The 115343-nt window shown below is 72.5% G+C and carries 97 protein-coding genes and 1 pseudogene (1 of these 98 running past the window's edge); 38 read left to right on the forward strand and 60 right to left on the reverse strand.

Features of this window, described 5'->3' with window-relative positions:
- From ACH4ZX_RS05035 to ACH4ZX_RS05045, 3 genes are all read right to left on the reverse strand, one after another.
- The coding region (locus tag ACH4ZX_RS05035) for an ATP-dependent helicase (protein WP_398267665.1) at positions 1–1613 on the reverse strand (1613 nt) is incomplete at its 3' end.
- A 126-nt stretch (positions 1614–1739) separates the two neighbouring features.
- Entirely contained in the window at positions 1740–5159 is a 3420-nt protein-coding gene (locus ACH4ZX_RS05040; protein WP_398267668.1) for an ATP-dependent helicase, read from the reverse strand.
- Positions 5160–5425: 266 nt separating this feature from the next.
- The gene (locus ACH4ZX_RS05045) at positions 5426–5812 is read right to left on the reverse strand and encodes an MGMT family protein (protein WP_398267671.1); all 387 of its coding nucleotides are present in this window, start codon (positions 5810–5812) and stop codon (positions 5426–5428) included.
- A gap of 186 nt (positions 5813–5998) precedes the next feature.
- On the opposite strand from ACH4ZX_RS05045, the gene ACH4ZX_RS05050 reads away from it, so the two are divergent.
- From ACH4ZX_RS05050 to ACH4ZX_RS05060, 3 genes are all read left to right on the forward strand, one after another.
- Positions 5999–8725 (forward strand): lysylphosphatidylglycerol synthase domain-containing protein, encoded by a 2727-nt coding sequence (locus ACH4ZX_RS05050; RefSeq protein WP_398267674.1) that lies wholly within the window; start codon positions 5999–6001, stop codon positions 8723–8725.
- A 67-nt stretch (positions 8726–8792) separates the two neighbouring features.
- Positions 8793–10337, forward strand: coding sequence for an alpha/beta hydrolase (locus ACH4ZX_RS05055; RefSeq protein ID WP_398267677.1), 1545 nt, complete (start codon positions 8793–8795; stop codon positions 10335–10337).
- A 136-nt stretch (positions 10338–10473) separates the two neighbouring features.
- Positions 10474–12024: an alpha/beta hydrolase gene (locus ACH4ZX_RS05060; RefSeq protein ID WP_398267680.1), complete on the forward strand. Its 1551-nt coding sequence runs from the start codon at positions 10474–10476 to the stop codon at positions 12022–12024.
- A 59-nt stretch (positions 12025–12083) separates the two neighbouring features.
- Here the strand turns inward: ACH4ZX_RS05060 and moeZ are convergent, their stop codons facing one another.
- The 7 genes from moeZ to ACH4ZX_RS05095 form a co-directional block, all read right to left on the reverse strand.
- Positions 12084–13262, reverse strand: coding sequence for an adenylyltransferase/sulfurtransferase MoeZ (gene moeZ, locus ACH4ZX_RS05065; RefSeq protein ID WP_398267683.1), 1179 nt, complete (start codon positions 13260–13262; stop codon positions 12084–12086).
- Between the two features lie 63 nt (positions 13263–13325).
- Entirely contained in the window at positions 13326–14075 is a 750-nt protein-coding gene (locus tag ACH4ZX_RS05070) for a spherulation-specific family 4 protein (RefSeq protein ID WP_398267686.1), read from the reverse strand.
- Positions 14063–15022, reverse strand: coding sequence for an NAD-dependent epimerase/dehydratase family protein (locus ACH4ZX_RS05075; RefSeq protein WP_398267689.1), 960 nt, complete (start codon positions 15020–15022; stop codon positions 14063–14065). Before ACH4ZX_RS05075 ends, ACH4ZX_RS05070 begins: the two co-directional genes overlap by 13 nt.
- A gap of 270 nt (positions 15023–15292) precedes the next feature.
- Complete coding sequence (locus tag ACH4ZX_RS05080) at positions 15293–16543, reverse strand: hypothetical protein (protein WP_398267692.1); 1251 nt, start codon at positions 16541–16543, stop codon at positions 15293–15295.
- Positions 16540–18210, reverse strand: a complete 1671-nt coding sequence (locus ACH4ZX_RS05085; RefSeq protein ID WP_398267695.1) for a DUF3492 domain-containing protein — start codon at positions 18208–18210, stop codon at positions 16540–16542. The genes ACH4ZX_RS05080 and ACH4ZX_RS05085 overlap by 4 nt, the downstream gene beginning before the upstream one ends.
- Before the next feature lie 235 nt (positions 18211–18445).
- Positions 18446–20128 carry a DUF3152 domain-containing protein gene (locus tag ACH4ZX_RS05090; protein ID WP_398267698.1) on the reverse strand — a complete coding sequence of 561 codons (1683 nt, stop codon included), beginning with the start codon at positions 20126–20128 and terminating at the stop codon, positions 18446–18448.
- 8 nt (positions 20129–20136) lie between these two features.
- Positions 20137–21270 (reverse strand): alpha/beta fold hydrolase, encoded by a 1134-nt coding sequence (locus ACH4ZX_RS05095; RefSeq protein ID WP_398267701.1) that lies wholly within the window; start codon positions 21268–21270, stop codon positions 20137–20139.
- A gap of 214 nt (positions 21271–21484) precedes the next feature.
- On the opposite strand from ACH4ZX_RS05095, the gene ACH4ZX_RS05100 reads away from it, so the two are divergent.
- The 4 genes from ACH4ZX_RS05100 to ACH4ZX_RS05115 all read left to right on the forward strand — a co-directional run bounded on the left by ACH4ZX_RS05100 (position 21485) and on the right by ACH4ZX_RS05115 (position 23520).
- A complete protein-coding gene (locus ACH4ZX_RS05100) occupies positions 21485–21709 on the forward strand; it encodes a hypothetical protein (RefSeq protein WP_398267703.1) in 225 nt (74 codons plus the stop codon).
- A 329-nt stretch (positions 21710–22038) separates the two neighbouring features.
- Positions 22039–22683 carry a TetR/AcrR family transcriptional regulator gene (locus ACH4ZX_RS05105; protein WP_324787545.1) on the forward strand — a complete coding sequence of 215 codons (645 nt, stop codon included), beginning with the start codon at positions 22039–22041 and terminating at the stop codon, positions 22681–22683.
- Between the two features lie 136 nt (positions 22684–22819).
- Positions 22820–23047 (forward strand): DUF3107 domain-containing protein, encoded by a 228-nt coding sequence (locus ACH4ZX_RS05110; RefSeq protein ID WP_324787544.1) that lies wholly within the window; start codon positions 22820–22822, stop codon positions 23045–23047.
- Positions 23048–23250: 203 nt separating this feature from the next.
- On the forward strand, positions 23251–23520 hold the full coding sequence (locus ACH4ZX_RS05115) for a hypothetical protein (RefSeq protein WP_360741651.1): 270 nt from the start codon (positions 23251–23253) through the stop codon (positions 23518–23520).
- 239 nt (positions 23521–23759) lie between these two features.
- On the opposite strand, the gene ACH4ZX_RS05120 is transcribed toward ACH4ZX_RS05115, so the two are convergent.
- Positions 23760–24515, reverse strand: coding sequence for a ferritin-like fold-containing protein (locus ACH4ZX_RS05120; RefSeq protein ID WP_351888813.1), 756 nt, complete (start codon positions 24513–24515; stop codon positions 23760–23762).
- Positions 24516–25000: 485 nt separating this feature from the next.
- Here ACH4ZX_RS05120 and ACH4ZX_RS05125 point away from each other — a divergent pair, with 485 nt between their 5' ends.
- Both ACH4ZX_RS05125 and ACH4ZX_RS05130 read left to right on the forward strand, forming a co-directional pair.
- Positions 25001–27619: a DEAD/DEAH box helicase gene (locus tag ACH4ZX_RS05125; protein ID WP_398267707.1), complete on the forward strand. Its 2619-nt coding sequence runs from the start codon at positions 25001–25003 to the stop codon at positions 27617–27619.
- A gap of 184 nt (positions 27620–27803) precedes the next feature.
- On the forward strand, positions 27804–28724 hold the full coding sequence (locus ACH4ZX_RS05130) for an alpha/beta fold hydrolase (RefSeq protein WP_398267709.1): 921 nt from the start codon (positions 27804–27806) through the stop codon (positions 28722–28724).
- Between the two features lie 47 nt (positions 28725–28771).
- Here the strand turns inward: ACH4ZX_RS05130 and ACH4ZX_RS05135 are convergent, their stop codons facing one another.
- Positions 28772–29665 carry an NYN domain-containing protein gene (locus ACH4ZX_RS05135; protein WP_398267711.1) on the reverse strand — a complete coding sequence of 298 codons (894 nt, stop codon included), beginning with the start codon at positions 29663–29665 and terminating at the stop codon, positions 28772–28774.
- Positions 29666–29902: 237 nt separating this feature from the next.
- Here ACH4ZX_RS05135 and ACH4ZX_RS05140 point away from each other — a divergent pair, with 237 nt between their 5' ends.
- Positions 29903–30055 (forward strand): hypothetical protein, encoded by a 153-nt coding sequence (locus tag ACH4ZX_RS05140; protein WP_093906763.1) that lies wholly within the window; start codon positions 29903–29905, stop codon positions 30053–30055.
- A 144-nt stretch (positions 30056–30199) separates the two neighbouring features.
- On the opposite strand, the gene ACH4ZX_RS05145 is transcribed toward ACH4ZX_RS05140, so the two are convergent.
- From ACH4ZX_RS05145 to ACH4ZX_RS05155, 3 genes are all read right to left on the reverse strand, one after another.
- Positions 30200–30805 (reverse strand): MarC family protein, encoded by a 606-nt coding sequence (locus ACH4ZX_RS05145; protein WP_324787539.1) that lies wholly within the window; start codon positions 30803–30805, stop codon positions 30200–30202.
- 87 nt (positions 30806–30892) lie between these two features.
- Entirely contained in the window at positions 30893–31750 is an 858-nt protein-coding gene (locus ACH4ZX_RS05150) for a PHP domain-containing protein (protein ID WP_398268371.1), read from the reverse strand.
- Positions 31751–31935: 185 nt separating this feature from the next.
- On the reverse strand, positions 31936–32577 hold the full coding sequence (locus ACH4ZX_RS05155; protein ID WP_360741665.1) for a DUF6758 family protein: 642 nt from the start codon (positions 32575–32577) through the stop codon (positions 31936–31938).
- Positions 32578–32734: 157 nt separating this feature from the next.
- Here ACH4ZX_RS05155 and ACH4ZX_RS05160 point away from each other — a divergent pair, with 157 nt between their 5' ends.
- Positions 32735–33958, forward strand: coding sequence for an MFS transporter (locus ACH4ZX_RS05160; RefSeq protein WP_398267715.1), 1224 nt, complete (start codon positions 32735–32737; stop codon positions 33956–33958).
- 50 nt (positions 33959–34008) lie between these two features.
- On the opposite strand, the gene ACH4ZX_RS05165 is transcribed toward ACH4ZX_RS05160, so the two are convergent.
- Positions 34009–34593: a suppressor of fused domain protein gene (locus ACH4ZX_RS05165; protein WP_398267718.1), complete on the reverse strand. Its 585-nt coding sequence runs from the start codon at positions 34591–34593 to the stop codon at positions 34009–34011.
- A 490-nt stretch (positions 34594–35083) separates the two neighbouring features.
- On the opposite strand from ACH4ZX_RS05165, the gene ACH4ZX_RS05170 reads away from it, so the two are divergent.
- The gene (locus ACH4ZX_RS05170) at positions 35084–36217 is read left to right on the forward strand and encodes a magnesium and cobalt transport protein CorA (RefSeq protein WP_324787534.1); all 1134 of its coding nucleotides are present in this window, start codon (positions 35084–35086) and stop codon (positions 36215–36217) included.
- Between the two features lie 23 nt (positions 36218–36240).
- Positions 36241–36753 carry a hypothetical protein gene (locus tag ACH4ZX_RS05175; protein ID WP_398267721.1) on the forward strand — a complete coding sequence of 171 codons (513 nt, stop codon included), beginning with the start codon at positions 36241–36243 and terminating at the stop codon, positions 36751–36753.
- A 135-nt stretch (positions 36754–36888) separates the two neighbouring features.
- Here ACH4ZX_RS05175 and ACH4ZX_RS05180 read toward each other — a convergent pair whose 3' ends face one another.
- Positions 36889–37632 carry a hypothetical protein gene (locus ACH4ZX_RS05180; protein WP_398267724.1) on the reverse strand — a complete coding sequence of 248 codons (744 nt, stop codon included), beginning with the start codon at positions 37630–37632 and terminating at the stop codon, positions 36889–36891.
- A gap of 198 nt (positions 37633–37830) precedes the next feature.
- Here ACH4ZX_RS05180 and ACH4ZX_RS05185 point away from each other — a divergent pair, with 198 nt between their 5' ends.
- Genes ACH4ZX_RS05185 through ACH4ZX_RS05195 form a run of 3 tightly spaced genes read left to right on the forward strand, consistent with a single transcriptional unit; the run spans position 37831 to position 40886 of the window.
- Positions 37831–39126 carry a magnesium transporter MgtE N-terminal domain-containing protein gene (locus ACH4ZX_RS05185; protein ID WP_398267726.1) on the forward strand — a complete coding sequence of 432 codons (1296 nt, stop codon included), beginning with the start codon at positions 37831–37833 and terminating at the stop codon, positions 39124–39126.
- Complete coding sequence (locus tag ACH4ZX_RS05190) at positions 39116–39709, forward strand: DUF1003 domain-containing protein (protein ID WP_398267729.1); 594 nt, start codon at positions 39116–39118, stop codon at positions 39707–39709. The genes ACH4ZX_RS05185 and ACH4ZX_RS05190 overlap by 11 nt, the downstream gene beginning before the upstream one ends.
- Positions 39710–39752: 43 nt before the next feature.
- A complete protein-coding gene (locus ACH4ZX_RS05195) occupies positions 39753–40886 on the forward strand; it encodes an Mrp/NBP35 family ATP-binding protein (protein ID WP_398267732.1) in 1134 nt (377 codons plus the stop codon).
- A 196-nt stretch (positions 40887–41082) separates the two neighbouring features.
- On the opposite strand, the gene ACH4ZX_RS05200 is transcribed toward ACH4ZX_RS05195, so the two are convergent.
- The 5 genes from ACH4ZX_RS05200 to sigE all read right to left on the reverse strand — a co-directional run bounded on the left by ACH4ZX_RS05200 (position 41083) and on the right by sigE (position 46549).
- Positions 41083–41754, reverse strand: coding sequence for a hypothetical protein (locus ACH4ZX_RS05200; protein WP_398267735.1), 672 nt, complete (start codon positions 41752–41754; stop codon positions 41083–41085).
- Positions 41755–41989: 235 nt separating this feature from the next.
- Entirely contained in the window at positions 41990–42418 is a 429-nt protein-coding gene (locus ACH4ZX_RS05205; protein ID WP_398267738.1) for a sec-independent translocase, read from the reverse strand.
- A gap of 211 nt (positions 42419–42629) precedes the next feature.
- The gene (locus ACH4ZX_RS05210; protein ID WP_398267741.1) at positions 42630–44720 is read right to left on the reverse strand and encodes a trypsin-like peptidase domain-containing protein; all 2091 of its coding nucleotides are present in this window, start codon (positions 44718–44720) and stop codon (positions 42630–42632) included.
- 150 nt (positions 44721–44870) lie between these two features.
- Entirely contained in the window at positions 44871–45848 is a 978-nt protein-coding gene (locus ACH4ZX_RS05215) for a zf-HC2 domain-containing protein (protein ID WP_398267744.1), read from the reverse strand.
- Positions 45845–46549, reverse strand: coding sequence for an RNA polymerase sigma factor SigE (gene sigE / locus ACH4ZX_RS05220; protein WP_398268374.1), 705 nt, complete (start codon positions 46547–46549; stop codon positions 45845–45847). Before sigE ends, ACH4ZX_RS05215 begins: the two co-directional genes overlap by 4 nt.
- Positions 46550–46831: 282 nt before the next feature.
- Here sigE and ACH4ZX_RS05225 point away from each other — a divergent pair, with 282 nt between their 5' ends.
- Positions 46832–47482, forward strand: a complete 651-nt coding sequence (locus ACH4ZX_RS05225; RefSeq protein ID WP_398267747.1) for an O-methyltransferase — start codon at positions 46832–46834, stop codon at positions 47480–47482.
- A gap of 152 nt (positions 47483–47634) precedes the next feature.
- Here ACH4ZX_RS05225 and ACH4ZX_RS05230 read toward each other — a convergent pair whose 3' ends face one another.
- Complete coding sequence (locus ACH4ZX_RS05230; protein ID WP_003966491.1) at positions 47635–47802, reverse strand: DUF3117 domain-containing protein; 168 nt, start codon at positions 47800–47802, stop codon at positions 47635–47637.
- 373 nt (positions 47803–48175) lie between these two features.
- Between ACH4ZX_RS05230 and ACH4ZX_RS05235 the strand changes: the two genes are divergently transcribed.
- Positions 48176–48979, forward strand: a complete 804-nt coding sequence (locus tag ACH4ZX_RS05235; protein ID WP_398267750.1) for an enoyl-CoA hydratase/isomerase family protein — start codon at positions 48176–48178, stop codon at positions 48977–48979.
- Here ACH4ZX_RS05235 and ACH4ZX_RS05240 read toward each other — a convergent pair.
- Complete coding sequence (locus ACH4ZX_RS05240) at positions 48945–49580, reverse strand: DNA-3-methyladenine glycosylase I (protein WP_398267752.1); 636 nt, start codon at positions 49578–49580, stop codon at positions 48945–48947. The two genes, ACH4ZX_RS05235 and ACH4ZX_RS05240, sit on opposite strands and share 35 nt — an antisense overlap.
- Positions 49577–49948, reverse strand: a complete 372-nt coding sequence (locus tag ACH4ZX_RS05245) for a DivIVA domain-containing protein (RefSeq protein ID WP_398268377.1) — start codon at positions 49946–49948, stop codon at positions 49577–49579. The genes ACH4ZX_RS05240 and ACH4ZX_RS05245 overlap by 4 nt, the downstream gene beginning before the upstream one ends.
- Before the next feature lie 143 nt (positions 49949–50091).
- Here ACH4ZX_RS05245 and folP point away from each other — a divergent pair, with 143 nt between their 5' ends.
- Positions 50092–50952, forward strand: a complete 861-nt coding sequence (gene folP / locus ACH4ZX_RS05250; RefSeq protein WP_360741711.1) for a dihydropteroate synthase — start codon at positions 50092–50094, stop codon at positions 50950–50952.
- 959 nt (positions 50953–51911) lie between these two features.
- Here folP and ACH4ZX_RS05255 read toward each other — a convergent pair.
- Complete coding sequence (locus tag ACH4ZX_RS05255; protein WP_398267756.1) at positions 51912–52670, reverse strand: TIGR00730 family Rossman fold protein; 759 nt, start codon at positions 52668–52670, stop codon at positions 51912–51914.
- A 146-nt stretch (positions 52671–52816) separates the two neighbouring features.
- Positions 52817–53902 (reverse strand): succinyl-diaminopimelate desuccinylase, encoded by a 1086-nt coding sequence (gene dapE / locus ACH4ZX_RS05260; RefSeq protein WP_398267759.1) that lies wholly within the window; start codon positions 53900–53902, stop codon positions 52817–52819.
- 83 nt (positions 53903–53985) lie between these two features.
- On the opposite strand from dapE, the gene ACH4ZX_RS05265 reads away from it, so the two are divergent.
- Together ACH4ZX_RS05265 and ACH4ZX_RS05270 are read left to right on the forward strand one after the other, a co-directional pair.
- Positions 53986–54987, forward strand: coding sequence for a heavy metal transporter (locus ACH4ZX_RS05265; RefSeq protein ID WP_398267762.1), 1002 nt, complete (start codon positions 53986–53988; stop codon positions 54985–54987).
- A 275-nt stretch (positions 54988–55262) separates the two neighbouring features.
- Entirely contained in the window at positions 55263–55715 is a 453-nt protein-coding gene (locus tag ACH4ZX_RS05270; RefSeq protein WP_398267764.1) for an ATP-binding protein, read from the forward strand.
- A 492-nt stretch (positions 55716–56207) separates the two neighbouring features.
- Here ACH4ZX_RS05270 and ACH4ZX_RS05275 read toward each other — a convergent pair whose 3' ends face one another.
- Both ACH4ZX_RS05275 and fdxA read right to left on the reverse strand, forming a co-directional pair.
- Complete coding sequence (locus tag ACH4ZX_RS05275; protein ID WP_398267767.1) at positions 56208–57299, reverse strand: bifunctional succinyldiaminopimelate transaminase/glutamate-prephenate aminotransferase; 1092 nt, start codon at positions 57297–57299, stop codon at positions 56208–56210.
- 131 nt (positions 57300–57430) lie between these two features.
- Complete coding sequence (fdxA, locus tag ACH4ZX_RS05280; protein WP_324787515.1) at positions 57431–57751, reverse strand: ferredoxin; 321 nt, start codon at positions 57749–57751, stop codon at positions 57431–57433.
- A gap of 140 nt (positions 57752–57891) precedes the next feature.
- Here fdxA and ACH4ZX_RS05285 point away from each other — a divergent pair, with 140 nt between their 5' ends.
- Both ACH4ZX_RS05285 and ACH4ZX_RS05290 read left to right on the forward strand, forming a co-directional pair.
- Entirely contained in the window at positions 57892–58932 is a 1041-nt protein-coding gene (locus ACH4ZX_RS05285) for a GNAT family N-acetyltransferase (protein ID WP_398268380.1), read from the forward strand.
- Between the two features lie 62 nt (positions 58933–58994).
- A complete protein-coding gene (locus ACH4ZX_RS05290; protein ID WP_398267771.1) occupies positions 58995–59861 on the forward strand; it encodes a tetratricopeptide repeat protein in 867 nt (288 codons plus the stop codon).
- Positions 59862–59967: 106 nt separating this feature from the next.
- On the opposite strand, the gene ACH4ZX_RS05295 is transcribed toward ACH4ZX_RS05290, so the two are convergent.
- The 8 genes from ACH4ZX_RS05295 to ACH4ZX_RS05330 all read right to left on the reverse strand — a co-directional run bounded on the left by ACH4ZX_RS05295 (position 59968) and on the right by ACH4ZX_RS05330 (position 68377).
- Complete coding sequence (locus ACH4ZX_RS05295; RefSeq protein WP_398267774.1) at positions 59968–60582, reverse strand: response regulator transcription factor; 615 nt, start codon at positions 60580–60582, stop codon at positions 59968–59970.
- Positions 60579–61727 carry a sensor histidine kinase gene (locus ACH4ZX_RS05300; RefSeq protein ID WP_398268383.1) on the reverse strand — a complete coding sequence of 383 codons (1149 nt, stop codon included), beginning with the start codon at positions 61725–61727 and terminating at the stop codon, positions 60579–60581. The genes ACH4ZX_RS05295 and ACH4ZX_RS05300 overlap by 4 nt, the downstream gene beginning before the upstream one ends.
- Before the next feature lie 41 nt (positions 61728–61768).
- Positions 61769–62509 carry an ABC transporter permease gene (locus ACH4ZX_RS05305; protein ID WP_398267777.1) on the reverse strand — a complete coding sequence of 247 codons (741 nt, stop codon included), beginning with the start codon at positions 62507–62509 and terminating at the stop codon, positions 61769–61771.
- Positions 62506–63438 carry an ABC transporter ATP-binding protein gene (locus tag ACH4ZX_RS05310; RefSeq protein WP_398267780.1) on the reverse strand — a complete coding sequence of 311 codons (933 nt, stop codon included), beginning with the start codon at positions 63436–63438 and terminating at the stop codon, positions 62506–62508. The genes ACH4ZX_RS05305 and ACH4ZX_RS05310 overlap by 4 nt, the downstream gene beginning before the upstream one ends.
- Positions 63439–63628: 190 nt before the next feature.
- Entirely contained in the window at positions 63629–66034 is a 2406-nt protein-coding gene (locus tag ACH4ZX_RS05315) for a hypothetical protein (protein WP_398267783.1), read from the reverse strand.
- A 195-nt stretch (positions 66035–66229) separates the two neighbouring features.
- Positions 66230–66643 (reverse strand): DUF6113 family protein, encoded by a 414-nt coding sequence (locus ACH4ZX_RS05320; protein WP_398267786.1) that lies wholly within the window; start codon positions 66641–66643, stop codon positions 66230–66232.
- A gap of 1 nt (position 66644) precedes the next feature.
- Entirely contained in the window at positions 66645–67505 is an 861-nt protein-coding gene (gene mshB, locus ACH4ZX_RS05325) for an N-acetyl-1-D-myo-inositol-2-amino-2-deoxy-alpha-D-glucopyranoside deacetylase (RefSeq protein ID WP_398268386.1), read from the reverse strand.
- Between the two features lie 464 nt (positions 67506–67969).
- Positions 67970–68377 carry an ATP-binding protein gene (locus ACH4ZX_RS05330; RefSeq protein ID WP_398267789.1) on the reverse strand — a complete coding sequence of 136 codons (408 nt, stop codon included), beginning with the start codon at positions 68375–68377 and terminating at the stop codon, positions 67970–67972.
- Positions 68378–68591: 214 nt separating this feature from the next.
- Here ACH4ZX_RS05330 and ACH4ZX_RS05335 point away from each other — a divergent pair, with 214 nt between their 5' ends.
- From ACH4ZX_RS05335 to ACH4ZX_RS05345, 3 genes are read left to right on the forward strand one after another with little or no spacing between them, the layout of a single operon-like run.
- Complete coding sequence (locus ACH4ZX_RS05335) at positions 68592–69476, forward strand: helix-turn-helix domain-containing protein (protein WP_398267791.1); 885 nt, start codon at positions 68592–68594, stop codon at positions 69474–69476.
- Positions 69473–69682 (forward strand): DUF397 domain-containing protein, encoded by a 210-nt coding sequence (locus ACH4ZX_RS05340; protein ID WP_398267794.1) that lies wholly within the window; start codon positions 69473–69475, stop codon positions 69680–69682. Before ACH4ZX_RS05335 ends, ACH4ZX_RS05340 begins: the two co-directional genes overlap by 4 nt.
- Before the next feature lies 1 nt (position 69683).
- On the forward strand, positions 69684–69899 hold the full coding sequence (locus ACH4ZX_RS05345; protein WP_398267796.1) for a DUF397 domain-containing protein: 216 nt from the start codon (positions 69684–69686) through the stop codon (positions 69897–69899).
- A 52-nt stretch (positions 69900–69951) separates the two neighbouring features.
- Here ACH4ZX_RS05345 and ACH4ZX_RS05350 read toward each other — a convergent pair whose 3' ends face one another.
- The gene (locus ACH4ZX_RS05350) at positions 69952–70146 is read right to left on the reverse strand and encodes a hypothetical protein (protein ID WP_324787496.1); all 195 of its coding nucleotides are present in this window, start codon (positions 70144–70146) and stop codon (positions 69952–69954) included.
- 177 nt (positions 70147–70323) lie between these two features.
- On the opposite strand from ACH4ZX_RS05350, the gene ACH4ZX_RS05355 reads away from it, so the two are divergent.
- Positions 70324–72507, forward strand: a complete 2184-nt coding sequence (locus ACH4ZX_RS05355) for a prolyl oligopeptidase family serine peptidase (protein WP_398267799.1) — start codon at positions 70324–70326, stop codon at positions 72505–72507.
- Between the two features lie 100 nt (positions 72508–72607).
- Here ACH4ZX_RS05355 and ACH4ZX_RS05360 read toward each other — a convergent pair whose 3' ends face one another.
- From ACH4ZX_RS05360 to ACH4ZX_RS05415, 12 genes and pseudogenes are all read right to left on the reverse strand, one after another.
- Positions 72608–73744 (reverse strand): ABC transporter ATP-binding protein, encoded by a 1137-nt coding sequence (locus tag ACH4ZX_RS05360; protein ID WP_398267802.1) that lies wholly within the window; start codon positions 73742–73744, stop codon positions 72608–72610.
- Positions 73737–74714, reverse strand: a complete 978-nt coding sequence (locus tag ACH4ZX_RS05365) for an ABC transporter ATP-binding protein (RefSeq protein ID WP_398267805.1) — start codon at positions 74712–74714, stop codon at positions 73737–73739. The genes ACH4ZX_RS05360 and ACH4ZX_RS05365 overlap by 8 nt, the downstream gene beginning before the upstream one ends.
- A gap of 6 nt (positions 74715–74720) precedes the next feature.
- The gene (locus ACH4ZX_RS05370; RefSeq protein WP_398267808.1) at positions 74721–75728 is read right to left on the reverse strand and encodes an ABC transporter permease; all 1008 of its coding nucleotides are present in this window, start codon (positions 75726–75728) and stop codon (positions 74721–74723) included.
- A complete protein-coding gene (locus tag ACH4ZX_RS05375) occupies positions 75721–76644 on the reverse strand; it encodes an ABC transporter permease (RefSeq protein WP_398267811.1) in 924 nt (307 codons plus the stop codon). The genes ACH4ZX_RS05370 and ACH4ZX_RS05375 overlap by 8 nt, the downstream gene beginning before the upstream one ends.
- Before the next feature lie 6 nt (positions 76645–76650).
- Positions 76651–78272, reverse strand: a pseudogene (locus ACH4ZX_RS05380) (ABC transporter substrate-binding protein).
- Between the two features lie 432 nt (positions 78273–78704).
- A complete protein-coding gene (locus tag ACH4ZX_RS05385) occupies positions 78705–79838 on the reverse strand; it encodes an ABC transporter ATP-binding protein (RefSeq protein ID WP_398267814.1) in 1134 nt (377 codons plus the stop codon).
- Positions 79839–79850: 12 nt separating this feature from the next.
- Complete coding sequence (locus tag ACH4ZX_RS05390; RefSeq protein ID WP_398267817.1) at positions 79851–80912, reverse strand: ABC transporter ATP-binding protein; 1062 nt, start codon at positions 80910–80912, stop codon at positions 79851–79853.
- Between the two features lie 21 nt (positions 80913–80933).
- Entirely contained in the window at positions 80934–81914 is a 981-nt protein-coding gene (locus ACH4ZX_RS05395) for an ABC transporter permease (RefSeq protein WP_398267820.1), read from the reverse strand.
- A gap of 95 nt (positions 81915–82009) precedes the next feature.
- Positions 82010–83812 (reverse strand): ABC transporter substrate-binding protein, encoded by a 1803-nt coding sequence (locus ACH4ZX_RS05400; RefSeq protein ID WP_398267823.1) that lies wholly within the window; start codon positions 83810–83812, stop codon positions 82010–82012.
- An 84-nt stretch (positions 83813–83896) separates the two neighbouring features.
- Positions 83897–84931 (reverse strand): ABC transporter permease, encoded by a 1035-nt coding sequence (locus tag ACH4ZX_RS05405; RefSeq protein WP_398267826.1) that lies wholly within the window; start codon positions 84929–84931, stop codon positions 83897–83899.
- Positions 84932–85565: 634 nt separating this feature from the next.
- Positions 85566–87482, reverse strand: coding sequence for a translational GTPase TypA (gene typA / locus ACH4ZX_RS05410; RefSeq protein WP_398267829.1), 1917 nt, complete (start codon positions 87480–87482; stop codon positions 85566–85568).
- Positions 87483–87631: 149 nt separating this feature from the next.
- A complete protein-coding gene (locus tag ACH4ZX_RS05415; protein WP_398267832.1) occupies positions 87632–89872 on the reverse strand; it encodes an ABC transporter family substrate-binding protein in 2241 nt (746 codons plus the stop codon).
- Positions 89873–90318: 446 nt separating this feature from the next.
- On the opposite strand from ACH4ZX_RS05415, the gene ACH4ZX_RS05420 reads away from it, so the two are divergent.
- Genes ACH4ZX_RS05420 through ACH4ZX_RS05435 form a run of 4 tightly spaced genes read left to right on the forward strand, consistent with a single transcriptional unit; the run spans position 90319 to position 94260 of the window.
- Positions 90319–90615: a hypothetical protein gene (locus tag ACH4ZX_RS05420; protein ID WP_398267835.1), complete on the forward strand. Its 297-nt coding sequence runs from the start codon at positions 90319–90321 to the stop codon at positions 90613–90615.
- 29 nt (positions 90616–90644) lie between these two features.
- Positions 90645–91466: a hypothetical protein gene (locus ACH4ZX_RS05425; RefSeq protein WP_398267838.1), complete on the forward strand. Its 822-nt coding sequence runs from the start codon at positions 90645–90647 to the stop codon at positions 91464–91466.
- On the forward strand, positions 91466–93490 hold the full coding sequence (locus ACH4ZX_RS05430) for a fumarate reductase/succinate dehydrogenase flavoprotein subunit (protein WP_398267841.1): 2025 nt from the start codon (positions 91466–91468) through the stop codon (positions 93488–93490). The genes ACH4ZX_RS05425 and ACH4ZX_RS05430 overlap by 1 nt, the downstream gene beginning before the upstream one ends.
- Positions 93487–94260 carry a succinate dehydrogenase/fumarate reductase iron-sulfur subunit gene (locus ACH4ZX_RS05435; protein ID WP_398267844.1) on the forward strand — a complete coding sequence of 258 codons (774 nt, stop codon included), beginning with the start codon at positions 93487–93489 and terminating at the stop codon, positions 94258–94260. The genes ACH4ZX_RS05430 and ACH4ZX_RS05435 overlap by 4 nt, the downstream gene beginning before the upstream one ends.
- Before the next feature lie 78 nt (positions 94261–94338).
- Here the strand turns inward: ACH4ZX_RS05435 and ACH4ZX_RS05440 are convergent, their stop codons facing one another.
- Entirely contained in the window at positions 94339–95328 is a 990-nt protein-coding gene (locus ACH4ZX_RS05440) for a phosphotransferase family protein (RefSeq protein ID WP_398267847.1), read from the reverse strand.
- 179 nt (positions 95329–95507) lie between these two features.
- Between ACH4ZX_RS05440 and ACH4ZX_RS05445 the strand changes: the two genes are divergently transcribed.
- Positions 95508–97043, forward strand: coding sequence for a hypothetical protein (locus tag ACH4ZX_RS05445; protein WP_398267851.1), 1536 nt, complete (start codon positions 95508–95510; stop codon positions 97041–97043).
- Between the two features lie 727 nt (positions 97044–97770).
- Here ACH4ZX_RS05445 and ACH4ZX_RS05450 read toward each other — a convergent pair.
- The 4 genes from ACH4ZX_RS05450 to ACH4ZX_RS05465 all read right to left on the reverse strand — a co-directional run bounded on the left by ACH4ZX_RS05450 (position 97771) and on the right by ACH4ZX_RS05465 (position 102674).
- A complete protein-coding gene (locus ACH4ZX_RS05450) occupies positions 97771–100458 on the reverse strand; it encodes a SpoIIE family protein phosphatase (RefSeq protein ID WP_398267854.1) in 2688 nt (895 codons plus the stop codon).
- Between the two features lie 291 nt (positions 100459–100749).
- The gene (locus tag ACH4ZX_RS05455; RefSeq protein WP_398267857.1) at positions 100750–101157 is read right to left on the reverse strand and encodes an ATP-binding protein; all 408 of its coding nucleotides are present in this window, start codon (positions 101155–101157) and stop codon (positions 100750–100752) included.
- Between the two features lie 517 nt (positions 101158–101674).
- Positions 101675–102076, reverse strand: coding sequence for an NUDIX domain-containing protein (locus ACH4ZX_RS05460; RefSeq protein ID WP_398267859.1), 402 nt, complete (start codon positions 102074–102076; stop codon positions 101675–101677).
- Positions 102077–102149: 73 nt separating this feature from the next.
- Positions 102150–102674 (reverse strand): PadR family transcriptional regulator, encoded by a 525-nt coding sequence (locus tag ACH4ZX_RS05465; RefSeq protein WP_398267862.1) that lies wholly within the window; start codon positions 102672–102674, stop codon positions 102150–102152.
- A 112-nt stretch (positions 102675–102786) separates the two neighbouring features.
- Here ACH4ZX_RS05465 and ACH4ZX_RS05470 point away from each other — a divergent pair, with 112 nt between their 5' ends.
- Positions 102787–104175: an MATE family efflux transporter gene (locus ACH4ZX_RS05470; protein WP_398267865.1), complete on the forward strand. Its 1389-nt coding sequence runs from the start codon at positions 102787–102789 to the stop codon at positions 104173–104175.
- Between the two features lie 49 nt (positions 104176–104224).
- Here the strand turns inward: ACH4ZX_RS05470 and ACH4ZX_RS05475 are convergent, their stop codons facing one another.
- The 5 genes from ACH4ZX_RS05475 to ACH4ZX_RS05495 all read right to left on the reverse strand — a co-directional run bounded on the left by ACH4ZX_RS05475 (position 104225) and on the right by ACH4ZX_RS05495 (position 110895).
- Positions 104225–104416, reverse strand: a complete 192-nt coding sequence (locus ACH4ZX_RS05475) for an SPOR domain-containing protein (protein WP_398267868.1) — start codon at positions 104414–104416, stop codon at positions 104225–104227.
- 341 nt (positions 104417–104757) lie between these two features.
- A complete protein-coding gene (locus ACH4ZX_RS05480; protein ID WP_398267871.1) occupies positions 104758–105510 on the reverse strand; it encodes a GntR family transcriptional regulator in 753 nt (250 codons plus the stop codon).
- Positions 105511–105657: 147 nt separating this feature from the next.
- On the reverse strand, positions 105658–106968 hold the full coding sequence (locus ACH4ZX_RS05485; protein ID WP_398267874.1) for a DUF4190 domain-containing protein: 1311 nt from the start codon (positions 106966–106968) through the stop codon (positions 105658–105660).
- Between the two features lie 204 nt (positions 106969–107172).
- Positions 107173–110079: a SpoIIE family protein phosphatase gene (locus tag ACH4ZX_RS05490; protein WP_398267877.1), complete on the reverse strand. Its 2907-nt coding sequence runs from the start codon at positions 110077–110079 to the stop codon at positions 107173–107175.
- A gap of 201 nt (positions 110080–110280) precedes the next feature.
- Complete coding sequence (locus tag ACH4ZX_RS05495; RefSeq protein ID WP_398267880.1) at positions 110281–110895, reverse strand: response regulator transcription factor; 615 nt, start codon at positions 110893–110895, stop codon at positions 110281–110283.
- 747 nt (positions 110896–111642) lie between these two features.
- On the opposite strand from ACH4ZX_RS05495, the gene ACH4ZX_RS05500 reads away from it, so the two are divergent.
- The 5 genes from ACH4ZX_RS05500 to ACH4ZX_RS05520 all read left to right on the forward strand — a co-directional run.
- Entirely contained in the window at positions 111643–112257 is a 615-nt protein-coding gene (locus ACH4ZX_RS05500) for a response regulator transcription factor (RefSeq protein ID WP_398267883.1), read from the forward strand.
- 264 nt (positions 112258–112521) lie between these two features.
- Positions 112522–112761 carry a hypothetical protein gene (locus tag ACH4ZX_RS05505; RefSeq protein WP_398267886.1) on the forward strand — a complete coding sequence of 80 codons (240 nt, stop codon included), beginning with the start codon at positions 112522–112524 and terminating at the stop codon, positions 112759–112761.
- A gap of 45 nt (positions 112762–112806) precedes the next feature.
- Positions 112807–113130, forward strand: coding sequence for a WXG100 family type VII secretion target (locus ACH4ZX_RS05510; protein ID WP_351896270.1), 324 nt, complete (start codon positions 112807–112809; stop codon positions 113128–113130).
- A 101-nt stretch (positions 113131–113231) separates the two neighbouring features.
- Positions 113232–113702: a type VII secretion system-associated protein gene (locus ACH4ZX_RS05515; RefSeq protein ID WP_351896267.1), complete on the forward strand. Its 471-nt coding sequence runs from the start codon at positions 113232–113234 to the stop codon at positions 113700–113702.
- Positions 113703–113733: 31 nt separating this feature from the next.
- Positions 113734–115343, forward strand: the 5' portion of a protein-coding gene (locus ACH4ZX_RS05520) for an AAWKG family protein (protein ID WP_398267890.1). It continues 1423 nt past the right edge of the window; only the first 1610 of its 3033 coding nucleotides appear in the window; it begins with the start codon at positions 113734–113736; its stop codon lies off the right edge, out of view.

The raw sequence follows: 115343 nt of genomic DNA on the forward strand, positions 1-115343 counted from the left end.
GGCCGCGCAAACCCCGGCGGGGGGGGGGGGGGGCCCCCGCCCCCCCCCCCCCGGCCGGGGCCCCCCCCCCCCCCGGCGGGGGGCCGCGGGGGGCCGGGGGGGGGGCCGCCCCCCCCGGGGGGGGGGGCCACGAGCCGGCGGGCGCGGCGGCCCAGGAGGGCGAGGTCGCGCGGGCCGATGCGCCAGCGCGGGCCGGTCAGCAGGCGGACCAGGGAGGCGTTGGCACCGGGGTCCTGGAGGACTTCGCAGACGGCGACCAGGTCGGCGACCTCGGGCAGATGCAGCAGCCCGGACAGGCCGACCACCTCGACGGGGACGTCCCGGGCGACCAGGGCGCCCTGGATCTCGGCGAAGTCGGTCGCCGTGCGGCACAGGACGGCGATCTCGCCGGGGGGCTTGCCGGTGTCGACGAGATGCGCGATCGAGTCGGCGATCCACTCGATCTCCTCGGCGTGGGTGCGCAGCAGGGCGCAGCGCACGATGCCGTCGCGTTCGGCGCCGGGTGCCGGGCGGAGCGCCTCCACACCCGCGTGCATGGCGCGCAGGGGCTCGGCGAGGCCGTTGGCGAGGTCGAGGAGGCGGCCGCCGCTGCGGCGGTTCTCGCTGAGCGCCTGCCGGGTGGCGGGGCGGCCGTCGGGCCGGGCGAAGTGCTCGGGGAAGTCGTCCAGGTTGGCGACGGAGGCGCCGCGCCAGCCGTAGATCGCCTGGCAGGGGTCGCCGACGGCGGTCACCGGGTGGCCGGTGCCGCCGCCGAAGAGGCCGGCGAGGAGGACGCGCTGGGCGACCGAGGTGTCCTGGTACTCGTCGAGCAGCACCACGCGGAATTCCTCGCGCAGGATGCGGCCCACGTCGGCGTTCCGGGCGAGCTGGGCGGACAGGGCGATCTGGTCGCCGAAGTCGAGCAGGTCGCGTTCGCGCTTGGCGGCCCGGTAGCGGACCACCAGCTCGGCGAGTTCCCGGCGCGCCGCGGCCGCCTCGGGGACCTTGCGCAGGTCGGCGTTGGTGAGCCGGATGCCCTCCAGGGTGCGCAGCAGTGCGGTGTCGTACCCGCGCAGGTCTTCGGGACGGACCAGGTGTTCGGCGAGTTCGGAGTCGAGGGCGAGCAGGTCGCTGACCAGGTCCGCGAAGGAACGGGTCAGCGCCGGGTAGGGGCCCGGGGCCTCGCGCAGCACGCGCGCGGCGAGCTGGTAGCGGGTGGCGTCGGCGAGGAGGCGGGCGGTCGGTTCGAGGCCGATGCGCAGGCCGTGGTCGCTCAGCAGGCGGCCCGCGAAGGCGTGGTAGGTGGAGATCACCGGCTCGCCGGGCGGGTTGTCCGGGTCGATGACGTCCGGGTCGGTGACGCCCGCCTTGATCAGGGCCTTGCGGACGCGTTCGGCGAGTTCACCGGCGGCCTTGTTGGTGAACGTCAGACCGAGCACCTGCTCGGGGGCGACCTGGCCGGTGCCGACCAGCCACACCACGCGCGCCGCCATCACCGTCGTCTTGCCCGACCCGGCTCCGGCCACGATCACCTGCGGGGCGGGCGGCGCGGTGATGCAGGCCGTCTGCTCCGGCGTGAACGGGATGCCGAGGAGCTGCTTGAGCTGATCGGGGTCGGTGATACGGGGCGGCACGTCAGAGAGGCTAGCGGCGGGCACCGACAGTGGATGCGGGATCCGGCGTCCGTGGGCTGAGAAGCGCAGGTCAGCACGTGTGGTGCGATATGTCACGCGGGTCACCGGCCCGGGGCGCCGGCCGGGTCACTCCACGACGTGCCGTCCCTCGGACCTGGCACTGCAGGAAGCCTGGAAGGCGCAGTGCGTGCAGTGCTGGCCGGTGGTGGGCGTGAACCGCTCGTCGAGGACCTTGCCGGCGGCGGTGGCCAGCAGGTCGCCGACCCACTCCCCCTCCAGCGGCTGCTGGGCCTGCACCTTCGGCAGGGTCTCTCCGCCGTCGCGCCCGGCGGCGCCCTGGCGCAGCTGGACCAGTTCGGCCCCGCCCGGCTCCGGGCGCACTCCGCCGAAGACTTCGTCGACGGCGCCCTCGCGGACGGCGAGCTGATAGACGGCGAGCTGGGGGTGGCGCTCCACCTCGCGGGCGGTCGGCGCCTGTTTGCCGGTCTTGAAGTCGACGACGTACGCGCGGCCCTCTCCGTCGGCCTCCACGCGGTCCATCTGGCCACGGATGCGGACCTCGTACTCGCCCGCTTCGAGGGTGACGTCGAAGTCGTGTTCACTGGCCACCGGTGTGCGGCCGGCGCGGTCCATGACGTGCCACTTCAGGAACCGTTCGAGCGCCACGCGCGCGTTCTCCTTCTCCTGCGCCGACTTCCACGGCGCGTCGAAGGCGAGCGCGTTCCACACGGAGTCCAGGCGCTCCATGAGGACGGCGAGGTCGGCCGGGGTGTGGCCGGAGGCCACCTCGTCGGCGAGCACGTGCACCACGTTGCCGAAGCCCTGGGAGGTGGTGGCGGGGGCGTCGGCCTTCACCTCGCGGCCCAGGAACCACTGCAGGGCACAGGTGTTGGCGAGCTGGTCGAGGGCGCTGCCGGAGAGCACGACGGGCTCCTCGCGGCTGCACAGCGGGACCTTGCTCTCGGTCGGCTCGAACATGCCCCACCAGCGGTAGGGATGGGCGGACGGGACGAGCGGGCGGCCGTCCTCGTCGGCGAGCGCGGCGAGGCGGGCCAGCCGGTGGGCGGCGGCCTGTCTGAGGGTGTCCGACACGCGCGGGTCGACCGTGGTGGCGCGCAGTTCGGCGACGAGCGCGGAGACGGACAGCGGGCGGCGCGGGCGGCCCGTGACGTCCGCGGGTTCGACGCCGAGTTCGGTGAGGAAGCGGGAGGGCTGGTCGCCGTCGTCGGCGGGGGCCTTCACGGCGGTGACGACGAGGCGTTCACGGGCGCGCGTGGCTGCGACGTAGAACAGGCGGCGCTCCTCGGCCAGCAGCGCCCCTGGGGTCAGGGGTTCGGCGAGTCCGTCGCGTCCGATGCGGTCGGCCTCCAGGAGGGAGCCCCGGCGGCGCAGGTCGGGCCACAGGCCCTCCTGGACGCCGGCGACGACGACCAGCCGCCACTCCAGGCCCTTGGAGCGGTGCGCGGTCATCAGGCGCACGGCGTCGGGGCGCACGGCGCGGCGCGTGAGGGTGTCCGCGGCGATGTCCTCGGCCTCGATCTCCTCCAGGAAGTTCAGGGCGCCCCGGCCGCCCGTGCGCTCCTCCGCGCGCGCGGCCGTCGCGAACAGCGCGCACACGGCGTCGAGGTCGCGGTCGGCGTTGCGGCCGGCCGCGCCGCCGCGCCGGGCGGCCCGTTCCAGACGCGTCGGCCAGGGTGTGCCCTGCCACAGGTCCCACAGCGCCTCCTCCGCCGTGCCGCCGCCCGCGAGGCGTTGGCGGGCCGTGCGCAGCAGCGCGCCGAGGCGCTGGGCGCCGCGCGCGTACGCGGGGTCGTGCGCGACCAGGCGCTCGGGCTCGGCCAGTGCCCGTGCGAGCAGTTCGTCCGAGGGGGGCGGCAGCGGGTTGCCGGCGGCCCGTTCCTCGTCGCGCAGGGCGCGCCCGAGGCGGCGCAGGTCGGCGGCGTCCATGCCGGCGAGGGGGGAGGCGAGAAGGGTGAGGGCGGTTTCGGTGCCGAGCCAGCAGGCCTCCGGCCCGGGTCCGGGCTCCTGGGCTCCGGGTTCCCCGGGTCCGGGATCCCCAGGTCCGGGGTTCTCCGCACCGGCCCCCCCGGGACCGGGCCCCCCGGGACCGGGCCCCCCGGATACGGCCTCCCCGGGACCGGCCCGGTGTGCCACCTCCGCCTCCGCCACCGCCCGCAGTGCCGTGAGCAGCGGGGCGACCGCCGGTTCGTGCCGCAGCGGCAGGTCGTCGCCGTCGATGTCGAGGGGGACGCCGGCGGCGGTGAGGGCGCGGCGGACCGCCGGGATCGTACGGGCGCCGGCGCGCACCAGGACCGCCATCTCGCGCCAGGGGACGCCGTCCTCCAGGTGTGCCCGGCGCAGGATGTCGGCGACGTTGTCCAGCTCGGTGCCGGGCGTCGGGTACGTGTAGACCTCGACCCGGCCCCCGTCGCGGACCGGGACGAGCTCGCGGTGCGCGCGGATCCGGTCGGCCGGCAGGCGGGTCAGCGGCATGCGCTGGGTGAGCAGCCGGGTCGCGGCGAGCAGGTCGGCCGCGGAGCGGCGGGAGGTGCGCAGGACCTCGACGGGCGCCGGGCTGCCGTCCACGCGCCGGAAGGCCGCCGGGAACTGGAGGATGCCGCCCACGTCCGCGCCCCGGAACGCGTAGATCGACTGGTCGGGGTCACCGAAGGCGACCAGGGTGCGCCCAGCCCCGGCGAGGGCGTGCAGGAGCCGTACCTGGGCGGGGTCGGTGTCCTGGTACTCGTCCACGTAGACGGCGTCGTACTGCGTGGCCAGTCGCTCGGCGACACCGGGGCGGTGGGCGAGCAGCACCGCGCGGTGGACCAGTTCGGCGTAGTCGAGGACGCCCTGCATGTCGAGCACGTCCAGGTACTCGGCGAGGAACGCGGCCGCGGCGCTCCAGTCGGGGCGGCCGATGCGGCGGGCGAAGGAGTCCAGGGCACCGGGGCCCAGGCCCAGTTCGCGGCTGCGCGCGAGGACCGCGCGGACCTCGTCGGCGAAGCCGCGGGTGGTCAGGCAGGCGCGCAGTTCGTCCGGCCAGCGGACGTGCGCCAGGCCGAGGCGCTGCAGGTCGAGCTGGCCGGCGAGCAGTTCGCGTACGGTCACGTCCTGCTCCGGGCCGGACAGCAGGCGCAGCGGCTCCACGAACAGATCGGTGTCCTGGTGGGCGCGGACCAGGGCGTAGCAGAACGAGTGGAACGTGGTCGCCTGCGGGGCGCGTGCCGCACCTATGCGCAGCGCCATGCGATCACGCAGTTCGACGGCGGCCTTGCGGCTGAACGTCAGCACCAGGATGCGCCCCGGATCCCCGCCACGGGCGATCCGCGCCGCCACGGACTCCACCAGCGTGGTGGTCTTGCCGGTGCCCGGACCTGCGAGGACGAGCAACGGACCGGCCCGGTGGTCAACCACGGCACGCTGTGGCGCGTCCAGAAGAGGGGGATCCGGCGGGAGCGGCGGGGTACGAACCAGTCGGTAAGCGCCACGGCTCCCCTGCCGCGTCCGGGGATGCGGCAGGTGCCTGGTGGAGGAAGAGGAGCTCACGTGGTTCGCCGGTCCTGGTGGTCGTACTGGTTGTCGGGCCACCGCGGGTGCACTGCGGTGGTCGGGTGGTGAGCGGGACACGCGCAGCCGACGCTACGCCGACGGACGGCACGGAGGCAGGGCTTCCGCTTCTTCCCGCAAGGCACTCGTGGCGCTCATGGCACTCGTGCCCCTCATCTCACGAACGTACGTCATGTCACGGAGGTGCCCCGCTTCACCCGTACGGAGCAAAGGTCACACCGGAGCCCGCCGGATGCCGGAAGCTGTCAAGTGTGACCTTCCGTGCGTTCGCCGCCGTTCCAGCGCGCCCGTCTCATGTCGAGACGCGGCAGGTGGCCCTCCGCTGCCCGGCCAGCCTCCCGCAGCGGTGTGCCCTCGGCGCGGTATCGGTCCAGCGCCCTCAGCTCGTGCCCCGGGAGCAGGACGCCGTCCGCGCGGACGACGCGCCACCACGGGACGGCACCCCCGTACAGGGCCATCACCCGGCCCACCTGGCGGGGGCCTCCCTCCTCCAGCCACTCGGCCACGTCCCCGTAGGTCATGACGCGTCCGGGCGGGATGAGCTCGGCCACCTCGAGGACCCGTTCGGCATAGTCCGGCAGCGCCTCGGCGTGCTCCGCGCGGGCGTCCGGGGAAAGGCTCTCCTCGCTCATCCGGACCATCCTGCACCACCCCACCGACAGTGCGACGAGCTCGCGACCGTGCGTAGCCCTCGCCCTCGGGCGGCGCGTCCGGCAGACTGTGCGCCCCCGCGTTTGCACCCTGATGCCCCCGTGTGTCGGCGGGGCATGCCACCATCATGCGGGCGGTGACTGGTGATACGAGATCAAGAAGAGACGATGAAGCAGCAGGGTGCGCACCCGGAGGATGCGGAGAACACCTCTGACGATTCGTCGCGCCCGGGCACCGCGGACGGCGGGCGGGCGACCTCCCAGCCGGCTCCCGGGGGCGGCCCCGGCCTGGTCGAACAGACGCACATCGACGAGGTCGAGGGCGACGAACCGCTGCTTCCCGCGCGCGTGCACCGCCCCTCCGACCTGATGCGCCTGCTGGTGGGCGTGCTGGCGATCGCCGTGCTGCTCGCGATCTCCGCGTTCGCGCACGGCACGACCTCCGGGCTGGAGCAGGACATCAACAAGGGCACCGGTCAGGCGCCCGACCTGCTGATCAAGATCGCCGGCCTGGCCTCCAGCATCGCGATCCTGCTGGTGCCGGTCGCCTTCGCGATCGAACGGCTGATCAAACGCGACGGGCTCCGCATCGCCGACGGCGTGCTGGCGGCGGTCCTGGCGCACGGAGTGACTCTCGCCACCGACCTGTGGGTCGCCAAGGGCGCCCCCGGCTCCATCCAGGAGGCGCTCACCCAGCCCTCTCCCGGTGACATCCACGCCCTCACCGACCCCGTGCACGGCTACCTCGCGCCCGTCATCGCGTACATGACGGCCGTCGGCATGTCGCGGCGGCCGCGCTGGCGGGCGGTGCTGTGGATCGTGCTCCTCCTCGACGCCTTCTCGATGCTGGTCACCGGGTACACGACCCCGTTCTCGATCATCCTCACGGTGTTGATCGGCTGGACCGTCGCCTACGGGACGCTGTACGCGGTCGGCTCCCCCAACGTGCGGCCGACCGGACGGACGCTGATGGCGGGCCTGCGGCACGTGGGCTTCCACCCGGTCACCGCGGCCCGCGAGGAGGTCCACGACACCCTGGAGACCGGTGACCGCGGCCGGCGCTACTTCGTCACGCTCGAGGACGGCCCGCCCCTGGACGTGACGGTGGTGGACCGGGAACAGCAGGCCCAGGGGTTCTTCTACCGCGCGTGGCGCAACCTGACGCTGCGCGGGTTCGCCACCCGCAGCAGCCTGCAGTCGCTGCGCCAGGCGCTGGAGCAGGAGGCGCTGCTGGCGTACGCGGCCATCGCGGCCGGCGCCAACGCGCCCAAGCTGATCGCGACCTCCGAACTCGGCCCCGACGCGGTGATGCTCGTCTACGAGCACATCGGCGGGCGCACCCTGGACTCGCTGCCGGACGAGGAGATCACCGACGACCTGCTGCACGACACCTGGGGCCAGGTGCGGGCGCTGCAGTCCCGGCGCATCGCGCACCGCAGGCTCGTGGGCGACGCGGTCCTGGTGGATCCGTCCGGCGCGGTGATCCTCACCGATCTGCGGGTGGGCGAGATCGCCGCGGGCGACCTGCTGCTGCGCATGGACATCTCCCAGCTGCTGGTGACGCTCGGTCTTCGGGTGGGCGCCGAGCGCGCCGTGGCCTCGGCGGTGAGCGTGCTCGGCCCCGACGCCGTGGCCGACTGCCTGCCGATGCTGCAGCCCATCGCGCTCAGCCGCTCCACGCGCGCGACGCTGCGGAAACTGGCCCGGGAGCGGGCCCAGCGCGAGCGTGAGGCGGTCCTGGAAGCCTCGCAGCAGGCCAAGCAGGCCCGTCTGGAGGAAGGCTCGGTCGACGCGGAGCCCACGGGCAAACCGGACAAGAAGACCGTGCGTGCGGAGGCCAGGGCCGAGAAGCGGGCCCTCGACGACGCGCTGGAAGAGGCACGCGAGGAGGATCTGCTGACGCAGATCCGCTATGAGGTGCTGCGGATCAGGCCGCAGGCGCCGGTCGAGCCGGCCCGCCTGGAGCGGGTGCGGCCGCGCACGCTGATCAGCTTCATCGCGGGCGCCATCGGCGCGTACTTCCTGCTGACGCAGCTCACCCACATCGAGTTCGGGCCGCTGGTCGCGAACGCGCAGTGGGGCTGGGTCGTCGCGGCGGTGCTGTTCTCGGCGGGCAGCTACTTCGCGGCCGCGATGGCGCTGCTGGGGTTCGTGCCCGAGCGGGTGCCGTTCCTGCGGACGGTGGCGGCGCAGGTCGCCGGGTCGTTCGTGAAGATCGTGGCGCCGCCCGCGGTGGGCGGTGTCGCCCTCAACACGCGCTTCCTGCAGCGCTCGGGGGTGCGTCCCGGGCTCGCGGTGGCGAGCGTCGGCGCGTCGCAGCTGTTCGGGCTCGGCGCGCACATCCTGATGCTGCTGTCCTTCGGCTATCTGACCGGCACCGAGAAGACGCCGTCGCTGTCGCCGTCCCGGACGGTCATCGCGGGTCTGCTCACGGTCGCGGTGCTCGTCCTGGTCGTCACGTCGGTGCCGTTCCTGCGGAAATTCGTCGTCACGCGCGTGCGGTCGCTGTTCGCCGGTGTCGTGCCGCGCATGCTGGACGTGCTGCAGCGGCCGCAGAAGCTCGTCACCGGCATCGGCGGCATGCTGCTGCTGACCGCCTGCTTCGTGATGTGCCTGGACGCCTCGATCCGCGCGTTCGGCGACGGCTCGACCTCGCTGAGCATCGCCAGCGTCGCCGTCGTCTTCCTCGCCGGCAACGCGCTCGGCTCCGCGGCGCCGACTCCGGGCGGCGTGGGCGCGGTGGAGGCGACCCTGACGGTCGGCCTGATCGCCGTGGGCCTGCCCAAGGAGGTCGCGGCCCCGGCCGTGCTGCTGTACCGGCTGCTGACCCTGTGGCTGCCGGTCCTGCCGGGCTGGCTGGCCTTCAACCACCTCACCCGCAAGGGTTCCCTGTAGCGGCGGGCGGTACCTCGTACGGCCCGCGCCCCGAGCAGGCACGCGTGCCCGACCGCAGGATGGGTCCATGCCCAACCCGCTCCGTCGGCGCGCCGCTGCCGTGACCGCCACCGCCGTACTGCTGTCCTGCGTCCTGGCGGGCTGCGGCGACGGCTCCCGGGACGAGGACCTGACGGACCAGAAGCTCGACTGGAAGGACTGCCCGGCCCCGTCCGAGGCCGAGGGCGGCGGCGACGCCCCGTCGCCCCTGCCGAACGGCGAACGCTGGCAGTGCGCCACCTTGAAAGTCCCGTTGGACTGGGACGAGCCCAAGGGCGACAGGATCGGCATCGCGCTGATCCGGGCGAAGGCGAGCGGCGGGAAGAGCCGGCGCATCGGCTCTCTCGTGTTCAACTTCGGCGGCCCCGGAGGCTCGGGGGTCACCACGCTTCCCGCGTTCGCCAAGGACTACACGGCCCTGCGCACCCGCTACGACCTGGTCAGCTTCGACCCGCGCGGGGTCGGCCGCAGCGCCCCCGTCGAGTGCGAGAACGACCAGCAGCTCGACGCCTACTTCCAGCAGGACGCGATCCCCGACGACGCCCGCCAGCGCACCGAGCTGCTGCACAACACCAGACAGTTCAACGACGCCTGCGAGAAGAACTCCAAGAAGCTGCTGCCGCACGTGCGCACCACCGACGCGGCCCGCGACATGGACCTGATGCGCCAGGTCCTCGGCGACGACAAGATGCACTACTTCGGCATCTCCTACGGCACCGAACTCGGCGGCGTCTACGCCCACCTGTTCCCCAAGCGCGTCGGCCGCGCCGTCTTCGACGCGGTCGTCGACCCGACGCAGAACCCGGAACAGAGCTCCCTGGGGCAGGCCGCGGGCTTCCAGCTGGCGCTGGACAACTTCGCCGCGGACTGCACGTCGAAGCCCGAGCCCTGCCCGATCGGCGACAGCGCCCAGGACGTCGAGGCCCGCATCGCCGGCCTGCTGAAGGCCCTCGACCGCAAGCCGATCCCCGGCGTCTTCCCACGCGAGCTGACCCAGACCGCCGCGACCAACGGCATCGCGCAGGCCCTGTACTCGAAGGACTTCTGGGCCTACCTCACCGAGGGCCTGCAGCAGGCGTACGACGGTGACGGGGAGGTGCTGATGAGGCTGTCCGACGCGATGAACGGGCGCAACGAGAACGGCGAGTACAGCAACCTCACCGCCGCCAACATCTCCATCAACTGCGCGGACGCCAGACCCCGGTACACGCCCGCGCAGGTGGAGCAGCGGCTGCCCGAGTTCCGCGCCGCCTCGCCGGTGTTCGGGGACTTCCTGGCCTGGTCCATGATCAGCTGCACCGACTGGCCCGTCGCGGGCGCCGCCGACCACCCCGTTGTCAGCGCACCCGGGTCGGCGCCGATCCTCGTGGTGGGCAACACCGGCGACCCGGCCACACCGTACGAGGGCGCGAAGAAGATGGTGGACGCGTTGGGCCCGGGCGTCGGCGTCGAGCTGACGTACAAGGGCCAGGGGCACGGCGCCTACGACAGCAAGAACCAGTGCGTGCAGCGGGCGGTGAACTCCTATCTGCTGGACGGCAAGGTCCCGCCGAATGGGACGGTCTGCTCCTGACACCCCGCCCAGACGCTGAAGAAAGCGCAGGTCAGAGGGTTATCCACAGGGTCGGGCAGGCTCGGCTCGATCCGCCTACCATGGCCTGACCGCCGTCCGCTGCCCGGTGCGGACGGCTCGTGAGGGGGGTATGCACATGGCGCGTCTCGCACGGTGGACGGCCTTCGGGGCCGCCGCCGCGTTCCTGGTGGCGGGCTGTGGCGGTGGCTCGTCCGACGACGGCAAGAGCAGCGACCGCGCGAGCGCGGCGGCATCCGCGCCGGACAGCGCTGCCGACACGACCGCCGCGCTGCCTTCCTCGCTGACCGCGCAGAGGCTCGACTGGGGACGCTGCAAGGCGACCGCGGACTCCCCCGCCCCGGGCAGCGACTGGCGGTGCGCGACCCTTAAGGTGCCGCTGGACTGGGCGAAGCCGGACGGCGAGACGATCGGCCTCGCGCTGATCCGGGCGAGAGCCCGCGGGGAGCACCGCATCGGCTCGCTGCTGTTCAACTTCGGCGGCCCGGGCGGCTCGGGCGTGTCCATGATGCCGTGGTACGCATCCACGGTCTCGTCGCTGCGCGAGCGGTACGACCTGGTGAGCTGGGACCCTCGCGGGGTCGCCGCCAGCGAGGGCGTGCGCTGCCGCGGCGACAAGGAGATCCAGGCCGCGGAGGAGGTGGACGTCACTCCCGACACCCCGGCCGAGGAGACGGCGTACTTCCAGGACGCCGCCGACTTCGGCAAGGGCTGCCAGAAGGCCGCCGGGAAGCTGATGGCGCACGTCTCGACGACCGACACCGCCCGCGACATGGACCTGATGCACCGGGTCCTCGGCGACGACAAGATGCACTACTTCGGCATCTCCTACGGCACCGAGCTCGGCGGCGTCTACGCCCACCTGTTCCCCCGGAACGTGGGACGGCTGGTCCTCGACGCGGTCGTCGACCCGAGTGCCGACGCCGTGGGCCATGCGATGAACCAGACCCGCGGCTTCCAGCGCGCGCTGGACGACTACCTGAAATCCACCGGCCAGGATCCGCAGCAGGGCTCGCGGAAGATCGCCGGCCTGCTCAAGAGGATCGACGCGCACCCGCTGCCGACGTCGTCCGGGCGCGAGCTGACCCAGACGCTCGCGCTCACCGGCATCGTCCTGCCGCTCTACAGCAAGGAGGGCTGGCCGACGCTGACCAGCGCCCTCAAGTCGGCGCAGCAGGGCGACGGCTCGGAACTGCTGGAGCTCGCCGACAGCTACAACGAGCGTGACGCGTCGGGGCACTACGGCACGACGACCCACTCGCAACGGCTCATATCCTGCCTGGACGACAGGCAGCGGCCGACCGCGGCGGAGACGAGGAAGCTGCTGCCGGCGTTCGAGAAGATCTCTCCGGTGTTCGGGGACTTCCTCGGCTGGGACACGGCCGGCTGGTGCCACGACTGGCCGGTGCCCGGGCAGTACGACACCCCGGAGGTGAGCGCGCCCGGCGCCCCGCCGGTCCTGGTGGTCGGCAACACCGGCGACCCGGCGACGCCGTACGAGGGCGCGAAGAAGATGGCCGACGAGCTGGGCGAGGACGTCGGCGTGGAACTCACCTGGAAGGGGGAGGGACACGGGGCGTACGGCAGCGGGAGCGACTGCGTCGACTCCACGGTGAACGCCTACCTGCTCAAGGGCACGGTGCCGAAGGACGGCAAGGTCTGCTCATGACGACGGCGGGGGTTCCGCACACCCTGGGTGCGCGGAACCCCCGCCGGGAGCCGGTGGGCTCAGTAGACCGGCTTGTCCGGCTCGATCTGGTTGACCCAGCCGATCACGCCGCCGCCGACGTGCACGGCGTCGGAGAAGCCCGCGGCCTTCAGGACCGCGAGGACTTCCGCACTGCGGACACCCGTCTTGCAGTGCAGGACGATCTTCTTGTCCTGCGGCAGGCTCTCCAGGGCGGTGCCCATGAGGAACTCGTTCTTCGGGATCAGGCGGGCGCCCGGGATGGAGACGATCTCGTACTCGTTCGGCTCGCGGACGTCGATGATGTCGATGTTCTCGCCGTCGTCGATCCACTCCTTGAGCTGCTTGGGAGTGATCGTCGAGTCGGCGGCCGCCGCCTGGGCCTCCTCGGACACGACGCCGCAGAAGGCCTCGTAGTCGATGAGCTCGGTGACGGTGGGGTTCTCGCCGCACACCGCGCAGTTCGGGTCCTTGCGGACCTTGACCTGGCGGTACTGCATCTCGAGGGCGTCGTAGATCATCAGGCGGCCGACCAGCGGCTCGCCGATGCCCGCGAGGAGCTTGATGGCCTCGTTGACCTGGATGGAGCCGATGGACGCGCACAGCACGCCCAGCACGCCGCCCTCGGCGCAGGAGGGGACCATGCCGGGGGGCGGGGGCTCCGGGTAGAGGCAGCGGTAGCAGGGGCCGTGCTCGGACCAGAACACCGAGGCCTGGCCGTCGAAGCGGTAGATCGAGCCCCACACGTACGGCTTGTTCAGCAGGACGCAGGCGTCGTTGACCAGGTAGCGGGTCGCGAAGTTGTCCGTGCCGTCGACGATCAGGTCGTACTGGCTGAAGATGTCCATCACGTTGTCGGCCTCGAGCCGCTCCTCGTGAAGGATCACGTCCACGTACGGGTTGATGCCCCTGACGGTGTCACGGGCGGACTCGGCCTTGGAGCGGCCGATGTCGGACTGGCTGTGGATGATCTGGCGCTGCAGGTTCGACTCGTCGACCTCGTCGAATTCCACGATGCCGAGCGTGCCGACGCCCGCGGCGGCGAGGTACATCAGCGCCGGCGAGCCCAGGCCGCCGGCGCCCACACACAGCACCTTGGCGTTCTTCAGCCGCTTCTGCCCGTCCATCCCGACGTCAGGGATGATCAGGTGGCGGGAGTACCTGCGGACCTCGTCTACGGTGAGCTCAGAGGCTGGCTCGACCAGGGGTGGCAGCGACACGGGGACTCCGTTGATCGGTCAATCACTACGGTTGTTCTCCGTGTAACAGTGCCATGGCCATCTTCATTCCGAGACACCTGTTCCGACCCGCGAGACGATGTCGTCCCAGTAGCCGGGCACGCTCTCCCAGGGGTCGTGGCGGCCTCCGCGGTCCGTGCGGTCGGTGAACCAGACGGTCGCCGCGCCCTGCCAGCGCGCGATGCGCAACGCCTCCTCCAGGTGCCGGTGTGGCACGCCGTGGACGAAGTGGCAGAAGCGCTCGGGCGGATGGTCCGCCGTCCACTCCGCCGCCTGCGACCAGCGGTAGTCGCTCCACGGGCCCGCGAAGGTCACCAGTTGGTCGGCGTCCTCGGCGTAGCCGGGATGCGGGTGGGTGCCGTGGCCGAGGAGGATGTGTCCACCGTCACGGACCGCGCGCAGCGCCGAGACGGTGCGGCGGATCGCGGGGAGCGAGGCGCGCTCGGAGGGGCAGCGGGCCAGGAGGAAGCCGTCGACCCGGTACCAGTCGACGAAGCGGCCCGCGTCGACGATCGTCTCGGTGAGGGCGCGGGTCCCGTGCGCGGTGTCGAGGCGGCCGAGGACGCGGACGCCGGTGTTGCGCAGGCGTCCCACCGCCTCCAGGCATTGCGGGTCGGGGCGGGTTCCGGGGCCGTCGGCGACGTCGAGGACGACCCAGTGCAGGGGCGTGCCGGGGCGGGTGAGCAGGTCCCACTCGGTGGGCGCGACGAGGGGGTGGGCGTAGCCGGGGACGCCGAATCGGGTGCGGACGCCGGTGTTCGCGGTGCCCGTCGTGGCGCTGGTCAGATGCGGCATGCCGCCTCCATCCAGATGTCGGCGAGGGATTCTTCGAGATTGATCCGGGGCCGCCAGCCGAGCCGGTCGCGTGCGGTGCGCACGTCGGCCTGCTGCCAGCTGCCGCAGCCGTCCGGGTACGGGTACGTCACCGGGGGCGCGTGGTCGGAGTCGCCGCGCGGGTGGCCGACGGCCGACCTCAGGTGGCCGGGCGGGCCGTCGAGTTCGTGCAGGGCGCCGCCGTACCCGGCCACCCTGGCGAGCGTGCCGGCGGCGTCACGCAGGCGGACGGCGCGGCCGGAGCCGATGTTGATGACGCCCTGCGCGGCGGAGAGGGAGGCGGCGTGCACGGCTCGGGCGACGTCCCGTACGTCGACGAAGTCGCGCTGGACGCCGAGACCGCCGAGCTTGAGTTCGCCGTCGCCGGTCTGCATGGCGCGTCGCATGGCCTCGGCGAGCCGGCCGAGCGGCGAGCCGGCGGGCGTGCCGGGGCCGACGGGCGAGAAGACCCGGAGCACGACCGCGTCGAGGCCGGAGCCGAGGACGAGTTCGGTGGCGGCGAGCTTGCTCACGCCGTACGGGCCGCCGGGGCGCGGGACGGCGTCCTCGGCCGTGGAGGAGCCGGGCTGGCTCGGGCCGTACTCGGCGCCGCACCCGATCTGCACCAGCCGGGCGCCGCAGCCGCTGCGGCGCAGGGCCTCGCAGACGGTGGCGACGGCGACCGTGTTGTGGCGGGTCAGTTCGCGGGCACCGCCGCGGATGGCGCCGGCGCAGTTCACGACGACGCCGGGGTGCACCGCGTCGAGGAAGCGGGTCAGGGCGCCGGGGCTGCCCGAGGCGAGGTCGAAACGGACGTCGGCGTCGTCGCCGCGGCCGAGAGCGGTGAGCTGGACGGCCGGGTCGGCGAGCAGCCGGTCGGCGACGAAGCGGCCGAGGTAGCCGTTGGCTCCGATCAGCAGGACCCTCATCGTGCGGCTCCCGGGGCCGAGGATTCGGGTCGGGAGGTGATCATCTGGCGTTCTCCTTCTCAGTGGGTCGTACGAGTGGGTCATGCGAGCTCGGTGGGTCGTCCGAGCTCATGGGTCCCGCGAGCTCAGTGGTTCCTGCGAGCTGGGTGGGTCTTGCGAGCTCGGCGGGGCGGAGCTCGGTGGTTGCTGCGGATGCCCGCGGCGCAGCCGGCTCGGGGCGGCTGCGGCGGAGATCACCCGTGCGGCGTGGACGCCGGCGCGGCGCGGACGTCATCGCTGCTCTCCTCGGGAGGCGTGGGCCGAGGCCCGGGTGAGGGTGCGGGTCGCGTGGATGAGCAGGGTCAGCGCGCCCGCCGCGCAGATGAGGGCCGGGATGCTGCCGGGGCCCCACGCCTCGGCCAGGGTCCGCACCGGGGCGGCGAGGAATCCGGCCCCGGGCAGGCGCCCCGCGAGGACCGTGACCGGCGCGGCCGCCTCGGCGGCGGCCGCGGCGGTGAGGACGAGGGCGGGGGCGCGGGTGAAGCCGTGGACGGTGAGGAGGCGGGCGAGGAGCAGGAGCGCACCGAGACAGAGGGCCTGGGCGTAGGCCGCGGGCTCGTGGAGGACCGCGCCGCACACGGCGAGCAGGGCCGCCAGGGCGCACAGGTACAACGCGAACGTGCCGAGCAGCAAGGGTCGTACGGAGGCCGCGAACTCTTCCAGGCCACGGCTCGCTGCGAGCCTGCGGCGGGCCCGCACGGTGAAGAGGTGGGCGCACCAGGCCGCCGGGACGCAGGCCAGGGCGAGGGCCAGGACGGGAGCCGTGGCGACGGGCCATGGGCCGTCGGCGCTGCCGCCGGGCGGGCCGTCCGGGCCGCCGGCCACGGCCGCGCCGAGGAACCCGTCGCCGAGGAGGGCGTAGGCGATGAGCCAGCAGGTCCGGGTGCGGGCACCGGGCGAGTGAGCGGCCGGCCCCGCCCCCGTCCGGGCCGCCGCGCCGAGCGGTCCGCGGGCGAGCGCCGCCCGCAGGCCGAGGGACACGGCGAGGGCGCCGACGACGGCCACGGCCAGTCGGGGCTGTCCGTGGGTGAGCCGCAGGCCGGCCACGGTCGCGGCGCACAGCGCGCCCGGCAGAAGGGTCAGCAGCACCCAGTCGGTGCGCGCCCCGGGGACCGCGACCACCGGGGGCCGCGGGGGAGGCTCCTTCTCGTGGGAGGCGCGGACGTACATCTCCTCGGCCAGGGAGAAGACGTCCCGGTGGCGGAAGCGTGCGGCGGTCCGGTCGGTGATGCCGTGGGCCTCCAGGCCCGCCGCGATCTCCAGCGCGTCGACAGCCCTTTCGCACAGCTCGCGGTGTTGGTGCAGCAACGTCTTCACCGGGTCCACGGCGAGGCGCCGGGTGGACGGTTGCCGACGGGCGGCGGGCGACTCGGCGGCGCGGGACATGCTGGTCAGGGCGTCGGTGTCCGCTTGGGCGCGTTCGGCGCGCGCACGCGTGGACTCGGCCGTGCCGGGACGCCCGGGATCTCCGGGGCCGCTCATCGTACTCCCTCCGTGGTCGGCAGCGGAGTGGGCACCCGCACGGGTGCCGGTGCGGGCCGGCCCCCGAGGAGGTGCGCCTCGGCGGGGACCGCGAAGGGCAGGGGCTCTCCGGCGTCGTCGAGGACGGCCCGGCACACCGGGGCGTGCGAGACGACCTCCAGGTAGAGGCCGTGGAACGCGGTGACGTTCTGCTCGACGGTGAACAGTTCCAGCGCACGCGCGCGTGCGGCGGCACCGAGGCGCTCACGGCGCTCGGGGTCGCGCAGCAGAGCCACGCACGCCTCGGCGAGCGCCCGCGGGTTTCGCGGCGGTACGACGAGCCCGGTGCCGCCGATGACCTCCACGACCGCGCCGACATCCGTGGACACCGTCGCGCGAGCGCAGAACATGGCCTCGACGAGGCTGACGGGGAACCCTTCCACGACGCTGGAGAGCACGGTCACCGCGCCCGCCGCGTACGCGTCGGGCAGGGCCGGGATCTCCGGACCGCCGATCTCCTCGAAGGAGACGGGGTTGTCCCCGACGGCGTGCGGGCCGTCGGCCTCGTCCGGGAAGAGCTGCGCGGCGAGGGTCCGGCAGTGGCCCAGGTAGGCCTCACCGTCGGGTCCGGCCGGGGCGCCGATGATGCGCAGGCGGGTCTTCGGCTCCTCCCTGCGGATCTCCGCGAAGGCGTGCAGCAGGCACATCAGGTCCTTGGCGGGGTCGACACGGCCGACCCAGACCAGCGTGTCGGGGTCGGCACGGTCCGGGGAATCGCCGGCCTCGGCGAAGCGGGAGGCGTCCATCCCCGGGTAGACCGTGCGCACCTTGGCGCGGTCGGCGCCGCAGTGCTCCTGCCAGCGGCGCGCGTGCGTGTTGCCGGGCGTGAGGAGGGACGCCCGGCGGTAGATCTCGGCGGCGAGCCTGCCGTGGAAGGCCGCGAGCAGCGACCGCACGGCGGGCGGCGCGTCGGCGGTGGCCAGGTAGTGGGCGCGCAGCCGCACCCCGTACTCGGTCACCAGCAGGGGGACGCCGGCGAAGTGGTGGGCGAGCAGTGCGGGCAGGGCCGCCGAGCCGCCGGAGGCCGCGTGGCACAGGTCGACGGAACCGAGTCCGTCGCGCTCGTACCAGTCGAGGGAGAGGGGGCGCAGGGCGCGTTCCAGGTGCGCGGCGACGGCGAGCAGATCGGGTACCCGCGCCTCGCGCGCCGTGCGCGGGGCTCCGGGCGCACGACAGGCGCTCTCCAGCAGGCGCACGGCGGTCTCCGAACGGAGGGCGGCCACCAGTCCGCACTCGTCGCGGGCGAGGTCGGCGAGCCCGTACAGCGCACTGGCGAAACGGTCCGTCTCAGCGGCCGACGCCTCCTCGGGTGCGCCGGCCGGCTCACCGGCGGCGGCCGCCGCGCACAGCACGGCCGCCAGCTCGCCGTAGCACTCGGCGAAGCGGCGGCGGGCCCGGCGGCCGTACCCGGCGGAGTCGTAGTCGGCCGTCCACAGCGGCGCCGTCCGGACCCGGCCGATGTGCGGCGGCAGCGGCACCCAGCCCTCGTCCTCCTGGCGCTCGTCGGCACAGAGCGCGTAGACGTCGAACTCGTGCTGCCCGAGCCCGCGCACGAGCCGGTCGCACCAGAGCGTGCCGTCACCGCGCACATACGGATAGCCACCCTCCGTAAGCAGTCCGATGCGCACGAGCGCACCCCCGATCTCCCGTGTGGGGAGCCGTCGTTCGCTCGACGGCCCGCAGCGTGAAGAACGTATGCGGACAAGGTGGTGGTGCGACGGACGGTTGTCCGTCGCACCATCAAAAGGGGTGAACGGTCGTAACTTTCCCGTGCAATTCGCGTTCGATCGCGCTAGCAGATCATGCAGTCACGTTTCGCCAGGCAGCGGCCGGGTCCCGCCGCGCCACCTGCCGACAGGGCTGTCAACTGCCGGGGTAGGCCCAGGGGTTGGGCAGGCAATGGACGCCGTTGTGGTCGAGGAACTTGGTCTGCTGCTGCATGACCGGCGCGAGCTCGCCGTCCTTGTCGCAGGTCACGTGGCTGTAGCCGAGCCGGTGGCCGACCTCGTGGTTGATCAGCATCTGCCGGTAGGCGTGGATCTGATCGCCGTACGTCTTCGAGCCCTGCGCCCACCGGTAGGCGTTGATCATGATGCGTTCGGTGGCGGCCGAGTCGCAGGAGACGTTGTCCTCGGTGGTGTCCAGACCGGACTTGGCGCACCACGCGGCGGTGGTGCCGGGGCTGGCGAGGGTGATCACGAAGTCCGGCTCGCCGGAGTGGACGCGCTCGAAGGTGCGGGCGCCGCCGTGCGCCCAGCTGCGGTCGTCGTTGAGTGTCTTCTGCACCGCCTGGGCGAAGAGTTCGCCGTCGAGCCCGAGCCCCTGTTCGACGTCGACCCGGTAGGTGTACTTGCGCCCCTTGCCCGGCGCCTTGGCGAAGCCGGGGACCGCGTCGAACTTCCCCGAGCCCTTGAGCGTGGCGCTGAGGGGATACTTCTGCGCCATCGCCTGCTCGTACGTCAGCGTCACCGGTCCGGGTGCCGCCGAGGGCGTCGTCCGCCCTTCCCCGCGTGACGCCGGGCCCCGGAGGTCCCGGGCCGGACCGGCGGCCGACTGCTGCCGAACGGAGCCGTCGTCCTGTCCGTCGGCGACCTGACCGGCGACGACGACGGCCAGCACGGTGGTGACGGCGGCCGCCGCGATGCCGGTGAACGTGCGCCCCTTGGTGCCCTTGGTCCGCGCGGGCACGCCGGTCGGCGGCGCGTCGTCGTCGGCGTCGGTCTCGGAAGGGACGCCGACGCCGGTGTGCGGGTCCCAGTCGGTGGCGGAGGCGTACGGGCCGGCCGCGGAGGCGCGGGCGCGGGGCGCGAAGACGTCGTCGCCCTCGTCGAAGGCGTCGAGGTAGTCCTGGCGCGGACCGGCCTGCGCGGCCTGCCGCTGGCGGGGCAGGACGGCGCCGGGCGCCGCGGCCACGCCGTGGCCTCCGACGGTCGGCCCTCTCAACTCGCCCCAGCCGCCCCCGGCTTCACGCTGCTCGGGGTGACCGCCGCGGACCTGGGGAACGCCGTGGGCGGGAGTGCCGTCGGACACCCGGGGAACACCACGCGCGGGCGTCCCGTCGGGCACCCGGGGAACACCACGCGCGGGCGTCCCGTCCATCGGCACCCTCGGGAACCCATGAGCGGGCGTCCCGTCCATCGGCACCCTCGGCACCCTCGGGAATCCATGAGCGGGCGTCCCGTCCGGCATCCGCGGCACCCCGCCGGCGGGCGTCCCGCCCGTCGGCGGCAGCGGTGCGCCCTGCTGTCCGTACGGCTGCCCGTAAGACTGCCCGTGCGGTTGTGCGTACGGCTGCTGCCCGTGCGGTTGCCCGTACAGCGGTCCGGGCATCCGGTGACCGGCCGGGCCCTGTTGCTCCGGCCGACCGTCCTGCCGGACGCCGGGCACGGCACCGGCCCCCGGCCCGTCCTGCCGCTCAGCGCCCTGCCGCGCGGCATCCCGGCGCACGTCGGCCCGCGCCTGCGGAGCCGGGAACCGGTCGTCCTGTCCTGCAGTTGTGGCCGCGGCCCCGCCCTTGGCGGCACCGCGACGGCTGTGGCGTCCCACGTCGCCCCTCAGCCCCCCGCGCTCTCGGCGAGGACGTCACCGTTGCCCACGACGGAGCCCGTACCACGGGCGGCGTTCCCGCCCCCGGTACCGGCTCTCCCCCCGGTGTCCGTCCCGGCGCCGTTGTCGGCGCTGCCCCCAGTATCCACCCTCGCCCCACTGGCCCCACCACGCAGGGCGACGCCCGACTCCCCTTTTTCCGCGAGGAGTTCGGTGAACGCGCGGGCCACCGTCTCCGGGTACTCCATCATCGCCACGTGCCCCGCGTCCGGCAGGGCGAGCAGGCGGGAGTCGCGGAAGGCACGGGCCGCCCGGCGGGCCATCCGGAAGCCGACGAGCTGGTCCCGGCCGCCGTAGACGAGCAGGGTCGGGGCGAGGACCCGCTCGGCCTGGCGCCACAGTCCGTGCTGCCCGCCCAGTGTGTAGGCGTTGACGATCCCGCGCGTGGTGCGCGCCATCGCGTCCCAGAAGTACGGCAACTGCATCCGCCGTTCCATCTCCTCGACGGCGTGGCGGAACCCCTCCGGCGTCACCCGCCCGGGGTCGCCGTAGCACAGCCCCACGACGCCGCGGACCCGCTGCTCCGCCGTCCACTCGCGGGTCAGCCGCGTGAAGAGCGCGGCCACTCCGGGCACCGCCAGCATTCCCGTGGGCACGGCGGTGCGCTGGACGCGGATCTCCGGCAACGCCGGCGAGACGAGCGTGAGCGTCCGGACGAGGTCGGGCCGCAGCGCGGCGACCCGGGTGGTGACGGCGCCGCCGAGGGAGTTGCCGAAAACGTGCACGGGGCCGCGTCCGGAGGCGTCGAGGTAGCGGATCACCGCGCGCGCGTGCCCGGTGACCGAGTAGTCGCCGTCGTCCGGCGGGGGCGAGTCGCCGAAGCCGGGCAGGTCGACCGCCTCGCCGTCGACGACGCCGTCCAACTCCTGCATCAGCGCGGACCAGTTCTGGGAGGATCCGCCGAGTCCGTGGACGTACAGCGCGGGCGGCAGGCCCTCGCGGGCGGGCGGGCGCGAACGCACCGTGAGCGTGATCCCCGCCAGCCCGACCGACCTGAGCCGCTCGCCCTCGGCGACCCTGACGGGCGTCACCTTCGGGAGCACGTTGGTCGCCGGTACGGACGGCAGCTCGGTCGAAGACATGCGGCAATGTTACGAGACGATCACGTAGTGGCTCACGTGTTCGCCGTCACAGATCCCGGGGACTTCACGGGGTACGCGTCGAGTGACGTTCCGGACGCGGATCGCATAGCGTCCGGACCGGGTGTCTCCTAGGCTCATGCAGAGGGCACCCGCGAGTGACCCCTGCTTCTCGGAGCGAGGTTCGCAGGAGTGGGACGTAGGAAGGGAGCCCATCATGGCCGTTGACCCCACCGATCCCGAGACGTTCCAGGACGAGGAGACGGAGAAGGTGCCGGAGTTCGACGTCGAAGCCCCCGAGAACGACGCGGCGGAACAGCTGGCCGACCTCGCGCCGGACCGCGACGAACCCCTCGAGGACGTGGACCCGGCCCGGGCGAACGAGGCCGACCTGGTGGAGCAGCGTCGCGTCGTCTCCCTGGACGAGGACGACTACCGCTGACGGAACCCGCTACCGGGGACCCGGCCCGCACGGCGTCGAATGCCGAGAGGCCGAGAAGCCGAGCATGTGGAGAACGAGAAAGAATGCGGAGAACGAGAAACGGAGAAGGGGTGTACGCCGCCGGCGAGGCGCGCGGGGGCGCACAGGAGCGCCGCTGAGCTGGCAAGAGGCACGCGGCTGCCCGCTCTGCCCCGCCTTGAAACCTTCCGCGAGGCTTTCGCCGCTGTCCGGTCCGTGAAATTCTGCGCTCGCACCGCGCACACCGGGGTTACCGAAAAGTACGATGGCCACGCGGCGCACACCGCATGTGGACGATTTTGGGAGGCGGCGTGACAGCCATCGAGCAAACAGAGGCGGCACGCCCGCGAGGCACGCGCCTGCCGCGCCGTGCCCGCCGGAACCAGTTGCTGGGCGCCGCCCAGGAAGTTTTCGTGGCGCAGGGGTACCACGCGGCCGCGATGGACGACATCGCCGAGCGCGCCGGCGTCAGCAAGCCGGTGCTCTACCAGCACTTCCCGGGCAAGCTCGACCTCTACCTGGCACTGCTGGACCAGCACTGCGAGTCCCTGATCCAGTCCGTGCGCAGCGCGCTGGCGTCGACGACCGACAACAAGCAGCGCGTCCGGGCGACCATGGACGCCTATTTCGCGTACGTCGAGGACGACGGCGGCGCCTTCCGTCTGGTCTTCGAGTCGGACCTGACGAACGAGCCCGCGGTGCGCGAGCGTGTCGACAAGGTCACGAACGACTGCGCGGAGGCGATCTGCGACGTCATCGCCGAGGACACGGGCCTCTCGCGTGCCGAGTCGATGCTGCTGGCCTCCGGGCTCGGCGGCCTCGCCCAGGTCGTGGCCCGCTCCTGGCTGCACAGCGACCGCAGCGTCCCGCGCGACCAGGCGGTCCAGTTGCTGACGTCCCTGGCGTGGCGGGGCATCGCCGGCTTCCCGCTGCACGGAACCGACCAGCAGCACTGAGGCCGCCCTTTGTTCCCGCCCGCTGTTCGCTCCTGGCGTTCTCGGGCGGAGCGTGGGCGTCCCCTCGCCGGGCTAATGTGTGCTGGGTACGGCGCGGAAGGTCGCGCACTTCACTGACCGTCGGAGGGACATAGCCGTGGAGGTCAAGATCGGCGTGCAGCACGCGCCCCGCGAGATCGTTCTGGAGAGCGGTCAGAGTGCCGAGGAGGTCGAGCGGATCGTGGCCGAGGCACTGGCCGGGAAGTCACAGCTGCTGACCCTCGTGGACGAGCACGGCCGCAAGGTGCTGGTCCCCGCCGACCGCCTCGCCTACGTCGAGCTCGGCGAGCCGGCCCCGCGCAAGGTGGGCTTCGGCGCGCTGTAAGCGCACGCGGACCGAGGGGGCCCGGCGACCGATGGTCGCCGGGCCCCCTTTCGGCTTCCCGCCGTCCGCCGTCCGCCGTCCGCCTTCCGGCCCCCGCAGATGGAGCACAAGTCGGCCACAGGGGTGGATTGCATTCCGCAGGTCACGGGTATGACCGGCTACGACCGCGACGCGCAGGTCGGCCCCGTGGGAGGGACTCCGTGATGATCTTGGAAGCAGTCGGCTCCGCCGTGCTCGGTCTCGCGTTGGCGTGGGGGGCGATCCACCGGCTGTCCCACCGTCTGCCGGCCCGCGCGCTGGTCCTGGCGACGGGTGTCGCCGGGGCCCTGTTCGGCGCCTTCGTCACGCACAGCGCGCTGGACCCCGGCAGCCTCCCGCTGATCCTGATCGGCGCCGCGATCGTCTCCACGGCCTCGCTGTCGCTGCTGCTGCGCCCGGCGGGCAGACTCCGCCGGCGCTCGGCGCCGGCGTGACCTCGGGCGAAAAGTCGACCTCGGACGAAAAGACGACCACGGCCGGGAAGACCACCACGGCCGGAAAGACCACCGGGACCCGGACGAGGAAGGCCAAGCGGGTCAGGCGAATTCCACTGCGGTGAGGCAGCACCCTGAAGGGGCCCGGGGAACCGCGCGACCAGCCACGACGGCGCCGCGGCCCGCCCACGGCACAACACCCCGCAACGCGGCGCGAGGCGGCACGTCCGGCGGAGCGCTCAGGCGGCGAGCCCCAGAGCCGCCATCCGCTTCGTGTGCGCCTCGGTGATCCGGGAGAACATCTTGCCGACCTCGGCGAGGTCGAAGCCGTCCGCGACACCGCCGACGAGCATCGTCGACAGCGCGTCCCGGTCGGCCACCACCCTCTGCGACTGCGACAGCGCCTCGCCCATCAGACGCCGCGCCCACAGCGCGAGCCGGCCGCCCACGCGCGGGTCCGCGTCGATCGCGGCGCGCACCTTCTCGACGGCGAAGCTCGCGTGCCCGGTGTCGTCGAGGACGGCCAGCACCAGCCCCCGGGTGTCCGAGTCGAGCCGGGCCGCCACCTCGCGGTAGAAGTCGCTGGCGATCGAGTCGCCGACGTACGCCTTGACCAGGCCCTCCAGCCAGTCCGAGGGGGCCGTCTGGCGGTGGAAGCCGTCGAGCGCGGCGACGAACGGCTCCATCGCGCGGGTCGGCTCCTCGCCGATCTCGGTCAGCCGGTTGCGCAGCCGCTCGAAGTGCTGGAACTCGGCCGACGCCATCTTCGCCAGCTCCGCCTTGTCCTCCAGCGTCGGCGCCAGCTTGGCGTCCTCCGCGAGACGCTCGAACGCCGCGAGCTCGCCGTACGCGAGGGCACCGAGCAGGTCGACGACCGCGGCGCGGTACTGCGGGTCGGCGGAGGCCTTCGCCCAGTCCTGGGCGGCGACTCCGGTGGTTCCGGCCGAGGCTTCGGAGGCGTTGTCAGGCTTGTCAGAGGTCGTCATGAAGCGCACAATAGCCCGCTTGCGGCACGACGGAAGGTCATGGCCGACCCCTGTGACGACGACCGCGTGACCAAATCGGCCATCGCATGTGCGGGATTCCGGGGTATGGTGGTAATGCGCCTGCTGAGTACGCACCTCTAAGGAGTTTGCTTCGCTCGACGGGCCGCACGTTTGAGGATGCCCGGTCGGTGGCCCGATCGGCTCCGACCCGACAGCCCTCCCTGGCCGTACGACAAGTGCGTACGACGACCGGAGGGACACCCTCAGCGGTACGAGCGCTAGAGCGTCGGCAGTGGTCCCGTGCCCTACGGCCAAGCCCGTAAGGCAGCCGACGTCCCCGGCACGGTCCGTCAAAGACCCCCGCGCTCGCCTCGCACCGCCCACACAGAAGAGGCAGCACCCTGACTACGACGTTCAGAGATCTCGGAATCCTTCCCGAGACGGCCGAGGCCCTGGAGGCCGTCGGCATCAACACCCCCTTCCCCATCCAGGAGATGACCCTCCCCGTCGCCCTCTCCGGCACGGACGTCATCGGCCAGGCCAAGACCGGCACCGGCAAGACGCTGGGCTTCGGCCTCCCGCTCCTCGAGCGCGTCACCGTCCCCGCCGACGTGGAGGCCGGCCGTGCGCGGCCGGAGGCGCTGACCGACGCCCCGCAGGCCCTCGTCGTCGTCCCGACGCGCGAGCTGTGCACGCAGGTCACCAACGACCTGCTGACCGCGGGCAAGGTGCGCAACGTGCGCGTTCTCGCGATCTACGGCGGCCGGGCCTACGAGCCCCAGGTCGAGGCCCTCAAGAAGGGCGTCGACGTGGTCGTCGGCACCCCGGGCCGCCTGCTCGACCTCGCGGGCCAGAAGAAGCTCGACCTCAAGCACGTCCGGTGCCTGGTCCTGGACGAGGCCGACGAGATGCTCGACCTGGGCTTCCTGCCCGACGTCGAGAAGATCATCAACCTGCTGCCGGCCAAGCGCCAGACCATGCTGTTCTCGGCCACCATGCCGGGCGCGGTCATCGGTCTCGCCCGCCGCTACATGTCGCAGCCCACGCACATCCGGGCCACCGCGCCGGACGACGAGGGCGTGACGGTCGCGAACATCGCGCAGCACGTGTACCGCGCGCACAACATGGACAAGCCCGAGATGGTCGCCCGCATACTGCAGGCGGAGGGCCGGGGCCTGGTCATGGTCTTCTGCCGTACCAAGCGCACCGCGGCCGACCTCGCCGACCAGCTCAAGCAACGCGGTTTCGCCTCCGGCGCGGTCCACGGCGACCTCGGCCAGGGCGCCCGCGAGCAGGCGCTGCGCGCCTTCCGCAACGGCAAGGTGGACGTCCTCGTCTGCACCGACGTGGCCGCGCGCGGTATCGACGTCGAGGGCGTGACGCACGTCATCAACTACCAGTCGCCGGAGGACGAGAAGACGTACCTCCACCGCATCGGCCGCACCGGCCGCGCGGGCAACAAGGGCATCGCCGTCACCCTGGTCGACTGGGACGACATCCCGCGCTGGCAGCTGATCAACAAGGCGCTGGAGCTGGACTTCGCCGACCCGCCGGAGACCTACTCCACCTCCCCGCACCTCTTCGCCGACCTCGACATCCCCGAGGGCACGAAGGGCGTCCTGCCGCGCTCGGAGCGCACCCGCGCCGGGCTCGACGCGGAGGAGCTGGAGGACCTCGGCGAGACCGGCGGCCGCGGCGCACGCGGGCGCGGCGGCCGAGCGGACCGGGGTGACCGGGGTGACCGGGGCGACCGGGGTGAGTCCCGGTCCGCCGAGCGTGAGCGCCCGGCCCGCACGCCGCGTCGCCGCCGCCGTACGCGTGGCGGGACTCCGCTGGACGGCACGGCCGCTCCGGAGACCACCGCTGCCGAGACCGCCCCTGCCGAGACCACTTCGGCCGGGACCGCCCCGGCCGGGACCGAGGAGACCGGCGCCACCCGTACGCCGCGTCGCCGTCGCCGTACCCGCGGCGGGTCCTCGACGCAGTCGGTGCCGGCCACGGCGACGGCGGTCGAGCCCAGCGCGCCCGAGGCAGCGGAGGCCGCCGTGACGACGGCCGAGAGCGCCGCCGTGGACGCCGACGACAGCGCTGCGAAGCCGCGCCGCCGCCGCACCCGCCGGTCCCCCGAGCCGACCACCGGGACGCCCGTCGACACGGCTCCGGCCGTGGCCGCCGCGGCGCCGGAGGCGCAGGCCGTCGTGGAAGCGCCGGTGACGCCGGTCGTCGCGGAGCCGGAGGCTCCCGCCGCCGCGCCGCGCCGCCGCACCCGCAAGACCACGGCCGCCGCGGAGACCGCGGTCGACACGGCCGAGGCGACCGCCGAGGCCAAGCCGCGCCGCACCCGCAAGGCCGCCGCGACCGCCGAAACCGTGGTCGACACGGCCGAGGCCGCCGAGGCCAAGCCGCGCCGTCGGACCCGCAAGACCGCCGAGGCGGCAGAGGTTGCCGAGATCCCGGCGCAGGTCACCGAGGAGCCGGCGGTCGCGCCGCGTCGTACGCGGAAGGCGACCGCCGCGGTCGAGACCGCGGAGGGCACGGAGACCAAGCCGCGCCGCACCCGGAAGACGGCAGCCGCCCCGGAAACCACCGAGGCCGCCGACGCCGCCACCACCGAGGCCAAGCCCCGCCGCACCCGCAAGACCGCGACCACCGCCGAAACCGCCGTCGACACCGCCGAAGCCGCCGAGGCCAAGCCGCGTCGCACGCGGAAGGCAACCGCGGCGGTCGAGACCGCGGAGGGCACGGAGACCAAGCCGCGCCGCACCCGGAAGACGGCAGCCGCCCCGGAAACCACCGAGGCCACCGACGCCGCCACCACCGAGGCCAAGCCCCGCCGCACCCGCAAGACCGCGACCACCGCCGAAACCGCCGTCGACACCGCCGAAACCGCCGAGGCCAAGCCGCGTCGCACGCGGAAGGCAACCGCGACCGCCGCGACCGTGGCCGGCATCCCGGCGCAGGCCGCCGGGGAGCCGGAGGCGAAGCCGGCGGTCCGCCGGACCCGCAAGGCCACGGCGACCGCCGACGCGGCGGGCGTGGACGCGGCCGAGGCCAAGCCGAGGGTGCGTCGCACGCGCAAGGCCGCGGCCGCCCCGGAGGCCGCGGAGAGCTGACCGCTCGCGAGCGCGACGGCCCGGCCCCACGTCAGGTGGGACCGGGCCGTCGGCCGTCTCCCCGCCCCGCCGCCGGCTCCCCGCATCCGCGCCCGTCCGGCTCCGGACCCGCGCGGGACGACCCTTCCGTCTCCGCGGACCGGCCCCGCCGCCTCCCGGGGCGCGCGCCCGGTAGCCTCGGCACATGAGCAGGCCACCGACCTTCACCCCGCCCCCCGGCGCCCGCGCGTACCCGCTGCGCACCGCCCGCGGGGAGTTCGCCGTCGTGGACGCGCCCGCGGCGGACGGTGTCCCGCACAAGGGCACCGCGCTGCTGCTGCCCGGCTTCACCGGGAGCAAGGAGGACTTCAACCCGCTGCACGTGCCCCTGGCGGCCCGCGGCTACCGGACCGTCGCCGTGGACGGGCGGGGCCAGTTCGAGTCCGGCGGCCCGGAACTGGACGAATCCGCTTACGCGCAGCAGGAGCTGGCGCGGGACGTGCTCGCGCAGGCGGAGGCCGTCGGAACCCCGCTGCACCTCGTCGGGCACTCCCTGGGCGGGCAGATCGCCCGGGCGGCGGTACTGCTGGACCACTCCCCCTTCCTCTCGTTCACCCTCATGTCCTCCGGTCCGGCCCACATCTCCCCCTCCCAGCAGCAGCGCGTGAAGCTGCTCCGGGACGCCCTCTCGGTGATGACCATGGCCGAGGTGTGGGAGGCGATGCAGGCCATGGAGCCGCCCGAGGAGACCGACACCGGCGGACTGGACTCCGGACTGGACGACCAGGAGGACCTGCGCCGCCGCTGGCTGGGCACCAAGCCCGCACAACTGCTGTGCACCGGACGCCAGCTGTGCGTCGAGCCGGACCGCGTGGCGGAGCTGGCCGCCGTGCCGTTGCCGTTCCACGTGCTGTCGGGCGCCCGCGACGACACCTGGCCGGTGCCGCTGCTCGACGAGATGGCACTGCGGCTGCGGGCCCGCCGGACCGTGATCGAGGGCGCCGAGCACTCCCCGAACACCGACAGGCCCCTGGAGACGGCCCGCGCCTTCGCGGACTTCTGGGACGACCCGGCACAGGGCGGCTCACAGGGCATCCGGGGCGACGAGACCGCGGAAGGCTCCTAGTACGGCGCCCGCCAGGGTCTCCTGACACGGCGCCCGAACGGGTGCTCCTAGTACAGCGCGCGCAGGTGCTCCCAGAAGCCGTCGCGCAGTGCGCGGCGCAGGTCCGCCTGGCCGCGCAGGGAGTACTGCAGCAGCCCCTCCGCCTCCACCAGCAGGTCCTGGTCCACGGAGCCGGGAAGGTAGGGGTGTCCGGGCAGCAGTTCCACGAGCGACTCGCGGCCGCGTGCCGCGAGCCACTTCGCCGCGATCTGCGCGCCCACGAAGCGGACGTCCTCGCGGGTCGGCCGGGCCGCCGTGCCCTCGTACGCGGGCGCCGTGCGCCGGGAGACGTAGGGCTTGAAGAAGTCGAGGTCGAAGGTGCGCTGGCTGTCGACCTCCCACAGCAGGGGCTCCGCCTGGTTGCGGCCCTCGGGCGCCTCGATGCCCCACAGGTGGACCCGGGCCCCGTAGCCCTGGGCCGCCTCGACGGCCGACACCAGGTCCTCGTCGCCGCCGAGGAGCGCCGCGTCGCTGATGGCGCGGTGCCGGGCGAGGGACTCCAGGTCGGAGCGGATGAGTGAGTCGACGCCCTTCTGCTGGTTGTTGGCGTTGAGGTTGCCGAGGCGGACCTTCACGTCCGGCAGCTCGGCGATGCACTGCTGCTCGGAGGTGTGAATGCGGCGTCTGGCGCCGTCGTACCAGTAGACCCGCAGCAGCCGGCTGTCCGCGAAGATCGTGCGGGCGCGGTCGATGAACGCTTCGATCAGGCCCTCGGCGTCGAGGTCGAAGGCCCGGCGGTCCTCCGTGCCGGCGACCAGCCGCCCGGCGGCCGCGTACAGGTAGCCCGCGTCGACGAAGATCGCGTGAGTGGAGGGCGTCTTCGCCACCTCGGCGAGCATGCGCTGCAGCAGCTCGTTCGTACGGTCGATGCGTGCGCTCAGCGCAGCGAGGTCGTCGTTCATCGCCTCCATTGTCCCGGCGGTCACGCTGCGAACACAACTGGTCCCGGTCAGTCTTCCGAACGAGCGACAACAGACCCTTACCGGCCAGTAATTAGCCGTTCGAAAAATTTCTTTAGCCAAGGGAATGTTTGTAACACGCAGTCCGTTGAATACGTACGGAACAGGGGGCACCGACGCCTCGTGCGCCACCCACCAGTAGTTCTCCATCAGGAGGATGACCAGACGAAGGGAGAAGCCATGCGCTTCGAAATCATGCGACTCGACGAGGTCGACGGTACCCCCGTGGACAGCACCGTCGTGGACGCCGCCTCCGTCAACCGGATCGTTCAGCAGGCCGCCGCGATCGGACAGCGCCTGTGGATCCGCCCGGCCGAGACCACGGCCTCATAACAGCCGCGGATCACCGCGAGAGCTTCATTGCCCCCGGACGGCACCGTGCCGTGCGGGGGCTCTGTCGTTCCGGTGAATCCGTCACTCCGATGGACAGCCGAGGGATCAGGCGGTGGGATCAGGCGGTGGGATCAGGCGGTGGGATCAGGCGGCGCCGACCACCTGGGTGACGCCGTTGATGATCTGCTGCACGGCGATCGCGGAGAGCATCATGCCCGCGAGCCGCGTCACCAGGACCACGCCGCCGTCCTTGATGACCCGGATGATCAGCAGCGAGTAGCGCATGACCAGCCACAGCACGACGTGGATGGCGAGGATCGCCGACCACACCGACACCTGCGAGGCCACGCTGCCCGCCTTCTGCACGGCGAGGATGACGGAGACGATGGCGCCGGGGCCCGCCAGCAGTGGCATGCCCAGTGGCACGAGCGCCACGTTGACGTCCTTGGTCTGCTTCGGCTCGTCCGTCTTGCCGGTGAGCAGGTCGAGCGCGATCAGCAGGAGCAGCAACCCGCCCGCGATCATCAGCGCGGGCACGGACACGTGCAGGTAGTCGAGGATCTGGTGGCCGAGGAGCCCGAAGACGACGATCACACCGCCCGCCACGCAGACGGCCTGGAAGGCCATCCGCTTCTGCACCTTGCCGGGGCGTCCGGCGGTCAGCGCGAGGAAGATCGGGGTGATCCCTGGGGGATCCATGATGACGAAGAGGGTGAGGAAGAGGGAGCCGAAGACGGCAGTGTCGAACATGGGGGGCCTTGCAGGTGAGTGAGAAACGACGAACAGGGGTGAGCGTGCGACAGGCCGCCGGTGTGAGCGCGCGGCGGCCGTCGGGCCTCAGGCCCCGCCGGTTCCCGGCACCGGGAAGGCGCCCGTCGCCCGCCGCGTGATCTCCCCGTACACCTCGGGGTCCGTCAGGTACTCCCCGAGCACGCACGTCTTGCGGCTGCCGTGGTAGTCGCTGGACCCGGTCGTCAGCAGCCCCAGCTCCTTGGCGAGGCCGCGCAGCCGCGCCCGGGTGTCCGGGTCGTGGTCCATGTGGTCGACCTCGATGCCGTCGAGCCCGGCGGCGGCCATCTCGGCGATCGCCGGCTCGGGCACCGTGCGGCCGCGCTTGCTGGCGCCCGGGTGCGCGAAGACGGTGACCCCGCCCGCGGCCTTGACCAGCTGGATCGCCCGGAAGGGGTCGGTCTCGTGCTTCGGGACGAAGGCCCGGCCGCCGTCGGCCAGCCAGTCCTGGGTGAAGGCGTCGCCGACGGTCGGTACGACACCGAGTTCGACCAGCGCGGAGGCGACGTGCGGCCGTCCGACGGAGCCGTCGCCGGCGATGCGCTGGACCTGCTCCCAGGTCACCGGCACACCCAGCTCGTTCAGCTTGGCGACCATGCCCTTGGCCCGCGGCACCCGGTCGTCGCGCACCAGCTCGCGCTCGGCCAGCAGCGCCGGCTCCTCGGGGTCGAAGAGGTAGGCCAGCATGTGCATGGAGACGCCGTCGATGCGGCAGGACAGCTCGGCGCCGGTGACGAGGGTGAGCCCCGCGGGCAGCGCGGCGATCGCCTCGGCGTGTCCGCGGGTGGTGTCGTGGTCGGTCAGCGCGACGACGTCCAGACCGGCCGCGGCGGCGTTGCGCACCAGCTCGGCCGGGGTGTCCGTACCGTCGGAGGCGGTGGAGTGGGTGTGCAGGTCGATGCGCACGACGCGGACTCCAGCGGTGACGGTACGGAAGAGGACGCTCAAGGATAACCGCATTTCCGGACCGCCCTGTCACACCCGCAACCGCCGAGCACCCCCTACAGGCAACGCACAGCGCAGTCCCAGCCGGAACCGACCGGCCCGGACCGGCCGGACCCGCCCGGCACCGGCCGGAGCCCCCTGGGCCGCTACGGCTCCAGCAGGCGTGGCGAGAGCGCCCCGCACGGCACCAGTTCCAGCTCGGCGCCCGCCTCGCGCAGGTCCGTCAGCACCAGTTCGTCGTACAGCAGGAGCCCGGACTGCTCCGGCCACAGGACCGCCCACAGCCACATCCCGAGCGCCTCGCCCGCGAAGACCGCGCGGTCGTCGGGGGTGTCGGCGACATGCCAGAGCGGGGTGGGACGGCCGCCGGCCAGGACCTTGGTCTCGGCCGGCTTCTCGACGTCCAGGTACGGTCCCGGATCCGGGGCGTCGATGCCCGCGTACCGCGCACCGAGACCGACGCCGAGCTCCTCGGCGACGAGGATCAGCTCCCCCATTCCGCCGAGCGGGCCGGGGCCCGAGCAGGCCACCGCGGTGGCACGACCGCCGCTGCGGTCGTCGCCCGCGCACGCCACCCCGGTGAACAGCCAGCCGACCGGCAGGGGCCACGGCATCCACACCGGCACCTGCGTGCGGTGCACCACGACGGTCAGGGCATCGACGCTGGGCGGGACCACGGGCTGCACCGGATGCACCGGCCCGTGCACCTCGCACTGCCAGGAATCGGCGAAGAGGCCGGGAGCCCTGACCCGGCCACCACACTTCGGGCAACTGGGTTCGCCCCTCATAGAGCCCCACGGTCCTACCCCTGCCCCGCCACGTCAAGGACGATCACCCGTCCGGACGGATCCCGCTCCGGACAAAATTAGATGCATCTTGCATTAATTAGGTTCGCTAACCTACTATGTGCACATGCCAACTAATTCGACCCGGAGCGGGGGAAACATGGACCCGTTCGACGCGGGAGCGGGCGGCATCCTGCGGCAGCCGAAGGCCGTGTGGGCGACCGCCGGGGCGTCCGTGGTGGCGTTCATGGGCATCGGGCTCGTCGACCCGATCCTGCCGTCCATCGCCGCCGGCCTGGACGCCACGCCCAGCCAGGTCTCCCTCCTGTTCACCTCGTACTTCCTCATCACCGCCGTGGCGATGCTGCTCACCGGTTTCGTCTCCAGCCGCATCGGCGGCCGCCGGACGCTGCTGCTCGGCCTCGCGTTCGTGGTGGTCTTCGCCGGCCTGGCGGGCACCTCGGGCTCGGTCGCCGAGCTGGTCGGCTTCCGCGCGGGCTGGGGCCTGGGCAACGCCCTGTTCGTGTCCACCGCCCTCGCGGTCATCGTCGGCGCGGCGGCCGGGGGCAGCGCCGCGGCGATCCTTCTCTACGAGTCGGCGCTCGGCCTCGGCATGGCGTGCGGCCCGCTGCTGGGCGCGCTGCTCGGCGACGCGAGCTGGCGCTACCCGTTCTTCGGCACGGCCTTCCTGATGGCGGTCGGCTTCCTGTGCATCACGGCGTTCCTGGGGGAACAGCCGAAGCCGGCCCGCAGGACCTCGCTGCTGGACCCGCTCAAGGCGCTCGGCCACGGCGGGCTCGCCTCCGCCGCGGTCTCGGCGTTCTTCTACAACTACACGTTCTTCACCGTGCTGGCCTTCACCCCGTTCGTGCTGGACATGACCCCCTACCGGTCGGGGGCGGTGTTCTTCGCCTGGGGCGTGCTGCTCGCCGTCTTCTCGGTGATCGTGGCGCCGCGTCTGCAGGAGCGGTTCGGCTCGCTGCGGGTGCTCGGCGGTTCGCTGGTGCTGCTGGCGGCCGACGTGCTCGTGCTCGGATACGGCGACCACGCCACGGCCGTCGTCTGCACGGTGCTGTCCGGCGCGTTCATCGGCGTGAACAACACCGTCTACACCGAGCTGGCGCTCGGCGTCTCGGACGCTCCGCGCCCGGTGGCGAGCGCCGGCTACAACTTCGTGCGGTGGTTCGCGGCCGCGGCGGCGCCCTACCTCGCGCCGAAGATCGAGGAGTGGACCGACCTCCACGTCCCGTTCGTGGTCGCGGCGGCCTCGGCGGTGCTGGGCGCGCTGGTCGTCCTCGTACGGCGCAACGCGCTCACGCACGAGGCGGAAGAACTCGAGACGCGGCACGCCGCGGAGGACGGCGTCGCCGTCTTCGCCGACTGACCGGCGCGGAACACCCGGTGGTGAGCTTGCTCACTCCCGCTCACTCCGCCTCACTCCAGCGGGACGGACCTCCGGGACGGATCCCTCAGGTCCGTCCCGTTCGTCAGCCAGCGCTCCTGGAGGGCCTGGGCGCCGTGCACCCGCTTCCAGGCGGCCTCGTTCGGCGTCATGGGCAGCAGGGGCAGGAACCGTACGGGGTCGAGGGGTTCGTCGAGTTCGAGGTCCTCGACCAGGCCGCCGGGCTCGGCCACCAGGACCGAGGTGAACGGCGCGCCCGGCCACAGCGGCCCACCGACGTCGAGAGAGGCCCCCGGCGCCACGACCAGGCCCTCCACCTGCGGGGAAGCGGCGAGCACGGCGAGCGGGCGCAGCACCTTGTCGGTGTCGGCGGCGCCGGCGCGGACGGAGAGGACCAGCTCGGCGCGCGGCCCCTTGACGGGGTCGGCGACCACGGCCGTGGGGTCCGTCATCGGCTGCGCGGACATGCCGAGGGTGGCGTAGCGGACGACGTCCCCCTCGTGGAACCGGAGCACCTCGATGCGGTCCGTGCCGAGGAAGGTGACCGCGGCGCGCGCGTCCGGATCGCCCAGCGCGGTGCGCAACCGGGCCTCGACCAGAGGAAGAACATCAGCCATGCGGCGAGCATAGAACTCGTCAGGGCAGGGCAAAGCGGCGCCTTGACACTTGGGGCGGCTGCTAGTCTGGCCCGGTGGTTCGGGGCAGCACGCCGAAGCGTGGCTATCGGGTCCCGACGCCGATGGGATTCCCTCACGGGGGACCGGCCGGAGGAGGTGGGGCTGCGATGGACCGAAGTCGACCGTGCAGTACCACCCGCTCTTCCTGTCGTTGATGTAGCTGCTGCGCCTCCCGCCGGCTGCCGCCTCTCACATTCGCGTCTTCATCACGGAAGAGCACTTCGTTTCGTCTTGCCTGATCTGTCTGATCTGCATCAGTAGCTGAATCAGCAGCGAAGCGCGCCACCGCGACGGTGCGGTGCTCCCCGCTTTGTGGACGTGCCAAACATCCTTCCCCTTCCCAGTTGGGGAGACGCGTTCAGGACGTCCTCATTCCGGGCAGTTCCACCCGTCGTCGCGGCCTCTCGCTGCTCGTGCGAAGGAGCCTGCCATGTCGATGATCCGCGACCTGCGTGCCGTGGTCCGCCCGTCCCGCCCCTCACTGCGCAAGGGGCCCGTGCGCATGGACAGCGGCCCGTACGACACCACCCGCGACCCCGCGACGCCCTCGGCCGTCGTCGACTGCGCCGTCTACCGCGACGGCGCCCGCGTGCAGACGCCGCAGCCGCTCACCCCGCACGAGGCGATGCGGCTGGTGCGCCGCGACGGCGGCTTCGTGTGGATCGGCCTGCACGAGCCGACCGAGGCCGAATTCGCGGGTATCGCCCGCGAGTTCGGGCTGCACCCGCTGGCCGTGGAGGACGCCGTCCAGGCCCACCAGCGGCCCAAGCTGGAGCGCTACGACGACTCCCTGTTCACGGTGTTCAAGACCATCCACTACCTCGACCACGACCAGCTCACCGCCACCAGCGAGGTCGTGGAGACCGGCGAGGTCATGTGCTTCACCGGCCGGGACTTCTTCATCACCGTCCGGCACGGCGGCCAGGGCTCGCTCCGGGCGCTGCGCCACCGGCTCCAGGACGACCCCGAGCTGCTCGCCAAGGGGCCCTCGGCGGTGCTGCACGCGATCGCCGACCATGTCGTCGACGGCTACATCGCGGTCGCCGACGCCGTGCAGGACGACATCGACGAGGTCGAGACCGAGGTGTTCTCGCCGGGACGGCGGGGCGGGGTCTCGCGCGGTGTGGACTCGGCGCGGATCTACCAGCTCAAGCGCGAGGTGCTGGAGTTCAAGCGGGCCGTCTCGCCGCTGCTGCGGCCCATGCAGCTGCTCAGCGAGCGGCCGATGCGGCTGATCGACCCCGACATCCAGAAGTACTTCCGGGACGTCGCCGACCACCTCGCGCGCGTGCAGGAGCAGGTCCTCGGCTTCGACGAACTGCTCAACTCCATCCTCCAGGCCAACCTCGCGCAGGCGTCCGTCGCGCAGAACGAGGACATGCGGAAGATCACCTCGTGGGCCGCGATCATCGCCGTGCCGACGATGGTGTGCGGGGTGTACGGCATGAACTTCGAGCACATGCCCGAGCTGCACTGGCGCTACGGCTACCCGGTGATCATGATGATCACCGGCGTGATCTGCCTGGGGATCCACCGCACCCTCAAGCGCAACGGCTGGCTGTGAGGGCGCCTGGATAGGCTGAGCCCATGACAAGCGAGCTGCTCGAGCAGGCCCTCGTCGAGGAGGCCACCAAGAAGTCCGGCCTCATCTGGGTCAAGGGACCCGGTGTCCCGGCCCGCGCGCTGTGGCACGTGTGGCACGAGGGCGCGGCGTGCGTGGTCGGCGACGGTCCGGGCGAGCAGCCCCTGCCGGGACTGGCCGACCGGGACACCGCCGAGGTCACCGTGCGCAGCAAGGACAAGGGCGGCCGGCTGGTGACCTGGACGGCGAAGGTCGTGGAGCTCGCGTCCGGGTCCGAGGCGTGGGCGGCCGCGGTGGCCGAGCTGAAGGGCAAGCGGCTGAACGCCCCCGACGGGGAGGCCGTACCGGAGCGCTGGGCGCGGGAATGCCGGGTGCTGCGGCTGGAGCCCACGGGCGGGACGCGGCCGCTGCCCGACGGGAGTCTCGCCGGGGCCCCGTTGCCGTCGCCGGCCACGACACGGCAGCCGGCCCCCGCGGCGCTGCCGCGGCTGCTGATGAAGCGGCGCAAGCGGAAGTAGACGCGGGCCAGGCGGCGGGCGGGGGGCGGCGTCCGCCAGGGCGACCGGCGTTCGACGTTCGGCGTCCGTCGGACGGCGGGTCGTCAACGCCCGTCACAGCCGACCGTCCGTCAGGACAACGGCCGTCAACGACAGTCAGGACGACGGGAGTTGCCTGCCGTAGTCCACGGTCTCGTTCTTGTCCGGCTCGGTCAGGGCGAAGTTGGTGCCCCAGGCGGAGAAGGTCAGGGTTCCCGCGCCGCCCGCCCGGACCAGGCGGAGGGGGTAGGCCGTGCCCTGGAGGGAGACGTCCAGGGTGCCGCCGGAGCCGTCGTCCCCGGTGATCCGGATCGTGCGGACGCCCGCCTGCTCGTGGTGGCCGTCCTTGGCGAGCTTGCCGTGCAGCGTGAGCAGACCGTCGAGGAGGACGTCCTTGTCCGTGAAGCCGCTGAACTTCTTGTACGAGGGGTCGTCCTCGGGCACCTTCACGTACTTGCCCTCGAGCTTGTCGGCCGCGGCCACCTCCCCGTCGCCGTCCTGGTGGCTCCAGAAGTCCGCGTCCGCCTTCAGGTACAGATGCTCGCCGACCCGCAGCAGCTTGAACGAGGCACCCTTGGAGGTGACCGCCCCGGTGGCGCCGTCGGACTTCAGGCGCATGTCGATGCGGTAGGTGCGCCCGCTGGTGACCACGGTGCCGGAGAGGCGCACCGCGTCGGCGGACTCGGCGGCCTTCCGGGTCCGGGACTGGATCTGGTCGGCGGGCAGCTTGCCGACCCCGTTGGTGCCCGCGTCCGGGTCCTCACCGCATCCCGCGAGGAGTCCCGCCCCCGTCACGACCAGCGCGCACACCCCGCTCACCAGCACGATCCGGCGGGTACGGCCCTGGGGAGTCGCAGTCACAGGTGGGGCTGCCTTTCTGATGGGTCCTGAGCGGCGTACGGCAGCGTACCGGGGCGGTGACCGGGCGGCGGAGCCGGTCCGACCGGCCCCCCTGCCAGGACGGCTCCGATCGGGACGGGCTAGCCTGAAGCCCACTCGAGCGGGCAATTCGGAAAAGAGACACCGTACGAAACACCCACGGGAGAAGGAGGCGCGGCCATGGCAGGGGGTGCCCCCCGGATCTTCGTCTCGCACCTCGCCGACGTCGCCGCGTTCGACCCGAACGGCGACCTGGTGGGCCGGGTACGGGACCTGGTCGTGATGCTGCGCGTCGGGCGGCGGCCCCCGCGGCTGCTCGGGATGGTCGTCGAACTTCCCACCCGGCGCCGGATCTTCCTGCCCATGACGCGGGTGACCGGCATCGAGTCCGGGCAGGTCATCACCACCGGCGTGCTCAACGTCCGCCGCTTCGAGCAGCGCCCCACCGAGCGCCTGGTCTTCGGCGACCTCCTCGACCGGCGCGTCACGCTGACCGAGACCGGCGAGGAGGTCACCGTCCTCGACCTGTCGGTGCGGCAGCTGCCGGCCCGCCGGGACTGGGAGATCGACCGCGTCTTCGTGCGCAGGGGCAGGACGGGCGGCGCCTTCCGGCGCGGCAAGGGGGAGACGCTGACCGTGGAGTGGTCCGCGGTCACCGGCTTCTCCCTGGAGGAGCACGGGCAGGGCGCCGAGAACCTGCTCGCCACCTTCGAGCAGCTGCGCCCCGCCGACCTCGCCAACGTGCTGCACCACCTCTCCGCCAAGCGCCGCGCCGAGGTCGCCGCAGCCCTCGACGACGACCGCCTGGCCGACGTGCTCGAGGAACTGCCGGAGGACGACCAGATCGAGATCCTCGGCAAGCTGAAGGAGGAGCGCGCCGCCGACGTGCTGGAGGCCATGGACCCGGACGACGCGGCCGACCTGCTCTCCGAACTGCCGGAGGAGGACAAGGAACGGCTGCTGAGCCTGATGCAGCCCGGCGACGCGGCCGACATGCGGCGCCTGATGTCGTACGAGGAGCACACCGCGGGGGGTCTGATGACGACCGAGCCGATCGTGCTGCGTCCCGACGCGACGGTCGCCGACGCGCTCGCCCGGGTCCGCAACCCCGACCTGTCCCCCGCGCTCGCCGCCCAGGTCTACGTCTGCCGCCCGCCCGACGACACCCCGACCGGCAAGTACCTCGGCACCGTCCACTTCCAGCGCATGCTGCGCGAGCCGCCCTACACCCTGGTCAGCTCCATCGTCGACACGGACCTGCAGCCCCTGGTCCCCGAGGCGGCCCTGCCGGTGGTCGCCGGGTTCTTCGCGACGTACGACATGGTCTCGGCGCCCGTGGTGGACGAGGCCGGGTCGCTGCTGGGCGCGGTGACCGTCGACGACGTCCTGGACCACATGCTGCCCGAGGACTGGCGGGAGACCGAGTTCCACCTCGGCGGCGACGAGGGCGCGCAGGGGGTGGCCCGTGACTCCTGAGCGCGAGGGGACCCGCGAACGCGCCGCGGCGGGGGCGACGGCGGCCGGCCGCGCCCGCCCCCGCCTGGACCAGCCGCGGCCGCGGCGCCGCCGGTTCCTGCCCGAATGGGACCCGGAGGCTTTCGGCCGCCTCTCGGAGCGCATCGCGCGCTTCCTCGGCACCGGCCGGTTCATCGTCTGGATGACGTTCGTCATCGTGCTGTGGGTGCTGTGGAACGTGACCGCGCCGCGCGAGCTGCGCTTCGACGAGTACCCGTTCATCTTCCTGACCCTGATGCTGTCCCTGCAGGCCTCCTACGCCGCCCCGCTGATCCTGCTGGCGCAGAACCGGCAGGACGACCGTGACCGGGTCAACCTCGAACAGGACCGCAAACAGAACGAGCGGTCGATCGCGGACACCGAGTACCTGACCCGCGAGATCGCCGCCCTGCGCATCGGCCTGGGCGAGGTCGCCACCCGCGACTGGATCCGTTCCGAACTGCAGGACCTGGTCAAGGAACTGGACGGCAGGCGGGACGGCCACCACGAACCCGCCGTATTCCCGGCGGAACGGTCGCACGGACGTGACGTAGACGACCGGTGACGGGCGTGCCGGGGCCCCCGCGCGGCGCCGTACCATCGTCCTTATGGCTAGCGAAGACGCGGTGCGCGAAGCACTGGCGACGGTGAACGACCCCGAGATCAACCGCCCCATCACCGAGCTCGGGATGGTCAAATCGGTGGAGATCGGCGCGGACGGAGCGGTCGCGGTCACCGTGTACCTGACGGTCTCCGGCTGCCCCATGCGCGAGACGATCACGCAGCGCGTGACGGAGGCGGTCTCCCGCGTCGAGGGCGTCACGCGCGTCGACGTCACGCTCGACGTGATGAGCGACGAGCAGCGCAGGGAGCTGGCGAGCGCGCTGCGCGGCGGCCAGGCCGAGCGCGAGGTCCCGTTCGCCAAGCCCGGCTCGCTCACCCGCGTGTACGCGGTGGCGTCCGGCAAGGGCGGCGTCGGCAAGTCGTCGGTCACGGTGAACCTGGCGGCGGCGATGGCGGCGGACGGCCTGAAGGTCGGTGTCGTCGACGCCGACATCTACGGCCACAGCGTGCCGCGCATGCTGGGCGTCGACGGCCGGCCGACCCAGGTCGAGAACATGATCATGCCGCCGTCCGCGAACGGCGTGAAGGTCATCTCCATCGGCATGTTCACCCCGGGCAACGCCCCGGTCGTGTGGCGCGGCCCGATGCTCCACCGCGCGCTCCAGCAGTTCCTGGCGGACGTGTACTGGGGCGACCTGGACGTGCTGCTGCTCGACCTCCCGCCGGGCACCGGCGACATCGCGATCTCCGTGGCCCAGCTGGTGCCCAACGCCGAGATCCTGGTCGTCACCACCCCGCAGCAGGCCGCCGCCGAGGTGGCCGAGCGGGCCGGCGCCATCGCCGTGCAGACCCACCAGAAGATCGTCGGTGTGGTCGAGAACATGTCCGGCCTGCCCTGCCCGCACTGCGGCGAGATGGTCGACGTCTTCGGCACGGGCGGCGGCCAGGCGGTCGCCGACGGCCTCACCCGCACGACGGGCGCGAACGTCCCGGTCCTGGGCAGCATCCCCATCGACGTCCGCCTGCGCGAGGGCGGCGACGAGGGCAAGCCGGTCGTGCTGACCGACCCGGACTCCCCGGCGGGCGCGGCCCTGCGGGGCATCGCCGGGAAGCTGGGCGGACGGCAGCGGGGCCTGGCCGGACTGTCGCTCGGGCTCACGCCGAAGAACAAGTTCTGAGAGCGCGGCCGGTTCCGGGACCGCCGCGACCGCGGAGGCCCGGTTCCGGTACCGCACACGGCCTCGGAGGCCCGGCTCCGGTCCGCCACGACCTCGGCGCCGGTCTCACGGCCGCCGCGACTTCGGGGGCGCCGTCCGCTGCGATGGCGCCCCTTTTCGCCGTCCCGGCCAGGCGCAGGCTTCCGCGCCGTCCCGGCTAGGCGTAGGCGGCGATGTCCTTGATCATGGCGAAGCCGAGCCCGTAGGCGCTCATGCCCCTGCCGTACGCGCCCACGTGCACGCCTTCCTGCGTGGACCCGGCGAGCACCCAGCCGAACTCGGACTCGCGGTAGTGGAACGGCGTGGGAACCCCGTCGACCGGCAGGGAGAGCATCGACCACTCGGGGCCGGACAGGTCGTCGGCCAGCGCCCACGCCGTCTCCGTCTGCTGCTCCAGCCAGTCGTCGCGCAGGGTGTGGTCCATCTGGCCGGGCCAGGTGAAGGACAGCAGCCCCACGCCGGCCAGCCACGCCGCCGAGGACACCGACGTGGCCTCCAGCAGCCCCGTGCCGTCGGCGCTGCGCCGGGACGGGTTCGCCGCGACGGTCACCACGACCGCGAACCGCTCCTTGGGCTCGTCGGTCGCCGCGGCCGCGTACTCGTTCTTCACGGAGGGCTCGTCGCCGTGCCCGATCGAACCGTGCTCGACGGCCCCGTCGGCCGCCGTACCGACCTGCATCAGCCAGCGCGGCCCCGTGAACGCCTCGTCGAGGCCGTACCACGGGAAGGGCGCCTGCAGGTAGCCGTCGACCGTACGCCGGGCGGAGGGGACCTGTTGTCCGCCCTCCGCGGCCGGCGCCTGCGCGACTGCCCGACTCGTCGTCTCCATGTGCCCGGACGCCTCCTCGCTCTCGTCGGACCGGAGCGGCCCGCCCCCCTTCGGGCGGCGTTGCTCTTTCGCATCCGGCCCGCGCAACAACTCGGCAGCATATCCACCCCGCTGGGGGCAACCGGGAAAGCGCCCGGCGCGTGAGCCGCCGAGAAGCCGTGATCAAGCCGCGCGGCGGCCTCCGCCGGGTATGAAACGCGTCACGTGCGGCGGGTGCGACCAGCGGCGACGCGGGTCAGGTGGCGTCGGCGTCAAAGGGCGGGCGGTCGTCGTCCTCGGGCTTCTTGACCATGTCGACACGTCCGGCGGCCGACGCGGAGGAGGACGGCGAGGGGTCGCTGTCACGGCTGTGGACGGCGTCCGTGACCTCGGCCATCTCCTTCTTCAGGTCGAAGCCGTTGCGGATCTCCTTCAGCCCCAGCTCGTCGTTGTCCAGGTGCTTGCGGATGAACGTCTTGGGGTTGAGGTCCTCGAACTCGAAGTCCTTGAACTCCGGGCCCAGTTCCTGCCGGATGTCGTGCTTGGCGCTCTCCGAGAACTCACGGATCTTGCGGATGGTCCGCATGACGTCCTGGATGACCTTCGGGAGCTTGTCCGGACCGAAGACGAGCACGGCGAGGACAACGAGCGTGACCAGCTCGAGCGGTCCTATGTCATTGAACACCTGAAGCTCCTCGCCATCTCCTCGGTCCTCGGCCCTCGGTGGTCTGTGCGGGTCTTCCGTGGTCCGGGCCGGGTCCACGGTACCCGGCGATTCGGTACGACCGGTACCGTCCCGAGGGCAGCGAGTTGTCCACGTGGCGGTTTTTCGGGGTCGTCGGTCGCCCCCCGGGTCGTGGGGAGCAGGCGCGGGGCCTTCGTCTGTGAAGTCGCTGTCAATTCCCGTCCGAGGACCCGAGCACGAGCGGGATCTTCTTGATGATCCCGTCCCGCCGCACCGTCAGCTCCAGCCGGTCGCCGGGGCGGTGGGCCCGTATCTTGACGATCAGTTCCTCGCCGGAGTGGACGCGCTGGCCGTCGACCTCGGTGATGACGTCGCCCGGCTCGATGCCGGCCTTGTCGCCGGGGCCGCCCGCGTTGACGGCGGGCCCGCCGCCGCTGCCCTTGGTGCCGACGCGGGCGCCGTCGCCCGAGTAGTCCATGTCGAGGGTGACGCCGATGACCGGGTGGGTCGCCTTGCCGGTGTTGATCAGCTCCTCGGCGACGCGCTTGGCCTGGTTGACCGGGATGGCGAACCCGAGCCCGATCGAGCCGGCCTGGCCGCCGTCCGGTTGCGAGCCGCTGTCGGCGGAGCGGATGGCGGAGTTGATGCCGATGACGCGGGCCTTGGAGTCGAGCAGGGGCCCGCCGGAGTTGCCCGGGTTGATGGGTGCGTCGGTCTGCAGCGCGTCGACGTACGACACGTCGCTGCCGTCCCCGCTCTCCCCGCCGGCCGTGATCGGCCGTTCCTTGGCGCTGATGATGCCGGAGGTGACCGTGCCTTCCAGGTCGAAGGGCGCGCCGATGGCGACGACGGGGTCGCCGACCTGGACGTTGTCGGAGTTGCCGAGGGGCATGGGCTTGAGGCCGCTCACGCCGTCCACCTGCACGACGGCGAGGTCGTAGCCGCTGTCCCGGCCGACGACGGTGGCCTTGGCGGTGTCGCCGCTGCTGAAGGTCACGGATATCCGGCCGCCGGAGCCGGCGGGCTCGACGACGTGGTTGTTGGTGAGGATGTGCCCCTGCGCGTCGAGCACGAAGCCCGTGCCGGTGCCGGACTCCTCCTGGCCGGTGACGTGCAGGGTCACCACGCTGGGCAGGGCCCGGGCGGCGATCCCGGCCACGCTGTCCGGGGCGCGCCCGGTGGGCTCCTTCCCGGCCTGCGGCAGCTCCACGTCGCCCACGCCGCCGTGGCGCTCGAGATACGAGCCGAGGGCGCCGCCTACGCCGCCCGACACGAGCGCGAGCGCCACGGCCCCGGCCACCAGCCCCTTCCTGGCCCGCCGGGGCCGGGGGGCGCCGGTGTGCTGGAGGGGGGCGGCGGCCCAGGGGTCGTAGTTCCGCCAGGGAGAGGCGGGCGGGACGTCGCCACCGGGGCTCGCCACCGGCTGCGGGACCGGGGCGGCACCGACCGGGAGGGGCGCCGCGGGGGCGTGCGCGCCGAGGGCCGCGGGGGCGTGCGCCCCAGGGGCGTGCGCGCCGGGCGCCGCGGGGGCGACCGGGCCGGGCGCCGCGGGGACGGCCGGGCCGGGCGCCGCGGGGACGGCCGGGCCGGGCGCCGCGGGGACGGCCGGGCCGGGCGCCGCGGCTACGGCCGGGCCGGGCGCCGCGGGCTGTACGAGCCCCGGCTGCGTGGGCTGTACGAGCCCCGGCTGCGTGGGCTGTACGGGCGTCTGCTGTACGGGCTGTACGGGCGTCTGCTGTACGAGTGCGGGTGGCGGGGTGACCGTGGCGCCGGGCGCCGGCAGGGGCGTCTGTGGGGGCGTGACCGCCGTGCCGGGCATCGGCGCGGGGGTTCCGTGCGTGGGGGTGGCCGCGGGGTGCTGGACCGGCGGAGCGGGCGCCCAGGGGCCGGGTTCGCCGTAGGGCGGGGTGCTGTAGGGGTCGGGGTCGTGCAGCGGGCTGGGGCGTTCGGCCACGGGTGCGGCCGCGAAGGTGAGCGGGTCGGGAGCGGCCGCCGGTACGGCCGCAGCTGGACGCTCCAGCTCGAAGTCACCGTCGGTGCCGGGACGGTCGGCGGGGACGCCGGTCCCGGCGTGGTCGGCCGACGGGGCCACCGGCTCGACGGGGGCCGCCGCGGCCGGCTTGGCCAGCTCGAAGTCGCCGTCGGCGAAGCCACCGTCGGGTGCGGGCGTGGCGGGCGCGGCCGGTGCCGGGTCCGTGCCCTCCGCCCCGACCGACGGGTACGACGGGTCCGACGGGTCCGACGGGCCCTGCGGTCGCGGGCGGCTCCACCACTTCGCCTTCGTGGGCTTCCCCTCGTTCATGTTCTCCCCACAGCTGGCCGCGGCACGGCTCGTCACCGCCGGCCACGGTTGTCCGACTCCGCGCCCGGTGACCAGGTCACGTCCTGGCCACGGGCATGGCTCACCCCGGATTCAACCAGGTTCCCGGGCGGTCGGTCAGCGGTCGGGCGGTCAGCGTGCGGTGCGCGACGGGGAGGGGGAGGCGGAGGACGTGTCGGGGGCGGGCGCGGCGAGCATGCCGGGTGACCTGACCTCGGGCGCGGTGGACCAGGAGGTCAGGGTGAGCGGCGGGGCGACGCCGGTGAGCGGCCGTATCAACGGCGACATGACGGCCGCACCGGCCATCACGGGCCCGGTCAGCGGGGGTGCGGCCTGCTGCGTCTGCCCGGAGCCCGCGGGGCTCGGTATGCCCGGCAGCAGCGGCGCGGAGACCTGTGTGGGGGCCGCCGTGGTGTCGCCGAGCGTGCGCTGGCCCTGGGCGAGCACCGGGCCGGTGCCGCGGCGCCGCTGGCTCTCGGGAGCCGTCGCGTTCCCGGTGCCCGGCGACCGCATCGGTGTGACGTTGCTGCCGGTGCCGTTGCCGCCGCGCGCGTCCGCGGTGTCGGCCGGTGAGCCGCCCGTGACGCCGCCCAGCGCGATCGCGGCGAGCGACACCGCCCCGGCGGCGGCGAACGCGATCCGCAGTCCGCGCGAGGCCGGACGCTCGGGCTCGCGGTGGCCTACGTCGTGGACGGGGAAGCCGTGGTCGGCGTCGGGTGCGGCGGTGTGCGCGCGGGCGGGCACGTAGCCGAGCTCGAAGCGCTCGCCTCGTCTCAGCCCGAACACTCCGCCGCCGAACCGTCCGGGGGCCGTTCCAGGGATTCCTCCCCCGCCGAAGGGCGAGCCGCCGTCCGTGTCGTCACCTCCCGCCGGGAGCCCCTGGAGACGGGCCAGGAAGCTCTCGGAGGGGGACGGCGGGGCCGCCTCCGCGAAGACGTTCTTCAACTGCCGCTGGGCGTCGGCCTCCGCCTTGCACCTGGCGCAGGTGGCCAGGTGGGCGAGGACACGCTCGCGCGACTCGTGACCGAGCTCTCCGTCCACCAGGGCGGAGAGTCGGTCTCCCAGGTGCTGCTCGGACAGGCGCCTCTCGGCGGGGCTTGATCCACTCACGCGGTCGCGCCCCCTCCCCCCAGCGCGGGGACACGGGCCATGAAGGAGCGGCGCTCGGCCGCCCGGGCCTGCGGGGAGCGGTGGGCGAGGGCCTTGCGCAGCTGCGAGCGGCCGCGGTGGATGCGCGAGCGGACCGTGCCGAGCTTGACGCCGAGGGTCGCGGCGATCTCCTCGTACGACAGCCCCTCGATGTCGCACAGGACGACCGCGGCGCGGAACTCGGGCGCGAGCGTGTCGAGGGCCTGCTGGACGTCCGCGTCGAAGTGCGCGTCGTTGAAGACCTGCTGCGGGTTGGGTTCGCGGCTGGGCAGGCGCTCGGCCGCGTCCTCGCCGAGGGCGTCGAAGCGGATGCGCTGCTTGCGGCGGACCATGTCGAGGAACAGGTTGGTGGTGATGCGGTGCAGCCAGCCCTCGAAGGTCCCCGGCGTGTACGTCGACAGGGAGCGGAAGACGCGGACGAAGACCTCCTGGGTGAGGTCCTCGGCGTCGTGCTGGTTGCCCGTGAGGCGGTAGGCCAGCCGGTAGACGCGTCCGCTGTGGGTGCTGACGATCTCCTCCCAGGTGGGCGGAGTCCACGCCTGCCCGTCCGCGTCGGTGGAGAAGGTCGCGGTCCGGTCCTGTTCAGCGGCGTGGCTGTGGTCAGCAGCGGTGTCGTTCACGGATTTCGGCCTGCCCGCCGATCCGAGAAAGCGCCACAGCACTCCTCCCCGATCCACAGGTACGGCCGCACCTCCCCTGTCGGCTCTGGTGGTGTCCAGTGGAGCCCCTACCATAGCCACCTCGCCCGTTAGCTCCGGATAAGCGGTTTTACGAGAATTTGATGTGGGCTGGCACCGCTCGGGCCGCTGCGCCCGCAGTTGCTCCGGTGTCCGCCCCGCGTCGTGATCCAACTGTGTCCCCCCGCTGTCGTCTCCACCCCTCTAAACGCCTGGTCCCATCTGCGGGTTCCCGGCGCCAACGGATACAGTCACGCCCAGGCAACCGTGGGACAGGAGAGGGTCATTACCGGCAACCGGCAGACGAGCTGGGCGTTCGCCGACGCCTATGTCGCCGAGGACGAAGCGCTGCGCTGGGCCCGCGACCGGGCCCGCGAGGCGGGGCTGCGCCCGGTGTCGCCCGGCACGGGCGCCGCGCTGCGGTTGCTGGCCGCCTCGGTGGACGCGAAGGCGGTGGCGGAGATCGGCACCGGCACGGGCGTCTCCGGGATCCATCTGCTGCACGGCATGCGCCCCGACGGGGTCCTGACGACCGTGGACCCCGAACCGGAGCACCAGCAGTTCGCCCGCCAGGCCTTTCGCGCGTCCGGATTCGCCAGCAACCGGGCCCGCTTCATCCCGGGGCGCGCGCTGGACGTGCTGCCCCGGCTCGCGGACGCCGGCTACGACCTCGTCTTCTGCGACGGCGACCGGCAGGAGGTCATGGACTACCTCGCTGAATCGTTGCGCCTACTGCGTACGGGAGGCCTGGTGGTTTTCGAGGGCGTCTTCGCCAACGGCCGCACGGTGGACTCGGGGCCGCAGCCCACGGAGGTGCTGCGGCTGCGGGAGCTGCTGCGCGGGGTGCGGGAAAGCCCTGAGCTGCTGCCGTCGCTGCTGCCGGTGGGCGACGGGCTGCTGTGCGCGGTCAAGCGCTAGCCCACCGCCGACGCCGACAGTGAGGACGGTGCGGACGGTGCGAACGGCCGACCGCAAGGCGGGCCGGGGACCCGGAACGCGGCAGCGCCGAAACAGCGGCCCCGGCACCGCTTGGGTGCCGGGGCCGCCGAAGGGGTATGGTCGCTTCCGCGTCAGCCGACGACCTTCTTGAGGGCGTCGCCCAGCGCGTCGGCCTCGTCAGGGGTCAGCTCGACGACGAGCCGACCGCCGCCTTCGAGCGGAACGCGCATGACGATGCCCCGCCCCTCCTTGGTCACCTCGAGCGGGCCATCACCCGTTCGCGGCTTCATGGCCGCCATGCTCGTTCCCCTTCCTGAAACCAGCTCATCGTCAAAGCCGACGGCCCTGGAGGGCACGTGCGGTCCTGGCGGGACACGCAACACCGGCATCGAACACATTGCTTCCCAGCCATTATCCCGCATCTCAGGACCCGATGACCAACATCGGTAGGCATCGCTTGGGCAACGCGCGCGAGCAAAACCACTCAATTCGGCGATGTGGCTGCGATACTTCGCCGCCGTGCGGAGTTTCGCCGCCCCGAAACGGGGCCGGATTCTTTGACGCAGGTCACACGTCCCCTGCGGTGCGCGGACGGTGATCTCCGTCATGCTGTCCTTCGGACAGGGCGTACCGGCCGGTACGCCGCGACCGCGACATGCGGAGGGGACACACATGGCCGACACCGTGCTCTACGAGGTGGGCGACGGACTCGCGACGATCACGCTGAACCGCCCCGAGGCGATGAACGCGCTGAACATCGCGACCAAGGTCGCCCTGCGGGACGCGGTCCAGTCCGCGGCGGAGGACGACGCCGTACGGGCGGTGCTGCTGACCGCCGCCGGGGACCGGGCGTTCTGCGTGGGGCAGGACCTCAAGGAGCACATCGGGCTGCTGGCGCAGGACCGGGAGACCGGCACCTCGCACACCATGAGCACGGTGCGCGAGCACTACAACCCCATCATGCGGGCGCTGACGGAGATGCCGAAGCCGGTGGTGGCGGGGGTGAACGGGGTCGCGGCCGGGGCCGGCTTCGGTTTCGCGCTCGCCGCGGACTTCCGTGTGGTGGCCGACACGGCCGCCTTCAACACCTCGTTCGCGGGGGTGGCGCTGACCGCCGACTCCGGGATCTCCTGGACGCTGCCGCGTGTCGTCGGGCCCGCTCGCGCGGCCGACCTGCTGCTGTTCCCGCGCAGCGTCAAGGCGCAGGAGGCGTACGAGCTGGGGATCGCCAACCGTCTGGTGCCGGCCGGCGAGCTGCGCGCGGAGGCCGAGAAGGTGGCGCGGGCGCTGGCCGAGGGGCCGACGGTGGCGTACGCGGCGATCAAGGAGGCGGTGGCGTACGGGTTCTCCCACTCGCTCGCGGAGACGCTGGAGAAGGAGGACGAGCTGCAGACCCGCGCGGGGCGGTCGGCGGACCACGTGATCGCGGTGGAGGCGTTCGTCAACAAGGAGAAGCCGAAGTACCTGGGACGCTGAGCGTGTCGCCGGACGCGTCGCGCGACGCGTCACGGGCGACGCATCCCTCCAGGTGGTCGTCGACCAGACCGCAGGCCTGCATCAGCGCGTAGGCGGTCGTCGGGCCGACGAAGCGCAGGCCCCGCTTTTTCAGTGCCTTGGACAGGGCCGTCGACTCCGGGGTGACCGCGGGGACGTCGGACAGCGTCTTCGGCGCCGGCCCGGGGGCCGGGGCGTGGGACCAGATCAGGGCGTCCAGCTCGCCCGGCGCCCACTCGGCGAGCACGCGCGCGTTGGCGCAGGTGGCGTCGATCTTGGCTCGGTTGCGGATGATGCCCGGGTCGGCGAGGAGGCGCTCGCGGTCCTCGTCCGTGAAGGCCGCGACCGCCGCGATCTCGAAGCCGGCGAAGGCGGCGCGGAAGCCGGGGCGGCGGCGCAGGATGGTGATCCAGGACAGGCCGGACTGGAACGCCTCCAGGCTGAGCCGCTCGAAGAGGGCGTCGTCGCCGTGGACCGGGCGGCCCCACTCCTCGTCGTGGTACGTCACGTAGTCGGGGGTGGACAGGCCCCAGGGGCAGCGCGGGACGCCGTCGGGGCCGACGAGCGCGGCCGTGTCGTTCACTGCTGGTCCTCCGGGCCGTGCGCGGGCTTGTCGAGGGGGGTGGGCGCGTCGTGGGCGGTCTGGGCGGCGGCCCGCGCACCCGCCAGCGCGGTCTCCAGGTCGGCGATGCGGGCGTCGCGCTCGGCGAGCTCGGCGGCCAGGCGGTTCAGGGCGTCGTCGACGTCCGCCATCCGGTAGCCGCGGGCGGCGAGGGGGAAGCGAAGGTCGTCGACGTCGGCGCGGCTCAGCGGGCGGTCCGGCGGCAGGGGGTCGTGCAGCCGCTCCGGGACGGCCTCCGGGAGCGGGCCTTCTCCTCCGCCGCCGCCCACCACGGCCAGTGTCACCGCCGCCACCACGACGGCCAGAGCGACGACCAGGAACAGGAACATAACCATCGCCGGGGTCCCCAAGCTCGATGTTCGTACAGCCTCAATGTGTCAGGGTCCGATCGTGCCATGCGACGCTGGCGGTTAGGGTCGCAGGCGGCCGAACGGCCGGGACACCCAGGACGCACTAGGAGAGGTCACAGGGGATGCTCAGGCTGGGCAGGCGCACGTTCGAGGCGCACGAGCCGGTGATCATGGCGATCGTGAACCGGACCCCGGATTCCTTCTACGACCAGGGGGCGACCTTCCGGGACGAGCCGGCCCTCGCGCGCGTGGAGCAGGCCGTGGCGGAGGGGGCGGCCATCATCGACATCGGCGGGGTGAAGGCCGGGCCCGGCGAGGAGGTGACCGCCGAGGAGGAGGCGCGGCGGACGGTCGGGTTCGTGGCGGAGGTCAGGCGCCGTTTCCCCGACGTCGTCATCAGCGTCGACACCTGGCGGCACGAGGTCGGCGAGGCCGTGTGCGAGGCGGGCGCGGACCTGCTCAACGACGCGTGGGGCGGGGTCGACCCCCGGCTGGCGGAGGTCGCGGCGCGCCACGGGGCGGGGCTGGTGTGCACGCACGCGGGCGGCGCCCGGCCGCGGACACGTCCGCACCGGGTGGCGTACGACGACGTCATGGCCGACATCCTGCGGGTGACGCTGGGGCTGGCGGAGCGGGCGGTGGCGCTGGGGGTGCCGCGGGAGTCGGTGCTGATCGACCCCGGGCACGACTTCGGCAAGAACACGCGGCACAGCCTGGAGGCGACGCGGCGGCTGGACGAGATGGTGGCCACCGGGTGGCCGGTGCTGGTGTCGCTGTCCAACAAGGACTTCGTGGGCGAGACGCTGGACCGCCCGGTGAAGGAGCGCGTCCTGGGGACCCTGGCGACGACCGCGGTCTCGGCGTGGCTCGGCGCCCAGGTCTACCGCGTCCACGAGGTGGCGGAGACCCGCCAGGTACTCGACATGGTCACCGCGATCGCCGGCCACCGCCCCCCGACGGTGGCCCGCCGGGGCCTGGCGTAGGGCGGGGGCCGGTGCCGGGCCTGGCGCCGGGGTCCGGGAACCGGGTGCTGGGGGCGCGGCCCCCGTGCCCCCGGCGGTGGCCGCCGGGATTCAGCGTCGGGCCGGGGTCCGGGGTAGAGACGTCCGAGGGCCAGGGCCGGGTTGTGCGGGGCCAGAGGGAGGCCTGAGGCCCAGAGGCCGACGCCAGGCCGCGAGCCGCCATGAAGCCGGGGCCGAGGGCCGGGAGCCGCCATGAAGCCGGGGCCGAGGGCCGGGAGCCCGGAACGAGCGACCGGGGCCCGGACCGAAGGCCACGGCCCGGAAGCCTAGGTCCCGGGGCCGGGGCCCGTCCCCCGCGCCACGATGGTGGCGCGCCGGGATTCGGCGTCGGGCCGGGGTCCCGGGGGTCGAGACCCGAGGGTCAGGGGCAGAAGCCCAGAGGCTGGCGCAGGGCCGGGAGCCGGCATGAAGCCGGGCCGAGGTTCGGGCGCCGGGACGGACGCCGGGGCCAGGACCAGGACCAGGGCCGGGAGCCGAGGTCCGGGAGCCGAGGTCCGGGAGCCGAGGTCCGGGAGCCGAGGTCCGGGAGCCGGGGCCCGGGAGCCGAGGTCCGGGAGCCGAGGTCCGGGAGTCGGGGCCCGGGGAAGCCGGGCCGGGGCCAAGACCCGGAGGCCGAGGTCACGGGACCGAGGTCCAGTGGCCGCGGGGCAAGGGGCCGAACCAGCAGGCCCGGGGGCAAAGGCCCGGGCCGGGGCCGGGGTCCGGAGGCCCGGAGCCGAGCCCGGTGCCCCGACGGTGACCCACCGCGGGCCGGCGTCGGGGCGGGGCCCACGGCCGGCGTACCCCCGCCGGTGACCCGCCGAGGGCCGGGGCCCAGGGGCCGGGGCCAAGACCAGAAGCCGGGGTCCCGGGGCCGAGGGCCGGTGTCGGGGCGGAGCCAGGGGGTTCAGGGCCGGGGGCCGGGGGCGAGCCGGGTGGGGTCAGCGGCCGGCTTCCTTGGAGACCAGGGCTACCGCTTCGTCCACCTCGTCCGTGACGTGGAACAGCAGCAGGTCGTCCGGGGACACCTTGCCCTGGGCCGCCATCGTGTTGCGCAGCCAGTCCACCAGGCCGCCCCAGTAGTCGGTGCCGAACAGGACGATCGGGAAGCGGGTGACCTTCTGGGTCTGCACCAGGGTCAGCGCCTCGAAGAACTCGTCCAGGGTGCCGAGTCCGCCGGGCAGGACCACGAACCCCTGCGCGTACTTCACGAACATCATCTTGCGGACGAAGAAGTACCGGAAGTTCAGGCCGATGTCGACGTAGGGGTTGAGGCCCTGCTCGAAGGGGAGCTCGATGCCGAGGCCGACCGAGGCGCCGCCGGCCTCGCAGGCGCCCCGGTTCGCGGCCTCCATGGCGCCGGGGCCGCCGCCCGTGATGACCGCCCAGCCCGCCTCCGCGAGACCGCGGCCCAGGCGCACGCCCGCCTCGTACTCCGGCGAGTCCACCGGCGTCCGGGCCGAGCCGAACACGCTGATGGCGGGCGGGAGTTCGGCCAGCGTGCCGAAGCCCTCGACGAACTCCGACTGGATGCGCAGCACCCGCCAGGGATCGGTGTGGACCCAGTCCGCGGGGGCGCGCTCGTCCAGCAGCCGCTGGTCCGTCGTGCTCGCCGTCACCTGTCCGCGCCTGCGCAGAACCGGTCCCAGGCGCTGTTCCTGCGGCGGTGGCGTCTTCCCCCTCGGGTTGCCTGTTGCCATGTGCGCTCCCTCCGCGGTCGATGCCTCCCCGTCCCGAGCGAAGTCGAGAGGTGGGGAAAGGTGTTTCCGCCTCAGCGTAGATCCACACCCGTTACGGCCGGGGGACTTGGACGTGTCCGCCGCGCGGCACGACCCCGCACGTGGTCCTAGGCCGGTGCCGTCAGCCAGGCCCGCAGGCGCTCCTCACCCGCCAGGATCTTCGCGGTTTCGACCCGTTCGTCCCGCTTGTGTGCCAAGTGCGGGTTGCCCGGGCCGTAGTTGACGGCCGGGATGCCGAGGGAGGAGAAGCGCGACACGTCCGTCCAGCCGTACTTGGGCCGCGGGACGCCGCCCACCGCCTCGATGAAGGCCGCGGCGGCGGGGTGGGACAGGCCGGGCAGCGCGCCGCCGCTGTGGTCGTCGATCACGAACTCCTCCACCCCGCAGTCCGCGAACACCTCGCGGACGTGCGCGACGGCCTCCTCCTCGGTGCGGTCGGGTGCGTAGCGGAAGTTGACCGTGACGACGCACTCGTCGGGGATGACGTTGCCCGCGACGCCGCCCGAGATGCCGACCGCGTTCAGGCCCTCCCGGTACTCCAGGCCGTCGATCACCGGGTGGCGCGGCGTGTAGGAGGCGAGGCGGGCCAGGATCGGCGCCGCCGCGTGGATGGCGTTGGAGCCCATCCAGCCGCGCGCCGAGTGGGCCCGCTCGCCCTTCGTCTTCAGCAGCACCCGGAGCGTGCCCTGGCAGCCGCCCTCGACCTCGCCGTCCGACGGCTCGAGCAGCACCGCGAAGTCGCCCTCCAGCCACTCCGGACGGTCCTCCGCCACGTGCTTGAGGCCGTTCAGCTCGGCGGCGACCTCCTCGTTGTCGTAGAAGACGAAGGTCAGGTCGCGGTTCGGGGCCGGGACGGTGGCCGCGATGCGCAGCTGGACCGCGACGCCCGCCTTCATGTCGCAGGTGCCGCAGCCCCACAGGACGCCGTCCTCGTCCAGCCGGGAGGGGACGTTGTCCGCGATCGGGACCGTGTCGATGTGGCCGGCCAGGATCACCCGCTGCGAGCGGCCCAGGTCCGTGCGGGCCACGACGTTGTTGCCGTACCGGTGGACCGTCAGGTGCGGCAGGGCGCGCAGGGCGTTCTCGATGGCGTCGGCGAGGGGCTGCTCGGTGCCGCTCTCGGAGGGGAAGTCGACGAGCCGCGCGGTCAGCTCGGCGGCGTCCAACGTGAGGTCAAGCGGGGTGTCGGCCATGCTGTCGACCCTAACGCGTCTGCCTCGTCACACCGTCTGCACCCGCCTCGCCGCCCTCTCGTGGCTCCGCTACCTTGTACGGCGTGTCAGAGCCGTCCCCCCACCCCGTCAAGCGCCGCCGCCGCGTCCTCCGTTTCGGTGCGGCCCTCATGACCCTGCTCGCCGTCGCCGGTTACCTCGTGGTGCAGTACGTCACCGGGGGCAGGAGCGGCCCGGGCTGCACGGTGGTGTCGGGCGAGGACGACGGCGCGCGCTACGAGTTCACGCCGGAGCAGGCGGTGAACGCGGCGACGATCGCCGCCGTCGGCACCGGGCGCGGGATGCCCGAACGGGCCGTGACGATCGCGCTCGCGACCGCGCTGCAGGAGTCGGGGCTGCGCAACATCGAGCACGGCGACCGGGATTCGCTGGGCCTGTTCCAGCAGCGGCCCTCACAGGGCTGGGGCACGCCGCGGCAGATCATGGAGCCGGCGTACGCGGCGGGCGTCTTCTACGAGCACCTCGGCAAGGTGCCCGGCTACACCCGGCTGCCGCTCACGGTCGCCGCGCAGCGCGTGCAGCGCAGCGGCTATCCGGAGGCGTACGCCAAGCACGAGCCGGACGCGAAGCTGCTCGCCGCCGCCCTCACCGGGCACGCGGCGGCCACGCTCACCTGCCGGGGCAACCCGGACACGGCCGCCGTCCAGGCGGGCCCCGACGCGGTCCGCTCCGCGCTGGTACGGGACTTCGGGCGCGACGTCCTGCAGGACGCGGGCGCGGAGGTGGGCGACCGGGCCACGCCGACGCCCTCCCCCTCGCCCTCGCCCTCGTCCTCGCCGAGCGCGCAGGACGGCACGCGGACCGTCACGCTGCCCGTGGCGGCCGGCGCGAGCCCCGCGAAGGGCGGTACCGCGCAGCAGCGCGGCTGGCAGCTGGCGCACTGGGCGGTCGCCAACGCCTCCGCGCTGCACATCGAGCGCGTCTCGTTCGCCGGGCGGGAGTGGACCGCCGGGACCAGCGCCCCCCGGTGGCGCGCGACCGGCACGCAGAGCTCCGGGGAGACCGGGCGGACGGCGGACGCGGTCCGGATCGTCACCGGGCAGTAGTACGGATCCTCACCCGCACGGGTCACCCGGGCCGGTTGACCGGCCCGGTGCGCGGCTGTTTTCGCCCGGCCCCGGCGGATTCACGAAAAGCCTTGGGAACACAGGGCCGTAAGGATTCGACAGCCGCGCGCGCCGCGCCCTTTTCACCCGCATTCGTCCGCAGCCGATAATGCGACGCATTGCCAACTCTTTACGGTTTCGCTCCGCAACCTCGGAGGGGCTTCGAGCGGTAGTCACGGCGTCCGAGCAAGACCCTCTCCCGTCGAAGGAGCATCATGACCCTCCCCCTGACCCGTCGGATCGCCCGTGCCGCGCTGCTCGTCGCAGCGGGAGCGGCAGCCGGGGTCGGTGCGGCCGGCTCCGCGAGCGCGGCCCCCGAACTGCCCGCCACCCCGAACGTCGGGGGCCTGACCTCCCTGGACGGGGCGAACGTCGGCCACACCGTCGACGGCGCGGCGCAGAACGTCACCCGGGTCGCGGGCGGCGCCGGCGGCAAGGCGGTCAAGAAGGCGGTGCCGACCGCGACCAGGACCGGCGGCAAGGTGGCGAAGCAGGCGGCGCCGGTGGCGCGGAAGGCCGTGGGAGACGCGACGGGCTCCGCCGAGGGCGTCCTCGGCGACACCACGAAGACGGCGGCCAAGGGCGGCCTGCCGACGGACGCGCTGACCAAGGGCGGCATCCCGACCGCGAAGACCCTCCCGGCGAAGGGCCTCCCGCTGGGCGGCTGAGCCCCCGCACGACTGCGGGCCCGGGCACCGCCGCCCGGGCCCGCAGCCATGTGCGCCGGCCCGGGACGGGTACCGAGCAGCAGCCCGCTCACCGGGCCACGCAGCCACACGCACCGGGCCCCAGCCGCCACGGCGATGCCACCCGGAAGCCGCGGCCTGTGCGCCAGGCCACGCAACCGCGCGCAGCGGGCCACCCGACCGTCCGCACCGGGCCCCAGCCACCGCGGCGATACCGCCCAGGAGCCGCAGCCGTGTACGCCGGGCCGGGGGCGCGTACCGAGCCGCAGCCGGTCGCCCGCGGGCCCGCACGCCAGGCCCCAGCCATACCCACCGGGCCGCGCAACCAGACGCACCGGGTCGCGCAGCCACGCGCTGCGGGCCACGCCGACCGTCCGCGCCGGGCCCCAGCCGCCGCAGCGATACCGCCCAGGGCCGAGGTCGCGTGGCCGCTCCGGGCCCCCGGAGCCGTTTGCGGGTGGCCGTGGGGGTGGGTTACAGGCGCTCTACGGCTGCTCGGATCCGTTCGTCCGTCGCTGTCAGGGCCACCCGGACGAAGCGGTCGCCCGCCGGGCCGTAGAAGTCGCCGGGGGCCACCAGGATGCCGAGGCCGGCGAGGTGGGCCACCGTGTCCCAGCAGGACTCGTCGCGCGTGGCCCACAGGTAGAGGCTGGCCTCGCTGTGCTCGATGCGGAAGCCGTGCCCGGTCAGCGCCTCGCGCAGGGCGGCGCGGCGGGCCGCGTACCGCTCCCGCTGCTCGCGGACGTGGCTGTCGTCGCCGAGGGCGGCCACCACGGCCGCCTGGGTCGGCGCGGGCGTCATCATGCCGCCGTGCTTGCGGATCTCCAGCAGGGGCCCGAGGACGGCCGGGTCACCGGCCAGGAAGGCCGCGCGGTAGCCGGCCAGGTTCGACCGCTTGGACAGCGAGTGGACCGCCACGATGCCGTCGTACGAGCCGCCGTTGACGTCCGGGTGCAGGACGGAGACCGGGTCGGCCTCCCAGCCCAGCTCGATGTAGCACTCGTCGGAGAAGACCAGCACGCCGTGCTCGCGGGCCCAGGCCACGATCCGGGTCAGCTCGTCCTTGCCGAGCACCTTGCCCGTCGGGTTGGACGGGGAGTTCAGCCACAGCAGCTTCAGGCCCTCGGGGTCCAGCTCGGTCGGGTCGTCGTAGGCGACGTGTTCGGCGCGGGCCAGGCGGGCGCCGACCTCGTAGGTCGGGTAGGCCAGCCGCGGGAAGGCGACCTTGTCGCCGGGGCCGAGGCCCAGCTGGGTGGGCAGCCAGGCGACCAGTTCCTTGGAGCCGACGACCGGCAGGACGTGCCGGTGGGTGACCTCGCGGGCCCCCAGACGGCGCTCGAGCCAGCCCGTGATCGCGTCGCGCAGCGCCGGGGTGCCCCAGACCGTCGGGTAGCCCGGGGAGTCCGCCGCGTCGATCAGGGCCTTCTGGATCAGTTCGGGGACCGGGTCGACGGGGGTGCCGACGGACAGGTCGACGATGCCGCCCGGGTGCGCGGCGGCCGTCTTCTTGTACGGCTCCAGCTTGTCCCAGGGGAAGGCCGGGAGGCGGTCGGTGACTGCGGACACGGGTGGTGGCTCACTTTCTCAGGAAACGGCTCGGGCCCTCGTACGGCAAACGCCTCGGCCCCGCACGGTGATCGTCGACGATCAGGCCGTACGGGACCGAGGCGGCGCATGTCGCGGGGCCGCTTACGGGGTCACTCGGCCTGCGGCGGCAGCGCGGCGATGATCGGGTGGTCACGCTCGATCAGGCCCAGCTTGCTGGCGCCGCCCGGCGAGCCCAGCTCGTCGAAGAACTCGACGTTCGCCTTGTAGTAGTCCTTCCACTCCTCCGGCACGTCGTCCTCGTAGAAGATCGCCTCGACCGGGCAGACCGGCTCACAGGCACCACAGTCGACGCATTCGTCCGGATGGATGTACAAGGACCGGGAGCCCTCGTAGATGCAGTCGACCGGGCACTCCTCGATGCACGCCTTGTCCTTCACGTCGACACAAGGCTGCGCGATGACGTAGGTCACGCTGTCGTTCCTCCTCGATTGGGCGCTGGCGGGCCTCCTCAGGCTCCGCCGCCTGGCGCGCGGGAGCGCGGCGTCGTCGATGCCCGCCCCTAGTATCTCCGTTCCTGGGCATGATCCGAACAGGAGGGGTGAACCGACCCGTGGAAATCTCGGCCGCTGGACGCCTCGAGGTCCGAATCACCGCTGCTGACGTGGGGAAACGTGTCTCCGTGCGGCGCCTGAGCGAACCTGGAGTCACGCAGGAGAAGTTCACCGACACGGTGGGTGTTCTCACATCATGGGACGAAGGTGTGCTGCTCATCACACGGAAGAGCGGTGAGAGCGTCCGGATACCGGAGTCCGCGCTGGTCGCGGGGAAGGTGGTGCCCGCCGCACCGGCCCGCCGCCGGGGCCCCGCCACCTCCTACGAGGAGCTCGCGCGGGTCTCCTCGCGCGCGTGGCGGCCGGTGGAGAGCGAGCTGCTGGGCGGATGGGAGCTGCGGGCGGCGGCCGGGTTCACCCGGCGGGCCAACTCGGTGCTCCCGCTCGGCGACCCGGGCGTGCCCCTCGACGACGCGCTGACCGCCGTACGGCGGTGGTACGGCGACCGCGGCCTGCCCGCGTACGTCCAGACCGCGACCGGGGCCGAGGGCACGCAGGAGCTGCTGTGCGCGGAGCTGGAGCGGCGCGGGTGGGTGCGCGGGGTGACCGCCGAGCTGTGGGTCGGCGGGCTCGCGCCGGTCGCCGACCGGGCGGACGGGACGGGTGTCGTGCTGTCCCGCACCGCCGACGCGGCGTGGCTGGCGCGCTACCGGCGCAAGGGCGTGAGCGAGGTCGCCCTGAAGGTGCTGGGATCGGGACCGTCGGTGTGGTTCGCGACGGTGCCGGGCGCCTCGGAGGGGGCCGCCGAGGGGGCCGCGGAGGGGGCCGCGCCCGCCGCGATCGGGCGGTGCGTCGTGGACGGGCGGTGGGCGGGCTTCGCCGCCGTCGAGGTCGACCCCGCGCAGCGGCGGCGGGGGCTGGCGACCACGGTGATGGCCGCGCTGGCCCGGCGGGCCCTCGACGAGGGCGCCTCGGCCGCGTGGCTCCAGGTCGAGACGGACAACGCGGCGGCGCGGACGCTGTACGCCGGAATGGGCTTCACCGCGCACCACGCGTACCACCACTACCGTCAGCCGGACGGTGACGAAGCCGGGCGGTGACGAGCCGCCGCGAAACCGCCGCGAAACCGCCGTGAGCCGCCGTGGAAGGGCACGAGCCTGATATGAGTCCCCGCTGTCCCCCGTCCCCCTGTCCCCCGCCGCCCGAGCGGTCCGCGCCGCTGCGGCGGCTGTTCGACGAGGAGGCCCGGTCGGAGCGGCCAGACCTGGCCACGCTGTGCCTGCTGGTGGGCGCGCAGGCGGACGGAACGCTGGACGAGGCAGGCATGGACGCCGCGCAGCTGGAGCTCGACCGGCTGGCGGGACGGCTGCCGTTCCGGCCGGGCGGGCCGACGGCGTGGGCGGAGGCGCTGCGACGGCTGCTGGGCGAGGGCGAGGGCTTCCGCGGCTCCCCCGCCGACTACCGGCGCCTGGAGTCGTCGCTGCTGCACGAGGTGCTGCGCCGGCGGCGCGGGCTGCCGATCATACTGTCGGTGGTGTGGATGGAGGTGGCCAGGAGAGCGGGCGCGCCGGTGTACGGGGTCGCGCTGCCCGGACACTTCGTCGTCGGGTTCGGGCCGCAGGAGGAGCAGGTGCTGGCCGACCCGTTCGACGGCGGGCGGGTGCTCGGCGGGGTAGACGTGGAGCTGCTGGTCGCGGGGGCCACCGGGGCGCCGCTGGAGCCGTCGATGCTGACGCCGGCCGGTCCGCTGGAGGTGGTCTCGCGGATCCTGAACAACATCCGCGCGTGGGCGGCGGCCCGGCCCGAGCGGTCGGACGTGGCGCTGTGGGCGGTGGAGCTGGCGCTGCTGCTGCCCTCGCATCCGGCGCGGCTGCGCTACGAGCGGGCGCAACTGCTGGTGCAGCGGGGCGACTTCCTCGCCGGGGCGGCGGAGCTGGAGGCGTACGCCGAGGTGGTGGCCGCGGTCGACGAACAGACGGCGCGGCAGGTGCGGCGCCAGGCCCACTCGGCGCGGGCGATGCTCAACTGAGGCGTCCGGGCCACTACGGCGTCACAGCCACTACGCCGTCACAGCCACTAAGGCGTCCCAGCCACTACGCCGTCCCAGCCACTACGCCGTCCCAGCCACTACGGCGTCACAGCCAGCCCTTGTCGCGGGCGATCCGCACCGCTTCCGCCCGGTTGCGCACCGCCAGTTTCTGGATCGCGGTGGAGAGGTAGTTGCGGACGGTGCCCTGCGACAGGTGCAGGGCGGCCGCGAGTTCGGCGTTCGTGGAGCCGTCGGCCGCCGCGCGCAGCACCTCGCGCTCGCGGTCCGTGAGCGGGTTCGCGCCCTCGGCCAGGGCCGCCGCCGCGAGGGTGGGGTCGATGACCCGTTCGCCCTCCAGCACCTTGCGTACCGCACCGGCCAGTTGGGCGGCCGGGGCGTCCTTGACGAGGAAGGCGTCGGCGCCGGCCTCCATTGCGCTGCGCAGGTAGCCGGGGCGGCCGAAGGTGGTCAGGACGACCAGCTTCACATCCGGCAGCTCCGCGTGCACCCGGGCCGCGGCCTCGATGCCGGTGCAGCCGGGCATCTCGATGTCGAGCAGGGCCACGTCCACGTCGTGCTCGCGCGCCGCGGCCAGCACCTCGTCGCCGCGCGCGACCTGGGCGACGACCTCGATGTCGTCCTCGAGGCCGAGCAGGGCGGCCAGTGCCTCGCGGACCATCGACTGGTCCTCGGCGAGCAGGACCTTGATCGTGGAGCTCATGCCCCGGATCCTACGTCCGCCCCGCTGTCCACGGGGACTCGGGCGACCAGCCGGAACCCGCGTCTGGTGCCGCCCGCCTCCAGGGTGCCGCCGGCCTTCTCCAGGCGCTCGGCCAGGCCCGTGAGGCCGTTGCCGGCGCCCTTGCCGGGGCCGCCCCGGCCGTCGTCCTCGACGGACAGTTCCAGCACCCGCCCGTCGAGGGTCTGGCGGGTGAGCAGTCCGATGGTGCAGCGCCGGGCGCCGCTGTGCCGTACGACGTTGGTGACCGCCTCGCGCAGTGCCCAGGCCAGGGCCGACTCGCTCTCCTCGGGGACGCCGGTGAGGTCGGGTTCGGCGGGCAGGTCGGCGGTGACGTCGGCCGCCGCCAGCGCCACCTGGGCGCCGGCGAGTTCGGCGGCCAGCCGGGGGCGCCGGTAGCCGGTGACGGCCTCCCGGACGTCGACCAGGGCCTGGCGGCTGACCTGCTCGATGTCGGCGACCTGGCGGGCCGCCTTGTCGGGGTGGTCGGGGAGCATGCGGCCGGCCAGCTCGCTCTTCAGCGTGATCAGCGACAGCGAGTGGCCGAGGAGGTCGTGCAGGTCCCGGGCGAGGCGCAGCCGCTCCTCGTTGGCGGCGAGCTGGGCGACCTGGGCGCGGGCCCGGCGCAGTTCGACCGTCGTGCGCACCAGTTGCCGTACGCCCGTCATCGCGAAGCCGATGAGCAGGACCAGGAGGACGAGGGTCCACAGGTCCTGCTCCCCGTCGGCGAGGGCGATCGCCGTCATCACGGCCGTGGTGAGGGCGATCGTCCAGTAGGCGGTCCGCAGCGGGAAGGTGGCGCCGCAGGCGACGGAGACGTAGACGAACAGCCCGAGCCAGTGCGGGCCGAGGGCCAGGGACAGGACGACGGCGAGCACGCCGAGGCCGGCGACCAGGCTGGCCACGAGCGGGCCGGGGAACGGCCGGCCCATGGTGCGGAAGACCAGCGTCAGGTAGGTGCCCACGAAGACCGCCAGGCCGGTCCAGCCGGCCGCCGTGGCGGCGGTGGTGTGGTGGCCGGAGAGCAGGTCGTTCACGGGCGAGCTGAGGAAGACCAGCCAGATGACGATCCACAGCAGCTTGCGCCCCGCCTCGCGCAGGGTGCGGGGCGGCTGCCCGATGGGCATACCGCCGCTCTCCCCCGCCGGTGGGCCGTCCGTCGTCGTGCTCACGCCTGCAACGTGTCCTTCCGGTAGAGCCAGGCCGCGCCGCCGGCGAACAGGACGAAGAAGACGGCGAGGAGGGCGACGTCCCGGGCGTGCGGGGCCCGGCTCTGCTCGATCGCCTGCCCGAGGGCAGCGTACGCGTGCGTGGGCAGCCACTTCGCGACGGCCTGGAGCCACTGCGGGAAGGTCGTCGAGGGCATCCACAGGCCGCCGAGCAGCGACAGGCCGAAGTAGACGATCATGGTGATCGGCCGGACGGTGTCGCCGCTCGCCAGGTAGCCGAGGGCGACGCCGAGCGCGGCGAAGACCAGGCTGCCGGCCCAGATGGAGCCGGTGAGGGCGAGCCACTGCCAGGCGTCCAGGCGGACGTCCTTCACGGCGGCCGCGACGACGAAGACGACCACGATCGACGGCAGGCTGACCACGGCCGCGCCGGCCGTCTTGGCGAGCACGTACCCGCGTCCGGGCAGGGCGGTCAGCCGCAGCTGCCGTACCCAGCCGCTCTCGCGTTCCTTGGCGATGCGTTCGCTGTTGCCCATCAGGACGGCGGTCAGGGCGCCGAAGGACGCCATGGAGACCATCATGTAGGCGGGCAGGGTCAGGCCGGTGCCGTCGATCTTCGTGGTGCTGTCGGCGTTGCCCGCGATGAGCAGGAACAGCAGCGAGGGGTACAGGACCGAGAAGAACAGGAACTTGCGGTTGCGCAGGGCGCGGGTGAGTTCCAGCTTGATCAGGCTGTTCACGGCTGCTTCGCCTCCTCGGCGGCGGTGATGGCGACGAACGCCTGCTCCAGGCCGAGGCCGGCGACCTCGAGGTTGCGGGGGTAGAGGCCGAGGCCGTACAGGGCGTGGACGGTGGCGTCGGCGTCGGCGGACTGGACGCGGACGGTCCGGCCGCTGATGTCGAGGGCGGTCAGGAACGGCAGGCCACGCAGCCGCGCCGCGTCGATCGGGCCGTCCAGGTCGAAGGAGACGCGCCGGGCGCCCGCCTTGGCCTTGATCTCGGCCGCGGTGCCGTCGGCGAGCAGCCGGCCGCGGTGCAGGACGAGGACGCGGTCGGCGACGGCGTCCGCCTCCTCCAGGTAGTGCGTGGCGAACAGCACGGTGCGGCCCTGGCCGGCCTGTTCGCGGATGGTGGCCCAGAAGGCCTGGCGGGCGGAGACGTCCATGCCGGTGGTGGGCTCGTCCAGCACGATCAGGTCGCTGTCGCCGGCGGTGGCGAGCGCGAAGCGGACGCGCTGCGCCTGGCCGCCGGAGAGCTTGTCGACCCTGCGGTCGGCGATCTGGGTGAGGCCGGCGCGGGCGAGCACGTCGTTCACCGGGTAGGGCCTGGGGTGCAGGTCACAGGCGAGGCGGACCAGTTCGGCGACGGTGACCTCGTCCATCAGGCCGCCGCTCTGCAGCATGGCGCCCACCCGCCCGGCGACGATGGCCTCGCGCGGCCCGGTGCCGAAGACGCGGACGGTGCCGCTGTCGGCGCTCCTGAGCCCGAGCAGCAGGTCCAGCGTGGTCGACTTGCCGGCCCCGTTCGGCCCGAGCAGCGCCACGGTCTCCCCCGGCCGCAGCGCCAGCGTCAGCCCGTCGACCGCCCGCACGCTGCCGTACCGCTTGCTCACCCGCTCGAACCCGACCACCGGGGCGGCGGCCGTCTCTGTCGTTGTCATGACAGCCATGGTGGCCGCGGGGTCCTCCGGCCCGGCAGTGTCGGGGGTCCGGTGTCGGGGATGACAGATGTCATACGACGAGAAGCGCCCGGCCGTCATGCGACGAGGCGCGCCCGACTGTCTTACGGCTGCTGTACGACCGTCGTACGACGAGGGGCGCCCGGCGGTGGCCGGGCGCCCCTCTTCCGGTCGTCGGCGGTCAGCTCGGGTCGGTGTCGATGACCGCGACCCGGTTGGTCTTGCTCAGCAGCGCCTGGCGCAGGGCGACGTAGACGTCCTGCGGGGTGACGGCCGTCTTCTGGCCGGTGCCCCGGGTGATCAGGACCTCGTCGAAGGTGTGGCCGTAGAGCTGCTTGAGCGCGTCCATGTCGGGGCTGTCGACGAGCTTGCCGTTGACGGCCTTCACGCGCAGGAACTTCCACAGGGAGTTCTGCGGGCTGAAGATGATGCTGTGCGCCGCGTCCGTCTGCACCGTGACGGGGGCCGACATCGCCGGCTGGGCGAACTCCTTCAGCTCGCGGTCGACCTCGGCGTTGGAGATCGTCGGCTGTTTGGTGGTGGTGGCCACGGCGGCCGGGGTGGTGGAGCCGGTTTCGACCTGGGCGCGGTAGGCGGTCACGATCGCGTCGGTCGACCTGGCGATGTCGATGCCCTTGCCCGGCTTGCCGTAGACGGCGACGGCCTTGCCGGAGACGAACTTGACCGTGCCCTCGGTCATCGAGCCGGAGCCGCCCGCCACGTCCTGGAGGGCGGCGTTCAGCTTCTCCTCGTCGACGGGCATGACGGGCTCGACGACCCGGTGGTTGCCGAAGAGGGAGCCGATGACCGAGACCGGGTTGTAGTCGCTCTTCGCGGCCGCGGCGACCGTGGCCTGCTCGTCGAACTGGAGCCCCGCCTGGTCGGGCTTGAGCGTGACGGTGTCGCCGCCGACCGACAGCTTCAGCGGCTGGTTCACGTTCTTGCCGAAGGCCGCGTCGAGCTTCTTCACGGCGTCGTCGCGGGTACCGCCGCCGATGTCCACGCCGAGCACGGTGGTGCCCTTGGGCACGTCGGTGTGGTTCATCAGCAGCCCGGCGCCGTAGGCCCCGCCGGCGATCAGGAACACGGCGACGCCGAGCAGCGCCGGCTTGTTGCGGCCCTTCTTCTTCGCGGGGGCGGCCGCCGGCACGTTCTGCGCGACCGGCTCGGGCAGCTTCGGGGGCGTGTGCGCCAGCGGCCCGTCGGTGGGGGCGCCCGGACCGAACGGGGAGCCGGCGCCCGGCGGCACGACCGGGATGCCGCTGGTGACGGTGTGCCCGGAGACGTTGTCGGGGGCCGGGTAGCCGCCCTGCGGGCCCGGCTCGGGGGCCGGCTTCTGCGGGGTGAGGATCGCGGTGTCGTCGCTCAGTCCGCCACCGGGCGCCGTGCCGGGGCCGGAGCCGAAGGGCTCGCCGCCGCGCATCGTGCCGGGAGCGCCGGGGCCGGCGGGGCCGGCGGGGCTGTTGGGCCCGCCCGGGACGCCGGGGCCGCCGTAACCGCCCTGACCGCCCGGACCGCCCGGACCGGTGGGCGGGGCCAGCGGGCCGTCGCCGGTGACCGGCCCCGTGGTCGGACCCGCGGGGCCGCCGTGCGCGCCGCCGGGGCCGCCGAAGCCGTTCGGCCCGTCGAAACCGCTCGCGCCGTCGAACCCGTTCGGCCCGCCGGGAGTGCCGGGGCCGGCGGGGCTGTTGGGCCCGCCCGGGGCGCCGGGGCCGCCGTAGCCGCCCTGACCGGCCCCACCGCCCTGGCCGTTGACGGCGCCCTGGCCGTTGACGGCGCCGCCGCGGTCGCCCTCCGAGAAGTACGGCAGGTCGTCGCGGCGTGCGTCGCCGCCGGCGCCCTGGCCGGGACGGGGGCCGGTGCCGCGCGCGCCCGCGGCCAGCGCCTCGGTGACGTCGAAGGAACCGGTGCCGCCGCCGTGTCCGGGGGCCACCGGCCCGCCGGTCGCGCCGGGGAGCCCGGCGCCGTTGGTCGTGCCGGGCCGGGCGCCGTTCGCGCCGCCGGGCCGGGAGCCGCCCGTCACGCTCATGGCGCCGACCACGCCGCCGGGACGCGCGCCGCCGGAGGCACCCGCGGCGGGCGTTCCGGAGCCCGCGGGCGCGCCCGCGCCTGCCGGCGTACCCGAACCGGCGGGGACACCGGCGCCGTTGGTGGCGCCGCCGCCCTGACCGCCCTTGGGCGGGCCCGACTTGCGCGGCGCGAACCAGTCGCTCGTCTTCTCCCCCGCGGGCCGGGCCGGCTCGGCCGGCGCCTCGACGGCGCCGCCCGCGGACATGCCCGCGGACGTGGCCGCACCCGGCGCCGGAGCCGGAGCCGCGGTCTCCGCGGTGTCGTCCTTCTTGCCGTCGGCGTCCGCGACGGGCGTACGCACGACGACCGGCGGAATGGGCCGCGACCCGGGGATGTTGATCCGGATCCGGGTCGTCAGCGTGGTCTCGGTCTTGCGGTCCTCCGGCTTGGCCGAACGGCCCGCGTCCGCAGAGCCGTCGGAAGCCGCCGGCGTCCCGTAGGGCGGGGTGCCCGACGGGTATGCGGCTCCACCGCGCCCGTTGGGGCCGGAGGACGGAGTGTCAGTTTCACGACTCAAGGCAGGTTCTCCCGGTTGGCTCCGCCGCCCGACACGACCTCACGTTGGGGGTCCCCCCGGGCGCGAGCTAAGTCGAGCGTCTGGGGGAGGCTCGGCGGCGCGCACCACCATACTGGCCACTTCTGGCCCGTATCCCACTACCGCCGGGGAAACCCACACGGCACTTGCCCGCCCGCGGGACGGCGAAGTGGTACGTCACTTCCCAAGTCGGGCGTCGCCGCCGTTCGGTTGCCGCCCCCACCCGACCGTGGCGCAGATCACAGCCACGGCCATGCCACCGAGCAGGAAGAGGTACGAGCCGCCTCCTGCGGCGAAGAGGAAGTCGCCCTCGGGGCGGCTGGTGGTGAGGAACACCACGGCGATCATCCAGCCGACGGCGGACGCGACCGCCCCGGCCCGGCCGCCGGAGGCCCGCGCCCCGCCGAGCACGAGACCGGCCTCGCCCGCGAGGGCGAGCAGCAGCCCGCCCGGGAACCAGCCGGCCTGCACCAGCGCCCCGGCCGCACCGACCACGGCGCCGCACACGAACAGGCCGAGGTACAGGGCCGCCCGGCCCGCGGACGGCGGTCGCAGGGGCTGGGCGAGCATCGGAGTCCGGTCGCCGCTCATGTCAGGAACCCTCCCCGATCCCGGCGAACAGGTCGCTTCCCCCCGGCTCCGCGCCTTCCCCCCGCACCAGTTCGTAGTACTCGGTGGTGAACAGCGGTTGCGCGAGTTCGTTGGAGAGCGCGAAGTACGGCTCCGCGACCTCGATCTGCGTGGCGTGCGCGCGCATCGCGGCGGCCTTGGCCGCGGCGGCGTGGGCGGTGCCGTCGACCCGCGTGGTGATCCGCGCGTCGTCGACCACGCCCGGCACGTCCTGCACGGCCGCGCTCTTGGCGAAGGGCAGCCCGGGCAGGTCCGTGGCGAGCCGGGCGAAGGCGTCCTCGACGACGGCGCGCGGGACCCGGTTGACGTAGACGCGGGGGATGTCCCAGCCCTCCGCGGCGGCCAGTTCGACGGCGCGCAGGGCGACGCGGTGTGCCTGGATGTGGTCGGGGTGGCCGTAGCCGCCGTTGTCGTCGTAGGTGACCAGGACCTGGGGGCGTACCTCCAGGATCACCTCGACCAGGTGCCGGGCCGCCTCGTCGACGTCGGCCTGCCAGAAGCAGCCGGGGTCGTCGTTGTCGGGCAGGCCCATCATCCCGGAGTCCCGGTAGCGGCCCGCGCCACCGAGCAGCCGGAAGTCCGCGACGCCGAGTTCGCCCATGGCCGCGGTCAGCTCGCCGAGGCGGTACTCGCCGAGGGCCGCGCCGGTCAGGTGCCGCAGCTCGGGCGGGATGACCTCGCCCAGTTCGCCGAGGGTGCAGGTGACCAGGGTCACGTGGGCGCCCTCGGCCGCGTACCTGGCCATGGTCGCGCCGTTGTTGATCGACTCGTCGTCGGGGTGCGCGTGCACCAGAAGCAGACGCCGAGCAGGCAGTTCGGTCATGCAGCCCACCCTACGAGTCCCCTCCGACAAAGCGGCACGGGGCGGCCTGCCCGGCCCTCTGCGACTCCCCGCCGACGAGCTTGTCGTGGCTTCGTCCAGGACGGCGCCCAGCTCACGCAGGGCTTCCCGGGCGACGGCGGAGTCCCGGTGCTCCAGGCCGGCCTTCGCGCGGGCGTGGCGGGCGGACAGGTCGGGGCGACGGGCGATCTCGATGTCCCTGGCCCAGATCAGCACCCAGCTCCGCACCGGGCTGAGCGACTGCCACTCCACCGCCTTGGCGAAGGCTTCGTCCTTCGTGGCCTGCATCTCCTCCAGCCGGGCCGGGTCGACCACGGCGAGGGCCGCGCGCAGGGCGTCGGGGGTCGGCTGGGGACGCGGGATCAGCTCGTGCCCGTGGTCGGCCCTGGTGTTCATGGTCTCCTCTCCGACGGTCTCCGGAAGAATCCCCCAGAGTCTCTCGCCTCTCAGCCGCCGACGGCGCCGGGGCGTGTGGGGGCGGGTTCAGGTGGCGTCAGGCCGATCTCGGCCCAGACGGTCTTGCGTGGGAAGCGCCCTTCGGTGACTCCCCAGCGGTCGGCGAGCGCGTCCACTAGGAGCAGTCCCCGGCCGCTCTCGGCGCCGGCTCCGGGCTCCCGCAGCACGGGGCAGTGGTCACCTCGCGTGTCGGTGACCTCGATGCGCAGGGTGCCGCCGGCCACGTGGAGCGTCAGGCGGAAGCTGCGCCCGGGGACGCGGCCGTGGGTGGCGGCGTTGTTCGCCAGTTCCGCGACGACGTGGCCGGCCGTCTCGTCCGGGAGTCCCCAGCTCCGGAGCGCGTCCACCGCGAGCAGACGGGCGAGGCGGGCGCCGCGCGGGGTGGACGACAGCAGCATGCTGAAGTTGCGGACCGAGCCGCCGGGTTGGGTCCTGGTCTGGGCAGTTTCTGATTCACGTCACTCAGCGTGGCCGACCGCAAGTACCGTGATGAGTAATCAGACTGTTGCGTAGGGTGACCATCCAGCGCTTGTCCGGTGCTGTCCGGACTGTCGTCACGGTTTCCCGCGCGCGCGAAGTGACGGTACGGAACAGCGCTACGGAGGGGCACGCATGTCGGTGAACGGTGAGGTCGTGCGGGTCGGGAGCGAGACGGAGCAGACCGACGAGCCGGGCTGGGAGGTGGACCCCGACGACGACTGGGCGCTCGCCGTAGTGGCCACCGTGGGGCTTCAGTTGAGGCTCCGTCGGGAGGCGGCCGGTATGCGCGTCGGCGAGTTCGCCGTCGCGGTCGGCTACGGCGAGGACCTCGTCTACAAGATCGAAAGCGGCAAGCGGATCCCCCGGCCCGAGTACCTGGACACCGCGGACGAGGTGTTGGCGGCCGGTGGCCTCGTCGCGGCGATGAAGGAGGATGTGAAGAAGGTCCGGTACCCGAAGAAGGTGCGGGACCTCGCGCAGATGGAGGCGCGAGCGGTCGAGCTTCAGCTCTACGACCCTTTGAACGTCCACGGCCTCCTGCAAACGCCGGAACACGCACAAGCCCTGTTCCGGATGCGGCGGCCACGATACGCCGAGGAGGAGGTCGAGCGGGGTGTGGCGGCTCGCATGGCCCGCAAATCGGTGTTCGAGCGCGACTCGGCGCCCGAACTCAGCTTCATCCAGGACGAGTGGACACTCCGACGACGCCTCGGGGGGTCCACAGTGGTGCGTCGGCAACTCGAACACCTTCTCGAGCTGGGGCAGTTGCCGAACGTCGAGATCCAGGTGATGCCCATGGACCGCGAGGAGCACGCCGGAGTGGACGGGGGGATCGAGGTGCTGAAATTCGAGGACGGAACGGCGGTGGGCCGGTCACCGGGAGTCTCCAACGGCCGACCGGTCACCGATCCGAGGCAGCTCCGTATCCTTGAACTGCGGTATGGCATCACCCGGGCGCAGGCTCTCACGCCGCGTGAGTCGGCGACCATCATCGAGCAACTGCTGGGGGAGACATGATCCGCAAGACCTCGTCCAGGAACGCCTCGGACCTCGCGTGGTTCAAGAGCAGCCACAGCAGTGGCGCGGAAACCGACTCCTGCGTGGAGGTCGCCACCGAACCTCGCACCGTCCACGTCCGCGACTCAAAGAACGTCGAGGGTCCCCAACTGGCCTTCGCTCCCGCCGCCTGGGCCGACTTCGTGTCCTACGCGGCCGAGGGCTGACATGCGCCGCGAGACCTCGTCCGGCCACGCCTCCGACCTGACGTGGTTCAAGAGCAGCCACAGCAGCAGCAGCAGCAGTGAGGGCGACTCCTGCGTCGAGGTCGCCACCGAACTCCGCACCGTCCACGTCCGGGACTCCGAGCACGCCGACGGGCCCCGGCTGGTCTTCACGCCCGCCGCGTGGGCCGGCTTCGTGCCGTACGCGGTCGGGGGCTGATCCAGGGGGCAGGCCGTGCCTGCCGGGCCCCGCGGGGCCCGGTGGGCCGCGGTCAGAACTTGATGCTGCCGATCATGCCCGCGATGTTCGTCGTCAGATCGCTGATCGTGGGCGCGATGGTCGACGACGCGAGGTAGAACCCGAGCAACATGCAGACGACCGCGTGTCCGGCTTTCAGCCCTGACTTCTTGATCAGCAGGAAGACGATGATCGCCAGCAGCACCACCGCCGAAATCGAGAGTGCCACGGCGGCTCACCTCCAAAGATCCCAAGTGCACGGGGGGGTCGGACCAAGGGGCAGAAAAATCCATACAGTAGCCAGCGGGTTCATACCCACTGTGCGCCAGTGATCATAACTATCCAGACGCGCGCATCGGTCAGCGCACGGCCGCACAAGGGGGCGCATGGCCAATATGGTCATGGCATGACGATGAGGTCCGATTCCTTCCCCCGCCGGCACGCCCGCACCCAGCGCTTCACCCTCGGCGCGCCGCGTTCGTTCACGGTCTCGCCTGATGGCAGCCGTGTCGTGTTCCTGCGCTCCAGTTCCGGTACGGACCGGACGAACGCCCTGTGGGTTCTCGACGTGGAAAACGGCCGAGAACGTGTGGCAGCCGACCCGGGCGCGCTGCTGGGCGGGGCCGCGGAGAACCTCCCGCCCGAGGAGCGCGCGCGGCGCGAGCGCAGCCGCGAGGGTGGCGCCGGCATCGTCGGCTACGCCACCGACACGGCCGTGGAGTTGGCCTCTTTTGCCTTGTCAGGACGGCTTTTCACGGCCGAACTGCGGGCCGGCACGGCACGTGAACTCACCGTCCCCGGGCCGGTGGTGGACCCCCGCCCGTCCCCCGACGGCCGGCACGTGGCGTACGTCACGCAGGGCGCCCTGCGGGTGGTGAGCGCCGAGGACGAGGGCGAACGGGCGCTGGCCGAGCCGGAGTCGGCCAACGTCACCTACGGGCTCGCGGAGTTCATCGCGGCCGAGGAGATGGACCGCTCGCGGGGTTTCTGGTGGTCGCCGGACTCGGACCGGCTGCTGGTCGCGCGGGTGGACGACACGCCGGTGCAGCGCTGGTGGATCTCCGACCCCGCCCGCCCGGAACGTGACCCACTGCACGTCCCGTACCCGGCGGCGGGTACCGACAACGTGGACGTGCGGCTGTTCGTGATCGGCCTGGACGGGGTGCGCACGGAGGTGTCCTGGGACCGTCGCCGCTACCCGTATCTGGCCCGTGTGCACTGGTCAGACGCGGGTGCGCCGCTGCTCCTCGTACAGGCGCGCGACCAGCGGAGTCAGCTGTTCCTGGCGGTGGATCCGGAGTCGGGCACGACCCGACTGGTGCACGCGGATGAAGATCCGATTTGGCTGGATCTTTTCCCTGGAATGCCGTGCTGGAGCCCCTCCGGACAGCTCGTGCGCATCGCCGACGAGGGCGGCGCGCGGGTCCTGGCGGTCGGCGAACGCCCTCTGACCGGACCCCAGTTGCACATCCGCGCCGTGCTGGACGTCACCGCCGACGACGTGCTGGTCTCGGCGTCGGCGGGCGAGGCGGCCCTGTCCGGCGACGGGTCCCCCGAGATCGGCGAGGTACACGTCTACCGCGTCAACGAACTTGGCCTGGAACGTGTGTCCCGGGAACCCGGCGTGCACTCGGCGGTGCGCTCCGGGGGCGTGACCGTGCTGGTGTCCGCCGTGCCGGGCCGGCCGGGGCCGGTGGTGCAGGTGTTGCGGGACGGGAAGCAGGTGGCGGTGATCCCGTCGTACGCCGAAGATCCCGGTTTGTCCCCGCGCGTGACACTCGCACTGGGGGGCGCACGGAAAATCCCGTGCGCCGTGCTTATGCCAACGGACTACCACGGTGACACTCCCCTCCCGGTCCTCCTCGACCCCTACGGCGGTCCGCACGCCGCGCGGGTGCTGGCCGCGCACAACGCGCACCTCACCTCGCAGTGGTTCGCCGACCAGGGTTTCGCGGTCGTGGTCGCCGACGGACGGGGCACTCCGGGCCGCTCCCCCGCCTGGGAGAAGGCGGTGCGGGACGACCTCGCCGAGGTCGTCCTCCAGGACCAGGTCGACGCGCTCCAGGCGCTCGCCGCCGACTTCCCGCTCGACCTCGGCCGGGTCGCCATCCGCGGCTGGTCCTTCGGCGGCTACCTCGCGGCGCTCGCGGTGCTGCGCCGCCCGGATGTCTTCCACGCGGCCGTGGTGGGCGCCCCGGTCACCGACCTGCGCCTGTACGACACCCACTACATGGAGCGCTACCTCGGCCACCCCGGCGAGCAGCCCGAGGTCTACCGGCGCAACTCGCTGTTCGACGACGCCGGCCTGGTGGACGCCGCCGAGCCGCACCGGCCGATGATGATCATCCATGGCCTGGCCGACGACAACGTGGTGGTCGCCCACTCCCTGCGCCTGTCCTCCGCGCTGCTGGCGGCCGGCCGCCCGCACGAGGTGCTGCCGCTGTCCGGCGTCACGCACATGACCCCGCAGGAGAAGGTCGCGGAAAACCTGCTCTGGTTCCAGCTCGACTTCCTGCGGCGTTCACTCGGACTGGAAGCGGGACTGGAAGCGGGACTGGAAAACAGCACAAACGTGCACGAATCTCGTTAACACGCAGGCAACTTCACCGAAGCCGTACCGATATACGGACGCGCGACGCTGAACAGCGTACGGCCGTGCGGGTGCCGTGAACGGGCCGGGATGCGCCATGTCATCCCGGCCCGTTGCCGTGCTCCCCGGCCGGCCCCGCTTGCCCCGCCTGCGCCGCCTGCCCCGCCGGTCCAGCCCGCCCCGCCTGCGCCGCCGGTCCCGCCTGCCCCGGAGCGGGGCGCACGACGGGCACCGCCTCCGCGAAGTGGCAGGCCGAGGCGTGCGCCGCCGGGCCGCCCGACAGGTGGTACGCGGCCGGGACCACCGGCAGCGGCACCTCCCGGGCGCAGCGCTCCTCCGCCTTCCAGCAGCGGGTGCGGAACCGGCAGCCGGAGGGGACGTTCACCGGGGACGGGACGTCCCCGGTGAGGATGATCCGTTCCCGGCGCTCGCGGGTGTCCGGGTCGGGCACGGGGACCGCGGACAGCAGGGCCTGGGTGTAGGGGTGCGTGGGGTGCTCGTAGATCTCCCGGTGGGTGCCGATCTCCATGATCCGCCCGAGGTACATCACCCCGACCCGGTCCGAGATGTGCCGCACCACCGACAGGTCGTGCGCGATGAAGAGGTACGACAGCCCGAACTCGCGCTGCAGGCGGTCGAGCAGGTTGATCACCTGGGCCTGCACGGACACGTCGAGCGCGGAGACCGGCTCGTCGGCGACGATGACCTCCGGGCGCAGCGCCAGCCCCCGCGCGATGCCGATGCGCTGGCGCTGGCCGCCGGAGAACTGGTGCGGGTAGCGGTTGGCGTACTCGGGGTCGAGTCCGACGACGTCGAGGAGTTCCCGCACCCTCTTGCGCCGGTCGCCCTTCGGGGCCGCCTCGGGGTGGATCTCGTACGGCTCCCCGATGATGTCGCCGACGGTCATGCGGGGGTTGAGGGAGGTGTAGGGGTCCTGGAACACCATCTGGATGTTGCGCCGTACCGCCTTCAGCGCCCTGCCGGACAGCCGGGTGACGTCCTCCCCCTTGTACCGGATCGAACCGGCCGTCGGCCGCTCCAGGCTGACCAGCATCCGGGCGAGGGTCGACTTGCCGCAGCCGGACTCGCCGACGATGCCGAGGGTCTCGCCCCGCCCGAGCGCGAAGTCCACGCCGTCCACGGCCCGGACCGCGCCGACCTGCTTCCGGAAGACGACGCCCCGGGTGAGCGGGTAGTGCTTGACGAGGCCGCTGACCTCCAGAACCGGCTCAGCCATCCAGGCACTCCCGCCAGAAGTGGCAGGCGCTGCGCCTGCCCTCGGACACCTCGTACAGCGCGGGCGCGTCGGTGCGGCACACGTCGCGGGCCATCGGGCAGCGGGGGCTGAAGGGGCAGCCCGGCGGGACGTCCACCGGGTTCGGCGGCAGGCCCCTGATGGCGTACAGCTCACCGCCCTTGCGGTCCAGGCGCGGGACCGACTCCAGCAGGCCCTTGGTGTACGGGTGCGCGGGCGCCCGGTAGACGTCGTGCACCGGCGCCCGCTCCACGATGCGGCCCGCGTACATCACGGCGATCCGGTCGGCGACGTCCGCGACCACGCCGAGGTCGTGGGTGATCAGGACGAGCCCCATGCGGTACTCGCGCCGCAGCTCGGCCAGCAGGTCCATGACCTGGGCCTGCACGGTGACGTCGAGGGCGGTGGTGGGCTCGTCGGCGATGACCAGCGCCGGCTCCAGCGCGATCGCCATCGCGATCATGATGCGCTGGCGCATTCCGCCGGAGAACTGGTGCGGGTACTGCCCGGCCCGCTCCCGCGCGGCCGGGATGCGCACCCGGTCCATCAGCTCCACGGCCCTGGCCCGCGCGTCCTTCCGGGACATGCCCCGGTGCACGGTGAACATCTCGCCGAGCTGGTCGCCCACGGTGAGCACGGGGTTGAGGGCGGACAGCGCGTCCTGGAAGATCATCGCCATCTCCGCGCCGCGGATCCTGCGGCGCTCCTCCTCCTCCTTCAGCTCCAGCAGGTTCCTGCCCCGGAAGAGGACCTCGCCGCCGGTGATCCGGGCCGGTGGCGTGTCGAGGATGCCCATCACGGCCTGCGCGGTCACCGACTTGCCGGAGCCGGACTCGCCCAGCACGGCGAGCGTCTCGCCCGCGTCCACGGCGTAGTCGACGCCGTCGACGGCCTTGGCGACGCCGTCCCGGGTGCGGAACTCCACCCGCAGATCGCGCACTTCGAGCAGCACGCCCGCTCACCTCAGCTTCGGGTCCAGGGCGTCGCGGACCGCGTCGCCGAGCATGATGAAGGCCAGGACGGTGACCGCGAGCGCCCCGGAGGGCCACAGCAGCGCGTGCGGGGCGTTGCGGATGTAGGGGGAGGCGGCGGAGATGTCGATGCCCCAGGACACGCTGGGCGGCTTCAGCCCGACGCCGAGGTACGACAGGGTCGCCTCCAGCGCGATGTACGTGCCGAGCGCGATGGTCGCCACGACGATCACCGGCGCGACCGCGTTGGGCGCGATGTGCCGCAGCAGCAGCCGGGAGTGGGAGGCGCCCAGGGCCCGCGCGGCCTGCACGTAGTCGTGCTGCTTGGCGGTGATGACCGAGCCGCGGGCGATGCGGGAGATCTGCGGCCAGCCGAGCAGCACCATGAACCCGATGACCGGCCAGACGGTGTTGCCGGTCACCACGGACAGCAGCACCAGACCGCCGAGGACGACCGGGATCGCGAAGAACACGTCGGTGACCCGGGAGAGGACCGCGTCCCACGCCCCGCCGAAGTACCCGGCGAGCCCGCCCAGCACCGACCCGAGGACCGCGACCCCGAGGGTGGCGCAGACGCCGACCGTGACGGAGGTGCGGGCGCCGTGGACGGTGCGCGTGTAGACGTCGCAGCCCTGGCCGTCGTAGCCGAAGGGGTGGCCGGGGGCCGGGCCGTCCTGGGCCTTGGCGAGGTCGCACCTGAGGGGGTTTCCGGGGGCGATCAGCGACGGCCACAGGGAGATGACCACCAGGAACACGATCACCAGCCCGGAGACGATGAAGACCGGGTTGCGGCGCAGGTCGCGCCAGGCGTCGGACCGCAGGCTGCGCGGTCTGCCCGCGGGGCCGGTGCGGCCCGGCCCGCCCGTGCCACCGGTCACGTCCGTCCCGCCCGGCGTCCGCTCCAGCGTGGTCGCCTCGCTGGCCGCGAGGTCCATCGCGCCGCCCATGCCGGTGCCGGCGACGGCGCCTGCGGGTTCGCGGGGCTGCTCAGGCATAGCGGATCCTCGGGTCGAGTACGGCGTACAGCAGGTCGACGAGCAGGTTGGCGACCAGGAAGACGAGGACGAGGACAGTCACGAAGCCGACGACCGTCTGGGTGTTCTGGCGCAGGACGCCCTGGTAGAGCTGGTAGCCGACGCCGTGGATGTTGAAGATCCGCTCGGTGACGATCGCGCCGCCCATCAGCGCCCCGATGTCGGTGCCGATGAAGGTGACCACGGGGATCAGGGAGTTGCGCAGCAGGTGCCGGACGATCACCCGGCGCCGGGGCAGCCCCTTGGCCACGGCCGTGCGGACGTGGTCGGAGCGCCGGTTCTCCGCGATGGAGGTGCGGGTCAGCCGGGTCACGTAGGCGAGGGAGACGGAGGCGAGGACGAGGCCCGGCACGATCAGCTCGTCGAAGGGCGCGGCGGTGGACACCGACGGTTTGATCCAGCCCCACTCGACGCCGAGCAGCAGTTGCAGCAGCAGCCCGGTGACGAAGGTGGGGACGGACACCACGACGAGGGTGCCCAGCAGGACCGTGGTGTCGACGGGCCGCCCGCGCCGCAGGCCGGTGACTACCCCGAGCGTGATGCCGATGACGATCTCGAAGCAGACCGCCACGATCGTCAGCCGTACGGTGACCGGGAACGCCGTGGACATCAGCTCGGTGACCTGCTGGCCGTTGAAGGCGGTGCCGAAGTCGCCGGTGAGGACGTTGCCCATGTAGGTCAGGTACTGCCGGGCGAGCGACTGGTCGAGCCCGTACTCCCGCTCGAGCTGGGCCGCCGTGGCCGCGTCGCACTGCCGCTCGCCGCACAGGCCCGCGACGGGGTCGCCCATCACGTTCACCATCAGGAAGATCAGCAGCGTGGCTCCGACGAACACCGGGACCATCTGCAGCAGGCGCCGGAGCACGTACCGTCCCATGGACGCTCAGCCGACCTTGATCTCGTTGTAGACGGGGACGCTGAACGGGTTGAGGGCGACGTTCGAGAGCCGGTCCGACCAGCCGGCGCTGCCGTTCTGGTACCACAGCGGGATGGCCGCCATGTTGTCGCGGACGGTCTTCTCGGCGCCCTGGAACAGGCCGATCGCGCGGGCGGAGGCGTTCTCGGCGTTGGCCCGGTCGACGAACCCGTCGAACCGCCTGTTCGACCACTTGCCGTCGTTGGAGGAGGCGTCGGTGTAGTAGAGGGGCTGGAGGAAGTTCTGGATCAGCGGATAGTCCATCTGCCAGCCGGCCCGGAACGGCCCCGGCATCTTCTTCCGCACGATCCGGTCGCGGAAGTCCGCGAAGGTGCCGACCGGGTTGCCGACGCAGGCCTTGTCCTTGCCGAGCGCGTTGTTGACGGAGTTGCACACGGCGTCCACCCACTCCTTGTGCGAGCCGGTGTCCGCGTTGTACGTGATCTTCACCTGGCCGCCCGGCAGCCCGCCGCCCTCCCGGATCAGCTTCCTGGCCTCGTCCGGCTTGAACTCGCAGGCCTCCCCGCACAGTCCGGCCCGGTAGCCGCCCTCCGTGCCGAGGACCGGCGAGGTCCAGTCGGTGGCCGGGGTGCGGGTCTTCCGGAACAGCGTGTCGGTGATCCGCCTGCGGTCGATCGCCATGGCAGGCCCTTGCGGACCTTCTCCGAGCCGCTCCGGTTCCAGGCGCTGTCGTAGAAGGGGAAGGCGAGCGTCTGGAGGATGCCGGCCGGGGTGTTGAGGTAGCGGTCGCCGAGGTCGGTCCTGACGTTCTTGAGCTGGGCGACCGGGATGTCGTCGACCAGGTCGAGGTTCCCGGCCATCAGGTCGGTGTAGGCGGTGTTGTTGTCGGTGTAGACCTTCAGGTCGACGCCGCCGTTGCGCGCCTTGTCCGCGCCGGGGTAGCCGTCCCACGCGCGCAGCGACATCTGCGCGCCCCTGGTGTACGAGCGCACCGTGTACGGGCCGTTGCCGACCGGCTTCCTGACCCACGCGGCGTGGTCGTCGAAGAACGCCCGGGGCAGCGGGGCGAAGGCCACGTAGCCGAGGGTGTCCGGGAACGAGGAGAACTTCTGGGTCAGCCGCACGGTGAAGGTGCGGTCGCCGGTGACCTTCAGCCCGGAGAGCGTGCCGGCGCTCTGCCGGGAGCCGTCCTCGGGGTGGACCTTGTCGTAGCCCTCGATGTACCCGAAGAAGTAGGCGTTGCGCTGGTTGTTGCGCAGGCTCGCGCCGTAGTTCCACGCGTCGACGAAGGACCTGGCGGTGACGGGCTCGCCGTTGCTGAACCTCCAGCCGTCCTTGACCGTGATGGTGAAGGTCCGTGAGTCCGGGGTCCGGATGCTGTCGGCGAGCATGTCCTTCGCCTCGCCGGTCCTCGGGTCGTACCGCTTGAGGCCGCGGAAGATCATGTCGAGGACCTTGCCGCCCTGCACCTCGTTGGTGTTGGCCGGCTCCAGCGGGTTCTGCGGATCGCCCCACGACGAGCTGAGCACCGCGCTGCCGGCGGCGTCCCCGCCGCTCCCGCAGGCGCTCGCCGCGAGCGCGACGGCGGCGGCGCCGGCGGCCCGTCCGGCGCGCGTGACTCCACGCATGGGGTGCCTCCTCGTGGCCGCCGATCCGTTACCGGCCAATATCGGCGCAAACACCCCACGGCGCACACGCACCCCACCGTTCGGGGCGACGGGCCATCCGGATGGCCGCCCGCCGCTCCGGATGCCCGATGACACCGGGGCGGAACCGCGCACGCCGGTTTCCCGTCTCATCACAGACCCGGAGGCGGCGGTCCTGGCACACCCCTTTCAGTCAGCCGCCCCCTTACGGAACCGGACCTTCACGGCCCATCGACCCGAGCCCACGGACGTCCGGTTCCCCGGGAACACGAAGGCCCGCGCCCCTCCACCCGGGCGCGGGCCCTCACGTCACTCACGAGGCGCTTCTCCTCGCGGCCGCTCCTGCTCGCGGCCGCTCTTCCTCGCGGCTACCGCTTCTCGCGGCTACTTGTCCTCGCGGCTAGTTACTCGCGGTCACTTCTCCTCGTCGCCGGTCTCCTCGAGCGCGGCGAGCGCCGGGTCCAGCACGATGTCCTGCTCGCGCGCCTCGATCGTCGGCTCCTCCGGGAAGTGACAGGCCGTGAGGTGCCCGTCGCGGTTGCCGGAGAGCCGGACCAGCGGGGGCTCCTCCGTCGCGCACTTGTCCTGCGCCTTCCAGCAGCGGGTGCGGAACCGGCAGCCGGACGGCGGGGAGATGGGGGACGGCACGTCACCGGCCAGCCGGATGCGCTCCCGGCCGCCGCTGTCGTCCGCGTCCTCGGAGAGGTTCACCTCGGGCACGGCGGACAGCAGGGCGTGGGTGTAGGGGTGGCGGGGGCGCGTGTAGATGGAGTCGCGGTCGCCGACCTCGATGATCTTGCCCAGGTACATCACCGCGACGCGCTGCGAGAAGTGCCGTACGACGGCCAGGTCGTGGGCGATGAACAGGAACGCGATGCCGAGTTCCCGCTGCACCTTCTGGAGCAGGTTGACGACCTGCGCCTGGATGGACACGTCGAGCGCGGAGACCGGCTCGTCGGCGACGATCAGCTTGGGCTCCAGGGCGAGGGCCCGTGCCACGCCGATGCGCTGGCGCTGGCCGCCGGAGAACTCGTGCGGGAAGCGGTTGTAGTGCTCGGGGTTGAGGCCGACGATCTCCAGCAGCTCGCGCACGCGCTTCTCGCGGCCCCCGTCGGGCTCGATCCCGTTGATCTCCATCGGGCCGGAGATGATCTTTCCGACCGTCTGGCGGGGATTGAGCGACGAGTACGGGTCCTGGAAGATCATCTGGATCTCGGACCGGATGGGCGCGAGCTGCTTGCGGCTGGCGTGGGTGATGTCCTGGCCGCGGTAGGAGATCTTCCCGGCGGTCGGCTCCATCAGGCGCGTGATCAGCCGGCCCGTGGTCGACTTGCCGCAGCCCGACTCCCCCACCAGGCCGAAGCTCTCGCCGACGTGCACGGTCAGGTCGATGCCGTCGACCGCCTGCACGGCGCCGACCGTGCGCCGGACGGGGAAGCCGCCCTTGATCGGGAAGTGCTTGGTCAGCCCCTCCACGACCAGGAGGGGGTCGCCGGCCGCGTCGGTGCCGGTCTCCCGCGGCGCGGGGAGGACGAGGTCCTCTGTCATGGCGTGGTCCTCCTAGCCCAGACGGGGCTTGATCTCTTCGACGAAGATGGTGCGCTTCTGCTCCGCCGTGAGATGGCAGGCGGACGCCCGGTCGGGGCCCAGCAGCGGGCGTTCGGTGACGCAGCGGTTGCCGCCCACCCGGTCCTTGAAGGTGCAGCGGGGGTGGAACCGGCAGCCGGAGGGCGGGGTGAGCAGCGAGGGCGGGGCGCCCGGGATCGGCGTGAGGGGCGCGTCGAGATCCGCGTCCAGCCGCGGCATGGAGTTCAGCAGACCCCAGGTGTAGGGGTGTCGCGGCGCCCGGAGCACCTCGTTGGTGGTGCCGCGCTCGACCGCGCCGCCCGCGTACATCACCATGATGTCGTCGGCCATGTCGGCGATGACGCCGAGGTCGTGCGTGATGAAGATGATCGCCGAGCCGAACTCCTGCTGGAGGTCCTTCAGCAGGTCCAGGATCTGCGCCTGGACCGTGACGTCCAGGGCGGTCGTCGGCTCGTCGGCGATCAGCAGGTCCGGGTCGCACACCAGGGACATGGCGATCATCGCGCGCTGGCGCATGCCGCCGGAGAACTGGTGCGGGTAGTCCTTCGCCCGCTCCTTGGGGTTGGGGATGCCGACCTTGCCGAGCATCTCCACCGCCCGCTCCCAGGCGTCCTTCTTCGAGGCCCCGGTGTGCTTCATGTACGGCTCGGCGATCTGCCGGCCCACCGTGTAGTACGGCGAGAGCGCGGTGAGCGGGTCCTGGAAGATCATGGCGACCTTGTTGCCGCGCAGCTTCTCCAGCTCCGACTCCCGGGCGGTGGTCAGCTCCTGTCCCTCCAGCAGGATCTCGCCCTCGACGGTGGTGAACATCGGGTTGTGCAGCCCGAGGATCGTCAGGTTGGTGACGGACTTGCCGGACCCCGATTCGCCGACGATGCCCAGCGTCTTGCCGCGCTCCAGGTCGAAGGAGAGCCCGTTGACGGCCTTCACGACGCCGTCCTCGGTCTTGAAACTGACGTGCAGGTCCCGCACCGAGAGGAAGGCGCCCGCGTCGGCCGGCACGGGTGCTCCGGCTTCCTTGGTCAGAGTGGTCACGACTGTGCTCCTAAAGACGGCCTAGGACAGCCGCACGCGCGGGTCGATGAAGGCGTAGCAGGCGTCGACGAGGATGTTGAACAGCAGGATCATGGCGGCGGAGAAGAGCATCACGCCGAGCAGCAGCGGCAGGTCGCTGAACTGCACGGCCTCCACGGCGAGATGACCGATTCCGGGCAGGCCGAAGGTGTACTCCGTGATGATCGCGCCGCCCAGCAGCGAGCCGAGGTCGATGCCGAAGATGGTGACGATCGGGATCAGCGAACCGCGCCAGGCGTAGCGGAAGAACACGTACTTGCGGGACATGCCCTTGGCGCGGGCGGTGCGGACGTGCTCCTCCTGCAGCTGCTCGATCATCGACGAGCGCGCCATACGCGTGTACTGCGAGGCGAAGATGGTGGACAGCACCACCCAGGGGATGATCAGTCCGGAGAACCAGGTGACCGGGTCCTTGGTGAACTCGTTGTAGGCGGGCTTGTCGAAGATGTGCGACTGGTACACCAGCGCCGCGAGCGCGAGCGGGCCGAGGAAGTAGATCTGCATCGAACTCAGCACCATCGACCCGGCGGTGACCGTCTTGTCGAGCATGCTCCCCCGCTTCCAGGCGGCGAGCATGCCGGTGCCCAGGCCGACCGCCAGGAAGACCACGGCGGCCCCGATCGTCAGCGAGACGGTGGTGGGCAGACGGTCCGTCAGGGTGGACCAGACCTGGTCGTTCGTGTGGTACGAGTACCCGAAGCACGGGGCGGGGCAGGGACCCTGGGCGAAGTCACTGCTGCCCAGGAAGAGGTTGTGCAGGAAGATCCCGTACTGCTCGGGGATCGACTTGTCGAGCCCGAGAACGTGGTGGATGTTCTCGATGTTCGCGGGGGTACACGTCTTGCCGCACATCAGCAGCGCCGGGTCACGGGGCATCCCGAAGAACAGCACGAATGCCACGATGCTCAACAGGAAGAGGATGACGACGGCACCGAGGGTCCGGCGGACGAGGAAGCGCAGCATGACAGGGGCAGCTCTCTGACGTCGGCGGGCCGGGCGGTACCCGGTGCGGTGTCGCCCTCGTGGGGCTCACGCACCGGGTACCGGTCGGACGGTGGTTACTTGATGAACAGACGACGCGGGTCGAGGCCGCCGATCACGTCGTCGTAGACGAGGCCGCCGACCTTGGAGCCGGCGATCTGGGTCTGCTTGTAGTAGGCGGTCGGGACCTCGTTGACCACCTTGGTGAGCAGGTACTTGTCGAGCTTCTCCCACTCGGCCGCGGACTTGACCGGGTCGGTGATCTTGTTGATGCGGTCGATCTCGCTGTTCACGTGCGAGTCGTTGACCTGCGAGTAGTTCTGCGAGCCGTCGGCGATCAGCCTGCCGTCGTACAGCGGCGGGAGGACGGTCGAGGCGGACGGCCAGTCAGCGCCCCACGCGGTGTGGAAGATGTCGTAGGTGTTGTCGACCTTGCTGACCTGGTCGTAGTACGACTCGGCCGGGATCTCCTGGCGCTGGACGTTGAAGCCGGCCTTCTTCAGACCTGCCGCCATGGCCGTCGAGTACTGCTGGCCCTCGGGGGTGTTGATGTAGGCGAAGGTCAGCTTCATGTTGAGCTTGCCGGCCTTCTTCAGCAGCTCCTTGGCCTTGGCCGGGTCGCCCGCGGGCTTCTTCTTCTTGCCGTACGGGTCGAAGGCCGCGTCGTAGCCGCTGACGGTCGGGCTGAGCAGGCCGCCGGCGACCTCCATCGCGTCCGTGCCGCCGTAGGCGCGGACGAACGGCGTGACCGGCAGCGCGTAGGCGATGGCCTTGCGGACGTTGATGTCCTTCAGCTCCGGCTTGCTCATGTTGATGTTCATCTGGCCGACGTACGGCTGGTAGCCGGAGACGATGCGGGACTTCAGCTTCGGGTCGGCGAGCACCTTGGACAGGTTGCCCGCGTCGACCGCGTTGCTGAGGCTGACGCCGGCCTGGTCGGCGCCGGTGTCCGCCAGCAGCGCCTTGGTGGACTGCTCGTACTGCTGGTTGAACTGGATGTCGAACTGGTCCACGTACTGGTTGCGGATCGGGTCCGTCTTCGGGTCCCAGTTGGTGTTCTTGACGAGCACCATCGACTTGCCCGACTTGAACGACTGGATCTTGTACGGGCCGCTCGTCATCGGCTTCTTGTCGTACTTCTCCTTCGTGTCGCTCTTCGCGGAGACGACGGAGTAGCCCGACATGGCGAGCGCGTACGGCAGGTCCGGGTGCGCCGTCTTGAAGTGGAAGACGATCGTCTTGTCGTCCGGCGTCTCCATGATGCTGTCAGGCAGGTGCTTGCCCTTGTACGGGCCGTCCTTCAGCAGCTTGCGGTAGTCGGTGGAGTCGGCGAGCCACTGCTGGATGTAGCTCGGGCCCTGGTTGATGAAGGGCGCGAACAGCCGCTCGAAGGTCTGGCGGACGTCCTTGGACGTGATCGGCGTGCCGTCGGCGAACTTGATGCCGTCCTTGAGCGTGTACTTCCAGGTCTTGCCGCCGTCGGTGGTGGTGCCCGAGTCGGTGGCGAGGTCGCCGACGACCTCGTGCGACTTGCCGTCGTCGCTGGTCGCCTTGTAGCCGGTGAGACCGCGGTGGATCAGCTGCGAGAGCGCCATCTCGTCGGAGACGTAGATCTGGCCCGGGTCCAGGTGGGCGAAGCTGTCACGCTGGAGGACCTCCATCGTGCCGCCCGCCTTGGCGCCCTTCACCTCGGCCGCGGGACCCTGGGAGGCCGCGGCGTCGCCGAACTTGATCGACGACTGCTGCCGCTTGGCGTTCTCCTCGTTCTTCTTGTCGTTGTTGCCGGTGTCGCTTCCGCCCTTGCTGCAACCGGTGAGCACGAGTGCCCCCGCCGCGAGCACGGACAAAGCGGCGTATGCGTGGCGTCCGCCCCTACTCATCACTCAGTTTCCACCCATCTGTGTATCACCAGTGCCGAATTCGGCCGTGCGGTATCCGGGGCGAGGACGCCCACAATCTGTCGGTCAGCGCGCCGTCTTGGGATCGAAGGCGTCCCTGACCGAGTCCCCGAGCAAGTTGAACGCGACGACGAAGATGATCATCGAGACGCCGGGGAAGAACATGTACGTGATGTCGTTCTGCAGCACGAGCTCGGTCGATGCCTTGGAGAACATCTGGCCCCAGTCGGGCGTGGGCTCGACGATGCCGACGCCGAGGAACGACAGGCCGGCCTCGATCGTCACGAAGTTCGGCAGCATGTAGGTCGTCTGCACCAGCAGCGGCGTCACCACGTTGGGCAGCAGCTCCTTGCGGATGATCCGCCACGGAGACGCTCCGCTCACCCGGGCGGCCTCGATGAACTCCCGCTCGCGCAGGGCGAGTGTGGTGCCGCGCAGGATACGGGCGAGGCTCATCCACCCGAGTACCCACTGGACGACGATCAGCGCGACCACGCGCACGTAAGTCGGCGTCTCGTCTCGCGGGCTGACGAACAGTGAGACGACGACCGGCATGCTGGCGATGAAGAACAGCTGCGAGGGGAAGGCGAGCAGGAAGTCGATGACGCGGCCGATCACGTAGTCGGCCTTGCCACCGAGGTAACCGGCCGTCACACCGAGCAGGATGCCCGTCAGTACGACCGCGAGCGTCACCGCCACCGAGATCATCAGCGAGGTGCGGATGCCGTAGATCAGCTTGGTGAACACGTCGTAGCCGTTGCCCGGTTCGAGGCCGAACCAGAACTCGCCGCTGATGCCGCCGTTGGGCTGCACCGGGACGCCCGCGCTGTCGAAGAGTTCGGGGCGCTCGTCCGCGTAGATCGTGTACGGGTCCTTGCCGTACAGCTTCGAGATCAGCGGCGCGGCGGCGGCGATGACGAAGAAGAACGCCACGACGCAGGCCGAGATCACCCCCGTGCGGTCGCGCTTGAAGCGGATCCACATCAGCCGGCCGGGGGAACGCCCCTCGAGCTGATCGGCCTCGGCCTTGGCGTGAGGCTGCGGGGTGCCGTCGACGACGACCGACGCCTCGCCGCCTTCAACGTCGATAGGACTGGTCACAGTTGGCCCATTTCACAGGTGTGGGTGTACCGGGTCGCCGACCGCCGCGGGATGTGCGCGGTCACCGACCGGATCATGGAGAAGCCGCAGCCGGACGCGCGTAGCGTAACCACGCGGTGAGCGGCCGGCGCAATCCTCAGAGAGAACTGCCGTATGCGGTGAAGCAGTTGCGGGCGACTGTCGACCTGACCCACTTGGTGCTCGTGACACCGCGCATGGGGCTCCTCCTCGTGACTGCACATGCTCACCGACGATTGGGGGCCCACGCCTGTCCTCCGTCACCCCTGACGAAGGGTCAGACACCCCCTGGTGCTCTCGTGAGTCGCCGCTGTCCCCACAGCGAGACCCATCGACCCGAGCGCTACGCGGCTAACTATCTGCCATGAGCCGACGGCCGAACCACTGTCTTTAAATCTCAATTCAGTCACAGCTCGCGCATACTTCTTCCGAATTCTGGACAAACGGTTCGGGACGAGAAGGCCGCGAAACGGACTTGTTACATGGCTATCGGGCAGTGATCTCCGCATTTCGGACACCTGGCGCGCGAAAACCGGTTGCAAAAGGCCCGGGCGCCCCCAAGATGGGGGCACCCGGGCTCGGAGGGTGCGGCGAGGACGCCGGCCCGGCCGTCGGCTCAGCCGTGCTTGGCGCGGCTCGCGGCGCGGGCACGCTCCCGCTGGTCCAGGTTGACCTTGCGGATGCGAACGGCCTCCGGGGTCACCTCGACGCACTCGTCGTCGCGGCAGAACTCCAGCGACTGCTCCAGCGACAGCTTGCGCGGCGGCACGATCGACTCGGCCACGTCGGCCGTCGAAGACCGCATGTTGGTGAGCTTCTTCTCCTTGGTGATGTTGACGTCCATGTCGTCGGAGCGCGAGTTCTCGCCGACGATCATGCCCTCGTACACCTCGGTGCCGGGCTCCACGAACAGCACGCCGCGCTCCTGGAGATTCGTCATCGCGAACGCGGTGACGGCACCGGCGCGGTCGGCGACCAGCGAGCCGTTGTTACGGGTCTGCAGGGTGCCGAACCAGGGCTCGAAGCCCTCGTGGATGGAGTGGCCGATACCCGTGCCGCGGGTGCTGGTGAGGAACTCGGTACGGAAGCCGATCAGCCCCCGCGAGGGGACCACGAACTCCATGCGGACCCAGCCCGAGCCGTGGTTGGACATGTTGTCCATCCGGCCCTTGCGCACGCCCATGAGCTGCGTGACCGCGCCCATGTGCTCCTCGGGCACGTCGATCGTCATCCGCTCGACGGGCTCGTACGTCTTGCCGTCGATCTCCTTGGTGACGACCTGGGGCTTGCCGACGGTCAGCTCGTAGCCCTCCCGGCGCATCGTCTCGACCAGGATGGCGAGCGCGAGCTCACCGCGGCCCTGGACCTCCCAGGCGTCGGGACGGTCGGTGTCCAGGACGCGGAGCGAGACGTTGCCGATCAGCTCGCGGTCGAGGCGGTCCTTGACCTGGCGGGCGGTGACCTTGCGGTCCTTGACGGCCGCCTTCGCGTCGGCGCCCTTGCCGGTGCCGCCGCGGCCGACCAGCGGCGAGGTGTTGGTGCCGATGGTCATCGAGATGGCAGGCTCGTCGACCGTGATCAGCGGGAGCGGGATCGGGTTCTCGGTGTCCGCGAGGGTCTCGCCGATCATGATGTCCGGGATGCCGGCGACGGCGCAGATGTCACCGGGGCCGGCCACCTCGGCGGGCTTGCGGGTGAGCGCCTCGGTCATCATCAGCTCGCTGATGCGGACGTTGCTGATCGAGCCGTCGCGCTTGATCCACGCGACCGTCTGGCCCTTGCGCAGCTCGCCCTGCTCGACGCGCAGCAGCGCGATACGGCCGAGGAAGTTGTCGGCGTCCAGGTTGGTGACGTGGGCCTGCAGCGGGGCGGACTCGTCGTAGGTCGGCGCCGGGATGTGCTGCAGGATCGTCGAGAAGAACGGCTCCAGGCTGGTGGAGTCGCCGGGGACGGTCCCGTCCTCCGGCTTGGTCAGCGACGCGATGCCGTCCCGGCCGCAGGCGTAGACGATCGGGAACTCGATCTGGTCCTCGTCGGCGTCCAGGTCGAGGAAGAGGTCGTAGGTCTCGTTGACGACCTCGTCGATGCGGGCGTCCGGGCGGTCCGTCTTGTTGATGCACAGGATGACGGGCAGGCGGGCCTGCAGCGCCTTGCGCAGCACGAAGCGGGTCTGCGGCAGGGGGCCCTCGGAGGCGTCGACGAGCAGCACGACACCGTCGACCATCGACAGACCGCGCTCGACCTCGCCGCCGAAGTCGGCGTGGCCGGGGGTGTCGATGATGTTGATGGTGATGGGTTCCCCGCCGTCCTTGGGGTGATACTTCACCGCCGTGTTCTTGGCGAGGATCGTGATGCCCTTCTCACGCTCCAGGTCGTTGGAGTCCATCATGCGGTCGTCGACCTGGTCGAGCTGGTGCGCGGCGAAGGCACCCGCCTGCTTGAGCATGGCGTCGACGATGGTCGTCTTCCCGTGGTCGACGTGGGCGACGATGGCGACGTTGCGGATGTCGTGACGTGTTGCGGACACAGCCATTATTGCGGCGTTCTCCCGGAGTGTGAGGACGGCCTGCGCGAACGTCTGTGTTACGCGGGCCCTGCCGGGCTTGACACGCCACGGCCTCACCCCATGGTACGTGGCCCCGCGGCGAAGGCCGCCGCAGGGCCGCGCGGCCCGGGCCCCGCCTAGCTCCGGGAGGGACTCGGGGAGACCTTCGCGTCCGTCTTCGAGCCCTTCTTCAGGAAGCCGATGTCCTCGAAGACCGGCGTCTGGAAACCGAAGGCTCCGGCGTTGACCAGTCCCTTGCGGACGGCCGTCAGCTGCGGGCGCTGGAAGAGCGGGATCGACCCGGCCGCCGCCCAGATGCGGGAGTCGGCCTTGCGCAGCAGACCTCGGCGCTCCGTGTCGTCCAGCGTCGCCACGGCCTCGTCGAACAGCTGGTCGACCTGGTCGGTGCCGACGCGGGTGTAGTTCTGCTCGACGTTCAGGGAGCCGTCGGCGGCCGGCACCGGCTTGGCGTAGATGGGCCGGGCGTCGGTGGCGGGGAAGGCGGAGGCGGGCCAGGACCACAGGGCGAGGTCGAAGTCGCCGGCGGCGATGTGGTCCTTGAAGTAGCTCGCCTCGGAGACCTTGCTGATCTCGGTGCGGATGCCGACCCGGGCCAGCATGCCGCTGATCCGGTCGGCCACCGCGCGCAGGGTCCCGTAGCCGGCGCCCGAGGGGAGCACGAAGCGCAGCACGAGCGGCTTGCCGTTCTTGGCGAGCGCCTTGACCGCGGTGCCCCCCGGGGCGGCGGTGCCCTCGGGGGCGTAGGCGCCGGGCGCGCTGCCCTGCCCGGGGTGCCGGTACTGCCCGCCCTCCTGCGCGAGGCGCCGGGCGGCGTCCCCGGCGGGGTGCTCGTGGTCCTTCGGGTCCTCGGTGCTCCCGGCGGACTTACCCTCCGCCGGGTCGCTCTCGCGCCCCGCCTTGCCGTCCTCGCCGGCGGTGTCCGCCCCGTCGTCGGCCTTCGCGGACTCGTGCCCGGCCTTCTTCCCGCCGGCACCGGCGCTCCCGCTGTCCTCTTCCTTCTCCGGGCTCTCCGAGCTCTCTCCGCTGTCTTCCTTGTCTTCCTTCTCCTCCTTCTTCTTGACCTTGACGGGCCCGCCGGGCACCCAGCCGGCGTCCGAGAGCAGCGCCTGCGCCTCGGCGGTGTCCTCCTTGCCCAGCGCGCCGCTGTTGTCGGCGTAGGCGGCCTGCCCGGACAGCGCGACATGGCTGCCGACGGGCACCGCGGGCAGTCCGAGCGGCTTCAGCACGGCCTCGGCCAGTGCCTTGCGGTCCAGCGCGCGGGCCACGGCCCGGCGCACGCGCTCGTCGGCGAGCGGGCCCTCGGCGCCGTTGAGGGCGAGCTGGGTGAAGGCGGGCTCCAGCGACTTGCGGACCTCGAAGGCGCGCAGGGCCTTCAGCCGCCGCTCGGCCTTGGTGCCGGCGTGACGGCCGCCGGGGCCGCTGTGCGGCGAGGCGCCCTTGTGCGCGGAGGCGCCGGTGCCCGGGGAGGCGCTCGTGCCGGCCGCTCCGGCGGTGATCTGCCCGGCCGCGGAGGGGTCGATCTCGGCCAGGTCGAGCTTCCCGGCGGCCAGCGCGGTGGCGCGCTTGTCGCGCGGTACGACCTTCAGGTCGATCTCGGAGAGCTTGGCGGGAGCGCCCCACCACCGCGGGTTGCGGGTGAGGACGATCCGGTCGTTCTTCCGGTCGACCTTCTTCACGGCGAACGGCCCGGCGGTGACCTTGAGCTTGCGGCGGGCCCCGTCGTTGAAGGAGTCCGGGGTGCCCATGACGTCCTTCGGGTACAGCGGCGAGAACAGCGACCGCCAGTCGGCGTACGGCCGGGCGAAGGTGACCTTGACCTCGAGGTTGTTCGCGCCGCGCTCGACCTTCTCGATGCGCTCGTAGCCGGCGTTGCGGGCCGTCCAGTAGGCGTTGTCCTTGCCGGACAGGGCGCGCCACTGGGCGGCGAAGTCGGCGGCGCCGATCTCGCGGCCGTCGCTCCAGACGGCCTGCTGGTTGAGCTTGTACAGCACGACCTGCTTGGGCTCGGTGTCGACGACCTTGGCGGACTCCAGGAAGTCGGCGTCGCGCTGCGGGCGCCCCGCCGCGTCCAGCCGGTACATGGCGGGCAGGACGGCCTGGGCGACGCGGGTGGTGGTGGCGTCGGCGTCCGACTGGAAGGTGTTCAGCGTCTCCGGCAGGTCGTCCACGGCCCAGCGCAGCGTGCCGCCGTCGGCGATCGCGGCGCGGCCGGCGGGCGCGATGTCCTGCCCGGCCAGGGGCTTGCTGACCTCCTCCCCGGAACTGCAGCCGGCGAGCGTGGATACCGCGAGCGTGCCCGCGGTGAGGAAGGCGACCGAGCGCATGACCGCACGCAGTCCGACGCCGTCGTGGGACATCACGTCTACCTCCGGGGGTGGACCGCCGGTTCCGATCACGATTGGCGGTATTTGGAGCTGATCAGATGTATGGCCACTGAAGAGGAAAGGGTTCAGCAGGGCGGGGCGACACGGCGGCGGCGGCGCGCAAGCCCACCCGTGCGGCGCAACGGACGCGTCGCGCGGCTCGGCGCGGGTGCCGCGCGCCCCCAGCCGTGCGCCCCCGCGCCGCGCGGTCACGACGACGTGCGGTCACCACGACGTGCGGTCACCACGACGTGCGGTCACCACGACGTGCGGTCACCACGACATGCGGTCACCACGACATGCGGTCACGACGACGTGCCCCGGCCAATCCGTGCACAGCGCTTCCCACCGACAGGTGTGACGCGCAACACTCGCAGGCGCACGAACGTCACCGCCCAGGCACCGACGCGGCACCAAGCCCGCGGAAGTGAGGTCACGTCATGTCCGTGCACGACGAACTTTCGACCGTTCAGCGCTGCCTCGACGACCTGCTGCGCTCGGTCGGCCGGCTGGAGCAGCGGATCGGCGGCGGTGGACTCGACATCCGCCGGGTCCGCGCCGACGCCGCCCATCTGCGCGAGAGCGTCGCGCTGCTGCGCGAGGCGGCCACCGCTCCCACCGCCCTCGCCGCGCCCGGGCGCGGCGATCTCGTCACCATCCCCGACACCCCGTACGACAGTTCCCTGTGGACGGACTCGGACGACGAGGGACTGGGCGCGCACCGCAACCGTCATTAGCGCTTACCCATACCGACCGGAGTCAGAAGTTGGCCACTGGTACGGAACCTCCTCCCAGCCGCGGCGGCGTGCGGAGCCCCGCACGCGCCGCCATCGACGCCCCGCACCTGCGGACCGACCGCTGGTGGCTGGCGCCGGCCGCCACAGCCGCGGGACTGCTGGCCTTCGTCGTGTACTCGACGTGGCGGGCCTTCGGCAACGCGGACTACTACGCGGCGCCGTACGTCTCCCCGTTCTACTCGCCGTGCCTGGCGGAGAACTGCCGGACCATGCGCGCCGGGCCGAACGCCGACCTCTTCGGAAGCTGGTGGGGCATCTCACCCGCGATCATCATCCTGGTCTTCCCGCTCGGCTTCCGCCTGACCTGCTACTACTACCGCAAGGCCTACTACCGCGGCTTCTGGGCGTCCCCGCCGGCCTGCGCGGTGGCCGAGCCGCACCGCGGGTACACCGGTGAGACCCGCTTCCCGCTGATCCTGCAGAACGCCCACCGGTACTTCTTCTACGCGGCGATCCCGGTCGCGGGCATCCTGACGTACGACACGGTGCTGGCCTTCCGGGACGAGCACTACCGCTGGGGGCACATGGGGCTGGGCACCCTGGTGTTCCTCGTCAACATCGGGCTGATCTGGGCGTACACCCTCTCCTGCCACTCCTGCCGGCACATCGTCGGCGGCAAGCTGCGGCACTTCTCCCGGCATCCCGTGCGCTACCGCATGTGGCAGTGGGTGGGAAAGCTGAATGCCCGTCACATGCTGCTCGCCTGGTCGTCGTTGGTGAGCGTGGCGGTCGCCGACCTGTACGTGTACCTGGTCGCCTCCGGCGCCTTCGACGATCCGAGGTTCTTCTGATGTCCGTGGTCGACCGCCAGGAGTGGGACGTTGTCGTGGTCGGCGCCGGCGGCGCCGGGCTGCGGGCCGCCATCGAGGCGCGGGAGCGGGGCGCCCGTACGGCGGTGATCTGCAAGTCGCTGTTCGGCAAGGCGCACACGGTGATGGCGGAGGGCGGCATCGCCGCCGCCATGGGCAACGTCAACTCCGGCGACGACTGGCGGGTCCACTTCCGCGACACCATGCGCGGCGGGAAGTTCCTCAACCAGTGGCGGATGGCCGAACTGCACGCCAAGGAGGCCCCGGACCGGGTGTGGGAGCTGGAGACCTGGGGCGCCCTGTTCGACCGCACCGCGGACGGCCGGATCTCGCAGCGCAACTTCGGCGGCCACGAGTACCCGCGCCTGGCGCACGTCGGCGACCGCACCGGCCTGGAGCTCATCCGCACCCTCCAGCAGAAGATCGTCTCCTTGCAGCAGCAGGACAAGAAGGAGACCGGCGGCTACGAGACCCGTCTGAAGGTCTTCCAGGAATGCACGGTCACCCGCGTGCTGAAGGACGGCGGGAGGGTGTCCGGGGTCTTCGCCTACGAGCGCGAGTCCGGCCGCTTCTTCGTGCTGGAGGCGCCCGCCGTGGTGATCGCGACCGGCGGCATCGGCAAGTCGTTCAAGGTGACGTCGAACTCCTGGGAGTACACCGGCGACGGGCACGCCCTGGCGCTGCTCGCCGGGGCGCCGCTGCTGAACATGGAGTTCGTGCAGTTCCACCCGACCGGCATGGTCTGGCCGCCGTCGGTGAAGGGCATCCTGGTCACCGAGTCGGTGCGCGGCGACGGCGGGGTGCTGCGCAACTCCGAGGGCAAGCGGTTCATGTTCGACTACGTCCCCGACGTCTTCAAGGAGAAGTACGCCGAGTCGGAGGCGGAGGGCGACCGCTGGTACGAGGACCCGGACCACAACCGGCGCCCCCCTGAGCTGCTGCCCCGCGACGAGGTCGCCCGCGCCATCAACGCCGAGGTGAAGGCGGGCCGGGGCTCCCCGCACGGCGGCGTGTTCCTGGACGTCTCGACGCGCATGCCGGCCGAGGTGATCCGGCGCCGGCTGCCGTCGATGTACCACCAGTTCAAGGAGCTGGCGGACGTCGACATCACGGCCGGGCCGATGGAGGTCGGGCCCACCTGCCACTACGTGATGGGCGGCATCGCCGTCGACTCCGACACGGCGGCGGCGCGCGGGGTGCCGGGGCTGTTCGCGGCCGGCGAGGTGGCGGGCGGCATGCACGGCTCCAACCGGCTCGGCGGCAACTCGCTCTCCGACCTGCTGGTGTTCGGGCGCCGGGCGGGCCGGCACGCGGCCGAGTACGCGGCGGCGGGGGCGCGCCCGCGCACGGACGACGCCCAGGTGGACGCGGCGGCGGCCGAGGCGCTGCGGCCGTTCTCCGCACAGGGCCCGGCGCCGGGCGAGGACGACGGACGCCCGCCGGAGAACCCGTACACGCTCCACCAGGAGCTCCAGCAGACGATGAACGACCTCGTCGGCATCATCCGCCGCGGGGCCGAGATGGAGCAGGCCCTCGAGAAGCTGGCGGAGCTGCGGCTGCGGGCGCGGCGGGCCGGCGTGGAGGGACACCGGCAGTTCAACCCGGGCTGGCACCTCGCCCTGGACCTGCGCAACATGCTGCTGGTCAGCGAGTGCGTGGCGCGGGCGGCGCTGGAGCGCACCGAGTCGCGCGGCGGGCACACCCGCGAGGACCACCCGACGATGGACCGCAAGTGGCGCAACATCAACCTGCTGTGCCGGCTGGCCGGCCCCGCCGGCGAACCGGCGGTCGCCGACCTCACGGGAGAACCTGCGGCCGCCGACCTCACGGGAGGACCCGTGGCGGCCGACCTCACGGGAGGACCCGTGGCGGCCGCAGCCGGCCCCGGGCGCGGCCGGATCGAACTCACCCGCGAGACCACCGACCCCGTCCGCCCCGACCTGCTCGCCCTTTTCGACAAGGAGGAGCTGGTCAAGTACCTCGCCGAAGAGGAGCTGTACGAATGAGCAGCTACGAGGCCCGCTTCGAAGTGTGGCGGGGCGACGCGGAGGGCGGCGGCCTGGCGGACTTCCGGGTGGAGGTCAACGACGGCGAGGTCGTCCTCGACGTCATCCACCGCCTGCAGGCCACCCAGGCCCCGGACCTGGCCGTGCGCTGGAACTGCAAGGCGGGCAAGTGCGGTTCGTGCTCGGCGGAGATCAACGGGCGGCCCCGGCTGATGTGCATGACCCGCATGTCGGTCTTCGACCGTGAGGAAACCGTCACCGTCACCCCGCTGCGTGCCTTCCCGGTGGTCCGCGACCTGGTGACGGACGTCGGCTTCAACTACCACAAGGCGCGCGAGGTCCCGGCGTTCGTGCCGCCGGAGGGCGTCGGCCCGGGCGAGTACCGCATGTTCCAGCAGGACGTGGACCGCCCGCAGGAGTTCCGCAAGTGCATCGAGTGCTTCCTGTGCCAGGACACCTGCCACGTCGTGCGCGACCACGAGGAGAACAAGCCGGCGTTCGCCGGCCCGCGGTTCCTGATGCGGGTGGCGGAACTGGACATGCATCCGCTGGACGCGGCCGCCGAGACCGGCCTGGACCGCAAGCGCGCGGCCCAGGACGAACACGGCCTCGGCTACTGCAACATCACCAAGTGCTGCACGGAGGTGTGCCCCGAGGGCATCAGGATCACGGACAACGCGCTGATCCCGCTGAAGGAGCGGGCCGTGGACCGCAAGTACGACCCGCTGGTGTGGCTGGGGTCGAAGATCAGGAGGAGGTCTTCGTCGTAGCGTCGCCGGCACGGCGACCGGGCCGGAGGCCGAGGTTCTGGAGGAACAGACCCCCCATGAATCCGCACCAGCCGACGATCATCGTCCCACAAGGGCCAGGGCGCGCAGCAGGTTCCACTCCGCGATCGCCCGCATCGGCGCCCGGTCCGGGAAGTCGCCGTCCAGGAGCCGCAGCGGGCCCGCGACCAGGGACAGATGCATGGCCAGGCGGTAGAGACGGAGACGGTCCTCGTCCAGACCGGGCACGCGCAGCGGGTCGTAGTGCGGGCCGAAGCGCAGCCGCAGGAACACGTGCTCCCACTCGACGTCGAAGTACATCAGGCCCTCGATGTCGATCAGGACCGGGTCGCCGTCCGGTGGCACCAGCACGTGGTCCGGGCCGAGTTCGCCGTGTACGAGGGTGTGGCGGGCGCGGGGGCCCACTGCGGCGGCGAAGTTCCTTACGGCGTGCGCGAGTTGGCTGCGTGCCGCGGCGGCCCGCGGCTCCCGGTCGGCGATCTCCTCGATGTCGTGCAGGGCGCGGTCCATGACGACGCGTTCGCACGAACCGCCCTTCGGCAGGCCGCCGTTGTCGACCTGGGCGACCTTGCCGAAGGCCGGCCCCTGCCGGGCGTGCAGCGCGGCCAGTTCGCCGGCCAGCCGCCGGAGCGTCGCGTCCGCCGCGTGCGGGTCGCGCCGCAGCGCCTCCTCCAGGCTGCCGCCCCGCACGTCCTCGACGACGGCCGCGTCCGCCGCGAGGTGCGTGTGCGTGGCGTCGGCGTACAGCAGGCGGGGCGTGCGGACGCCGGCTCGCGCCAGGCGCTCGTGCGCGGCGGTGAGGAGGGCGAGGCCGGTGGCGTGCGAGAAGGGGTCGTGCGGGTCGGCGGGACCGGCGTCCCAGTAGTCCTCGTCGGCGGACCAGACGTAGGCGACGGCCGTGGAGTCGTCGTCGAAGAGGAGGCGGTGGACGCCCTTCTTCGTGCCGCCGCGCAGGCGCACCACGTCGACGAGGACCCGGTGCGGGCCCAGCGCGGCGCGGGCGAGAGGGGCGAGGGCGGCGGGGGTGTCGTGCTCTCGGATACGGCTCACCACACCCAGTCTTCCCCGCCCGCCGGTCGGTCTGCTGGTCCGCCTCCGTCGCCGTCTCCGTCGCCGTCGCCGTGCACCCGGCGTAGGGCGCGGCACCGGCGGAGGCACCGGTGGCCCTGGTGGCCCTGGTGGCCCGCCCCCGGTCGCGCGTACGCATTCCGCCTCATACGCTCCGAAAGGTGACATCGTCCTTGATCCGGGGCCGGCCGCGGCGCGCGGCCTCCCACATATCCGTGCGGGTGCTGCACACCGTGCTCGGCGGGTTCGCCGGGATGGTGTGGCTGGCGTTGCCGGGGATGACGGCCCACGGCGGCGCGGCGGCGCCGGCCACCCGCGCGGAGCACCGCCCCGCCGCGTCCGCCGCCGCGCGGTCGGCCGACGAGGCGTCGACGACCGACCTGGTGCTGCCGCTCGCCATCGGGGGCGCGGTGGGAGTGCTGGCCGGATTCGGCTATGTACGGCACACCCGGCGGGCCCGGACGCGGACGGCGACGGCTCCCGGAACCGGCGCCGCGCCCGCCGCCGCGCCGCCGCTGCCCGAGCTGGAGGAGCGGGCGGCGGCGCTGCTGGCCGAGGCCGACGACTGCGTGCGTGTCTGCCGGGAGGAACTCGGTTTCGCCGAGGCCCTGTCCGGGGCGGCGGCGGTGGCACCGTTCGCGCGGGCCGTGCGGGACGCCGAAGCCGAACTGTCGGCCGCCTTCCGGATGCGGCAGCGGTACGACGACGGCGTGCCGGAGGACGAGCCGGCCCGGCGGCACATTCTGGCGGGCATCGTCGGCCGGTGCCAGGAGGCGGGGAGACGGCTGGACGCGGAGGCCGACGCCTTCGACCGGTTGCGCGGTCCGGACGGCGGCGTGGGCGGGGCGCTGGGGATCGCCGAGGTCCGTTTCCGGGAGCTGACCGGCGGCGCCACGGCCGCCGAGGCGACGCTGGTGGAGCTCACCGGGCGGTACGCGCCCTCCGCGACCCGTGCCGTCACCGGTCACGCCGAACAGGCCACGGACCGGCTGTTCTTCGCAACGTCGCGGCTCAACCGGGCGCACCAGGCGGCCGACCTCGGCCGCGGCGGCCCGGCGGCCCGCGACCTGCGCGCCGCGGAGGGCGCGACGGCGCAGGCCGCCACCCTGCTGACCGCGGTCGACCAGCGCGCGGCCGCCCTGTCCAGGGCCGAGGACCTGCTGCCGGCCGCCCTGACGGGCGCGGAGGCGGAGCTCGCGGAGGCGCGGGAGGCGGGGGCGGACACCGCGCGGGCCGACGGGGTCCTGGCCGACGTGCGGGAGGAGGTGGCCTCCGGCCGGTACGACCCCCTGGACGCGCTGCGGCGCGTGGTGCGGGCGGTGGTGCCGCTCGGCGCCGGCCGGGCCGGGGTGCTGTCGGCCGCCGCGCTGCTCGTCGCGCGTGACGCCGCCGACACCGCGGCCTGCTTCGTCGCGACCCACCGGGGAGCCGTCGGCGGCACCGCCCGCACCCGGCTGGCGGAGGCGCAGCGGCTGCTCGTCGCGGACGCCCCGGGCCTCCTCACCGCCGAGTCGCTGGCCCGCAGCGCCCTTGATCTGGCCGAACAGGACGCCCGCGACCGCGCCCGCGACGCGATGCGGCACGCGAACGACCTCACCGACGCCGTCCTCGCCGGCGTCCTCCTCGACACCGGCACACCCCCGGCCTTCGGCGGCCCCCGAACCCGAGCCCGCCACGGCACCACACGACCCCGGTAACCCGCGCCCCGGGTGAATCGCGCCCCCGGTGGCCCTCGACCCCGGTAGCCCGCGGCCCCGGCACCCCCTGCCGCCCGGCACCCGGCACCCGGTCCGACCGTGCGACCGCCGCGCCGACTCACCGCCGCCCGACCGCAAGCGGCTGTCCGCACCAGCACACCCCCGGCGTGCAGCGCCCCCCGAACCCGCGCACGCCACGGCACCCCACAGCCCCGGTCACCCGCGCCCCCGGTGGCCTGCCACCGGCACCCGGCACCCGACCCAACCGTCCGGCCGCCATATCGGCTCACCGCCACCTGACAACCCTGCCACCACGCCGACTCACCGCCGCCCGACCGCGGGCGGCTGTCAGCACCAGCACACGCCCGGCGTGCGGCACCCCCGAACCCGCGCACGCCACGGCACCCCACAGCCCCAGTCACCCGCGCCCCCGGTGGCCCCTGCCACCCAGCACCCGGCATTCGGCCCTCTGGCCGTGCGGCCGTTCTGCCGCGCGTCGGCACAGCGCCGCCGGACAGCGCCGCCGGTCCGCAGGCGGGTTTCCGTACCGGCACACGCCCGGCGTGCAGGGGCCCCGGACCCGCGCACGCCACGGCGCCCTACAGCCCCGGTAGCCCTTGCCGGCCGGCACCCGGCGCGACCGTGCCGCGCCCCGCCGCCCGACCGCCCGTGTGGCCACCGCGTGTGCTCAGCGGTGGCGTTCGTGGGCGGGTTGGGTGACGGGCGGTCAGAAGAGGCTCAGGAGGGCCTCTGCCGGGTCTGTCAGGCCGGTTTCCCCGTCCGGCAGGGGGAGTTCGAACCACACCGTCTTTCCGCGTGGGGTGCGGCGGGATCCCCAGGCGGCGCTGAGGAGGCCGACCAGTTGCAGGCCCCGGCCGCCCTCGTCGGTGTCGCGGGCGCGGCGGCGGCGCGGCTGGACCAGGCCCGAGTCCCAGACCTCGCAGACCAGGGTGCGGTCCAGCAGCAGCCTCAGCCTGATCTCGCCCTCGCCGTAGCGCAGCGCGTTCGTCACCAGTTCGCTGACGAGCAGCTCCGTCGTGTCGACGAGCGGTTCCAGGTCCCACGACAGCAGTTGCCCGCGCGCGTACTCGCGGGCCCGGCCCACGCTGCGCGGCTCGCGCGGCAGCGTCCAGTCGCCGACCGACTCCGCGGGCAGGCCCTGGACGCGGGCCATCAGCAGGGCGATGTCGTCCTCGCCGTGGTGGGTGTCGAGGGTGTGCAGGATGTGGTCGCAGACGTCCTCCAGCGGCCGGGAGGGGTCGGTGAGGGCCCCGACGAACGCCTGCAGGCCCTCGTCCAGCGGGTGGTCGCGCGATTCGACCAGGCCGTCCGTGTAGAGCGCGAGGAGGGCGCCCTCGGGCAGTTCGACCTCCACCTCCTCGAACGGCTCGCCGCCGACACCGAGCGGCATGCCCGGCGGCACGTCGAGCATGAGCGCGGCCTCGCCGGGTTCGACCAGCACGGGAGGCAGGTGGCCGGCGTTGGCGAAGGTGCAGCGGCGGGTGACGGAGTCGTAGACCGCGTACACGCAGGTGGCGAGGTAGACCTCGGACAGGTCGGCCTCACGGGGGCGGCGGGCGGCGCGGGTGGCCTGCTGGACGCCGCCCGGGGCGCCGAGCCCGCGCGCGATCTCGTCCAACGCGCTGAGTACTTCGGCCGGTTCGAGGTCCAGCAGGGCCAGCGTGCGGACCGCGGAACGGAGTTCACCCATGGCGACTGCGGCCCGCAGGCCGCGTCCCATCACGTCGCCGACGACCAACGCCGTACGGTGTCCCGGCAGTTCGATGACGTCGAACCAGTCGCCGCCGACCTCGGTGGGCCGGTCGGAGGAGGAGTTGCCGGGCAGGTAGCGGCACGCGATGTCCAGGCCCGCGGCCACCGGGTCACCCGGCGGCAACAGCGACCGCTGCAGTATCAGCGCGCGTTCGTGCTCGCGCCGGTACAGGCGGGCGTTGTCGATGCAGACGGCGGCCCGCGCGGCCAGCTCGACCGCGAGGTCCCGGTCCCGGTCGCCGAAGGGCTCGCTGCCCTTGGTCCGGGCGAACTGCGCGAGTCCGACGACGGTGTCGTGCGCGACCATCGGCACGGCCAGCGTGGACTGCACGAGCCCGCCCTCCTCGGCGGGGACGAACTTCGTGCGGGCGGTGCGCAGGGCGTCCGCGCAGGGGGAGTTGAACGGGTAGTGGTGGACCGCGCCGACAGCGACGGGCGCCCCGGTGCCGGCGAACGGCGCGTCGGAGACGGCGCTGGCGAAGGCCACCCGGCGCAGCTGGGCGCTGCCGTCGGCGAGGCCGGGCGGGGTCTCGTCGCCCGCCAGCAGGCCCTGGTAGAGGTCGACGGTGGCGAGGTCGCAGAAGCCGGGGACGACGACGTCCAGGAGTTCGCGGGCGGTGGTCTCCAGGTCGAGGGAGTTGCCGATGCGGGCGCCGGCCTCGTTCAGCAGGGCCAGGTTACGCCGCGCGGCGGCGGCCTCGCGGGCGGCGGCGCGCCGGGCGGTGACATCGATCCCCAGCCAGGCGATGCCGATCGGGCGGCCCGAACCGCTGTGCACGCGGTAGAGGTTGACCGACCAGTGGCGGCGCTCGTCGGAGCCCGGCAGGAAGCCGGTGACGTGCATGTCCGTGATGGAGTCGCCGGTTTCCAGGACCCGGCGCAGGGTGGCGGCGACCCGTTCGGCCTCCGAGCGCGGCAGGTAGTCGTGGACGCCCTTGCCCCGGTGCTCGTCGGGTGAGCCGCCGAAGAGGGAGGCGAACCGCTGGTTGGCGCGGCGGACCCGCAGGTCGGTGTCGATCAGCAGGAAGCCGAAGGGAGATTGGCCGAATATCGCCTGCGACGCGGCGAGATCGGTCTCGATGTTCCGCAGGGTGCGGACGTCGACGACGATGCAGACGGCGGCCTTCTCGCCGTCCTCGGTCTGCGTCGGCATGACGTAGACCTCGGCGAGGCCCTCCCGCGCCCCCGTTCCCCGGACCGACCCGCGCAGCCGGAAGGGGACCACGCCGGTCCACTCCCGCCCGTCGAGGATCTCCGCCATCTTGCGGTGGCCCCGCTCGCGCAGATCGGAGTCGACGAAGGCCTCGATGGGATCCATGCCCACGGCGCGCTCGACCGGGATGCCGAAGATCTGCTCGGCGCGCAGGCTCCACTGGTCGACCAGCCCGTCGGGGCCGATGGAGAAGGACGCCACCTTGATGTAGTCGTAGATCGAGCCGGGCGGGCTGCTCTGCCACACGGCGTCGCCGGGGGGCGGCACGTCCCCGAGGCCCATGTCCCGGCTCGCGTCACCGAAGGAGGACAGCCCCGGCCCGCCCGTCGTGCGACGGGTCGCGGACGCGCCGGAACCGCCCGCGGTCCTCGCCCTCGCGCCGTCCGACGGGTCCTCCGACTCCGTGGCCTTCGCTGGTATCTCGCTCACGCGAACCGTCCCCTCCAGCTCACCGCCTCCGGCACCGGTCACCGGCGGCGGCTGCCCGCAGTATCCAGCACTACGGCCCCTTACAACACGGTGTTCACGATCACAGCACGGTCCCGACGGTTTTCGGTCCCGGCTCCGAGAACACTTCAAGTCTTCTAACCAGCCGACAGGTCCTCGAATCCCACCCGCGGGCGGCGGTCACTGACGCGAACCGGCCGGTGGACAGGGCACGGTGGGCCGTACAGCGTCCGGGGACGCGCTCCGGCCCGTTCCGGCCGGTCGTACGCGCCCTCAGCCCGGCAGGGCCAGTTCGAACCACACCGTCTTTCCGCTCGCGCAGGGCCGGGTACCCCAGCGGCGCGAGGTCAGTGCGACCAGCATCAGGCCACGGCCGTTCTCGTCCTCGGCGCGCGCCTCGCGCGCCAGGGGCAGGTCGGGGAGCGGGTCGGAGACCTCCACCAGCAGGACGTCGCCCGGGCCGGCGGTACGCACGAGGCGGACGCCGATGGGGCCGGCGGCGTGGCACAGGGAATTGGTCACCAACTCACTGACCAGCAGGGCGGTGAGGTCGCCGAGGGAGTCGAGGCACCAGGTGCGCAGGCGGCCGCGGACAGCGGCCCGCGCGGCCCGGGCGGCGCCCGGTTCCGCGGCGAAGGTCCACTCGGCGCAGTCGCCCACGGCGTCGAACACACCGATCACTTCCCAGACCCCAGGAAGACACCCACACCCTGTTTCATGGGTTTGATGGGGAGATACCCGATATCGGGCATCCCGTAATCCGCCCATCGCCGACGGTCCGCGGGCGCGGGCGCGGCGGCCCGGCGGCGGGTCGCCCGCGGCGGGTGCGCCTTCGCGGCTGCCCGGCGGCAGATCGTCGCCGCGCTCGACGCGGAGCTGTTCGCTGCCCGCGAAGGCGCCGGGTCCGCCCGGATCACCAGCCTGCCGGCACGACACCGCCCGACCCCTGGATCACCAGCCTGCCGGCACGACACCGCCCGACGCCCGGATCACCGGCCTGCCGGCACGACACCGCCCGACCCCCGGATCACCAGCCTGCCGGCACGACACCGCCCGACCCCCGGATCACCAGCCTGCCGGCACGACACCGCCCGACCCCCGGAGGCTGACCGCGGGCGCCACACACGCGGACGTCAGCGGCGGTGGCACTCGGGAACACCGGCGCCCGGGCGCTCCGCCGGCCGGACTCGGCACAGCCTCAGGCCAACTCCCCGCTGGCCTTGAGGTCGTCGAACAGCAGCTGGTCGACCGGCGGCACCAGAGGACGGTCCGCGTACGAGAACCAGGCCGTCTCCTCGATCTCGCTGCTCGCCGACAACGTCCCCTCGTAGTCCGCGGTGTAGCAGCTCATGCGCACCACGGTGGCGACCGGCAGGCCGGGCGCCTCGGCCTCGTAGGTGCCCACGTGCACCGCTGTGGACGGATCGAGGAGCACGGTCAGCTCCTCCTTGATCTCGCGCAGCAGGGTCTCCAGGTCGGTCTCCGCGCCTTCCCGCTTGCCGCCGGGAACGTAGAAGACGTCCTTCCCGCGAGGCCGCGCGCAGAGAATCCTGCCGTCCTCGACCCGCACCCAAGCCACCGTGTCGATCAGGACCGACATCACTCCGCCTTCGTCTTCCGGAACCCTGGTCAGGCAGGACCCTAGCGGGAGCGCACAGGTCGCCGAATCCCGCTCAGCCCTCCAAGCTGCCGATCGCCTCTTCCAGCCACTTCCTCTCCTCGGCTCCCGTGGCACGGGCGATGCGCAGCATGCCCTGCCGGAACAGGTCCGGCGCCTCCTCGGCTCGCACCGGCTCACCGTCGCGGTAGAAGAAACTCGACGGCGTGTCGAGGAACGCCCGACGGCGGCGGAGAACGGCGGCCTGCCCGGCACGGTCCGGAAGATGGCGCAGGAACGCGAGCAACGTGAAGAAGCGCTGCCCGTCGGTGATCTCCACGTCCTTGGGGTTCCCCAGGCGAGCCAGCAGGCCGGTACGGCCGGCCTCGGTGAGGGACAGGATCCGGCGGTGTGCGGCACCGCTGCCGGGCTCGGTGCGCTGCTCGATCAGACCTGCCTTCACCAGCCGTGTGATGGCCGGGTATAGCGCGCCGTCGCTCACCGGACGGATGTGGCCGTTCAGGGCTTGGATGCGTGCTTTCAGCTCGTAGCCGTGCAGGGGCTCTTCGTAGAGGAAACCCAGAATCGACAGCTCCAGCATGCGCCGGCCCCCTCGCTTGCACCCATCCGTGCGCTTGTCCGCTCCGCGCCACCATGCTATCTCTTTTCGCTGTACCTCGATTCGAGGTACAGCGAAAAGAGGGGGCCTGGCCATGGGGGCAGCGGAACTCCGCCGGAAGTTGATGTCACTCGCGTATCCGGTCTACTTCGAACTCCTCGCCGGGGTGACGGCCGGGATCATCAACATGGTCTGGGTCGCCCGGCTCGGCGGGGACGCCGTCGCCGCGGTGGCGGTCGCCACGAATGTCGAGAACCTGCTGCTCGGCGTCATCCTCGTGGCCGGCTCCGGCACGACCGTGCTGGTCGCACGGGCCAGGGGTGCGGAGGATCCGGCGGGGATGCGTTCCGCGGTACGCGGCGGCTGGTCGCTGTGGGCGCTCGTCACACCCGTCGTCGCCATCGGTGGATACCTGTGCCGCGAGCCGCTGGCCCGGCTCGTGCTCGGCGGCGACGGCGGCCGTTCACTGCCCCTGGCCACCGGGTACTTCTCGATCGCATTGCCCGGGACGGCGGTGTTCTTCGCCACCAACGTCATCGACGGCATCCTCAAGGGCACCGGCGACACCCGCACCCCGATGAAACTCTCCCTGCTCGCCAACGGACTGGTACTCGCACTGGATCCCGCCCTCATCCTCGGTCTCGGACTGGGAGTGCGCGGCGCGGCGATCTCCACCGTGTCGGGGCGGACGGCCGCACTCGTCCTGGGTCTCCTTGCGCTGCGCCGCGACGGACTACTGCGGCAGGCCGCCGGAGGGACTTCGGCCGGGGCCGGGAGGCTCGGCGCCGACGCACGCAGGACAGCCGTCACCGGTCTGCCGATGTCAGCCGACTTCGTCATCAGAATGGCGGGGACACTCGCGCTCGTCGCCGTTGTCGCCCGGGTCGGCGTGAGCGAGGTCGCGGCGTACGGGATCGCGGCCAAAGCGATGTACGTCGCGACCATGTCCTTCTACGCGGTGCGCCAGGCTGCCGCCATCCACACCGCGCATCTGCTCGGAGCCGGACATGACGAGCGGCGGACCACCGGACGCCAGGCGCTGGTCGTCGCCGGAGCCCTGGGGCTCGCAGCCGCTCTGACCCTGTTCGCCACCGGACCGGGGATCATGCATGCCTTCGGCGCCGAGGGCGAGGTGGCCGAGGCCGGAGCGCTGTATCTGCGCTGTGTGGGGCCCTACCTGGTACTGCTCGCATGTTTCATCGCGCTGGGCGGCGTTTTCGAAGGCAGCGGCAGCAGCCCGGCTCTTGTCCGGATCACCTCGTGCGGGGTGGTACTGCAGCTGGCCCTTGCGTACGGCCTGTCGGGATCCAGTGTGCCGGGCATCTGCCTGGCCATGATGCTGGCGACGGCACTGCAGTGCGCGGCCGTCGCCCGGATGTACCGGCGCACGCCACAGTCCGCGGCCGCAGGCGGCAACGGAAGCCGGCCGAAAGCCTCGGTCGCGGAGCCCGGCAGCAACGCACCCGACAACCGGCTCGCCTGATGAGTGCCGGGCAGTTCCCGGCGTCCGGCGAGGCCGGGGTGCGCGGGTGTCAGCCGTCGGCGCCGGGGGCGGTCGGGGTGATCCGCTCGACACAGTAGAGCTGCTTGTGTCCGCGGCTGTCGAGGCTGTCGGCGATCTTCTGGGCCTCGGCGCGGGTGGCGTACCGGCCCACGCGGTAGCGATTGCCGTTGTCGTCCTGACGTATGACGAGCCAGGGAAGAGTGATCGTGCCGTCGTTCATCGCGCCCCACCGCTCTTTCCCGCTTCGGCCCGTGCACCGCCGCTCGACGGCTGGCGCCGGACCCCGCCCGCTAAGGAAACCGCAATCCGCATATGCCCGAGCCTACGCCTAACCTTTACGCACCGAACACGGCTTTTTACGAAGAGGTACGCAACCGGCCAGCACCAGGGGGGCGCACGATGACCCGTGCGCCGTCCGGGAAGCGTACTGCCTCCGGTCAGCGGCGTGCCGGGCAGCACGGGGACGACCTGCGAAAACGGCCAATTTCGAGCGGCCCGCCAAGGGGGCGCGCGGGTGCCGGGAACGGGAGCGGCGGGGGGTGGGCGCCGCAGGGGTGTGCGCTATTTCACCGGGAGGTGGTACGCGACCCGGTAGCGATCGGCCGGAACGACCACGTCCGCCGTCTCCACGGCACGGCCCGAGGCGTAGAAGGTGCGCTGGATGACGAGGACGACATGGCCGGGGACGCCGCCCAGGGTGTGCAGTTCCTCGGCGAGGCCGGGGCGCGCGCCGACCTCCTCGGTGACGTTGTCCACCACGATGTCGATCGCCGCCATGCGCTCGACGACGCCCATGCCGCCGAGCGGGCCCTCCTCGGGGAGCATCACGGGGGTGCGGCCGGTGACCTCCAGGGGCTCCCAGGAGGTGGAGAGCATCATCGCCTCACCGCCCTCGCGGAAGACGTAGCGCGTGCGCATCACGCGGTCTCCGGGTTCGATACCGAGCCGCTCGGCGACGGCGGCGCACGCCGTGGTCTGCTCGCTGCCGGACTCCCAGGTGCCGTGCGTCTCGCCGGCGGCCTGCTCCTGGCGGAAGGGCGTGGCCCCGCCGTCCGGGCGGAAGCCGGAACGGAAGACGCGCCGGGGCACGGGGCGCTCGCGTACGTACGTCCCCGAGCCGGAGCGGCCCTCGACCAGGCCCTCGGCCATCAGCACCTTGCGGGCCTCCAGGGCGACCGTGTCCGAGACGCCGTACTCCTCGCGGATCCTGGCCTGGGAGGGGAGGCGGGTGTGCGGGGGCAGTGAACCGTCGACGATCTTCTTGCGGAGATCACCCGCGACGCGCAGGTACGCCGGCTGTTCACCGATGGTCACTGGCCGCTCCCGTCAGGTTGTACATACGGCAACAGCCTGGCAACCGAGACTTGGAGCGTGCAAGTGAAGGCCAGACAATCACTCGATGTGATGACTTGTGCGGGCCGGGGGCTTCACGCAGGCACTTTCTCCCCGCTATGGACGTTGTCACACCTCCAGTTCGCCGCCGCCTCCCCCGCCGTCGCCGCCGCGGTCCCCTTCCGCGTCGGCGGGCGGGGTGCTGTCCAGCCCGAGGGCCTTGCGGGCGGCGACCGAGTTGTCGGTGGCGGAGCGGGCCATCGCGCGGCCGTAGTGCTCGTAGAAGGTGTCCGGGTCGGTGGCCCGCGCGGCCCGCGCCCACTCCTTCTGGGCCGCCCGGACGTCCTCGGCCGCGTCCGCGACCGGCTGCTTCGCGGCGGCGGGCCACGCGTGGCGGCGCAGCAGCCCGGCCTCCTCGGTGAGCGCGGCGGACAGCCGCCCGGCCCACTCCCGGCTCGCGTCGAGGTCGTCGTCGGGGGTGTCCACGGGCTGCGTGTCCAGGACCTTGTTCTCGACGTTGACGGCGTGCAGGTAGGCGATCTGGTCGGCGTTCAGCCGGGAGCCGTCGTTGCGCAGGGAGCCGGTCAGGCTGCCCCGCTCGTCCGTGTTGCCGAAGACGCAGGTGACCCCCCGGTCGCCGAGGGCCCAGCTCTGCCGGGTCGGCGTCAGGTAGTAGACGTCCACGTCGTCGGGCACGGCCCAGGCGTCCATCGCGTAGCCGTACCGGAGCGCGTAGCAGCGGGCGTCGGCGACGTCCGTGACCTTGCCGTCGCCGGGGTAGGAGCCGTAGCCCTTCATCGTGAAGGCGGCGAACACCTCGCCGTCGTGCTCGCCCGCGCACGGCACCTCGTCGACGTCGTAGGTCTCGCCCTCCAGGGAGCCGCCGGGCGCGTCGAAGCACTCGCCCGTGCGCAGCGAGTAGGCGCTGCCGTCGCCCCGGGCGGCGTCCTTGAAACCGGCCCAGACGTCGGCCGGGACGCCGCCGGCGATCGCCAGCACCCACAGGGCGAGCCCGGTGCCGGACAGGACCGCGCCGGCCACGGCCATGCCCCTGCCACGCTCCTGACGCCGCCTGATCTGCCGCAGCGCGATGAGCCCCAGCACCAGCCCGGCGCCCGGGAAGAAGCACATCAGGCCCAGGACCAGCGCGCCGACGGCGACCCCGTTGACCGGGGCCGGCCGGTTGAACGGGCGGTAGCCCTGCGCCCACGGCTGGTACGGGGGTGCCCCGTACGGGTTCTGCGGCCCCGGCGAACCTTGCGGGTACGCCGGGCCCTGCGGGGACCCCGGTCCCTGGGGGGACGCCGGGCCTTGCGGGGACCCCGGTCCCTGCGGGTACGCCGGGCCCTGCGGGTACGCCGGGTCCTGGGGGTGCGGCTGATGGGGCGGCTGCCAGGGATCTTGCGGCTGCTGGGGGCCGGGGGGCGGGGGTATGGACACCGGTACCTGCTCCTGGGTCGGGCGGCGGCCGCGCAGGACCGGCGACGGGCCGGCGGCTGGACTGACGTACGGCTGGACTGTGGCACGACTGGACTGACGTACGGCTGGACTGAGGCACGACTGGACGGACGTACGGCTGCGCATGGTAGGCGGGAACGGAAGCAGGGGCGGAACGAGGGTGGCGGAGCCCTCCGGGAATCCCGCTCAGAATCCGGCGCCGGCCGCCGGCTCCCACGGCAGTTCGCGGCCGTCGCCGGACAGCGCCTGCTCGGCCCAGATGCACTTCCCCGTCGCCGTGTAGCGCGCGCCCCACCGCCGGCACAGTGCCGCGACCAACTGCAGACCGCGCCCGCCCTCGTCCATCGCGGAGGCGCGGCGGATGCGGGGTGTCGTCAGGCTGCCGTCGGACACCTCGCAGACCAGCCCGGCCGGCCGCGTGTGGAGCAGCCTGAGCCGCGCCGGACCCCGCGCGTGCCTGACCACGTTCCCGACGAGCTCGCTCACGATGAGTTCGGTCGTCATCACCAGTTCGTCGAGCCCCCAGCGGGGCAGCTGGTCCCGGACGTGCTCCCGCGCCTGTCCCGCCGCCCGCGGGTCGTCGGGCAGCTGCCAGGCGGCCATCCGGTCGCCGGACAGGGTGTGCAGACGGGCGAGGAGGAGGACCGCGTCGTCGGGGGCGGTGGGCTGCTCGTCGGGCAGCAGTTTCGAGGTGACGAGGTCGCAGAGCCGCTCCAGGTCGTCACGGCCGGCCGTCCGCAGCAGTTCGGCGAGGTCGGCCATGCCCTGGCCGATCTCGCGGCCCGCGGACTCCACCAGACCGTCGGTGTACAGCGCGAGCAGAGTGCCGTCCCGCACCTTCAACTCGCTTGCCCGGAAGGGCGGTTGCGCCACGCCGAGCGGCGGGTCGGGGGACAGTTCGGGGAAGTGGACGCGGCCGTCCGGCTCGACCACGGCCGGCGGGGGGTGACCGGCCAGCGTCATGGTGCAGACGCCGGTGGTGGAGTCGTGGACCGCGTAGAGGCAGGTGGCGTACGAGTCCCCGCCGAGGCCGCCGACGATCTGGTTGAGGCGGCCCATCAGCTCGTCCGGGGGTAGCTCCAGGTCGGCCAGGGTGTGCACGGCGGTGCGCAGCCGGCCCATGGTGGCCGCCTCGGACAGGCCGTGCCCCATGACGTCTCCGGCGACCAGCGCGACGCGGCCCCCGGACAGCGGGATCACGTCGTACCAGTCGCCGCCCACGTCCTGCGTGGCGGCCAGGAAACGCGCCGCGACCGTGCACTCCGGCAGCCGGGGGAGCTCCCTGGGGAGCAGGGCGCGTTGCAGTTCCTGGGAACGGGTGTGCTCGGCGTCGTAGAGCCGGGCGCGTTCGAGGGCGTGCGCGACCAGGGCGCTGATGGTGGTCAGCAGGGTCCGCTCGTCGTGGGCGAGGCGGCGCGGTTCGTCGAAGGAGACCGTGCAGACGGCGAACGTACGTCCGGAGACGGTCAGCGGCAGGAAGGCCCACGCCTGTTTGCCCGCCAGGTGCGGCAGGTGGGCCCTGCGGGGGTAGCGCCTGGCGAACTCCTCGGCCGACGGTATGAACAGCGGGGCACCGGTCAGCAGCGCGTCCCTGACCGGGTCGCCCGGCTCGATCCGGAGGCCGTCGATCACGTCGAGCATCGGCGCCGGGTAGCCGACGGCTCCGACGACGTGCGCCCGGCTGCCCACGGTGGTGATCACCACCAGCCCGCTCGCCCCGAGCGGCGGGAGCACCCGCTGGGCGACCGCGTCCACGACGTCGCTCGACGTCATCGCCCTCGCGAGCGCGGCGGTCAGCTCGGCGATCCGTGCGGAACGCTCGGCGGCGGCGCGCTGGGCGGCGGCGCGTTCCGCCTCGCGCCGCCGCTTCTCGGTGACGTCCGTGAAATAGACGGTGAGTCCGGAGGGCCCCGGGACGAGCCGCAGGCGGTGGCACTGGTCGGGGCTCAGCCACACGTCGAAGGTCACCGGCGCCGCCGCCGCGGTGGCCGCCTCCCGGCAGCGGGGCTCCAGGTCGGGGACGCCCCGCACGGCGGGCAGCTCCCACAGCAGGCGCCCCAGGAGTTCCTGCTCGGGGGCGCCGAAGATCCGCTCGGCCTCCAGGTTGACGAAGACGATCCGCCCCGTGTCGTCCAGCAGGACGAAGCCGTCGCTCATCATGCGGAGGGCGCGGGCGAGGGCGTCCCGGGCGCTGCGGGACTCACTGCTGTCCCAGATCACGCCCACCATCCGCACGGGGTCGCCGTTCTCGTCGCACACCACCGAGCCGCGGGCCTGGCACCAGCAGTAGCTGCCGTCGGGCCGCCGCATCCGGTACTCGGCCTCGTACCCGGTGCGGTCGCGGATCGCCCGCTCGGCGGCCGCCATCGCCGACGGCAGGTCGTCGGGGTGGACGGTCTTCAGCCAGTTCTCCATCCGGGGCTCGTAGTCGGCCGGGAGGGCGCCGTAGATGGCGACGGCGGTGTCGGCCCACTCCAGGTGGCCGGTGCGCAGTTCCCAGTCCCAGGTACCGATCGGGACGCCCCTCAGCGCCTGCCGGAGCCGGTCGCCCGCCAGCACCTCCTGGGCCTCCTGGGCCTCCTGGGCCGGCTGGGCCGGCTGGGTGCGCGGCGGCGCCTGGCGTATGCGCTGCTCGGTCCACGCGGCGACAGCCCGCAGGTAGTCCCACTCCCGCGCGCTCGGCTCTCCCCGGTCGCCGGTGAGCAGCGTGATCGCGCCGACGGCACGGTCCCCGCTGAAGAACGGGACGGAGGCGAGGCCGGTACCGGGCCAGGGGCTCGCCGGGATCCCGGCGGTGTCGTCGGCCCGCGCCGGAACCCAGGTGCGGCGGCCCTCGCGCACGGCTCCCGCCGGAACGGTCGGCCCGTCCTCCATGACGATGTCCCAGCGTTCGGCCGACGCGGGCGGCAGGCCGGCCGAGCACACGAGGCGCAGCGCGGAGGTCGGTCCGCGCAGGTGCACCGCGCCCGCCACCGCCTGCAGCTCCGCCGCCGCGTGGTGCAGCGCCAGTCGGAAGATCTGGCTCTCGGCGATGCCGGGCTCGGTCGCCGCCAGGAGGGCCAGCCGCGGGTGCCCGGACCCCTGCACGTCCATACTCCCGAGACTAGCCGCGCGGCGCCCCGCCGACCGCCCCGGCGACCGCCCGGCCACCCGCCCCGGCGACTGCCCCGGCGTCATGGCTCGGCGGTGATCCGGGCGGGCGGAGCGCCGGACGGGCCTGCCGGTCAGATGCCGGACGGGCTTGCGGTCACATGCCGGACGGGCTTGCCGGTCAGATACCGGACGGGCCTGGGGTCAGATGAGTCCCCTGCGGATGGCGTACGACACCGCTTGCACGCGGTTGCGCAGCCCGAAGCGGAGCTGGAGGGCGGAGAGGACGTTCTTGATGGTGCGCTCGGAGTAGTTCAGCTCGACGGCGATCTCCGACAGGGTCGCCCCTTCGGAGAGCAGCCGCAGCACGTCGAGCTCCCGGCCGCTGAGCCCGGAGCAGGTCAGGCCCCTGGGTCCCAGGACCTCGCGCTCGACGCGTTCCAACTGGTCCAGCAGCCTGCCCTGGACACCCGGCGGCAGGCAGGCCCGCCCTTCCGCCACGTCACGCACCGCACGGACCAGCGCCGGGCCGTCCACCTCCGCGCGCCACAGCACCGCCCTTATCCCGTGCTCCGCGACGACCGCCAGGTCGGTGTGCCAGCCACCGCTCAACACCAGCACGAAGCGGGTACCCGCCGGTGCGGGCAGACCGCGCAGCACCTCCAGCGCCGGGGAATCGAGCGCCGTGACCGCGACCACCACGGCCTCGGCCTCCTCCATGGGCGTCAGGACGACCTGGGGGCTCTCCTGCAACCATGTCAGCAGGCCGATCCCGGTGAGTACTTCCGCGGCGTGCAGCGCCACACGGACTGGTTCCACGTTCTTCCCCTCAGCAGCCCGGCGGGCGGCGCGACCGCCCCCCGTTCTCCCCTGAGGCCGAGCGGTGTGGTGCGGTCAGTGTCCGGTGGTGGCCGTCGCCCGCGGGGCCGGAGCGGGGCCGGCGCCGCGGGCGGGCTCCAGCCCGCCGGTGACATGGTCGTTGAGCAGGCGCGGCTCCGTGATGCGTGGCATCCGTACCGCCGGCCGCGCCGTCGCCGCGACGGGCGGACCCGCGCGGCGCGGCAACAGTTACCGCTCGCCGCAGGCCGGGTGGCCGTGGTCGTCGAGCCCTGTCGGCATGGTGTCGACTAAGAACACGCCGGGCCCCCTCAGCCTCACCCCGCGGGGTATTGGTCGGGGCGAGGATACCTCTGTCATATGTCATGACAACAGCATGCGCCTGAACGCCGGGTCCACCACCTGCCGGCCGGGATGCCGGTCCGGGGGCGGTGTCCTCCTCGTCCTCCGGGACGAGGAGCTGGAATCCCCTGCTCCACGGCGGCCGGGCACGCTGCCGTAGGCTCAGCGCCGCGCTGCGGACGGTGCAACCGGGTGGTGGTCGTGCCTGGCGTTCCAGGACCATTGTGCTGTCTCACAGCTCACAGCCCGCAGCGCGCAGACACAGCCCGCGTGCCGGACGGCGCCGTGACGGACGGAACCGGGGCCGGGCGGGGGCCCGCGACCGGCCGGAGCCCACGACCGGCCGGGCCCCGAGCAGCGGTTCCCGGCGGTTCCCGAGGAGGACGGATGAAGACGGTGCGTGCGGCGGTACACGCGGAGGAACCGCTCACCGAGACCGCCCTGAAGGCATGCCTGGTCCGGAGTCCACAGATCACCCTGACGGACGTCGAGGAGGCCGAGACCGTGGTGGTCGCGGTCCGCCGGGTGGACGCCTCGGCACTGGAACTGCTGAGCGGTCTGCCCTCGCCGACGCGGGCCCGCTTCGTGGTGGTCGCGGACGGCGGCTGGTACGCCGAGCCGACGGATGTCGTGAGGCACCGGGTGCGGGCGGTGCTGTGGCGTGCCGAGGTCGATGCCGCGACGCTGGCGCGGGCGGTGTGCGCCACAGCGGTGGGGCAGGCATACCTGCCCGGGAGCGTGCAGGGCAGGTTGCTGGACCGGTTGGAACGCATCCAGCGGGAGGTGCTCGGGCCGAGGGGCCTGACCGCCTCCGGGCTCAGTCACCGGGACCTGGAGGTGCTGCGCCTGGCGTCGGCCGGAATGACGCTGCCCGAGATCGCGGCCGAGCTGAACTACTCCGAGCGCACCATCAAGAACATCCTCACCTCGGTCCAGCTCCGCCTCGGCATGCGCAACCGCGTGCACACGGTCGCCCACGCCATACGCGCCGGGCTGATCTGACGCCCGGTCCGGGCGGGGCGACCGGCTTCCCGCGGTGTACGAAAAGGCAGCTTCGCAGAGACCGACAGCTCAGAAGTTGCTCAACTGAGAGCGCTCCCAGAGGCGTTGGGCCCTAATCTACGTCTCGGTCTCACCCAGCGACTCATCAACCCCAGGAGCAGACCCATGGCAGGTGGCGGACAGCAGTCGAGTGCCCAGTCGACCCGGAACGGTATCCACGCTCTGGAGTCCGCTCTCAACGGCATCACGAGGTGCCGTCGGGACGTGGACAGCACCCGGGGCAACCTGGCGCGGGGTTACCAGGGCAGCGACGGAGCGCAGTTCGGGCAACTGCTGCAGCTCTGGGACGAGCAGTGCGGCGTCATCCAGAAGAACCTGCAGGACATGATCGAGAAGCTCGGTCTGAGCCTGCGGGAGCACACCAAGACGCAGGCAGCGTCGCACGACGCGGTCCAGCAGGCGTCCCAGGCGTCCCAGGCGGCCTTCCAGGCGCTCTCGGGCTGATCCCGTTCTCCTCACCCCACACCCCGACTACGAGACGAGAGCGTGATGTCCGACAACCTGACAGACGGTTACATCCACGTCGACTACGCGTACGTGCAGAACGCCGCCGACGACATGGTCCAGCAGACCAAGGCCATCGCCACCACCCTGGCGTCGCTGGAGGCGGAGCTCGGTGAGCTCAAGAAGACGTGGTACGGCGCGGACGCCGACGTCTACCGCGAGAAGCAGGCCGCCTGGGACCGCGCGGTCGGCACGATGGAGCAGCTGCTCACCTCGCACGCCGGACTGCTGAACGACATCCACGGCAGCTACAAGTACAGCGAGAACTCGCTGTCCCAGATGTGGTCCGAGGTCGGCATCGGCCGCTAGTCCACCCCCGGGCGCGAGCCCCCTCCCCCGTCCGCTCGCGCCGCCGCCCGCCGTCCGTCCCTGTGGGGCCGGACGGCGGGCGAGTATCCAGGAGACAGACAGTGACCGATCTGACGCATCTCGACAGTGGGCAGCTCAAGCGGTTCCTCGAGGAGGACGTGGCCGCGTTCATCAAAGCGCTGAAGGAGATCCGCGAGGACCTGCCGGGCAGTGGGAGCACCTCCATCCGGGCGCTCAGCAGTCTGGTGGAGGGACGTACCAGCCCCTCGACGCTGAACCAGAACCCGGTCCTCGCCATCGGCGCCATGGGCGCCGACGACCTGGTCCACGGCAAGAGCCTGGTCACGCAGGTGACCGGCATCGCCAAGTCCGCCGACGAGGTCTTCCAGGCACAGCAGATCCTCTTCCAGGACCTCGAGCGCAACCTGCGGGCGACTCTGGACACTCTGCTGAAGAACCAGGGCGACAGTCTCACCGCCATCGACGGCGAGAAGCTTCTCGACCTGTTCGCCGACGTGGACGGCGACCTCGCTTCCGGGGCCGGATCGAGCGGTTCCTCCACCAAGTCCTGACCTCTTCCTCCCACCCACGGAGTGCCCCGCTGTGGCCGACGACACCACCACCGACGACGACTACTGGGCCAGGGCCGTCACCCTGTTCACCGGATTCGCCATGCCCAGCCGCGGCGAGCTTTTCGAAAAGCTCAAGAGCAAGGAGGGCATCCCTCTCTTCAGGCACGGAGTGGAGACCGTGCCGACGCGGGCGGTGCAGGAGTCCGACTTCGGGCGCAAGGTGAAAGACGCGGGTGAGGACTACGACCTCGTCTTCTACACCACCTCGGGCGGCGACGGCGCTCACACCGGCGTCAAGATGCACCGGGTCCGGATCGTGCTGATCGGTGTGCTGACCAACGCCAACGGCCGTGCGACGTTCTTCGAGGAGAACGGCGACGAGTTGGGCGACCAGTGGAACGGCAACAACACGTTCACCGGCATAGGGGGTGAACAGTGGGACGCCTCCGCCATGGCCAGGTACATCTTCGGGAGCAGGCAGGCGATCGGGGCGCTCTTCCACAAGTACACCACGCAGGACTTCTCCTTCGACGGCCAGCGGGTGCCGGACAGCAACGCCGTCGACCTGGGGTCGTTCGAACGCACGGCGCAGGCGTTCGACCGGGCGAAGAAGTTCTTCGTCGACCAGGCCGCTGTGCTGGACCAGTGGGAGAAGGCCCTGGGCTCGGAACAGTCCGCCTGGCGCGGAAAGGCCGCCGGGGTCTTCCGTGGTCTGATCAAACAATTGCACAAGAACTACACCAGCTACGTCGATCAGCTCGGCGGCAGGGACTACACGGCCGCGAACCTCACCCTCAACAACTACTGGTCCACCTCTACCGTGGGTGACGCACTGGCCAGGGCCCAGTTCGACTTGCGGGACCAGGCCCGCTGGTTGCAGCAGGCGTGGGCCGAGTGGGCCGCGACGGGCCAGCACGATCCGCACAAGGTCGTCGTGGACAAGCTGAACGACCTCCGCGATTGGCTGATCGCGAACAACGCCGCCCATGTGCTCACCCACCGCCCGCGTATGAGCCGGCGGTTCGGCGAATACGACGCGGAATCGTTCAGCACGAGGGCCGCCTTCAGGCAGAACCACCCCAGCTACGGGGACCTCACCAAGCCCGAGGCCTGGAAGCGGCTCGGCGAGACGGCGGTCAGGGAGTGGCAGAAGGTACAGGACTCCTACGTCGAAGAGGCCGCCCGCGGCGCGTTGTCGACCCTGAACAACCGGTGGATAGACATCTCGAAGGCCGTCGGGGCTCCGCTGCGGACCGTGGGGACCAGCACCCTCACCGAGATGTACCAGAAGGACGAGGCGCAGCTCAGCAAGGAGGAGGCGGAGAAGGAGGGCGACTCGCTCAAGAAGGCCATGGAGGGGCTGAACCAGTTCGGCCAGAACATGAACAAGGGCCTGAACGAGTTCACCGAGGACCTGAACAAGGGGCTGAAGAACTTCGGCGACGACATGTCGAAGGGCATGAACGACTTCGGCAAGGACGTCACCGAAGGTCTGAACGACACCGCCAAGGGGATCGGCGAGAACGTCACCGGCCTGAACGACAGCCTGCGGGACTTCGGCGACGACGTGACCAAGAACCTCAACGACCTCACCGGCGCGGGTGGCACAGACCCGGGCACCGGGTCGCTCGTCGACTTCGG

Origin of the sequence: Streptomyces sp. NPDC020490, assembly GCF_044335305.1 — a bacterium.
Taxonomy (GTDB): Bacteria; Actinomycetota; Actinomycetes; order Streptomycetales; family Streptomycetaceae; genus Streptomyces.

Coding starts and splice junctions, on each gene's coding strand:
- ACH4ZX_RS05045 (WP_398267671.1), bottom strand. CDS start 5,812: ATGAGCGAGGAGAGCCTTTCCCCGGACGCCCGCGCGGAGCACGCCGAG.
- ACH4ZX_RS05050 (WP_398267674.1), top strand. CDS start 5,999: ATGAAGCAGCAGGGTGCGCACCCGGAGGATGCGGAGAACACCTCTGAC.
- ACH4ZX_RS05055 (WP_398267677.1), top strand. CDS start 8,793: ATGCCCAACCCGCTCCGTCGGCGCGCCGCTGCCGTGACCGCCACCGCC.
- ACH4ZX_RS05060 (WP_398267680.1), top strand. CDS start 10,474: ATGGCGCGTCTCGCACGGTGGACGGCCTTCGGGGCCGCCGCCGCGTTC.
- ACH4ZX_RS05070 (WP_398267686.1), bottom strand. CDS start 14,075: ATGCCGCATCTGACCAGCGCCACGACGGGCACCGCGAACACCGGCGTC.
- ACH4ZX_RS05075 (WP_398267689.1), bottom strand. CDS start 15,022: ATGAGGGTCCTGCTGATCGGAGCCAACGGCTACCTCGGCCGCTTCGTC.
- ACH4ZX_RS05080 (WP_398267692.1), bottom strand. CDS start 16,543: ATGAGCGGCCCCGGAGATCCCGGGCGTCCCGGCACGGCCGAGTCCACG.
- ACH4ZX_RS05095 (WP_398267701.1), bottom strand. CDS start 21,270: ATGTCTTCGACCGAGCTGCCGTCCGTACCGGCGACCAACGTGCTCCCG.
- ACH4ZX_RS05100 (WP_398267703.1), top strand. CDS start 21,485: ATGGCCGTTGACCCCACCGATCCCGAGACGTTCCAGGACGAGGAGACG.
- ACH4ZX_RS05115 (WP_360741651.1), top strand. CDS start 23,251: ATGATCTTGGAAGCAGTCGGCTCCGCCGTGCTCGGTCTCGCGTTGGCG.
- ACH4ZX_RS05125 (WP_398267707.1), top strand. CDS start 25,001: ATGACCCTCCCCGTCGCCCTCTCCGGCACGGACGTCATCGGCCAGGCC.
- ACH4ZX_RS05130 (WP_398267709.1), top strand. CDS start 27,804: ATGAGCAGGCCACCGACCTTCACCCCGCCCCCCGGCGCCCGCGCGTAC.
- ACH4ZX_RS05135 (WP_398267711.1), bottom strand. CDS start 29,665: ATGAACGACGACCTCGCTGCGCTGAGCGCACGCATCGACCGTACGAAC.
- ACH4ZX_RS05140 (WP_093906763.1), top strand. CDS start 29,903: ATGCGCTTCGAAATCATGCGACTCGACGAGGTCGACGGTACCCCCGTG.
- ACH4ZX_RS05145 (WP_324787539.1), bottom strand. CDS start 30,805: ATGTTCGACACTGCCGTCTTCGGCTCCCTCTTCCTCACCCTCTTCGTC.
- ACH4ZX_RS05155 (WP_360741665.1), bottom strand. CDS start 32,577: ATGAGGGGCGAACCCAGTTGCCCGAAGTGTGGTGGCCGGGTCAGGGCT.
- ACH4ZX_RS05160 (WP_398267715.1), top strand. CDS start 32,735: ATGGACCCGTTCGACGCGGGAGCGGGCGGCATCCTGCGGCAGCCGAAG.
- ACH4ZX_RS05165 (WP_398267718.1), bottom strand. CDS start 34,593: ATGGCTGATGTTCTTCCTCTGGTCGAGGCCCGGTTGCGCACCGCGCTG.
- ACH4ZX_RS05170 (WP_324787534.1), top strand. CDS start 35,084: ATGTCGATGATCCGCGACCTGCGTGCCGTGGTCCGCCCGTCCCGCCCC.
- ACH4ZX_RS05175 (WP_398267721.1), top strand. CDS start 36,241: ATGACAAGCGAGCTGCTCGAGCAGGCCCTCGTCGAGGAGGCCACCAAG.
- ACH4ZX_RS05185 (WP_398267726.1), top strand. CDS start 37,831: ATGGCAGGGGGTGCCCCCCGGATCTTCGTCTCGCACCTCGCCGACGTC.
- ACH4ZX_RS05195 (WP_398267732.1), top strand. CDS start 39,753: ATGGCTAGCGAAGACGCGGTGCGCGAAGCACTGGCGACGGTGAACGAC.
- ACH4ZX_RS05200 (WP_398267735.1), bottom strand. CDS start 41,754: ATGGAGACGACGAGTCGGGCAGTCGCGCAGGCGCCGGCCGCGGAGGGC.
- ACH4ZX_RS05210 (WP_398267741.1), bottom strand. CDS start 44,720: ATGAACGAGGGGAAGCCCACGAAGGCGAAGTGGTGGAGCCGCCCGCGA.
- ACH4ZX_RS05230 (WP_003966491.1), bottom strand. CDS start 47,802: ATGGCGGCCATGAAGCCGCGAACGGGTGATGGCCCGCTCGAGGTGACC.
- ACH4ZX_RS05235 (WP_398267750.1), top strand. CDS start 48,176: ATGGCCGACACCGTGCTCTACGAGGTGGGCGACGGACTCGCGACGATC.
- ACH4ZX_RS05245 (WP_398268377.1), bottom strand. CDS start 49,948: ATGTTCCTGTTCCTGGTCGTCGCTCTGGCCGTCGTGGTGGCGGCGGTG.
- folP (WP_360741711.1), top strand. CDS start 50,092: ATGCTCAGGCTGGGCAGGCGCACGTTCGAGGCGCACGAGCCGGTGATC.
- ACH4ZX_RS05255 (WP_398267756.1), bottom strand. CDS start 52,670: ATGGCAACAGGCAACCCGAGGGGGAAGACGCCACCGCCGCAGGAACAG.
- dapE (WP_398267759.1), bottom strand. CDS start 53,902: ATGGCCGACACCCCGCTTGACCTCACGTTGGACGCCGCCGAGCTGACC.
- ACH4ZX_RS05270 (WP_398267764.1), top strand. CDS start 55,263: ATGACCCTCCCCCTGACCCGTCGGATCGCCCGTGCCGCGCTGCTCGTC.
- ACH4ZX_RS05290 (WP_398267771.1), top strand. CDS start 58,995: ATGAGTCCCCGCTGTCCCCCGTCCCCCTGTCCCCCGCCGCCCGAGCGG.
- ACH4ZX_RS05295 (WP_398267774.1), bottom strand. CDS start 60,582: ATGAGCTCCACGATCAAGGTCCTGCTCGCCGAGGACCAGTCGATGGTC.
- ACH4ZX_RS05300 (WP_398268383.1), bottom strand. CDS start 61,727: ATGCCCATCGGGCAGCCGCCCCGCACCCTGCGCGAGGCGGGGCGCAAG.
- ACH4ZX_RS05310 (WP_398267780.1), bottom strand. CDS start 63,438: ATGGCTGTCATGACAACGACAGAGACGGCCGCCGCCCCGGTGGTCGGG.
- ACH4ZX_RS05320 (WP_398267786.1), bottom strand. CDS start 66,643: ATGAGCGGCGACCGGACTCCGATGCTCGCCCAGCCCCTGCGACCGCCG.
- mshB (WP_398268386.1), bottom strand. CDS start 67,505: ATGACCGAACTGCCTGCTCGGCGTCTGCTTCTGGTGCACGCGCACCCC.
- ACH4ZX_RS05330 (WP_398267789.1), bottom strand. CDS start 68,377: ATGCTGCTGTCGTCCACCCCGCGCGGCGCCCGCCTCGCCCGTCTGCTC.
- ACH4ZX_RS05335 (WP_398267791.1), top strand. CDS start 68,592: ATGTCGGTGAACGGTGAGGTCGTGCGGGTCGGGAGCGAGACGGAGCAG.
- ACH4ZX_RS05340 (WP_398267794.1), top strand. CDS start 69,473: ATGATCCGCAAGACCTCGTCCAGGAACGCCTCGGACCTCGCGTGGTTC.
- ACH4ZX_RS05345 (WP_398267796.1), top strand. CDS start 69,684: ATGCGCCGCGAGACCTCGTCCGGCCACGCCTCCGACCTGACGTGGTTC.
- ACH4ZX_RS05355 (WP_398267799.1), top strand. CDS start 70,324: ATGACGATGAGGTCCGATTCCTTCCCCCGCCGGCACGCCCGCACCCAG.
- ACH4ZX_RS05360 (WP_398267802.1), bottom strand. CDS start 73,744: ATGGCTGAGCCGGTTCTGGAGGTCAGCGGCCTCGTCAAGCACTACCCG.
- ACH4ZX_RS05370 (WP_398267808.1), bottom strand. CDS start 75,728: ATGCCTGAGCAGCCCCGCGAACCCGCAGGCGCCGTCGCCGGCACCGGC.
- ACH4ZX_RS05375 (WP_398267811.1), bottom strand. CDS start 76,644: ATGGGACGGTACGTGCTCCGGCGCCTGCTGCAGATGGTCCCGGTGTTC.
- ACH4ZX_RS05385 (WP_398267814.1), bottom strand. CDS start 79,838: ATGACAGAGGACCTCGTCCTCCCCGCGCCGCGGGAGACCGGCACCGAC.
- ACH4ZX_RS05395 (WP_398267820.1), bottom strand. CDS start 81,914: ATGCTGCGCTTCCTCGTCCGCCGGACCCTCGGTGCCGTCGTCATCCTC.
- ACH4ZX_RS05400 (WP_398267823.1), bottom strand. CDS start 83,812: ATGAGTAGGGGCGGACGCCACGCATACGCCGCTTTGTCCGTGCTCGCG.
- typA (WP_398267829.1), bottom strand. CDS start 87,482: ATGGCTGTGTCCGCAACACGTCACGACATCCGCAACGTCGCCATCGTC.
- ACH4ZX_RS05415 (WP_398267832.1), bottom strand. CDS start 89,872: ATGTCCCACGACGGCGTCGGACTGCGTGCGGTCATGCGCTCGGTCGCC.
- ACH4ZX_RS05420 (WP_398267835.1), top strand. CDS start 90,319: ATGTCCGTGCACGACGAACTTTCGACCGTTCAGCGCTGCCTCGACGAC.
- ACH4ZX_RS05430 (WP_398267841.1), top strand. CDS start 91,466: ATGTCCGTGGTCGACCGCCAGGAGTGGGACGTTGTCGTGGTCGGCGCC.
- ACH4ZX_RS05435 (WP_398267844.1), top strand. CDS start 93,487: ATGAGCAGCTACGAGGCCCGCTTCGAAGTGTGGCGGGGCGACGCGGAG.
- ACH4ZX_RS05460 (WP_398267859.1), bottom strand. CDS start 102,076: ATGTCGGTCCTGATCGACACGGTGGCTTGGGTGCGGGTCGAGGACGGC.
- ACH4ZX_RS05465 (WP_398267862.1), bottom strand. CDS start 102,674: ATGCTGGAGCTGTCGATTCTGGGTTTCCTCTACGAAGAGCCCCTGCAC.
- ACH4ZX_RS05470 (WP_398267865.1), top strand. CDS start 102,787: ATGGGGGCAGCGGAACTCCGCCGGAAGTTGATGTCACTCGCGTATCCG.
- ACH4ZX_RS05475 (WP_398267868.1), bottom strand. CDS start 104,416: ATGAACGACGGCACGATCACTCTTCCCTGGCTCGTCATACGTCAGGAC.
- ACH4ZX_RS05490 (WP_398267877.1), bottom strand. CDS start 110,079: ATGGACGTGCAGGGGTCCGGGCACCCGCGGCTGGCCCTCCTGGCGGCG.
- ACH4ZX_RS05500 (WP_398267883.1), top strand. CDS start 111,643: ATGAAGACGGTGCGTGCGGCGGTACACGCGGAGGAACCGCTCACCGAG.
- ACH4ZX_RS05510 (WP_351896270.1), top strand. CDS start 112,807: ATGTCCGACAACCTGACAGACGGTTACATCCACGTCGACTACGCGTAC.